General features: G+C 67.0%; 102 protein-coding genes, 4 tRNA genes and 3 rRNA genes (2 of these 109 only partly in view). 45 read left to right on the top strand and 64 right to left on the bottom strand.

The annotated features are described in order from the left end of the window. Together mtaB and dapF are read right to left on the bottom strand one after the other, a co-directional pair. Positions 1-718: the 5' portion of a tRNA (N(6)-L-threonylcarbamoyladenosine(37)-C(2))-methylthiotransferase MtaB gene (mtaB, locus tag AAC979_RS16285; protein ID WP_371349082.1), read on the bottom strand. The gene continues 578 nt to the left of window position 1, outside the view; the window shows 718 of its 1,296 coding nt (coding positions 1-718); its start codon is at positions 716-718; the stop codon falls past the left edge of the window. 2 nt (positions 719-720) lie between these two features. Continuing rightward, on the bottom strand, positions 721-1,587 hold the full coding sequence (gene dapF / locus AAC979_RS16280) for a diaminopimelate epimerase (protein ID WP_371347942.1): 867 nt from the start codon (positions 1,585-1,587) through the stop codon (positions 721-723). Between the two features lie 259 nt (positions 1,588-1,846). Here dapF and AAC979_RS16275 point away from each other — a divergent pair, with 259 nt between their 5' ends. The 5 genes from AAC979_RS16275 (at position 1,847) to AAC979_RS16255 (ending at position 6,879) form a co-directional block, all read left to right on the top strand. Continuing rightward, entirely contained in the window at positions 1,847-2,578 is a 732-nt protein-coding gene (locus AAC979_RS16275; RefSeq protein WP_371347940.1) for a GyrI-like domain-containing protein, read from the top strand. Positions 2,579-2,720: 142 nt separating this feature from the next. Then, complete coding sequence (rlmN, locus tag AAC979_RS16270; RefSeq protein ID WP_371347939.1) at positions 2,721-3,953, top strand: 23S rRNA (adenine(2503)-C(2))-methyltransferase RlmN; 1,233 nt, start codon at positions 2,721-2,723, stop codon at positions 3,951-3,953. A gap of 9 nt (positions 3,954-3,962) precedes the next feature. After that, complete coding sequence (locus AAC979_RS16265) at positions 3,963-4,475, top strand: hypothetical protein (RefSeq protein WP_371347937.1); 513 nt, start codon at positions 3,963-3,965, stop codon at positions 4,473-4,475. A gap of 244 nt (positions 4,476-4,719) precedes the next feature. Then, positions 4,720-5,565: a phosphatase PAP2 family protein gene (locus tag AAC979_RS16260; RefSeq protein ID WP_371347935.1), complete on the top strand. Its 846-nt coding sequence runs from the start codon at positions 4,720-4,722 to the stop codon at positions 5,563-5,565. A gap of 84 nt (positions 5,566-5,649) precedes the next feature. Further along, positions 5,650-6,879, top strand: coding sequence for an argininosuccinate synthase (locus AAC979_RS16255; RefSeq protein ID WP_371347934.1), 1,230 nt, complete (start codon positions 5,650-5,652; stop codon positions 6,877-6,879). A 52-nt stretch (positions 6,880-6,931) separates the two neighbouring features. On the opposite strand, the gene AAC979_RS16250 is transcribed toward AAC979_RS16255, so the two are convergent. Then, positions 6,932-7,684 (bottom strand): SDR family NAD(P)-dependent oxidoreductase, encoded by a 753-nt coding sequence (locus tag AAC979_RS16250; RefSeq protein ID WP_371347932.1) that lies wholly within the window; start codon positions 7,682-7,684, stop codon positions 6,932-6,934. A gap of 133 nt (positions 7,685-7,817) precedes the next feature. Between AAC979_RS16250 and AAC979_RS16245 the strand changes: the two genes are divergently transcribed. After that, positions 7,818-8,705, top strand: a complete 888-nt coding sequence (locus AAC979_RS16245) for an AraC family transcriptional regulator N-terminal domain-containing protein (protein WP_371347930.1) — start codon at positions 7,818-7,820, stop codon at positions 8,703-8,705. 15 nt (positions 8,706-8,720) lie between these two features. On the opposite strand, the gene AAC979_RS16240 is transcribed toward AAC979_RS16245, so the two are convergent. Next, positions 8,721-9,218, bottom strand: a complete 498-nt coding sequence (locus AAC979_RS16240) for a pyridoxamine 5'-phosphate oxidase family protein (RefSeq protein ID WP_371347928.1) — start codon at positions 9,216-9,218, stop codon at positions 8,721-8,723. Between the two features lie 156 nt (positions 9,219-9,374). Here AAC979_RS16240 and AAC979_RS16235 point away from each other — a divergent pair, with 156 nt between their 5' ends. Beyond that, complete coding sequence (locus tag AAC979_RS16235) at positions 9,375-10,502, top strand: site-2 protease family protein (RefSeq protein WP_371347926.1); 1,128 nt, start codon at positions 9,375-9,377, stop codon at positions 10,500-10,502. Between the two features lie 15 nt (positions 10,503-10,517). Here the strand turns inward: AAC979_RS16235 and AAC979_RS16230 are convergent, their stop codons facing one another. Continuing rightward, positions 10,518-10,826, bottom strand: coding sequence for a hypothetical protein (locus tag AAC979_RS16230; protein WP_371347925.1), 309 nt, complete (start codon positions 10,824-10,826; stop codon positions 10,518-10,520). 184 nt (positions 10,827-11,010) lie between these two features. On the opposite strand from AAC979_RS16230, the gene AAC979_RS16225 reads away from it, so the two are divergent. The 3 genes from AAC979_RS16225 to AAC979_RS16215 all read left to right on the top strand — a co-directional run bounded on the left by AAC979_RS16225 (position 11,011) and on the right by AAC979_RS16215 (position 13,887). Next, on the top strand, positions 11,011-11,244 hold the full coding sequence (locus AAC979_RS16225; RefSeq protein ID WP_371347923.1) for a hypothetical protein: 234 nt from the start codon (positions 11,011-11,013) through the stop codon (positions 11,242-11,244). A gap of 142 nt (positions 11,245-11,386) precedes the next feature. After that, positions 11,387-13,216 carry a translational GTPase TypA gene (typA, locus tag AAC979_RS16220; RefSeq protein ID WP_371347921.1) on the top strand — a complete coding sequence of 610 codons (1,830 nt, stop codon included), beginning with the start codon at positions 11,387-11,389 and terminating at the stop codon, positions 13,214-13,216. Between the two features lie 161 nt (positions 13,217-13,377). Then, on the top strand, positions 13,378-13,887 hold the full coding sequence (locus tag AAC979_RS16215; protein ID WP_371347920.1) for an N-acetyltransferase family protein: 510 nt from the start codon (positions 13,378-13,380) through the stop codon (positions 13,885-13,887). A 52-nt stretch (positions 13,888-13,939) separates the two neighbouring features. Here AAC979_RS16215 and AAC979_RS16210 read toward each other — a convergent pair whose 3' ends face one another. After that, complete coding sequence (locus AAC979_RS16210; protein ID WP_371347918.1) at positions 13,940-14,290, bottom strand: DUF167 family protein; 351 nt, start codon at positions 14,288-14,290, stop codon at positions 13,940-13,942. After that, complete coding sequence (locus tag AAC979_RS16205) at positions 14,287-14,571, bottom strand: YggT family protein (protein ID WP_371347917.1); 285 nt, start codon at positions 14,569-14,571, stop codon at positions 14,287-14,289. The genes AAC979_RS16210 and AAC979_RS16205 overlap by 4 nt, the downstream gene beginning before the upstream one ends. A 235-nt stretch (positions 14,572-14,806) precedes the next feature. Between AAC979_RS16205 and AAC979_RS16200 the strand changes: the two genes are divergently transcribed. The 6 genes from AAC979_RS16200 (at position 14,807) to AAC979_RS16175 (ending at position 19,631) form a co-directional block, all read left to right on the top strand. Then, positions 14,807-14,882 (top strand) — tRNA-Ala (locus AAC979_RS16200). A gap of 257 nt (positions 14,883-15,139) precedes the next feature. Next, a complete protein-coding gene (locus AAC979_RS16195) occupies positions 15,140-16,411 on the top strand; it encodes a hypothetical protein (protein WP_371347915.1) in 1,272 nt (423 codons plus the stop codon). A 4-nt stretch (positions 16,412-16,415) separates the two neighbouring features. Further along, positions 16,416-17,225, top strand: coding sequence for an ATP-dependent Clp protease proteolytic subunit (locus AAC979_RS16190; protein WP_371347914.1), 810 nt, complete (start codon positions 16,416-16,418; stop codon positions 17,223-17,225). Positions 17,226-17,563: 338 nt separating this feature from the next. Continuing rightward, a complete protein-coding gene (locus AAC979_RS16185) occupies positions 17,564-18,184 on the top strand; it encodes a LemA family protein (protein WP_371349081.1) in 621 nt (206 codons plus the stop codon). A gap of 2 nt (positions 18,185-18,186) precedes the next feature. Then, positions 18,187-19,011 (top strand): YgcG family protein, encoded by an 825-nt coding sequence (locus tag AAC979_RS16180; RefSeq protein ID WP_371347913.1) that lies wholly within the window; start codon positions 18,187-18,189, stop codon positions 19,009-19,011. Continuing rightward, a complete protein-coding gene (locus tag AAC979_RS16175) occupies positions 19,011-19,631 on the top strand; it encodes a TPM domain-containing protein (RefSeq protein ID WP_371347911.1) in 621 nt (206 codons plus the stop codon). The genes AAC979_RS16180 and AAC979_RS16175 overlap by 1 nt, the downstream gene beginning before the upstream one ends. A gap of 14 nt (positions 19,632-19,645) precedes the next feature. Here AAC979_RS16175 and AAC979_RS16170 read toward each other — a convergent pair whose 3' ends face one another. Together AAC979_RS16170 and AAC979_RS16165 are read right to left on the bottom strand one after the other, a co-directional pair. Beyond that, positions 19,646-20,560 (bottom strand): YihY/virulence factor BrkB family protein, encoded by a 915-nt coding sequence (locus AAC979_RS16170; protein ID WP_371347910.1) that lies wholly within the window; start codon positions 20,558-20,560, stop codon positions 19,646-19,648. Positions 20,561-20,843: 283 nt separating this feature from the next. Then, positions 20,844-22,166: a UDP-glucose/GDP-mannose dehydrogenase family protein gene (locus tag AAC979_RS16165; protein WP_371347908.1), complete on the bottom strand. Its 1,323-nt coding sequence runs from the start codon at positions 22,164-22,166 to the stop codon at positions 20,844-20,846. A gap of 379 nt (positions 22,167-22,545) precedes the next feature. On the opposite strand from AAC979_RS16165, the gene AAC979_RS16160 reads away from it, so the two are divergent. Continuing rightward, positions 22,546-23,070 carry a disulfide bond formation protein B gene (locus AAC979_RS16160; protein ID WP_371347906.1) on the top strand — a complete coding sequence of 175 codons (525 nt, stop codon included), beginning with the start codon at positions 22,546-22,548 and terminating at the stop codon, positions 23,068-23,070. Positions 23,071-23,097: 27 nt separating this feature from the next. On the opposite strand, the gene AAC979_RS16155 is transcribed toward AAC979_RS16160, so the two are convergent. From AAC979_RS16155 to AAC979_RS16140, 4 genes are all read right to left on the bottom strand, one after another. Next, the gene (locus tag AAC979_RS16155) at positions 23,098-23,655 is read right to left on the bottom strand and encodes an HNH endonuclease (protein ID WP_371347904.1); all 558 of its coding nucleotides are present in this window, start codon (positions 23,653-23,655) and stop codon (positions 23,098-23,100) included. A 129-nt stretch (positions 23,656-23,784) separates the two neighbouring features. Next, on the bottom strand, positions 23,785-24,444 hold the full coding sequence (locus tag AAC979_RS16150; RefSeq protein ID WP_371347902.1) for an alpha/beta hydrolase: 660 nt from the start codon (positions 24,442-24,444) through the stop codon (positions 23,785-23,787). Beyond that, entirely contained in the window at positions 24,444-26,408 is a 1,965-nt protein-coding gene (locus AAC979_RS16145) for a M23 family metallopeptidase (protein WP_371347901.1), read from the bottom strand. Before AAC979_RS16145 ends, AAC979_RS16150 begins: the two co-directional genes overlap by 1 nt. A gap of 322 nt (positions 26,409-26,730) precedes the next feature. Continuing rightward, positions 26,731-28,032: a PHB depolymerase family esterase gene (locus AAC979_RS16140; protein ID WP_371347899.1), complete on the bottom strand. Its 1,302-nt coding sequence runs from the start codon at positions 28,030-28,032 to the stop codon at positions 26,731-26,733. Between the two features lie 350 nt (positions 28,033-28,382). Between AAC979_RS16140 and sdhC the strand changes: the two genes are divergently transcribed. The 10 genes from sdhC (at position 28,383) to AAC979_RS16090 (ending at position 37,995) form a co-directional block, all read left to right on the top strand. Further along, positions 28,383-28,775: a succinate dehydrogenase, cytochrome b556 subunit gene (gene sdhC / locus AAC979_RS16135; RefSeq protein ID WP_371349080.1), complete on the top strand. Its 393-nt coding sequence runs from the start codon at positions 28,383-28,385 to the stop codon at positions 28,773-28,775. Positions 28,776-28,778: 3 nt separating this feature from the next. Then, positions 28,779-29,177 carry a succinate dehydrogenase, hydrophobic membrane anchor protein gene (gene sdhD / locus AAC979_RS16130; RefSeq protein WP_371347898.1) on the top strand — a complete coding sequence of 133 codons (399 nt, stop codon included), beginning with the start codon at positions 28,779-28,781 and terminating at the stop codon, positions 29,175-29,177. 4 nt (positions 29,178-29,181) lie between these two features. After that, positions 29,182-31,020, top strand: coding sequence for a succinate dehydrogenase flavoprotein subunit (gene sdhA, locus AAC979_RS16125; protein ID WP_371347897.1), 1,839 nt, complete (start codon positions 29,182-29,184; stop codon positions 31,018-31,020). Between the two features lie 21 nt (positions 31,021-31,041). Next, positions 31,042-31,824, top strand: coding sequence for a succinate dehydrogenase iron-sulfur subunit (locus tag AAC979_RS16120; RefSeq protein WP_371347896.1), 783 nt, complete (start codon positions 31,042-31,044; stop codon positions 31,822-31,824). Positions 31,825-31,894: 70 nt separating this feature from the next. After that, entirely contained in the window at positions 31,895-32,509 is a 615-nt protein-coding gene (locus AAC979_RS16115; protein ID WP_371347894.1) for a LysE family translocator, read from the top strand. Between the two features lie 4 nt (positions 32,510-32,513). Continuing rightward, entirely contained in the window at positions 32,514-33,425 is a 912-nt protein-coding gene (gene gluQRS, locus AAC979_RS16110) for a tRNA glutamyl-Q(34) synthetase GluQRS (protein ID WP_371347893.1), read from the top strand. A gap of 109 nt (positions 33,426-33,534) precedes the next feature. Then, complete coding sequence (gene mdlC, locus AAC979_RS16105; RefSeq protein ID WP_371347891.1) at positions 33,535-35,163, top strand: benzoylformate decarboxylase; 1,629 nt, start codon at positions 33,535-33,537, stop codon at positions 35,161-35,163. Between the two features lie 85 nt (positions 35,164-35,248). Next, entirely contained in the window at positions 35,249-35,962 is a 714-nt protein-coding gene (locus AAC979_RS16100) for a spermidine synthase (RefSeq protein ID WP_371347889.1), read from the top strand. A 17-nt stretch (positions 35,963-35,979) separates the two neighbouring features. Then, positions 35,980-36,651, top strand: a complete 672-nt coding sequence (locus AAC979_RS16095; RefSeq protein ID WP_371347887.1) for a DUF2161 domain-containing phosphodiesterase — start codon at positions 35,980-35,982, stop codon at positions 36,649-36,651. 87 nt (positions 36,652-36,738) lie between these two features. Continuing rightward, positions 36,739-37,995, top strand: a complete 1,257-nt coding sequence (locus AAC979_RS16090; protein ID WP_371349079.1) for a glycerophosphodiester phosphodiesterase family protein — start codon at positions 36,739-36,741, stop codon at positions 37,993-37,995. Positions 37,996-38,019: 24 nt separating this feature from the next. On the opposite strand, the gene AAC979_RS16085 is transcribed toward AAC979_RS16090, so the two are convergent. The 5 genes from AAC979_RS16085 to AAC979_RS16065 form a co-directional block, all read right to left on the bottom strand. Then, the gene (locus tag AAC979_RS16085; RefSeq protein ID WP_371347885.1) at positions 38,020-38,964 is read right to left on the bottom strand and encodes an AEC family transporter; all 945 of its coding nucleotides are present in this window, start codon (positions 38,962-38,964) and stop codon (positions 38,020-38,022) included. Between the two features lie 3 nt (positions 38,965-38,967). Further along, positions 38,968-39,261: a hypothetical protein gene (locus AAC979_RS16080; protein ID WP_371347884.1), complete on the bottom strand. Its 294-nt coding sequence runs from the start codon at positions 39,259-39,261 to the stop codon at positions 38,968-38,970. 169 nt (positions 39,262-39,430) lie between these two features. Then, positions 39,431-40,027, bottom strand: coding sequence for a disulfide bond formation protein B (locus AAC979_RS16075; RefSeq protein WP_371347882.1), 597 nt, complete (start codon positions 40,025-40,027; stop codon positions 39,431-39,433). Positions 40,028-40,037: 10 nt separating this feature from the next. Continuing rightward, positions 40,038-40,193 carry a DUF5993 family protein gene (locus AAC979_RS16070; protein WP_371347881.1) on the bottom strand — a complete coding sequence of 52 codons (156 nt, stop codon included), beginning with the start codon at positions 40,191-40,193 and terminating at the stop codon, positions 40,038-40,040. 109 nt (positions 40,194-40,302) lie between these two features. After that, complete coding sequence (locus tag AAC979_RS16065; RefSeq protein WP_371347880.1) at positions 40,303-42,519, bottom strand: primosomal protein N'; 2,217 nt, start codon at positions 42,517-42,519, stop codon at positions 40,303-40,305. A 181-nt stretch (positions 42,520-42,700) separates the two neighbouring features. Here AAC979_RS16065 and AAC979_RS16060 point away from each other — a divergent pair, with 181 nt between their 5' ends. Together AAC979_RS16060 and AAC979_RS16055 are read left to right on the top strand one after the other, a co-directional pair. Continuing rightward, positions 42,701-43,693, top strand: a complete 993-nt coding sequence (locus AAC979_RS16060) for a tyrosine recombinase XerC (protein ID WP_371347879.1) — start codon at positions 42,701-42,703, stop codon at positions 43,691-43,693. Positions 43,694-43,700: 7 nt separating this feature from the next. Then, the gene (locus AAC979_RS16055) at positions 43,701-44,135 is read left to right on the top strand and encodes a VOC family protein (RefSeq protein WP_371347877.1); all 435 of its coding nucleotides are present in this window, start codon (positions 43,701-43,703) and stop codon (positions 44,133-44,135) included. Between the two features lie 321 nt (positions 44,136-44,456). Here AAC979_RS16055 and lpdA read toward each other — a convergent pair whose 3' ends face one another. The 7 genes from lpdA to zapE form a co-directional block, all read right to left on the bottom strand. After that, entirely contained in the window at positions 44,457-45,860 is a 1,404-nt protein-coding gene (lpdA, locus tag AAC979_RS16050) for a dihydrolipoyl dehydrogenase (protein ID WP_371347876.1), read from the bottom strand. 40 nt (positions 45,861-45,900) lie between these two features. Next, positions 45,901-46,542: a LysE family translocator gene (locus AAC979_RS16045; RefSeq protein ID WP_371347874.1), complete on the bottom strand. Its 642-nt coding sequence runs from the start codon at positions 46,540-46,542 to the stop codon at positions 45,901-45,903. A 44-nt stretch (positions 46,543-46,586) separates the two neighbouring features. Continuing rightward, positions 46,587-47,831, bottom strand: coding sequence for a 2-oxoglutarate dehydrogenase complex dihydrolipoyllysine-residue succinyltransferase (gene odhB, locus AAC979_RS16040; RefSeq protein WP_371347872.1), 1,245 nt, complete (start codon positions 47,829-47,831; stop codon positions 46,587-46,589). A gap of 77 nt (positions 47,832-47,908) precedes the next feature. After that, positions 47,909-50,890 carry a 2-oxoglutarate dehydrogenase E1 component gene (locus AAC979_RS16035; protein ID WP_371347870.1) on the bottom strand — a complete coding sequence of 994 codons (2,982 nt, stop codon included), beginning with the start codon at positions 50,888-50,890 and terminating at the stop codon, positions 47,909-47,911. 323 nt (positions 50,891-51,213) lie between these two features. Beyond that, positions 51,214-52,179, bottom strand: coding sequence for a malate dehydrogenase (mdh, locus tag AAC979_RS16030; RefSeq protein ID WP_371347869.1), 966 nt, complete (start codon positions 52,177-52,179; stop codon positions 51,214-51,216). Positions 52,180-52,358: 179 nt separating this feature from the next. After that, positions 52,359-53,078, bottom strand: coding sequence for a DUF1003 domain-containing protein (locus AAC979_RS16025; protein ID WP_371347867.1), 720 nt, complete (start codon positions 53,076-53,078; stop codon positions 52,359-52,361). Positions 53,079-53,142: 64 nt separating this feature from the next. Continuing rightward, a complete protein-coding gene (zapE, locus tag AAC979_RS16020) occupies positions 53,143-54,363 on the bottom strand; it encodes a cell division protein ZapE (RefSeq protein WP_371347866.1) in 1,221 nt (406 codons plus the stop codon). A gap of 232 nt (positions 54,364-54,595) precedes the next feature. On the opposite strand from zapE, the gene AAC979_RS16015 reads away from it, so the two are divergent. Beyond that, complete coding sequence (locus AAC979_RS16015; RefSeq protein ID WP_371347865.1) at positions 54,596-55,474, top strand: trypsin-like peptidase domain-containing protein; 879 nt, start codon at positions 54,596-54,598, stop codon at positions 55,472-55,474. Here the strand turns inward: AAC979_RS16015 and AAC979_RS16010 are convergent. Further along, complete coding sequence (locus AAC979_RS16010; protein WP_371347863.1) at positions 55,458-55,739, bottom strand: hypothetical protein; 282 nt, start codon at positions 55,737-55,739, stop codon at positions 55,458-55,460. The genes AAC979_RS16015 and AAC979_RS16010 overlap by 17 nt on opposite strands. On the opposite strand from AAC979_RS16010, the gene AAC979_RS16005 reads away from it, so the two are divergent. The 3 genes from AAC979_RS16005 (at position 55,738) to AAC979_RS15995 (ending at position 59,688) form a co-directional block, all read left to right on the top strand. Further along, a complete protein-coding gene (locus AAC979_RS16005) occupies positions 55,738-56,325 on the top strand; it encodes an N-acetyltransferase family protein (RefSeq protein ID WP_371347862.1) in 588 nt (195 codons plus the stop codon). The two genes, AAC979_RS16010 and AAC979_RS16005, sit on opposite strands and share 2 nt — an antisense overlap. A 156-nt stretch (positions 56,326-56,481) precedes the next feature. Further along, positions 56,482-58,962 (top strand): DUF3772 domain-containing protein, encoded by a 2,481-nt coding sequence (locus AAC979_RS16000; protein ID WP_371347861.1) that lies wholly within the window; start codon positions 56,482-56,484, stop codon positions 58,960-58,962. Positions 58,963-59,073: 111 nt separating this feature from the next. Beyond that, positions 59,074-59,688, top strand: a complete 615-nt coding sequence (locus AAC979_RS15995) for a CAP domain-containing protein (protein WP_371347860.1) — start codon at positions 59,074-59,076, stop codon at positions 59,686-59,688. Positions 59,689-59,701: 13 nt separating this feature from the next. Here the strand turns inward: AAC979_RS15995 and AAC979_RS15990 are convergent, their stop codons facing one another. Together AAC979_RS15990 and AAC979_RS15985 are read right to left on the bottom strand one after the other, a co-directional pair. Then, positions 59,702-60,829, bottom strand: coding sequence for a GTP-binding protein (locus tag AAC979_RS15990; protein WP_371347858.1), 1,128 nt, complete (start codon positions 60,827-60,829; stop codon positions 59,702-59,704). 59 nt (positions 60,830-60,888) lie between these two features. Next, on the bottom strand, positions 60,889-62,253 hold the full coding sequence (locus AAC979_RS15985) for a D-alanyl-D-alanine carboxypeptidase family protein (protein ID WP_371349078.1): 1,365 nt from the start codon (positions 62,251-62,253) through the stop codon (positions 60,889-60,891). Between the two features lie 199 nt (positions 62,254-62,452). On the opposite strand from AAC979_RS15985, the gene hisE reads away from it, so the two are divergent. Next, the gene (gene hisE / locus AAC979_RS15980) at positions 62,453-62,893 is read left to right on the top strand and encodes a phosphoribosyl-ATP diphosphatase (protein ID WP_371349077.1); all 441 of its coding nucleotides are present in this window, start codon (positions 62,453-62,455) and stop codon (positions 62,891-62,893) included. Positions 62,894-62,954: 61 nt separating this feature from the next. Further along, the gene (locus AAC979_RS15975) at positions 62,955-63,536 is read left to right on the top strand and encodes a YqaA family protein (protein ID WP_371347856.1); all 582 of its coding nucleotides are present in this window, start codon (positions 62,955-62,957) and stop codon (positions 63,534-63,536) included. 7 nt (positions 63,537-63,543) lie between these two features. Here the strand turns inward: AAC979_RS15975 and cysW are convergent, their stop codons facing one another. The 9 genes from cysW to AAC979_RS15930 all read right to left on the bottom strand — a co-directional run bounded on the left by cysW (position 63,544) and on the right by AAC979_RS15930 (position 73,179). After that, positions 63,544-64,380, bottom strand: coding sequence for a sulfate ABC transporter permease subunit CysW (gene cysW / locus AAC979_RS15970; RefSeq protein WP_371347855.1), 837 nt, complete (start codon positions 64,378-64,380; stop codon positions 63,544-63,546). Then, positions 64,377-65,165, bottom strand: a complete 789-nt coding sequence (cysT, locus tag AAC979_RS15965; RefSeq protein ID WP_371349076.1) for a sulfate ABC transporter permease subunit CysT — start codon at positions 65,163-65,165, stop codon at positions 64,377-64,379. The genes cysW and cysT overlap by 4 nt, the downstream gene beginning before the upstream one ends. Before the next feature lie 253 nt (positions 65,166-65,418). After that, the gene (locus AAC979_RS15960) at positions 65,419-66,441 is read right to left on the bottom strand and encodes a sulfate ABC transporter substrate-binding protein (protein WP_371347854.1); all 1,023 of its coding nucleotides are present in this window, start codon (positions 66,439-66,441) and stop codon (positions 65,419-65,421) included. 1,408 nt (positions 66,442-67,849) lie between these two features. Next, positions 67,850-68,593, bottom strand: coding sequence for a phosphoadenylyl-sulfate reductase (locus AAC979_RS15955; protein WP_371347852.1), 744 nt, complete (start codon positions 68,591-68,593; stop codon positions 67,850-67,852). After that, positions 68,590-69,102, bottom strand: a complete 513-nt coding sequence (locus AAC979_RS15950) for a DUF934 domain-containing protein (RefSeq protein WP_371347851.1) — start codon at positions 69,100-69,102, stop codon at positions 68,590-68,592. The genes AAC979_RS15955 and AAC979_RS15950 overlap by 4 nt, the downstream gene beginning before the upstream one ends. Beyond that, complete coding sequence (locus tag AAC979_RS15945) at positions 69,089-70,744, bottom strand: nitrite/sulfite reductase (protein WP_371347850.1); 1,656 nt, start codon at positions 70,742-70,744, stop codon at positions 69,089-69,091. Before AAC979_RS15945 ends, AAC979_RS15950 begins: the two co-directional genes overlap by 14 nt. Before the next feature lie 21 nt (positions 70,745-70,765). Further along, a complete protein-coding gene (locus AAC979_RS15940) occupies positions 70,766-71,074 on the bottom strand; it encodes a DUF2849 domain-containing protein (RefSeq protein WP_371347848.1) in 309 nt (102 codons plus the stop codon). A gap of 154 nt (positions 71,075-71,228) precedes the next feature. Next, positions 71,229-71,996 (bottom strand): DUF429 domain-containing protein, encoded by a 768-nt coding sequence (locus tag AAC979_RS15935; RefSeq protein ID WP_371347847.1) that lies wholly within the window; start codon positions 71,994-71,996, stop codon positions 71,229-71,231. 10 nt (positions 71,997-72,006) lie between these two features. Further along, positions 72,007-73,179 (bottom strand): NAD(P)/FAD-dependent oxidoreductase, encoded by a 1,173-nt coding sequence (locus AAC979_RS15930; RefSeq protein ID WP_371347846.1) that lies wholly within the window; start codon positions 73,177-73,179, stop codon positions 72,007-72,009. Positions 73,180-73,285: 106 nt separating this feature from the next. Here AAC979_RS15930 and AAC979_RS15925 point away from each other — a divergent pair, with 106 nt between their 5' ends. The 8 genes from AAC979_RS15925 (at position 73,286) to AAC979_RS15890 (ending at position 81,774) form a co-directional block, all read left to right on the top strand. After that, a complete protein-coding gene (locus AAC979_RS15925; RefSeq protein WP_371347845.1) occupies positions 73,286-74,185 on the top strand; it encodes a CoA ester lyase in 900 nt (299 codons plus the stop codon). A 118-nt stretch (positions 74,186-74,303) separates the two neighbouring features. Further along, positions 74,304-74,507, top strand: a complete 204-nt coding sequence (locus tag AAC979_RS15920) for a DUF1737 domain-containing protein (RefSeq protein WP_371347843.1) — start codon at positions 74,304-74,306, stop codon at positions 74,505-74,507. 656 nt (positions 74,508-75,163) lie between these two features. Continuing rightward, positions 75,164-76,648: ribosomal RNA gene (locus AAC979_RS15915) — 16S ribosomal RNA — on the top strand. Between the two features lie 173 nt (positions 76,649-76,821). Continuing rightward, a tRNA-Ile gene (locus AAC979_RS15910) sits at positions 76,822-76,898 on the top strand. Positions 76,899-76,938: 40 nt separating this feature from the next. Continuing rightward, a tRNA-Ala gene (locus tag AAC979_RS15905) sits at positions 76,939-77,014 on the top strand. Between the two features lie 376 nt (positions 77,015-77,390). Then, positions 77,391-80,211, top strand: a 23S ribosomal RNA gene (locus AAC979_RS15900). A 106-nt stretch (positions 80,212-80,317) separates the two neighbouring features. Next, a 5S ribosomal RNA gene (gene rrf, locus AAC979_RS15895) occupies positions 80,318-80,432 on the top strand. The 16S, 23S and 5S rRNA genes sit together here with 2 tRNA genes alongside, the layout of an rRNA operon. Before the next feature lie 230 nt (positions 80,433-80,662). Further along, a protein-coding gene (locus tag AAC979_RS15890; protein ID WP_371346076.1) for an IS3 family transposase occupies positions 80,663-81,774 on the top strand; the annotation gives its coding sequence in 2 pieces (ribosomal slippage) (positions 80,663-80,918 and positions 80,918-81,774; 1,113 coding nt in all). Between the two features lie 560 nt (positions 81,775-82,334). On the opposite strand, the gene AAC979_RS15885 is transcribed toward AAC979_RS15890, so the two are convergent. The 3 genes from AAC979_RS15885 to AAC979_RS15875 form a co-directional block, all read right to left on the bottom strand. Further along, the gene (locus AAC979_RS15885; RefSeq protein ID WP_371347842.1) at positions 82,335-83,540 is read right to left on the bottom strand and encodes an NAD-dependent formate dehydrogenase; all 1,206 of its coding nucleotides are present in this window, start codon (positions 83,538-83,540) and stop codon (positions 82,335-82,337) included. 377 nt (positions 83,541-83,917) lie between these two features. After that, complete coding sequence (locus tag AAC979_RS15880) at positions 83,918-84,829, bottom strand: LysR family transcriptional regulator (protein ID WP_371347841.1); 912 nt, start codon at positions 84,827-84,829, stop codon at positions 83,918-83,920. A gap of 41 nt (positions 84,830-84,870) precedes the next feature. Then, the gene (locus tag AAC979_RS15875) at positions 84,871-85,815 is read right to left on the bottom strand and encodes a CHAD domain-containing protein (protein WP_371347840.1); all 945 of its coding nucleotides are present in this window, start codon (positions 85,813-85,815) and stop codon (positions 84,871-84,873) included. A gap of 154 nt (positions 85,816-85,969) precedes the next feature. Here AAC979_RS15875 and AAC979_RS15870 point away from each other — a divergent pair. Next, positions 85,970-86,046, top strand: a tRNA-Met gene (locus tag AAC979_RS15870). Positions 86,047-86,448: 402 nt separating this feature from the next. Here the strand turns inward: AAC979_RS15870 and AAC979_RS15865 are convergent. The 15 genes from AAC979_RS15865 to AAC979_RS15795 all read right to left on the bottom strand — a co-directional run bounded on the left by AAC979_RS15865 (position 86,449) and on the right by AAC979_RS15795 (position 99,213). Further along, entirely contained in the window at positions 86,449-86,679 is a 231-nt protein-coding gene (locus AAC979_RS15865; RefSeq protein WP_371347839.1) for a hypothetical protein, read from the bottom strand. 146 nt (positions 86,680-86,825) lie between these two features. Continuing rightward, the gene (locus tag AAC979_RS15860) at positions 86,826-89,210 is read right to left on the bottom strand and encodes a phage tail tape measure protein (RefSeq protein WP_371347838.1); all 2,385 of its coding nucleotides are present in this window, start codon (positions 89,208-89,210) and stop codon (positions 86,826-86,828) included. Between the two features lie 138 nt (positions 89,211-89,348). Further along, complete coding sequence (locus AAC979_RS15855; protein WP_371347837.1) at positions 89,349-89,624, bottom strand: phage tail assembly protein; 276 nt, start codon at positions 89,622-89,624, stop codon at positions 89,349-89,351. Positions 89,625-89,628: 4 nt separating this feature from the next. Next, entirely contained in the window at positions 89,629-91,386 is a 1,758-nt protein-coding gene (locus AAC979_RS15850) for a phage terminase large subunit family protein (RefSeq protein WP_371347836.1), read from the bottom strand. Then, complete coding sequence (locus AAC979_RS15845) at positions 91,370-91,828, bottom strand: hypothetical protein (RefSeq protein WP_371347834.1); 459 nt, start codon at positions 91,826-91,828, stop codon at positions 91,370-91,372. The genes AAC979_RS15850 and AAC979_RS15845 overlap by 17 nt, the downstream gene beginning before the upstream one ends. 91 nt (positions 91,829-91,919) lie before the next feature. After that, positions 91,920-92,303 (bottom strand): hypothetical protein, encoded by a 384-nt coding sequence (locus AAC979_RS15840; protein ID WP_371347833.1) that lies wholly within the window; start codon positions 92,301-92,303, stop codon positions 91,920-91,922. A 3-nt stretch (positions 92,304-92,306) separates the two neighbouring features. Further along, entirely contained in the window at positions 92,307-92,873 is a 567-nt protein-coding gene (locus AAC979_RS15835; protein ID WP_371347832.1) for a hypothetical protein, read from the bottom strand. A 40-nt stretch (positions 92,874-92,913) separates the two neighbouring features. Next, a complete protein-coding gene (locus AAC979_RS15830; protein ID WP_371347830.1) occupies positions 92,914-93,246 on the bottom strand; it encodes a DUF2190 family protein in 333 nt (110 codons plus the stop codon). Next, positions 93,243-93,461 (bottom strand): phage head-tail joining protein, encoded by a 219-nt coding sequence (locus AAC979_RS15825; protein WP_307017508.1) that lies wholly within the window; start codon positions 93,459-93,461, stop codon positions 93,243-93,245. Before AAC979_RS15825 ends, AAC979_RS15830 begins: the two co-directional genes overlap by 4 nt. Further along, a complete protein-coding gene (locus AAC979_RS15820) occupies positions 93,461-95,245 on the bottom strand; it encodes a prohead protease/major capsid protein fusion protein (protein ID WP_371347829.1) in 1,785 nt (594 codons plus the stop codon). The genes AAC979_RS15825 and AAC979_RS15820 overlap by 1 nt, the downstream gene beginning before the upstream one ends. Then, positions 95,242-96,558 carry a phage portal protein gene (locus AAC979_RS15815; RefSeq protein WP_371347828.1) on the bottom strand — a complete coding sequence of 439 codons (1,317 nt, stop codon included), beginning with the start codon at positions 96,556-96,558 and terminating at the stop codon, positions 95,242-95,244. The genes AAC979_RS15820 and AAC979_RS15815 overlap by 4 nt, the downstream gene beginning before the upstream one ends. After that, a complete protein-coding gene (locus AAC979_RS15810) occupies positions 96,549-96,998 on the bottom strand; it encodes a hypothetical protein (RefSeq protein WP_371347827.1) in 450 nt (149 codons plus the stop codon). The genes AAC979_RS15815 and AAC979_RS15810 overlap by 10 nt, the downstream gene beginning before the upstream one ends. Positions 96,999-97,114: 116 nt before the next feature. Next, positions 97,115-97,348, bottom strand: coding sequence for a hypothetical protein (locus AAC979_RS15805; protein WP_371347825.1), 234 nt, complete (start codon positions 97,346-97,348; stop codon positions 97,115-97,117). A 14-nt stretch (positions 97,349-97,362) separates the two neighbouring features. Next, complete coding sequence (locus AAC979_RS15800; RefSeq protein ID WP_371347824.1) at positions 97,363-98,502, bottom strand: AAA family ATPase; 1,140 nt, start codon at positions 98,500-98,502, stop codon at positions 97,363-97,365. 576 nt (positions 98,503-99,078) lie between these two features. Further along, complete coding sequence (locus tag AAC979_RS15795) at positions 99,079-99,213, bottom strand: hypothetical protein (protein ID WP_371349075.1); 135 nt, start codon at positions 99,211-99,213, stop codon at positions 99,079-99,081. Here AAC979_RS15795 and AAC979_RS15790 point away from each other — a divergent pair. Beyond that, positions 99,163-99,327: a hypothetical protein gene (locus tag AAC979_RS15790; RefSeq protein WP_371349123.1), complete on the top strand. Its 165-nt coding sequence runs from the start codon at positions 99,163-99,165 to the stop codon at positions 99,325-99,327. The genes AAC979_RS15795 and AAC979_RS15790 overlap by 51 nt on opposite strands. A gap of 215 nt (positions 99,328-99,542) precedes the next feature. Here AAC979_RS15790 and AAC979_RS15785 read toward each other — a convergent pair whose 3' ends face one another. The 9 genes from AAC979_RS15785 to AAC979_RS15745 all read right to left on the bottom strand — a co-directional run. Next, a complete protein-coding gene (locus tag AAC979_RS15785; protein WP_371347822.1) occupies positions 99,543-100,856 on the bottom strand; it encodes a tyrosine-type recombinase/integrase in 1,314 nt (437 codons plus the stop codon). Positions 100,857-101,209: 353 nt separating this feature from the next. Beyond that, complete coding sequence (locus AAC979_RS15780; protein WP_371347820.1) at positions 101,210-101,539, bottom strand: hypothetical protein; 330 nt, start codon at positions 101,537-101,539, stop codon at positions 101,210-101,212. Further along, positions 101,521-104,211, bottom strand: coding sequence for a molybdopterin-dependent oxidoreductase (locus AAC979_RS15775; protein ID WP_371347819.1), 2,691 nt, complete (start codon positions 104,209-104,211; stop codon positions 101,521-101,523). The genes AAC979_RS15780 and AAC979_RS15775 overlap by 19 nt, the downstream gene beginning before the upstream one ends. Before the next feature lie 11 nt (positions 104,212-104,222). Further along, the gene (locus AAC979_RS15770; RefSeq protein ID WP_371347818.1) at positions 104,223-105,851 is read right to left on the bottom strand and encodes a sulfite reductase subunit alpha; all 1,629 of its coding nucleotides are present in this window, start codon (positions 105,849-105,851) and stop codon (positions 104,223-104,225) included. Next, positions 105,848-107,641, bottom strand: coding sequence for a NirA family protein (locus AAC979_RS15765; RefSeq protein ID WP_371347817.1), 1,794 nt, complete (start codon positions 107,639-107,641; stop codon positions 105,848-105,850). Before AAC979_RS15765 ends, AAC979_RS15770 begins: the two co-directional genes overlap by 4 nt. Positions 107,642-107,661: 20 nt before the next feature. Continuing rightward, positions 107,662-108,882: an NAD(P)/FAD-dependent oxidoreductase gene (locus AAC979_RS15760; RefSeq protein WP_371347815.1), complete on the bottom strand. Its 1,221-nt coding sequence runs from the start codon at positions 108,880-108,882 to the stop codon at positions 107,662-107,664. 8 nt (positions 108,883-108,890) lie between these two features. After that, a complete protein-coding gene (locus tag AAC979_RS15755) occupies positions 108,891-109,688 on the bottom strand; it encodes an ABC transporter ATP-binding protein (RefSeq protein ID WP_371347814.1) in 798 nt (265 codons plus the stop codon). Positions 109,689-109,700: 12 nt separating this feature from the next. Then, positions 109,701-110,552 carry a nitrate ABC transporter permease gene (gene ntrB / locus AAC979_RS15750; protein ID WP_371349074.1) on the bottom strand — a complete coding sequence of 284 codons (852 nt, stop codon included), beginning with the start codon at positions 110,550-110,552 and terminating at the stop codon, positions 109,701-109,703. 113 nt (positions 110,553-110,665) lie between these two features. Continuing rightward, positions 110,666-111,878 carry the 3' portion of a CmpA/NrtA family ABC transporter substrate-binding protein gene (locus AAC979_RS15745; RefSeq protein WP_371347813.1) on the bottom strand. The gene runs 107 nt beyond the window's last position, so the window shows 1,213 of its 1,320 coding nt (coding positions 108-1,320); its start codon lies off the right edge, out of view; it ends in the stop codon at positions 110,666-110,668.

Genomic DNA, 111,878 nt, shown 5'->3' with positions numbered 1-111,878 from the left:
AGGACAGACGCAGCCGCGGCAATTCCGGCACATGGCGCAGCAGTGCGCGCACCAGCGTGCCTAGCCGTGGCGTGCCAGGCAGATCGCTGCCATAGGAGGTGAGATCGACCCCTGTGAGCACGATTTCGCGCGCGCCCTGTTCCACCAGCTCGCGCACCCGCACCACGACGGCGCCCATCGGCACGGAGCGGGAATTGCCCCGTCCATAGGGAATGACGCAGAAGGTGCAGCGATGGTCGCAGCCATCCTGCACCTGCACGAAGGCGCGCGTGTGCCCCTCGATCGTGTCGGCCGGCCCGTCGAGCAGATGCGGTGCGGTCTCGCGCACGGCCATGATGTCGCCGACGACGATCTTTGTCTCGTGGCCAAGGCCGAAATCGAGCGCGGCGCGGGTCGCCTGCCATGCCTCCGGCGCGGTCTTTTCGGCGGTGCCGAGCACGCGATCGACTTCCGCCATGGCGGCGAAGCCGGCGGGCTCGGTCTGCGCGGCGCAGCCGGTGACGATGATGCGGCGGGAGGGCGCTTCGCGCTTGAGCCGGCGGATGGTCTGGCGCGCCTGCTTCACCGCCTCGGCGGTGACGGCACAGGTATTGACGATGACCGCGTTCTCAAGCCCCGCTGCGCCGGCCATCGCCTTGGCGCTGGCGGAATCGAGCGCGTTCAGCCGGCAGCCGAAACTGACGACCTCAATGGGACGGGACGAGGGGGTGGGCGCCATGGTCACGCGGCATCGCCGAGCATGGCGGCGGTGAGCCGGCCGTCGAACTCGAATTCGGCGGGGCCGGTCATCAATATGTGGTCGTCGCTCTCGCGCCAGTCGATGACGAGATCGCCGCCGGGCAGGCTGATGGTGACGCGCCGGCCGGTGAGGCCGAGCCGCGCGGCGCAGACCGCGGCGGCGCAGGCGGCCGTCCCGCAGGCGCGGGTGAGGCCCACGCCGCGCTCCCATACCTTCAGCACGATGTGATCGGGCGAGAGCACCTGCGCGGCGGAGATGTTGGCCCGTTCCGGGAAGATCGGATGGTGTTCCAGTTCCGGCCCCAGAAGAGCGAGGTCGACCGCGTTGATGTCCTCCACCCAGAAGATGGCGTGCGGGTTGCCGACATTGACCACGGCAGGCGCCCGCAGCACCGGCGCGTCCGCCGGCCCGGCCTGCAATTCGATGGCGCGGGTATCACTGACCGGGCCGGCGAGGGGAATGTCGTGCCAGCCAAAGCGCGGCATGCCCATATCCACCGTTATGCCGTCGGGCGCGATATTGCAGGCGAGCGGTCCGGCGGCGCTTTCGAACACCATGTCGTGCGTGCCGGTGCGGCCGGACTCATACAACGCGATGCAGCGCGTGCCATTGCCGCAGGCACCGGATTCCGAGCCGTCGGCATTGATGATGCGAACGAAGGCCTGTGTGCCTTCGGTCCGCGGCGGGTAGAGCGCCATGATCTGGTCGAAGGGCAGCGCCTGCGGCCGGGCGAGGGCGCGCGCCTCTTCCGGCGGCACGGCCAGCGGAGCGTCGCGCAGGTCCAGCACGACGATCTCGTTGCCGAGGCCGTTCATCTTGACGAAGGGACGGTTTTCCAGCGCGGCCATGGACCCGGTTTCGCGGCAGGCGGCGGATCGCCGCCGGGTGAGGAGCATGCCGGCCCTTATATGGTGAAGCGCCGCGGCTTGGCCAGACTTATCGGGCATACCCGATCAGGTGTCGCGGCGCGGCGACAGGGGCCGGGGAACCGCACCGCCCTGCCGGCTGGGCCGTCGCGGGCAGGGGTGCGGAATGCTAGGAATCGTGCCATCGCAGCCTCATCCCCGCCGTGCTCTGGCGTCGCGCCTTTTTTCCGGTGAATCGACCATGATGGTGATCTTTTCCGCCCGCCTGCCGCGCCGGCTTCTCGTGCTGACGATGCTTCTGGCCGGGCTGGCGCTGCCCGCCACCGTGCGGGCGCAGGACGCGGCCTCTCCTCCGACCTCTCCCCCGGCGAGCGCTCCCGGTGAGGTGGAGCCCGCCGCGCCGGATGCCGCGCCGCTCGACGATGACGGCATGGTGGCGCCGCCCATGGTCGATCCGCGCGCGGTGGAGACGCAGAATGTCGCCCCCGCGCCGGACCCGATGACGCGGCCCGACGGGTTTGGCGAGGAATCGGTGATGAAGCCGGTGCCGGTGCTGATGAAGGCGGGCCATGCGAACTGGGATGACGCCTTCAGGACCATCGTCGCGGCGCTGAAGCAGATTGACGCCGAGATGGCGCGGCTGAAGCTGAAGCCCAACGGCGCCTCCTTCATCATCTACACCGCGACCGACGATCTCGGCTTCGATTTCGAGGCGGCGGTACCGTTCGAGGGGGCGACGACCGACAAGCCGCAGAACGGCATGATGTTTTCCGCCTCGCCCGCCGGCCGGGCGCTGCGCTTCACCCATCGCGGGCCCTACGACGCGATGGACCCCACCTATGAGCAGATCGCCAACCTGCTCGACGCCAAGGACCTGGAAGCGCAGGACCTCTATGTCGAGGAATACCGCTCCGATCCGCGAAACACGCCCGAGGACGACCTCGTCATCGACATCTGGGTGCCGCTGAAGTGAAGGAATCTCCCCGGCCATCCCACTGGAGGAGCCGCGTCCCGGTTGTTTCCGCCGCCCCGCATGGCCGCAAGGCGCTGCGCCCATTCGCCTCGCTGGCCGTGCTGTGCTATGAGGCGCGCAAACGGACATCTTCGATAGCGATATGAACCTGATCGACACCACAGCGGCCTCCGCCGCCGGGGCGCGTGCTCCCTTAGAGATCGCCCGCCACGAGACGCGCCGCTCCCTCGCCGGGCTCGACCGCGCTGGCCTCGCCGACGCGCTGGCCGAGATCGGCGTGCCCGAGCGCGAGCGCAAGATGCGCGTCGCCCAGCTCTGGCACTGGATCTATCTGCGCGGGGCGCTGTCCTTCGACGAGATGACCAATGTCGGCAAGGGGCTGCGCGAGAAGCTTGGCCATGCCTTCACGCTGGACCGGCCCGAGGTGGTGGTCGAGCAAGTGTCGAATGACGGCACCCGCAAATGGCTGCTGCGTCTGCCCCCCGACATTGCCGGTGACAAGCCGCACGATGTCGAGATGGTCTATATCCCCGAAAGCGACCGCGGGACGCTGTGCGTTTCCTCCCAGGTCGGCTGCACGCTCAACTGCTCCTTCTGCCACACCGGAACGCAGCGCCTGGTGCGCAACCTCACGGCGGCCGAGATCGTGGCGCAGGTGATGGTGGCGCGCGACCGGCTGGGCGACTATCCCGGCCGCGAGCGGGCTACGGGTCCCGGCCTTCCCACCGAGGGCGACCGGCTGGTGACCAACATCGTGTTCATGGGCATGGGCGAGCCGCTCTACGCCTATGATTCCGTCGCCAAGGCGATCGAGGTGCTGGCCGATGGCGAGGGGCTCGGCATCGGCAAGAGGCGCATCACCGTGTCCACCTCGGGCGTGGTGCCGGAGATCGAGAAGCTGGGGCGCGAGGTCGGGCCGATGCTCGCCATCTCGCTGCACGCCGTGCGCGACGAGCTGCGCGACGTGCTGGTGCCGATCAACAAGAAATACCCGCTGAAGGATCTGCTGGAGGCGTGCCGCACCTATCCGGCGGCGTCGAATGCCAAGCGCATCACCTTTGAGTACGTCATGCTGAAGGGGGTGAACGACAGCCCCGCCGACGCCAAGGCGCTGGTGCGGCTCCTGGCCGGCATTCCCGCCAAGATCAACCTCATCCCGTTCAACCCGTGGCCGGGCACCAGATATGAGTGCTCGGACTGGGAAACGATCGAGCAGTTCTCCGACATCGTGTTCCGCGCCGGCTATTCCAGCCCGGTGCGCACGCCGCGCGGCCGCGACATCCTCGCCGCCTGCGGCCAGTTGAAGAGCGAGACGGAAAAGCTCTCCGCCCGCGAGCGCCTCGCCCTGCGGGCAATGGCGGCGGCAGCGGAATAGGGGCCGGCCATGGATAATCTGCTGCGCCTGCTGCTCCGCTTCATCATCGTGCCGCTCGGTATGATCTGCGGCTTCATCGCCTCCTTTCTGGTGATCCTGTTCGGCTATTGGCGGATCGGCGACGTGCTCGCCGGCAATGTCGATGTGGAGGCGATCGCGCTTTATGATTCGCTGGCGGCGGCGGGCTATCTGCTGATGATGGTGGTGCTGGCCATGTGGGCGGTGGCGCTCATCGGCATCCTGTTCGCCGAAGCCTTCGCGGTGCGCTCCTGGATTTTCCATGTGGCGAATGGCGCGGTGTCGTCCTGGCTGGCGGCGTCCGTCTTCGCGCCTTATGCCGAGGTGCCGGTGCCGTTCGACGGCGATCTCTACGTCGTCGCGGCCGGTTTCGCCGGGGGGCTCGCCTATTGGCTGGTGGCGGGCTGGAATGCCGGCTTCTGGAAGACGCTACGCGCCGGGCCGGTGGCGGCGCCGCTGCCGGCTTCCCCGCTTCCGCCGGCCGCGCCGGGCAACCCGCACTAGAGCATTTCCGGTGAATTCACATTCACCGGAAATGCTCTAACTCACTGATTATACGCAATTCCTTTCGCAAGACCGCGCTGCGCTTTTGCGGGAATTGCTCCAAGCGTGGCCCGCAGGCCACGGCAGCCGCAAACATTGTCCCGTTACCACCGCGTCACGCGGTCGTCGCCTGCCGATCCGATCTTTGCATGCGGGCCTCGTTCAGCGGCCCATGCACCCGGGGGGCCGGGTTCGGGGGTGTCAAATGCCGATCACACTGCGTGTCGCGGCAGCGACGGCGCTCGTTTCCGCATTGCTTCTCGGCCTCTTTCCCGGCCTCGACCAGGAGGTGAGCCGTCTGTTCTTCGACGCGAGCATCCGGCGCTTTCCGGTCGCCGCGACGGAATGGGGACGGGCGCTGCGCGCCTGCGGCATGTATCTGCCGCATGCCGTCTGGATCGCGGCGACAGTCTCGCTGCTGCTGGCGCTGGTCCGGCCGGCACGTCCGATGCCGATGCGGCCGAGCGCCGCCGTCTTCCTGATCGTCATCGCGCTGGTGGTGCCCGCCCTCATTGTCAATGCGGGCTTCAAGCAGAATTGGGGCCGGCCGCGTCCGGTGCATGTGGCGGAGTTTGGCGGCACGCAAGCGTTCAAACCCTGGTGGGACAGTTCGGGCCCTTGCCGGGGCAGTTGTTCCTTCATGTCGGGCGAGACCTCGGCGGCGACGATGCTGGTCGGCGCGGCGACACTTGCCGCTTCGACCGTGCGGCCGCTGGCCATCGGCGCCGCGGCCCTCTTCACCCTGCTCATTGGCGTGATGCGCGTCGCCTTTGGCGGCCACTGGCTTTCGGACGTGCTGCTCGGCGGCAGCGGCTCGGTTCTGCTCATGCTCGGCCTGCGCCGCCTTCTCCTCGATGCGCGCGGGATCAGGGACGAGGAGGCTCGCCGCGCGCTGGCGCAGGCGGGGCTGGCGCTGCGGGCATGGACGGATGGGGCGCGCAGGGCCATCTGGTTGGGCCTTGCCGATGTCACCGCCGCCATTCGCCTGGCCGCTGGGCGCCTTTCCGGCCTGCGCAGGCCGGGCTGGCGGATGCCCGCCGCAGCCGAGTAACCGTCGCCGCGCTTGCGTCCTCTCGCGCCATGCCTATAGTCCGCGCGCCCTTTCGGGCTCGGCTCCTTTCCTGCGGAACGTGATATGGCGAACGATGTGAAGAAGGTGGTGCTCGCCTATTCGGGCGGTCTCGACACCTCGGTCATCCTCAAATGGCTGCAGACCACCTATGGCTGTGAGGTGGTGACCTTCACCGCCGACCTGGGACAGGGCGAGGAACTGGAGCCGGCGCGCAAGAAGGCCGAACTCCTCGGCATCAAGCCCGAGAACATCTTCATCGAGGATGTGCGCGAGGAATTCGTCGCCGACTACGTCTTCCCGATGTTCCGCGCCAATGCGCTGTATGAGGGGCTGTATCTGCTCGGCACCTCCATCGCCCGGCCGCTGATTTCCAAGAAGCAGATCGAGATTGCCCGCAAGGTCGGTGCCGACGCCGTGGCTCATGGCGCCACCGGCAAGGGCAACGACCAGGTGCGCTTCGAGCTCTCCTATTACGCGCTGGAGCCGGAGATCAAGGTGATCGCCCCGTGGCGCGAATGGGACCTGACCTCGCGCACGCGCCTGCTCGAATTTGCCGAGGCGCACCAGATTCCGATCGCCAAGGACAAGCGCGGCGAAGCACCGTTCTCGGTCGACGCCAACCTGCTGCACTCCTCCTCCGAGGGCAAGGTGCTGGAAGACCCGGCCGAGGAAGCGCCGGAATATGTCTATCAGCGCACCATCTCGCCCGAGACGGCGCCGGACAAGCCGACCTACATCACCATCGGCTTCGAGAAGGGCGACGCCGTCTCCATTGACGGGGAGGCGCTCTCGCCAGCGACGCTGCTCACCCGGCTGAACGAACTCGGCAAGGCCAACGGCATCGGCCGGCTCGACCTTGTGGAGAATCGCTTCGTCGGCATGAAGTCGCGTGGCGTCTACGAGACGCCGGGCGGCACCATCCTTCTGCAGGCGCATCGCGGCATTGAGAGCATTACGCTCGATCGCGGCGCGGCGCATCTGAAGGACGACATCATGCCCCGCTATGCGGAGCTGATCTATTACGGCTTCTGGTTCTCGCCCGAGCGCGAGATGCTGCAGGCGCTGATCGACAAGAGCCAGGAATTCGTCACCGGCGAGGTGCGGCTCAAGCTCTACAAGGGCAATGTCGAGGTGGTCGGCCGCTCCTCGCCCTATTCGCTCTACAATCAGGACCTCGTGACCTTCGAGGAAGGCGCAGTGGCCTATGACCACCGCGACGCCGCCGGCTTCATCAAGCTGAATGCGCTCCGCCTGCGCACACTGGCCAATCGCGACCGCAAGGTCCGGGGCTGATCGCCGAGCGCCGGGCGGGGAACCCCGCCCGGCCTCTTTGCCAGGATCCCCCTCAGATCGCCTGACCGCCCGACACTTCGATCCGCTGGGCGGTGACCCAGCGATTGTCGGGCGACAGGAGGCTCGCCACCATCGGGCCGATATCGTCCGGCACGCCGACGCGGCCGAGCGCGGTGATGCCGGCCAGTTGCTTGTTGATCTCCGCATTGTCGCGCACCGCGCCGCCGCCGAAATCCGTCTCGATCGCCCCCGGCGCCACCGTGTTGACGGCGATGCCGCGCGGGCCGAGTTCCTTCGCCATATAGCGCGTGAGCACCTCCACCGCGCCCTTCATCGCCGCATAGGCGGCATAGCCGGGATAGGCGAAGCGGGTAAGGCCGGAGGAGAAATTGACGATGCGCCCGCCGTCGGCGATCAGCGGCAGCAGCGTCTGGGTGAGGAAGAACACACCTTTCAGATGCACGTCGACCAGCCGGTCGAACTGCGCTTCGGTGGTCTCGGCGATGGACGCATAGTCGCCATGGCCGGCATTGTTGACGAGGTGGTCGACGCTGTCGCGGCCCCAGACCTCGCGCAGCGCGGCGCGCAGCTTTTCCGCGAAAGCGGGGAAAGTGGCGATGTTGCCGGTGTCGAGCTGGAGCGCGACCGCCTTGCGGCCGAGCGTCTCGATCTCGGCGACCACGGCCTGCGCGTCCTCGGCGCGGCTGTGATAGGTGAAGACCACGTCGCCGCCGCGACGGGCGACGCTGAGCGCGGTGTTGCGGCCAAGGCCACGGCTGCCGCCGGTGATGAGGGTGATCGTCATGATCCGTCTCCTGTCATTGAGGTGAACCAAATATGCTGCACTGCCGGGTTCGGCGGTTGCCGGATCGACGCGGGTTTTTGCCTGATCCTCCGAAAACGGTTTTCCCTGCCGCGTGCTGAGCTATGATGACGGCATGACCACGCTGCTCGACATACTGGACCGGCACGGCCGGCGGCACGCCGACGCCAACGGCATCGCGACGACGCCGATCCCCGGCGTCATGTCCTTTCGTGTGGCCGAGCCTTCCGGCATGAGCCACGCCATTGCCCGTCCGCTGGTCTGCCTCGTCGTGCAGGGCGCCAAGCAGGTGACGCTGGGTGTGCGCGACTTCAGCCTGCGCGCCGGCGAATCGCTGCTGATCAGCGCCGATGTGCCGATCGTCAGCCAGATCACCATGGCGAGCCACACCACGCCCTATGTGTCGCTGGTGCTGGAACTCGACCTCGCCATTGTCGCCGAACTGGTGCGCGAAATGGGGCCGGCCGTTGCCGGCACCGCGGAGCCCGTGCGGGTCGATCCCACCGATGCGGAGGTGGCGGGCGCGGCTTTGCGGCTGCTCCACCTGCTCGACCGTCCGGCGGCGCTGCCGGTGCTGCAGGCGTCGCTGATCCGCGAGATGCATTACTGGCTGCTCGCCGGCCGGCACGGTGCCGCCATTCGCCGTCTCGGCTGGCCGGACAGCCACGCCCAGCGCATCGGCCGAGCGGTGGCGCTGCTGCGAACCGACTACGCCAGCCCGGTGCCGGTGGCCCGGCTGGCGGAGGCCGCAGGCATGAGCCCTTCAACCTTCCACCAGCATTTCCGCGCCGTCACCTCGCTGTCGCCGCTGCAGTTTCAGAAGCAGTTGCGGCTCATTGAGGCGCGCCGGCTCATGACGGCGGAAGGCGCTTCCGCCAGCAGCGCGGCTTTCGCCGTCGGCTATGAAAGCGTGTCGCAGTTCACCCGCGAATATGGACGCCTGTTCGGCGCCTCGCCGGTGCGCGACGTGAAGACGGCGCGCGAACAGGTGCGCGCCGCCTGAACTCTCGCGGCTTGATCAGTCCAGCGGCACCTTGCGGTTCTCGCCGAGATCGGTGGGCGAGCCGGAAAGACGCGCGCTCATCATCTTGAACAGCACGCCGATCGAGTTGGACGGGCCGTCCCAATATTCCGCCTGTTCGGGCAGGAAGCGCACGACGCAGATATTCGGATCGGTCTTGCCCTGGGGCCAGAACGCCTTGTTCATGTCGCTCCACAATTCGTCGATCTTGGCGCGGTCGTTCGACACCTCGGCCTGGCCGGAAACCGAGAGATAGGTGCTGTCGCCCGGCTTGGCGAAGGTGAGGGCCGCCTGCGGGTCTCGCTCCAATTCCTCATCCTTGTGGCCGCGACGGTCGGAAAGGAACCAGATGCAGCCTTCCTCGCGCGAGGGATGGGCATCCATCGGGCGGGCGCGCAGCGTCTCCCCCTCGCGGGTGACCAGCATGCAGATGCGCATATCCGCCATCATCTCCCACACGCGGTCGATGGCTTGGGCAGTCGTCTTCTCGTCCATTGAAGGCCTCCTCGGTTTCAAAGGCAGAACCCGCCAGGTGCGAGGCTGGTTCCTGCCGCGCCCCCGGCCATGGCCCGCCGCCGGCCGGCATGGCGGTGCGCTGTCATGCGGCGGCGGGCCGGCTATGGTAGGGGACGGCACCACAAGGAGACGCTCATGGCCTGGTCGCTCACCGTCGGTTACGTCTACGGCACTGCCGTCCGCATCCACGTGACCTTCCTTCTGTTTCTCGCCTGGATCTGGGTCGCCTATTACCAGCGCGGTGGGGCCGGGGCGGCGTGGGACGGGGTGGCCTTCGTGGCGCTTCTGTTCCTGTGCGTGCTGTTGCACGAGTTCGGCCACATCTTCGCGGCGCGGCGCTATGGGGTGAAGACGCCCGAGGTCACGCTCTGGCCCTTCGGTGGCATCGCCCGGCTGGAGCGTATCCCGGAAAAGCCGTCGGAAGAGCTGGTGGTGGCGCTGGCGGGGCCGGCGGTGAATGTGGTGATCGCCGCCGTGCTGCTGCTCTTCCTCGGCGGCAATGTCGGCGTCGAGCATATTGAGAGCATCGAGAACCCGCAGGTCAGCCTGCTGGCGAAGCTCGCGGCAGCCAACATCTTCCTCGTGGTCTTCAACCTCATTCCCGCCTTCCCCATGGATGGCGGGCGGGTGCTGCGGGCGTTGCTGGCGATGCGGATGAGCCACGCGCAGGCGACGCAGATGGCCGCCTCCATCGGCCAGGGCCTCGCCATCGGCCTCGGCGTGCTCGGCATTTTCGGCAACCCGATGCTGATCATCATCGCCGTCTTCGTCTTCCTTGCCGCCTCCGGGGAGGCGGGGCAGGTGCAGATGAAGCAAGTGGCGCAGGGGTTGCTGGTGGAAGACGCGATGATCACCCAGTTCGAGACGCTGGGACCGACCGCCAGTGTCGGCGAGGCGGCGGAAGCGCTGATCCGCACCACGCAGAAGGAGTTCCCCATCGTCGACGGCGCTGAGCATCTGCGCGGGGTGCTCACCCGCGACGCGATGATTCACGCGCTGCAGGCGAAAGGCCCGGGGGCCCCGGTGCTGGAGGCGATGGCGGAGGTGCCGACCGTCGGGACGCGAACGCCGCTCGACCGGGCGCTGGCGCTGCTCACCCAGCGGGCGGCGCCGGTGGTCGGCGTGGTGGATGCCGGCGGGCGGCTGGTCGGCCTGCTCTCGCCGGAGAATGTCGGCGAGATGATGATGCTGCGCGCCGCCCAGCCGGAGGCCCGCTTCGGCCCGTGGGCGAAGCGCAGCCCGCCCGTGCGGCCGGGCGCCTGACAGAACGGGTGGGCGTCAGTCGGCTTCCTTCACCCCGGTGACGCCGGTGAAGGCAGGCGGGTCGCTGGCAGGGAAACTTTCCTCCAGCGCTTCGTCGATCTCCGCCTCGTCGGCCTCGACCTTGCTGGCGTCGCGCTTATCCGGCGTGATCACCTGCGTTCCGCCCGGCACGCCGCCATCGGAGGGGGGAACATCGCCGGTGATGCCGCCGAGCGCCGGCGGATCGCTGGCGGGGAAAGTCTCTTCGACGGTCTCGTCGATTTCCGCCTCGGTATATTCCGGGTCGCCCGGCTTGCGATTGTCCTTGCGGTTGTCCTGCACCATGGCCCACTCCTGTGTCTTACAGCACCAAGGTGGGGCCGGCCCGGCGCGCTTCAAGCCATGGGCATGCGACGCCACGCGGGGAACCTTTGCCCGGCAGCAGCGTTGGCCCAAGCGTCGCGCCCCGTTCTTGCGCGCATGGGCGCGCGCCTGCTCGAAAATCACTGGCGCGCCGAGGAGATGGTTCATGATGTCCGATCACGAGCCCGTCCGGCTGCAGTATTGGCCGCCCTCCCACACGGTCGATGCTCCCGATAAATGGCCTGAGTCCTATGAGTTCGAGACGGTGGAGGATGCGGTGGCGTTCGCCATGACCCAGTCGCCGTCCCATCGCGAGGTGGCGTGGCTGCGCACGGGCGAGGGCGAGATCCTCAAGCCGGCGCAAATCCGCCGCCTGTGGGAGCTCCGGCGCGACCATTAGCGCGCGTTGCGGGGCGCTTTTTCGGCTCTTCCGGCGGGGCTGGCGGCTTCCGGCGTTGATCTCGCGGGCTTTGTGGGTATAGTGCGCCGCAAAATTCATGCGGGTCCGAAACCCCTTCGGGCCCGCTTTTTGGTGTTTTCATATGAAGCTGCGCAACATCGCCATCATCGCCCACGTCGACCACGGCAAGACCACGCTGGTGGACGAACTGCTGAAGCAGTCCGGCTCCTATCGTGAGAATCAGCGCGTCGCCGAGCGTGTGATGGATTCGAACGATCTCGAAAAGGAGCGCGGCATCACCATCCTCGCCAAGGCCACCTCGGTGGTCTGGAAGGACACCCGGATCAACATTGTCGACACGCCTGGCCACGCGGATTTCGGCGGCGAGGTGGAGCGCATCCTCAACATGGTGGACGGTGCCATCGTGCTGGTGGACGCGGCTGAAGGGCCGATGCCGCAGACCAAATTCGTGGTCGGCAAGGCGCTGAAAGTCGGCCTGCGCCCCATCGTGGCGATCAACAAGGTTGACCGCCAGGACGCTCGCGCGCAGGAAGTCATCAACGAGGTGTTCGACCTCTTCGCCGCGCTCGACGCCACCGACGAGCAGCTCGACTTCCCCATTCTCTACGGGTCCGGCCGCAATGGCTGGATGGCGCACTCGCCGGAGGGGCCGCAGGACCAGGGCATGGCGCCGCTGTTCGACCTCGTGCTCAAGCATGTACCGGAGCCGACGGTCGAGGAGGCCCCGTTCAAGATGATCGGCACCCTGCTCGAAGCCAACCCCTTCCTCGGCCGTATGATCACCGGGCGCATCACCTCGGGCTCGATCAAGCCGAACCAGTCGGTGAAGGTGCTGGCGCAGGACGGTTCGCTGGTCGAGCAGGGGCGCATTTCCAAGATCCTCGCCTTCCGTGGCATTGAGCGCCAGCCGATCGAGGAAGGCGTCGCCGGGGACATCGTGGCCATTGCCGGCCTGCAAAAGGGCACGGTGGCCGACACCTTCTGCGACCTCTCGGTCGACACGCCGCTCAAAGCGCAGCCGATCGACCCGCCCACCGTCACCATGACGTTCATCGTCAACGATTCGCCGCTCGCCGGCACCGAGGGCGACAAGGTGACCAGCCGCGTCATCCGCGACCGCCTGCTGCGTGAGGCGGAAGGCAATGTGGCGCTGAAGATCGAGGAATCGACCGAGAAGGATTCCTTCTTCGTCTCCGGCCGCGGCGAACTCCAACTCGCGGTGCTGATCGAGACCATGCGCCGCGAGGGATTCGAGCTCGCCGTTTCGCGCCCCCGCGTCGTGTTCTCCAAGGATGAGGCGACCGGCGAGACGCTGGAGCCGATCGAGGAAGTGCTGATCGACGTGGACGAGGAATATTCCGGCGTCGTCGTGCAGAAGATGTCCGAGCGCCGCGCCGAGATGGTGGAGATGAAGCCGTCGGGCGGCAACCGTGTCCGCCTCGTCTTCTACGCTCCCACCCGCGGCCTCATCGGCTACCAGTCGGAACTGCTGACCGATACGCGCGGCACGGCCATCATGAACCGGCTGTTCCACGAATATGCGCCCTATAAGGGCGAAATCGCCGGCCGTACCAATGGCGTGCTCATCGCCAATGAGGCGGGCGAGGCGGTGGCCTATGCGCTGTGGAACCTCGAAGATCGCGGCCCGATGATGATCGAGCCGGGCTGGAAGGTCTATCAGGGCATGCTGATCGGCATCCACACCCGCGACAACGACCTCGAGGTGAATGTTCTCAAAGGCAAGAAGCTCACCAACATCCGCACTACCTCGAAGGACGAGGCGGTGCGCCTGACCCCGCCGATCCGCATGACGCTGGAGCGGGCGCTGGCGTGGATTCAGGATGACGAACTGGTCGAGGTGACGCCGAAGTCGATCCGCCTGCGCAAGCGCCTGCTAGATCCGAACGAGCGCAAGCGCGAGGAGCGCCGCAAGGAATCCGAGGGCGTCTGACGCTTCCGCCATTGCAGGGCCGACAGGGCCTGTCCGCGCGCGCGGACAGGCCCTTTTAACGTTTCAAGAGCGTGGCACGCGCGCCACGCTCCGGTGGAACGATCGCCCCGACGATGCGGAAAGACCTTGATCCCGCCCGGCGCATTTGCTCCCATCAGCCCATGAGCACGCTTCTCGTCGAGACACGCCGGGCGCGCCTGGCCGATGCAGGCGACATTGCCGATATCCATGATACGGCATGGCGGGTGGCCTATCGCGGCCTCATCCCCGGCGCCGAACTGGAAAAGATGATCCAGCGGCGCGGCCCCGCCTGGTGGCACACCGCACTGAGGCGCGGTTCGCGCGTCATCGTGCTGACCTTCGGCGACGCGGTGGCCGGCTATGCCAATCTGGGCCGCAATCGTGCGCGCGGGCTGCCCTTCGAAGGTGAGATTTACGAGCTGTATCTGCGGCCGGAATATCAGGGGCTGGGCTTTGGTCGCCGGCTCTTCGAGGACGCGCGCAAGGAACTCGCCAGCGCCGGATTTGACGGGATGGCGGTGTGGGCGCTGGCGGCCAATGAGCCGGCGCTGGGATTCTACCGCGCCATGGGTGGTCTGGGCGTCGCCCGCTCGACCGAGACCTTCGGCGGCAAGGCTTTGGAGAAGCTGGCCTTCGGCTGGAACGCCTGACGCCCAGCGAACGATCTGCCGGGTCTGTCGCGTGGCCTATTTCTCCCGTGGCCTAGGTGGTGCCGGCGGCTTTCTCATCCGCGAGGCATACCAGACGCGCGGCAATTTCCCCCGCATCGCCACTCAGCCGGAAGCTCTTGGTCCGTCCGGTCGCGCCGGCGACCAACTCCACCCGAGAGGGCGCGATGCCGGCCGCTTTCGCCAGCAGCTTCGCTAGTGCCGCATTGGCCTTGCCGTCCTCGGCGGCGACACTGACCCGCGCTTTCAGCGCGCGGCGCCCATCGCCCAGCTCGACGATGCCGTCAATGGCGTCGCGCCCTCCGCGCGGGGTGGCGCGGACCGTGACGGTCACGCCCTCCGCCGTCAGTGTCCAGGGAAGGGTGGAACCGGCCGAACCGCTCACGAGCCGGCGACGAGCTCGAACACGAGGTTGCGGACAAAATAGAGCAGGATGATCAGGATCACCGGCGAGACATCAATGCCGCCGAGATTGGGCAGCACGCGGCGCAGCGGCGCCAGCACCGGCTCGGTCACCCGCCACAGGAACTCGCCGATGCTGCGGACGATGGGGTTGTGCGCGTTGACCACGTTGAACACCACCAGCCAGGACAGAATGGCCGAGGCGATGAGAATCCAGACATAAAGCGTGATCAGGGTGTCGAACAGCCAGAGAAGCGAATACATCGGCAGCCTCGGAACGGGGGCGGGAGCACGGCGCGGACGTGACAGGGTCACACTGGAGGCCCTGGCCGACCCGGCGATTCCCCGGTTCGGACAAGCCGCCAAAGCGCCGTCCGCCACGATGCTTAATGCTGCCGCTGCATCGCGGCAACCCTGATTCACAGCCCCGTGCGCGAACCGCGCGGTGGCGCCTTGACACGGCCCCGGCGGCGAACGTACAAGGCGCGGCCTGAGGCTTGGGGCCGTAGCTCAGTTGGGAGAGCGCTGCAATCGCACTGCAGAGGTCAGGGGTTCAAATCCCCTCGGCTCCACCAGGTCTTCTCCATGAAATAATCGTCTTTAGCTAGAGCGGCGCTATCCAATGCGGCGCACGCTCTGCCAAGCGTTGGTTCCAACGTTGAAAAGGCCCTGGGCGCCCTTGGCGTCCACGTCGTTGCGCTTCCGCTCAACCTGGTCCGGCCGGTCACGGAGCTGTGACGCCTGGCGCACGCGATCCCTTGCCTCTGCGTCACATTGCCGGCGTAAAGCCCGGCAAAATCACGGGAACCTCTCTCGGCGAAAGTTCTCCTGAATGGTTTCGGCTCTGCGCGACGGCGTGTCCGGGCTCGACGTGACGATGCGCCTCACGCTCGCCGTGCTCGCCCTCGCCTCCGGCGTCTACACCTATCTCGGCGTGCGCGAACTGCTCGACGGTCCGCCCGTGATGACCCTCTTTGCCGCGCTCATCTATTCCAGCGCGGTCTCGGTCGCGATCTATGCCTTCTGGTCCTTCCTGCTGCGCTTCCTGCCCCATGTGCGCGATGTCGCCAGCCGGCTGTGGCTGACGGCGGCGATGCTGCTCGGCTCGCTGATGATCATCGCCATGTCGTCCTGGCTGAATGCCGCCGCGTTGGCGGGCGCGGCGGCGATCGAACAGCACCTCGCGGTGACGGTGCAGAACTATACGCGCGACCTCGACACGGCGCATAACCGCGCGCTCGGCGCCCAGAGCCTTCTGCCCGATATCCAGCTCGCCTCCACCCGCTTCGCCCGCCTCGCCGAGGCGGAGCGCGGCGGTGCGCTCACCGGCACCGGCGGCTCCGGCACGGTGGTGCAACTGCTCAGCCAGATGTCGAGCCAGCTCGACGATCTCGGCCGCGAAGTGGCGGCGAGCGGGGAGCGGGCAAAGGCGTTCTATGCCGAGGGCAGCGCGCAGATCGCGCGCATGCGCGAACTCGTCTCTGGCCAGGGCGATATCAAGGCGCGCTCGGATGCCTTCGGCGCGGAGGCGCTGGCGCTGATCGGCACCATCGCCTCGCTGGAACAGACCTCGATGGCTCCGGCGGTGCGGCGGGCGGCAGATGATCTCGTCACCGGCTTCATCGCTCCCGCCGCCGATGGCCGCACTGCCGATCTCGCCGGGCGCCAGAACACCGTCGTCGGCAGCGTGGAAAAGGCGGTGCAGGCGCAGGCGAGCGCGCTCTCCCAGGCTGCCGACAAGATCATCGGTACCGGAACGGTGGAACCCGCGCGCTTCCAGCCGCTCTCCACCGCCGAGGCGGTGGTGCGCTATGCCGGCGACTTCCTGCCCAGCTGGGCAGGCGCGATCTCCATCGACCTGCTGCCGGCGGTGCTGGTGCTGATCCTGTGCGTGGTGCACGCGGCCATACGGCGCGAAGATGCGCCGGCGGAGGCGGAAACGATGTCGGCGGCACAGCTCATCGCCGCTCTGCGGCTGGCGCGGCAGGTCGGCGAGGAGCGGCGGTCGGTTGAGGAGGCCGATGCGTTCGAGGCGGTGATGGCCGAGCTCTCGCCCGCCGCGACGGTCACGCCGCTGCCGGCTGGCCGTGCCAAGAAGGACTGAGCCCTTGGAGGCTCCCGCCCCGCCATCCCCCGCCCTGCCGCCACGCCCGCTCTGGCGCCGCGCGCTGGGCGAGCGTCCGGACGAAACCCTGCTGCGCGCCGTGTTGCGCACCCTGCTGGTACTGGCGGTGGCGGTTGTGGTGTGGGATTTCCACGAGCGCAAGCCGGCGCCGCCCCTGCGCCCCGGAGCCGTGCCAGCAGAGGTGCCGGCCGTGCCCTATCTGCCCTCCGCTCGCCCCGGCGTGAAGCCACCGGGCGAGGACCGGCCCGGCCGGTCGCCCGACAGCGCGCTGCGCCAGCCGATGACCCTCGAATTGCTGGCCGATGGCCGGCTGGAAGCGACCGGAACCCTCACGCCCGGTACGGCGGAACGCTTCGCCGCCGAACTCGACAAGCGCGGCTCCTATGTGAAGACGGTGGTGCTGAACTCGCCGGGCGGCTCGGTGTCCGACGCTCTGACGATGGGCAGGGCGATCCGCGCCCGTGGGCTCGACACGCGCGTCGAGGCGAAGGGATTGTGCGCCTCGTCCTGCCCGCTCATCTTCGCCTCCGGAGTCACGCGCACGGCTCTTCCCGGCGCCGCGATCGGGGTGCATCAGGTGTTCGCCGCGCTGCCGCCCGGCGCGCCGCGCCTCGACGGCGCCGAGGGCATGGCGCAGGCGCAGCGCGTTTCCGCCGAGGCGCAGCGTCATCTGGTGGAGATGGGCGTCGATCCGCGGGTGTGGATCAGCGCCATGGAGACCCCGCCGCAAGAGATGTTCTACTTCACCGCTCCGGAACTGAGCGAGCTGAAGCTGGTGACATCACCGTCCTGACGGCAAGAGGTCGCGGGCCGGTGAAAAATCCGCCGCGGGACGGTCATTTTTGCAATTCATCAATGGCTTGCCCGCATGGATGAGCGTCATCCCAAAGCGGGCTGGCGCGCCGATATCAAGCGCCTCTCTGACTGGACCTGTCGCCATGAGCGCTCTCGGCTTTCTCCCCATTCCCCTTACCTCGGCCCTGCTGGTCGTGGGCATCGCCGTGTCGATGATGATCGCCTTCAACGTGCTTGGCGAGCGCGGCGATAAATCCTGACCAGGTGGTGAAGTCGGCCCCGCTCCGCTCTATATTCAGCCGGCGCCGCTGCGCGTGCTGCTGAAAGGGCCCCGTGATGCTGATTCTCTCCCGCCTGTCGGGGATGTCCCGCCGCCTGCTGGCGCCGTTGCTTCTGGTGATGCTCGCCACCGGCTTGGCCGGGTGTGGGGTGAACAACATTCCCACCAATGAGGAAAAGGCGAAGGCGGCGTGGAGCGACGTGCTGAACCAGTATCAGCGCCGGGCCGAGCTGATTCCCAATCTCGTCGAGACGGTCAAGGGCTATGCCCAGCACGAAAGCGACGTGCTGACCCAGGTGACGCAGGCCCGGGCGCAGGCGACCTCGATCAAGGTCGACGCCTCCACCATTACCGATCCCGAACAGTTCAAGCAGTTCCAGCAGGCGCAGGCGCAGCTTTCCGGCGCGCTCGGCCGGCTGATCGCGGTGTCAGAAGCCTACCCCGATCTGAAGGCGAACCAGAACTTCCTCGCCCTGCAGGCGCAGATCGAAGGCACGGAGAACCGCATCGCCGTCGCGCGGCGCGATTATATCGAGGCGGTGCGGGTCTATAATACCGAGCTGCGCACCTTCCCCGGCGTCCTGTGGGCGAGCACGCTCTATCGCAGCAGCAAGCCGATGGAGACCTTCACCATCTCGGAAGAGCAGATGAAGGCGCCCCAGGTGAAGTTCAACTGACCATGCGGGTCCTCGCGTCTTCGCCTCTGCGCCGCGCCGCCGCGCTCTGGCTGCTGGTGGGGCTGGTGTTCGCCGGCCTCGCGCTGGGCATGGGCGGGGCGCGGGCGGAACTCACCTTTCCCGCCCTGTCCGGCCGCGTCGTTGATGCCGCGCAGGTGCTGACCCCCGACGCCCGCGCAGCGCTGGAGGCGAAGCTCGCCGCGCAGGAGGCGCGCAGCACCGACCAGTTCGTCGTCGCCACCGTGCCATCGCTTGAGGGCACATCGGTCGAGGATTACGCCAACCGCCTGTTCCGGTTCTGGAAGCTCGGCCAGGCCGACAAGAACAATGGCGTGCTGCTGCTGGTCGCGCCCAATGAGCGGCGGGTGCGGATCGAGACCGGCTATGGGTTGGAGGGTGTTCTACCCGATGCGGTGGCCAGCACCATCATCCAGACGGCGATCCTCCCCGCCTTCCGCGAGGGCGACTTTGCCGGCGGTATCGAGAAGGGGGCGGGCGCCGTCATCGAGGTGCTCAATCTCGACCCCGAAGAGGCGAAGGCAAGAGCCAGCACCGGCGCCGAACCGGAGATGAGCGCGGAGGATTGGGCGCATCTCGTCTTCATCGTGCTGATGATCGCCTTCTGGGCCTATGTGTTCTACCGTCAGGCCAAATCCGGCCATTTGCGAACGCGCGGGCGGCGCGGCGCGGGCGCGCTCACCGGCGGCGCCGCCGGCTGGGACTGGTCGCGGCGGGGCGGCAGCGGCTGGTCCAGCGGTGGCGGCGGCGGCGGTTTTTCCGGCGGGGGCGGCTCCTCCGGCGGCGGTGGCGCCTCGGGGAGCTGGTGATGGCGGGCGGTTTGAGTGAACTGGAACAGGCGGCCGTCGCTGCTGCGATCCAGACGGCGGAAGCCGGCACGGCGGGCGAAATCCGCGTCGTCGTGCTCACCCGGCCGCTGGTCAGCCCGGCTTTCTACGCGCTGATGTGGGCGGCGCTGCTGGCGCTGGTGCTGCCTTGGCCGCTTGCCCTGTTCACCGCGCTCGACACGCCGATGCTGCTTTCGCTGCAGGCTTGCGCCTTCGTGGCGGTGGGCGCGGCCCTGGTCTTCACCCCGCTCGGCGCGTTCACCGTACCGCGCTTCGCCCGCGAGGAAGCCGGCCGGGCGGCCGCGGTCGATCAATTCCTGAGCCTCGGGATTCATCAGACCCGCGGGCGCACCGGTGTGCTGATCCTGGTGGCGCCGGCCGATCATCTCGTTGAAGTCGTCGCCGACGAGGCGATCCACGCCCGGGTGGGGCATGAAGCCTGGGAGGGGGTTTGCGGCGCGGTGCTCGCCGGGGCTCGCGCGGGACGGCTCGGCGACGGGCTGGTCGAGGGCGTGGCGGCGGCGGGGCGCATCCTTGCCCGGCATGTGCCGCCCGGCGCGGGCGACGCCAATGAACTGCCGGACCGGATGATCGTGCTCTGAGCGCCGCCATGCGCTCAGTCCTGCGCGGCCCCGACCGTGTCCGCCATATGCGCGCCGCGCTGGCCGATGGGCTGGGGCGCTCCAGTGGTGGTGTCTAGCGCTGTCTGATGCTCGATCTCGGCGTTCAACTCCCCGCCCAGCAGCAGCACCGACATGGACAGCCAGATCCACACCATGAAGCCGATCACTGCCCCCAGCGAGCCATAGGTCTGCTCATAGGAGGCGTAATGGCTCACATACCAGGAGAAGCCGGCCGAGGTGGCGAGCCACAGCACGGCGGCGACAGCGCTGCCGAGGCTCACCCATTTCCATTGCGGCCGCTCCCGCGAGGGGCCGAACCGGTAGACCACGGTGATGAGGAGGGCGACGATCACCGCCAGCGTCGGCCAGCGCAGCAGCGAGATCAGCCGTTCCGTGCCGGAAGGAAGCCGGAGCACGTTCAGCACAAGCGGCAGTACCACCACCGCAGCAAGGGCGATAACGGCGAAGAGCACCGCCCCCAGCGTGAAAGTGAGCGTGACCAGTGTCAGGCGGAGGAAGGAGCGTCGCTCCTCCTCCTCATAGACGATGTTCAGCGCCTCGATCATCGCCTTGGTCGCGGCATTGGCGCTCCATAGCGCCGCCCCCAGGCTGAAGAGAAACCGCCAGCCGAGACTGGCGGTCTCCGTGGCGGTCAGGCGCAGGATCTGGTCGCGCAGCACCTCGATGGCGCCCGACGGCAGCAGCCAGGCCGCCGCTTCGAGCTGGCCCTGAATCGTTGCCGGATTGAGGAACAGTCCGTAGAGCGAGATGATGGCCGCCAGGGCCGGGAAGGTGGCGAGAAGGGCATAGAAGGTGACGCCGGCCGACAGGCCGAGCACGCGGTTGGCGAAGAACGCCTTGGCCGTGCGCAGCAGGATGTCGCGCCAGCCCCGCGCCGGAATTTCCATTGGCTGCGCGGCTGCGCGCCCCCGCTGGGGTTCGAGCCGCGCCGACAGGCCTGTGGGGTCGTCGTCACCTCCCTCGCGGCGGGGCGTCCGAAGCGCCGCGCCGGCAAAAGCCCCGATCGCCGCGCCGCTGAGGGCTGCGCTCCATAGCGCGCGTCTGTCCCGGATGCTCACGCCGTCCGCTTCCTCCCGTCGCTTTCCATGGCCGAGGACGGCGCGACAATCGTGCCACCTGTCGGCGTATGGGTTGAGGAGGGAACGCGGCGGGGCCGCTGCTGTTCCGGCCTCAACTCCGGGCGGTGTCGGCGCGGCCGATGCCGACATAGGTGAAGCCGCGGCGGATCAGGTCTTCGGGCGGGTAGATGTTGCGCAGATCGACGACGATGGGGCTGCGCAACTGCGCCTTCAGCCGGTTGAGGTCGAGGGCACGGAAGGCATCCCATTCGGTGACGATGACGAGAGCGTCCGCGCCCTCGGCGCACTCATAGGGGCCGCTCGCATAATGGATGCCGTCGGGCAGAACCTTGCGCGCCTCCTCCATCCCGACGGGATCATAGGCGCGGATCCTCACCCCGCGGTCGACCAGCGACTGCACGATGTTGATCGCCGGGCTGTCGCGCATGTCGTCGGTGTTGGGCTTGAAGGTGAGGCCGAGCACGGCGACGGTGGCGCCGCGCGGGGGCACGCTCAGCGCTTCCAGTACCCGGCGGCCCATCGCCGCCTTGCGGGTGTCGTTCAGCGTGGTGACGGTCTCGATCAGGCGCAGCGGCGTGCCGGCTTCCTGCGCGGTGCGGGCGAGGGCCAGCGTGTCCTTGGGAAAGCAGGAGCCGCCATAACCCGGCCCGGCATGCAGGAATTTCGGGCCGATGCGACGGTCGAGCCCGATGCCGCGCGCCACTTCCTGCACGTCGCCGCCGACCTTCTCGCACAGATCGGCCATTTCGTTGATGAAGGTGATCTTCATCGCGAGGAAGGCATTGCTGGCGTATTTGATCAGCTCGGCATTGGCCCGCTCGGTGAACAGCAGCGGCGCGGCGTTGAGCGAAAGCGGACGATAGAGCGCGGCCATGACCTCGCGGGCGCGCGGGTCGCCGGTGCCGACCACGATGCGGTCCGGCCGCTTGAAGTCCTCGATGGCGGCGCCCTCGCGCAGGAATTCCGGATTGGAGACGACGGCGATGTCGGCGTCCGGCGCTTCCTCGCGGATGATCGCCTCGAGATCGGCGCCCGTCCCGACAGGCACGGTCGATTTGGTGACGACGACGGTGAAGCCGGTGGCGGCGCGGGCGATCTCGCGGGCGGCGGCGTGGACATAGGACAGGTCGGCATGGCCGTCGCCGCGGCGCGAGGGCGTGCCGACCGCGATGAACACGACCTCGGCACCGGCCACGGCGGCGGGCAGATCGGTGGTGAAGTGCAGCCGCCCCCCGGCCACGTTGCGGGCGACGAGATCATCCAGCCCCGGCTCGAAGATCGGCATGATGCCGGCCTTCAGCCGCTCGATCTTGGAAAGATCGGTGTCGACGCAGGTAACGTCGTGGCCAAAGTCGGAAAAGCAGGTGCCAGAGACCAGGCCGACATAACCCGTACCGATCATCGCGACGCGCATAGGGACACTCAATTCTGTTGCTGGCGGTGGCTGCCGCAGGCTGGAGCCTTCCGCCGTCAGCCAGCCTCACTCGCAAGGCGAGAGGCGCGGCGGCTCGTGGTTTCAGGGGAAACGAAAATGCCAGCCTTCTGCGTCGGCCGAACGACAGACGCGCGCGCGCCAGAGCCGCCGTTCTCCTCGCCTCTCCTTTCCACAAGTTCGGCCATGGGCGAGTGTTCCCGGCGTAGGGTGTCGCGTGGCACGGTGCGCCGGTCACGGGGCGGCGCACCGCCCCCGCATCCGGCAGACGTGATATTCGGCCCCATTTGCGCCGGCCGGACGAGCGGCTAGTAATGGCCACTGCCGCCCTTGCGAGGCCTGCCAGAACGAGTGACGCGCCATGACCGCGACCGCCTCATCCGCCGATGCCCGCCGTGCGGTGCGCAACCGTCAGCTCACCGCCGCACTGGTGGTCGCCGCCATCGGCGCCGGCACGCTCGCCGGGGCATGGTATTTCCAGCTCGTGGTCGGGCTGGCGCCGTGCCCGCTCTGTCTCGAACAGCGCATTCCCTATTATGTCGGCGTGCCGGTGGCGTTGATCGGCGCTTTCTGCGCGGTGCTCGGCAAGGAAGGGCCGGCGCGGGTGGCGCTGGCGCTGGCCGGCATGCTGATGGCGCTCGGCGCCTTTCTCGCGGCCTATCATGCCGGGGTGGAGTGGGGCTTCTGGGCCGGCCCGGAAACCTGCTCCGGCGCCGGGCCGGCGATCGGCGGCGGCGATCTGCTCGGGCAGTTGCAGAGCGCGCGGGTGGTACGCTGCGACGAGGCGCCGTGGCGCCTGCTCGGCCTGTCGCTGGCCGGGTATAATGCCTTCATCGCCGGTGCGCTGGTGGTTGTGGCGATGTGGGGCGCGACGGCGAAGGCGTGAGTGGCCGCGCGCTTCAGGCCGCCCGGCTCACGGGTCCAGCTCGGTGTCCCAGTAGAGATAGTCCATCCAGCTATCGTGCAGGTAATTCGGCGGGAAATGGCGGCCGTTCTGGTGCAGGTCGAACACGCTTGGCTGATAGGGCTTCTGCCGCGGCATCATGTGTGCCGCTTCCGGCATCAGGCTGCCCTTGCGCAGATTGCAGGGTGAGCAGGCGGCGACGACGTTCTCCCAGGTGGTCTGCCCGCCGCGCGAGCGTGGGATGACGTGGTCGAAGGTCAGGTCTTCGCGCGAATCGCAGTACTGGCAGGTGAAGCGGTCGCGCAGGAAGACATTGAAGCGGGTGAAGGCCGGCTGGCGCGATGGGCGGATGAAGGTCTTCAGCGAGACGACGCTCGGCAGCCGCATCTGGAAGGTCGCGCTGGAGACCTGCCGCTCGTAATATTCGACGATGTTCACCCGGTCGAGGAACACCGCCTTGATGGCGTCCTGCCACGCCCAGACCGAAAGAGGGTAATAGCTCAGCGGCCGGTAATCGGCGTTGAGCACGAGGGCAGGCCAGGCACCCGGAGACAACGTCGCCGTCAACACTCGCTCCCTGTCAGGAGCGCCAGCACGGTCGCTGAGTCGGCGCCGCGTGACGCACGGCCATAGTCTATAGGGAGCGTGTCAGTCTTGTGAAGCGCCGGCCGCCAGATCGCGGCGCGGCGCCGGACCTCAGGCCAGCACTTCGGTGAGGAAGCTGCCGGCGAGGGAGAGGCCGGTCCCGTCAATACCGTGGGCGAGGCCGTTGGAGAGATGCGCGCGCACGGCCAGCCCCTGCCGCTGCAGGCTTTCCACCGCGCGCGGCAACGCCAGTGGCGGGATGACCTGGTCGAGGTCGCCATGGATCAGCAGCACCGGCGGCCGGGCGATGATGTCGGAGGCAAAGGCTGGCGTGGCGCCTTCCGGGGGCACAACATGGATGCCGGAGAAGCCGACAATGCCGGCGGGCGCGACGGTACGGCGCAGCCCGGTGTGCAGCGCCATCATCGTGCCCTGGCTGAAGCCGACCAGCGCGACGCGGGACCCGGGCAGATTCAGCCGGGCCAGCTCGGCGTCGAGAAAAGCGTCGAGCGCGGCATGGGCGCTCTGCACGCCGGCCCAGCGTTCGCGGTCATTGCGTTCAGTATAGCCGAACCATTGCCGCCCGACCGGCGCGACGGCGAGCGGCTCGGGGGCGTGGGGCGAGACAAAGGCTGCGCCGGGCAGCAGCGGCGCCCAGATTTCGCCGAGGTCGATGAGGTCGCGCCCGTCCGCGCCATAGCCGTGCAGCAGGACGACAAGCGAGGTGGCCGGGCCGCCGGAGCGCGGCGGCAGGCGGGGACCGTCAAGCATCAGTTTGTCTCGGCGCCGTCCGACGCGCCGGCGGCGATGCGGGAGGCGTTGCTGTGGTTGAGCAGCGCGTCGATAGTGGCGCGCTCCTTCTCGAAACTGGCGAGAATGCGCCCGTCCAGAGCCCGCCCGCGCGGCAGGCGGATGCGCATCGGGTCAACGAAGCGCCCGTTCACCAACACCTCGTAATGCAGATGCGCGCCGGTGGAGAGGCCGGTGGAGCCGATATAGCCGATGAGTTGTCCCTGGCGCACGCGCACCCCCTCGCGTATGCCCTTGGCGAAGCCGGACTGGTGCGAATAGGTCGTTACATAGCCGTTGGCGTGCTGGATCTCGATGCGGCGGCCATAGCCGGAGGTCCAGGCGGCTTTCTTGATCACGCCATTGCCTGCGGCGTAGATCGGCGTGCCGGTGCGGTCGGCCCAGTCGACGCCCGAATGCAGGCGGCTATAGCCAAGGATCGGGTGGCGGCGCATGCCGAAGCCGGAACGTAGCTGGCCGCCGGAGAGCGGCTTGCGCACCAGGAACTTCTTCGCGCTCTTGCCGGCATCGTCATAGAAGTCGACCAGCCCGTCATCCGGGGTCTGGTAGCGGTAATAGCGCCGCTCCTCGCCGCCGACGGTGAGCCCGGCATAGAGCACGCCGCCGGCGCCGCCCGCCTCGTCCGGCTCGTACAGCACTTCCAGCGAATCGCCGGCGCGCACGCGCCGCTGGAAGTCCACATCGAAGGAATAGACGCGGATCATGCTTTCGATGACCGGGCGCGGCACTTCATGGCGCAGCGCCGTCTCCCAGATGCTGTCATAGAGCGTGATACGCCCGCCGCCGCCTTCCTCGTCGCCGTCATCCGGCCCGAGATCGGCGAGCTGGGTGTCGCTGGCCTCCTGAACGGGCAGGAAGGTACCGCTGTCGGACAGCGCCACCGTGCCCTGGTGGCCGCTCTCGCCGAACACCGCGACCCGCAGCGGCATCGCGCCCTCGGTGGCGTTGTCGAGCAGAATCTTGAGCCGCAGGCCGGGGGTGAGAGTGCCGGAGAGTTCGCGGGTGCCGAAGGCCCGGGCCGCGCCATTGGCGGAGACTTCCGGCACGCCGAGGTCTATGAGGATGGAGGCGACCGTGTCGCCGGCCTTCGCCACCACGGTGCGCTCGGACCAGTCATTGCCGCCCGAGGCGTCATCGGCCGATTTGTCGATGGCCGAGACGTTCTCGGGCTGCTGCAGCGCATTGAGCGGATCGGCGGCTCCGGCGGGCGCATAGGCCATGATGCCGAGGCCCGGGAGCGCCGGGGCGCGGGCGTCGGCGGTGGGCACGCTGAATTCGGCCGTCTCGCGCACCTTCATCAGCACGTCTTCCATCGGCAGCTCGGCGGCAAAGCGCGCGCTGGGCGGAAGATTGGCGATGTCGCGCACCACGATGGTAAGGTCGCCGGTCGGCTCGGCCTGCACCGCATCGGCTTCGTCGCTGGTCGATTCGGCGATCAGCTTGGCCGGGTTGAAGCGTGGCACGTCGACGGAGGCGGCGGTGACGCTCTGGGCGAGATTGGTCGCCACTTTGGTGACAGCGCGGACCTTGATGACCTCGCGGTCGCCATCCTTCACGGTGGTCGACAGGCGCAGCGTCTGTTTGGCGCTGAAGCTCTCGGAGAGGATCGACATGCGGTCGCCCTTGCGGGCGACGTTGGAGGGGCGCTCGCCTGCAGCGAGCGTGCCGCGCAGCGCCGAGCGTACGGTTTCCGGAGACTGGGCGAAGCGGTATTCGCCGTCGAGCGCGGCGTAGACGGCCCCCCCCATGAGCGCCGCACCGCAAATGCCGGTGAGCAGCGTCGCCATCAGCCAGCGAATGGAGATGCGGCGGCGGTTGATCGGCTCTTCGGCATCGCCATCGACGCCGAGCGGGGGCTCGTCGCCGAGATCGAACGCCGTGAGGTGGCCATGCCTCGCGCCTGCCAGTCCGCGCCTCGTCTCCAACAGGCTTCCCCGCCTTCCCCTTCGGCGCGCCGCGCGGTCGAGGACCGGGGTGCGCTCTCATGTTCAAACCGGCGCCAGGCGGCGCTCGCCTCGTCAACCCCACGCGCCGTGGGGCGCGCGGGCTCTGCTAACCGACCCGGGAAGCTTAGGCTTCCGGCAGCGACACCCCAAGAGGTTTCAAGATACCCCCGCAGCGGATGGCGCGACGATGCCGCCCGCAACCGCACCCGTCAACCCGGCCTGTCATCGAATCGACGCAGCGGCCGGTCGGCGGAGCCTCGATGTAAAGCCGGGGCTCACGGCAAAAGGATGGCGGGAGCCGCTATTGAGCGCTGGCGGCACGCGCGCGCAGCGGGGAGGGCGGCGGCAGCGGTACTTGGGCCAGCCGCGTCGCGGCGGCCGGCGCCGCCCCCGGTCGCGGCGCCGCGCCGCCTTGCACGAAGCCGGCCTGCACAAAGCCCGCCTGCAGCGGCATGGGGGCGCCGGGCGCGAGCGGCTGGCGCAGTGATGCCGGAGCCGCGGTCGCGGCATAGGCGGTCGCCGTGGTGGCGCTCTCCGGGGGCGCGTTGTCGGGCACGATGCCTTGCCAGGCGGAGGCGAGGGTGGTCGGTTCGCGCAGGATCGGCCGGGCCTCGGCCGGCGCGCGCGCCGCCGCCGCGGGGGCGGTCGCTGCGGCATGTGCGGGCTTCATGGCGGCGGGCGGGGTGGGGTGCCCGGCAATTTCGACCGCTGGCGTGCCGCCGAACCGCTTGAAGAAGGACCAGATTTCTTCCGGCGCGTCGAGCCCGCTGCGGCGCGGGCCCAGCAGCACAGAGGCGAGTGCATCCACGGCGCCGGTTGATTGGGCGGGCGGCTGGTGGCCGCCGGCGACCTCGTAATAGGCGACGGCGGCGCCGGGGGTGCAATCGTTCCAGCGGGTGATGCGGGCATGCGGCGCGCTGTCGATCTGCGGCGCGGCGCAGCCGTCCAGCCGGGCGAACAGGGCGGCGGTGGCGTCCGCCGACATTAGGCGGGCGCCCGGCGTCGGCCGGCCGAACATCGGCACGATGGGGTCATAGGTGCCGTTCATCAGCAGGATCGGCACCGGCTTCGACGGCCGGCAACTCTCGGAATAGCCGACCGGCACCGTCATCATCATCGTCGCATAGGCCTGAAAGCGGTCGGCATAGTTGCAGGCGACATAGGCGGTGAGGAAGCCGCCATTGGAAAAGCCCATGAGATAGGCGCGGGAGGGATCGGCAATGCCTTCCGCGACCAGCGTATCCAGTACGTCGAGCACGAAGCGGCCATCGTCGCGCTTGTGCAGCAGCGGAATGAAGCCGGCGATCGAACTGCGCCCATCGTTCCACAACAGGTTCATGCCCTTGGGATAGGCAACGACGAAGCCCTCCCGCTCGGCGATCGCGTCGAGATCGAGATAGCGCTGCATCATGCCGGCCGGCTGCAAGGCGCCGTGCAGCGCGATGACCAAGGGGAGCGGGCCGGGCGGCGCGCTGGCGGGCCGATGCAGGATGAATTCGCGCTTGAGGCCGCCGGAGACGAGGGTGCGCACCGAATCCTCGGTCGGGGCCGCGGACTGGGCGCGAGCCGGGGCGGCGGCGACCACTCCGAGGCCGAGAAGCACCGCCAGGGCTGCACCAAACAGGCATCTGGGTTTCGCAAAAAGCATGGACGGCGCGACCTCGACTGCGCGGGCTCCGCATAACCCCAAGAGACGGCGGATTTCCGTCAATTAAAAGGCGAAGATGGTTAACAGCCCGTCAGCGCCGGCTTTCATGAGGCTTTCCGCCGGCGGACGTCGTGGCGAAAAAGGGGTGCCCGGCCGGGTTTGGATGCGCTAGGGTGGTCTTGCTGCAGCGCAACCGGAAAAAGGCGCGCGGCGAGGAACGATAGACGCCACCTTTGGAATGATTGCGAACTGCAATCGTTTCCGCTACGCACACATCATATTCCTGAGTGATCTGGGACACCGACATGGCAGGAGCGGCCGAGCGGCCCCTTTCCCCACATCTGCAAATCTACCGCCCGATGCTGACGATGATGATGTCCATCGTGCATCGCATCACCGGTGTGGCGCTGTATTTTGGTACGGCGCTGCTGGTGATCTGGCTGATGGCCGCCGCCAGTTCGGAACGGGCCTTCAGCGTCGTGAACGGGCTTTACGGCAGCTGGCTGGGGCTGCTGGTTCTGGTGGGCTATAGCTGGGCGCTCATTCATCACGCGCTCGGCGGCATCCGTCACTTCGTCTGGGACACGGGTGCCGGCTTCGGCCCCGGCCCGCGCGAATTATTCGCCAAGCTCACCATTGGCGGCTCGGTTCTGTTGACCGTGCTGCTGTGGATCGTCATCTGGCTGGTGAAGGGCTGAGCCATGAGCGCATCTCCCGGTTCTTCCATGCGCACGCCGCGCCGGCGGGTTGCCGGCCTCGGCTCGGCGCGCTCCGGCACCGGCCATTTCTGGCTGCAGCGACTGACCGCGATCGGCAATCTTCTGCTGATCCTCATCGCCCTGCCGATCGTAATAGCGGCAGCGGGGCAGGAGCAGGCGCAGGTGGTGGCCCTCATCGGCCACCCGCTGGTCGCCATCGTGTTGCTGCTGCTGCTGTTCTCGGTCTGCTTCCACATGCGTATCGGCATGCAGGTCGTGATCGAGGACTATGTCCACGCGGAGGGGATGAAGGTGCTCGCGCTGATCGCCAACACCTTCTTCACCCTCGCGGTCGGCAGCGCTGGCGCGTTCGCCGTTCTCAAGATCAGTTTCGGAGGCTGAGACCATGGCCGGGTCGTCTTCCGCCAATGGCGCCGCCAACGGGGCGTCGCTCGGCGCCGCCTATCCCATCACCGATCACACCTATGACGTAGTGGTTGTTGGCGCCGGCGGCGCGGGGCTGCGGGCGGTGGTCGGCTGTTCCGAGGCCGGGCTGCGCACCGCCTGCGTGACCAAGGTTTTCCCGACGCGCTCGCATACGGTGGCGGCGCAGGGCGGCATCGCCGCCTCGCTCGGCAATATGGGCGGCGACGACTGGCGCTTTCACATGTACGACACCGTGAAGGGGTCGGACTGGCTGGGCGACCAGGACGCGATCGAATATCTCGTGCGCCACGCCCCGGCCGCCGTCTACGAGCTGGAGCACTGGGGCGTGCCCTTCTCGCGCACGGAAGCGGGCCAGATCTACCAGCGCCCCTTCGGCGGCATGACGGTGGACTATGGCAAGAGCCCGGCGCAGCGCACCTGCGCCGCCGCCGACCGCACCGGCCACGCGATCCTGCACACGCTTTACGGCGCAGCGCTGAAGCACTCGGCCGAGTTCTTCATCGAGTATTTCGCGCTCGACCTGATCATGGACGAGGATGGGCGCTGCCGCGGTCTCGTCGCGCTGAAGATGGATGACGGCACGATCCACCGCTTCCGCGCGCAGACGGTGATCCTCGCCACCGGCGGCTATGGCCGCGCCTATTTCTCCGCCACCTCGGCCCATACCTGCACCGGCGACGGCAATGCCATGGTGCTGCGCGCCGGCCTGCCGCTGCAGGACATGGAGTTCGTGCAGTTCCATCCCACCGGCATTTACGGTTCGGGCTGCCTGATCACCGAAGGCTCGCGCGGCGAAGGCGGCTATCTGACCAATTCCGAAGGCGAGCGCTTCATGGAGCGCTACGCTCCCTCGGCCAAGGACCTCGCCTCGCGCGACGTGGTGTCCCGCTCCATGACCATGGAGATCCGCGAGGGGCGCGGCGTCGGCAAGAACAAGGACCACATCTACCTGCATCTCGACCATCTCGACCCGGCGATCCTGCATGAGCGCCTGCCGGGCATTTCCGAGAGCGCGCGGATTTTCGCCGGTGTCGACGTGACCAAGGAGCCGATCCCGGTGCTGCCGACCGTGCATTACAACATGGGCGGCATTCCGACGAACTTCCATGGCGAGGTCGTCACCAAGAAGGACGGCAACCCCGACCATGTGGTGCCCGGCCTGATGGCGGTGGGCGAATGCGCCTGTGTCTCCATTCACGGTGCCAACCGGCTCGGCTCCAACTCGCTGACCGATCTCGTGGTGTTCGGCCGCGCGGCGGCGCTGCGCTGCGCCGAACTGCTTACACCCGGCGACAAGCAGCGCGAGCTGCCTTCCGGCTCGGCCGATCTCGCTCTCGCCCGCCTCGATCATTTTCGCAACGCGGAAGGTGGCACGCCGACCGCCGAACTGCGCCTGTCGATGCAGAAGGTGATGCAGAACAATTGTGCGGTCTACCGCACCGGCGAGGTGCTGGAGGAAGGCCGCAAGCTGATCGCCGACGTGTTCGCCGGCTCCAGCGATATCCGGGTGACCGACCGCTCGCTGATCTGGAATTCCGATCTCATCGAGACGCTGGAATATGACAATCTGATCGCGCAGGCGAGCGTGACCATGGAAAGCGCCGCCGCCCGCACCGAGAGCCGCGGCGCCCATGCGCGCGAGGATTATCCCGAGCGCGACGACGCGCACTGGATGAAGCACACGCTGGCCTTCCTCGATTTCGAGACGCGCTCGGTGCGGCTCGACGATCGGCCGGTGCACACCTACACGCTGTCGAACGACATCCAGTACATCGAGCCGCGCAAGCGGGTGTACTGAGCCGGGGAACGATCACTCGCCATGGTCCAGCTCACGCTTCCGAAGAACTCGCAGCTTGTCGAAGGCAAGGTGTGGCCCAAGCCGCCCGGTGCCAACCGGCTGACCGAGTACAAGATCTACCGCTGGAACCCGGATGACGGGCGAAACCCAAGCGTCGACACCTATTATGTCGACCGCGACGACTGCGGGCCGATGGTGCTGGACGGGCTGATCTGGATCAAGAACAAGGTCGATCCGACGCTCACCTTCCGCCGCTCCTGCCGTGAGGGCATTTGCGGCTCCTGCGCCATGAATATCGACGGTACCAACACGCTGGCTTGCCTCAAGAGCATGGACGCAGTCGACGCTTCGGCGGTCAAGATCTACCCGCTGCCGCACATGCCTGTCGTAAAGGATCTGGTGCCGGACCTCACCCAGTTTTACGCCCAGCACGCCTCGGTCGAGCCCTGGCTGCACACAGAGACCCCGGCGCCGGAAAAGGAATGGCGCCAGGGGCGGGGCGACCGCGAGAAGCTGGACGGGCTGTATGAGTGCATTCTCTGCGCCTGCTGCTCCACCTCTTGCCCGAGCTACTGGTGGAATGGCGATCGCTATCTCGGCCCCGCCGCGCTGCTGCAGGCCTATCGTTGGCTGATCGATTCGCGCGACGAGGCCACCGGCGACCGGCTGGACGATCTGGAAGACCCGTTCCGGCTCTACCGCTGCCACACCATCATGAACTGCGCCAAGGCCTGCCCGAAGGGGCTGAACCCGGCGAAGGCGATCGCCGAGATCAAGAAGATGATGGTGGCGCGCCAGTTCTGAGCTTAACGCCAGAGGGCGAAGCTTCTATTCTCGCCTCCCGGACGCGCGGCTGCGTCCGGGGAGACGGGTGATGGATTCCTCGACGCTGCTTGCCTTCACGGCGGCCTTCTTTGTCTTCGCCGCCAGCCCCGGCCCGGACAACATGACTATCGTCGCCCGCACCCTCGCGCATGGCGCGACCGCCGGCCTCGCTTATGGCGCCGGGACGGTCGTCGGTGTGCTGATCTTCCTCATCCTCGCCGCCTGCGGCCTCTCGCTGATCGCGCAGGAGATGGGCTGGCTGATGACCGCGCTGCGCTATGCCGGCGCGGCCTATCTTATCTACATGGGTGTGCGCCTGTGGACGGCCGAACCCGTCGTGCCGGCCCTCCTGCCGGAGGCGGCGCGGCGCGGGATTCTGCCGGATTTCGCGACCGGCGTCGCGCTCAATCTCGGCAACCCGAAAATGCCGCTATTCTATGTGGCGCTGCTGCCCAATGTGGTGGGGTCCACTCTCACACCCAGTCACCTCGCGAGCCTCGCCGCCGTCATTCTCGCCGTCGAACTGGTGGTGGTCGGCGGCCATGTGCTGCTGGCAGGGCGGGCGCGCCGGCTGCTGCGCAGCCCGGCCATGGTGCGCCGGGTGAACCGGACCGCCGGTGGGGTGATGGTTGGCGCCGGGGTCGCGGTCGTGGCGGCGCGCTGAGACCGTGGTCCGCCCCACTTTTCGCTTCGCACCCAGTCCCAACGGCCTTCTGCACCTCGGCCATGCCCGTTCCGCGCTGCTCAATGAGGCGCTGGCACATGCCTGTGGCGGGCGGTTTCTGCTGCGCATCGAGGATATTGACCCGGCCCGCTGCCGACCGGAGTTCGAGGCGGCAATCTCTGACGACCTAGCCTGGCTGGGGCTCGACTGGGAGCGGCCGGTGCGTCGGCAGTCCGAGCACTTTGCCGACTACCAAGCGGCGCTCGACCACCTTGACGGGTTGGGCCTTGTCTATCCCAGCTTTGAGAGCCGGGCCGACATCCGCCGCGTCGTCGCCGGCCGGCGCGATTGGCCGAGCGATCCCGATGGCGCGCCGCTGTTTCCGTTTCCGCGCGAGGCGATGAGCGCGGTCGAACGCGCGGCCCGCCGGGCGGCAGGCGAGCCCCATGCGCTGCGGCTCGACATGGCGCGGGCACAGGCCCAGGCGGTGAAGAAGGCCGGACCGCTCGGCTGGCAGGAAGTGGCGGAGACCGGCGGCCCGGCACAACGGATCGTCGCAGATCCGCTCGCCTGGGGGGACGTGGTGCTTGCCCGCAAGGATGTGCCGACCGCCTATCATCTCGCCGTGGTGGTGGACGACGCGCTGCAGGGCGTGACCCATGTGGTGCGCGGGGCCGACCTGAAGGCGGCGACCTCGGTGCACCTGGTGCTCCAGGTGCTGCTCGATTTGCCGCCCCCCCTCTACACCCATCACGCGCTGCTGCTGGATGAACAAGGACGCAAGCTGTCGAAGTCCATCGGCTCGCAGAGCCTCGCCGCCTTGCGGGCGCAGGGATGGACGCCGGCCGAGGTGCGGGGCCACGCGCTGGGGCCGCACGCCGCCGGCACCAAGGGCTTTTCGCTCGTACACGAATGAAAAGGTTGAGTTTCCGGTTATTCTGGGGAAGCTAGGGCGCCCGGCGCCGCGACATGGTGATCGCGCGGGGCGTGGTGGTGGCGGCCTGCGGGGGCCGGGGTGAGGAAAAATGGCTGGTTCAACCGTGCGTTCGGTCACCTATGACCTTTTGCGTGAACTCGGGCTGACGACCTTCTTCGGCAATCCCGGCTCGACTGAAGAGACCTTCCTCAAGGAGTTTCCGGCCGATTTCACCTATCATCTCGCGCTGCAGGAAGCGTCGGCCATCGCCATGGCCGATGGCTATGCGCAGGCGACCGGCACGCCGGCGATCGTCAATGTCCATACCGCCGCCGGTCTCGGCAATGCTATGGGCAATCTCATCACTGCCAGCCTCAACAAGACGCCGCTTATCGTCACCGCTGGCCAGCAGACGCGCGAAATGCTGCTGATGGAGCCGTGGCTGACCAATGTCGACGCCACGCAGCTACCGCGTCCCTGGGTGAAATGGAGCTATGAACCGGCGCGGCCGGAAGACGTGCCCGCCGCCTTCATGCGCGCCTACGCCACTGCGATGCAGGCGCCGGCCGGGCCGGTGTTCCTCTCGCTGCCGCTGGACGACTGGGACAAGCCGCTCGAAGGTCGCGCGGTGGTGCGCACGGTGAGCCATCGCATTGCCCCCGATCCGGACCGGCTGAAGGATTTCGCCGATATTCTCTCCGGCGCCGCCCATCCTGCGCTGATTTTCGGCGCGGCCATTGATCGTGGCGCGGGCTGGGCAGACGCCATCGCCCTGGCGGAGGCGCTGGACGCCACCGTGTTCGCCGCGCCGGCCAGCGAGCGCTGCCCTTTCCCCGAGGATCACCCGCTCTATGCCGGCGGGCTGCCCTTCGCCATCGGCCCGCTCAGCGAGAGACTGAAGGGGCACGATGTCGCCCTCGTCATCGGCGCGCCGGTGTTCCGCTATTACCCTTATGTTGCCGGAGCCTATCTCCCCGAGGGACTGCGCCTGCTGCATATCAGCGACGACCCGGCGGAGACGGCGCGGGCACCGGTGGGGGACAGTCTGGTCGGCGATGCTGTGCTGGCAACCCGGGCGCTGGCGGCGCAGGTGGCGCGCCGAGCGGCGGCTCGCGCCATCGAGAAACTGCCGCACCGCATGGCGCCGCATCCCGCGCCACAAAGAGCCGCGGCGACCGGCACCGTGCCCACGGCCGCGCAGGTCTTCGCGGCGCTGGCGCAGGTGCGCCTGCCGCATACGGTGCTGGTGGAAGAATCGCCCTCCAACCTGGCCGATCTGCACACGCACTGGCCGATCACCGAGCCGGCGACCTTCTTCACCTTCGCCAGCGGCGGGCTCGGCTGGAACCTCCCCGCCGCCGTGGGCATCGCGCTGGGTGAGCGCGACACCGGCCGACATCGGCCGGTGATGCTGATCATCGGTGACGGTTCGTTTCAATATTCTCTGCAGGGCCTGTGGACGGCGGCGCGGGAGGGCGTGCCGCTGGTCGTCATCGCGCTGCGCAATGGCGAATATGGCATCCTCAAATCCTTCGCGGTGCTCGAAGAGACGCCCGGCGTGCCGGGGCTGGACATTCCCGGCCTCGATCTCGTCAGCCTCGCCAAGGGCTTCGGCTGTGCCGCCGAGCGGATCAGCGACCTCACCGTACTGAAGGAGCGGGTGGTGGCGGCGTTCGCCGCCAAGGGGCCGACCGTGTTCGAGGTGCCGATCGACCCCGCCATCCCACCGCTGATCTGAGGAGGCGGCGTCGGTGCCGGGGCGTTCTTGCCCCGCGCCCCGGTTCGGCGCTACCGAGGGGGATGCCGCGCGCCGAGACGACTCGATGATTCCCTGGATACTGCTCGACACCGCCCACGTGCCCGAGGGAGGTGAACTGCGCCTCAAGCGGCGCGGTGACGAGTTTTCCATCATGGCCGGGGCGACCGAACTGATGAACAGCCGCCTCAGCGGCTCGGAGCAGGCGCTGGCGACACTGGTCTGCGCCCGGCTCGGGGCCTGCCCGGCCCCTGTTCTGCTGATAGGCGGGCTCGGCATGGGCTTTACCTTGCGTGCCGCGCTCGCTGTGCTGCCGGCGCAGGCTCGGGTGGTGGTGGCGGAGCTGGTCCCGGCGGTGATTGACTGGGCACGTGGCCCCATGGCGCCGATCTTCGGCGACAGCCTCGATGATCCGCGCGTCGCGCTGATCGCCGGCGATGTCGCCGAGCGTCTGCGCGAAGGCCGCGCCGTCTTTGACGGCATTCTGCTCGATGTCGACAATGGTCCGGGCGGGCTGACGCGGGAGGCCAATGACGGGCTGTACAGCCCGGCCGGGCTGGCGGTCGCCTGGGCCGCACTGCGTCCGGGCGGGGTGCTGGCGGTGTGGTCGTCGGCCCCTGACAGCAGCTTCACCATGCGGCTGCGCCGCGCCGGTTTCGCGGTGGAGGAAGCGCGGGTGCGCGCCCATGGCAAGAGCGGGGCGCGCCACGTCATCTGGCTCGCGCAGAAGCCGGCCAAGGGCGCGGCTCCCGTGGCGACGCGCCCCCCGCGCCGTCCCTGACCCGCGGAGGCGGTCGCTTGGAAACCTCGCTCTACCTGCCGATCAAGTGCTTTCTCGAACAGCGCGGCTTCACCGTGAAAGGCGAGATCGGCGGCTGCGATCTGGTGGCGCTGTCCGAGGACGAGACGCCGCTCGTCGTCATCGGCGAACTCAAGCTGAGCTTCAATCTGGAACTCGTGCTGCAGGCGGTCGACCGGGCCGGCGCGGGTGATGAGGTGTGGCTGGCGGCGCGTGCTTCCGCGCGTGGCAAGGGACGGGAGAGCGATGCGCGCTTCCGCAATCTCTGCCGCCGCCTCGGCTTCGGCATGCTTGCCGTGCTGCCCGATGGCGAGGTGACGATCCTCGTCGCCCCCGACGCGCCGATGCCGCGCAAGGACCCGCGCCGCCGCTCGCGTCTGGTGGCCGAGCATCGGCGGCGACAGGGCGATCCGGCGGTCGGCGGCGGCTCGCGCGTGCCTGTGATGACCGCCTATCGCCAACAGGCGCTGGCCTGCGCGGCGGCGCTGGCGGCGGGGCCGGCGCGTCCGCGCGATCTGCGCCCGCACGCGCCGGAGGCTGGGAAAATCCTGCTCGCCAATGTTTATGGCTGGTTCGCCCGTGCCGAACGCGGTGTCTACACGCTCACCCCGGCCGGGCACGAGGCGCTGGCACGCTGGCCGCAGCCGGCCCGGGGGGACGGAGCGGCGTGAGCCCGCGTCAAACCGCTGTCACCGGTGGAGGATAGCCAAGACATGCCGGCCGAGCCGAGCCCGATCCGACAGGAGAGCTCCGTGACCATGCTGCATGCCCTGCGCACGACCTTTCGTCCCGCCATCCGACCCTTGAGCGTCCTCGCCTTCGGCGCCGCGCTGGCGGCTCCGGCGCTGGCCGAGACCGGTTCGGTGGAGATCGGCCCGCGTCCATTCTATCTCGTCGGCGAGATGAAGGATGGGGCGCTGAAGGACCAACTGGCGCAGTGCAAGGGTCCGTTCACGGCGAAGAACTTCTCCATTTCCCATCGCGGCGCGCCGTTGCAGTTCCCCGAGCACACGCGCGAGGGTTATCTCGCCGCCGCCCGCATGGGCGCTGGCGTGATCGAATGCGACGTGGCCTTCACCAAGGACCGCGAACTGGTGTGCCGCCACGCCCAATGCGACCTGCACACCACGACGGATATTCTCGCCCGCCCGGAACTCGCGGCAAAATGCTCGGAAGGCTTCCAGCCCGCTGACCCCGCCACTGGGCGCAAGGCCAGCGCCAAATGCTGCACCAGCGATCTGACCCTGGCGGAATTCAAGTCGCTGCGGCCGAAGATGGACGGCTTCAACCCGCGCGGCGTGACGGCGCAGGAATATATGGACGGCACGCCGAGCTGGCGGACCGATCTTTACGTGAACCGGGCGACTCTCATGTCGCACAAGGAATATATCGAGCTGGTGAAGTCGCTCGGCCTCAAGTTCACGCCGGAGCTGAAGACGCCGGAAGTGGCGATGCCGTTCGAGGGCAGCTACAGCCAGGAGCACTACGCCCAGCAGATGATCGACGAGTACAAGGCGGCCGGCGTCGATCCGCGCGATGTCTACGCCCAGTCCTTCCGGCTCGACGACGTGCTCTATTGGCTGAAGGCCGAACCCGCCTTCGGCGCGCAGGCGGTCTATCTCGACGGCCGCGACGAGGAGAGCAAGGGCTTCGACAACATGAAGCCCGAGACTTGGCAGCCCTCCATGCAGGAGCTGGCGGACAAGGGCGTGAAGATCCTCGCTCCGCCGCTGTGGATGCTGGTGACGCACAAGGACGGCAAGATCGTGCCTTCGGTCTATGCGCAGGAAGCGAAGAAGGCAGGTCTCGGCCTCATCAGCTGGTCGCTGGAGCGCTCCGGTCCGCTCAATACCGGCGGCGGCTATTACTACCAGTCGGTCAAGCCGGTGATCGACCGGGATGGTGACATGCTGACGCTGCTCGACGTGCTCGGCCGCGACATTGGCGTGATCGGCGTGTTCTCCGACTGGCCGGCGACCACCACCTTCTATGCCAACTGCATGAAGCTCAACTGAGCGGGCGCCTGCGCTCCCTCCATGTCAGCCGACACCGAGGATCAGGAACCAGAGGGTCACGGTGAACAGGCTCAGCGCGGTCGACAGTGACACCGCGCTGGCGGAGGCGGCAACGCCGGTTCGGTAGCGCTGGGCCAGCAAATAGGCATTGATGCCGCAGGGCATGGCCGCGAATACCACGGCGACATCCGCCCAGACCGGCGGCATCGGCAGCACCCGCGTGAGCGCGTAGACGATGGCCGGGTGGACGCCGAGTTTCAGCGTGGAGATGACGATGGCCGGGCCGATGTCGCCGCGTATAGGGTAACGGTGGAGAGCGAGCCCGAGCGAGACGAGCGCGCAGGGAACGGCAGAGGCGGCGAGCATGTCGAGCGTCTGTTTCAGCACGCCGCCGGGCACATAGCCGGCGAGCTTGGCGATGCCGCCGGCATAGATGCCGAGCAGGATGGGGTTGAGCGCCAGCATTCGCCCGAGCTGGCGCATCGTCGCCAGCGACAGGCCGGCTGCGGCGCCTTCGGCGAGAACGGTGGCCAATACCATCATGATCGGCAGGTGGATGGCGATCAGCAGGAACAGCGGAACCGCCCCTTCCGGCCCGAAAGCCTGAAGGATCAGCGGCACGCCGACGAACACCGTGTTTGCCTGACCGGAGGTGAAGCCCTGGATCACACCTTCGAGATGCCCGCGGCCGAACAGTGTGCGCGCGGCCAGCATGCCGAGGCCGAAAACCGTGAAGGCGCCGGTGAAATAGGCGATCCAGTAGCCCCAGGGCTGGCCTTCGGCCGGCAGTTGCGCTTCGGCCAGCGTCTTGAAGATGAGCACCGGAACCGCGAGGCCGAACACATATTCGGACAGACCCTCGGCGGCGCGCTCACGCAGATGGCCTGACAGCGAGGCGATGAAACCGAGGCCGATGAGGCCGAAGACCGGCGCCACGACGAGGGCGATGGCGCCGAGCTGGGCCAGCATCGCTTAGGCCGCGATCTCGCCGGAGGCGCTGGAGACGAGGTGCGAGGTGCGGACCGGGACCATCACATCAATGCGCGCCCATAGCCGCTCGGCGAGATCCGGGCCGGCGACGAAGGCGATCTCCGCCCGCAGCGTTCCGAGCTGTGCGGGGTCGATCATGCCATGCTCCGGCGCGTCGAGCCGGATGCGGGTGGGCTGGACATCATGGATGGCGAAGGGCTCCAGCAGGCGGAGCATGAGATTGGGGTGAGCGTCCGCCTCGACAACGAGGCGGTGGCGGCACAGAGCGGCAGTCATGGGAGCGTCCGATGATGACGGGAATCGGGAGGGCGTGCGTTCAGACAACCCGGCCGAGCGTGTCGGCCGGGCGGCGAATTCGCCGCCCCGCGCAAAAATGCGCGCTCATCATCGACGCCATCATCATGGGCGCGAAGCTAGGCTGCGGATGCGCGCCCGTCAATGGCCGCTAGGGGGCGGGCGCCGGCGCCGGCGGCTCGCCGTCGAGGAGTTGATAGCCAACCGGATCGTCCGGGCACAGGCCACCGCCGCATTCCAGCACGGTGGACACGCCATTGCCAAACGCCATCAGGGCCATCAGCGTGAAGGCGACCAGCGCGAGGCCGCTGAGCCGATAGGCTCGCTGAACGGGGGCGAACTGGCGGTCGAACAGCAGCAGCACGGCGCAGCCGGCAACGATGACGACGAACAGCAGCGCCGCCCATGTATAGAAGTGCAGCCCCAGAAAGGCGGCGCCGAAGGTGCCCGTGCCCGGCACGATATGCAGCAGCGTTTGCCGCACGGCGACCACGTCGCCTGCCAGCGCTGACAGCATGGCCAGCGCATAATGGCTCGGACGCGGGCCGAATTTCAGATTCAGCGCCAGGCCCACGCCGACGCCGACAAAGCCGGCGCGCTGCAGGATGCAGAGCGGGCAGGGCAGTTCCCCGCCGATGAACTGGTCATAGAACGCCATCAGCAGCACGCCGCACACGGCGAGGAGGCCGAGCGCGTTGAGCAGGCGGGAGAGGTCCGGGGTGAGGACGGCGGCTTTCTCGGGTGTCATGGCGCCGCCCTCACAGCACGAGATCAAGCGCGGAAGTGGCGTGCAGCTTGAACAGCGTCAGCACAACGCCGATCGACACCAAGCCGGCCGCGAGGGCGAGTTCACGCCGGCCGGTGGCAGCGAAGCCCAGGGCGACGCAGAAGCCGAAAAAGGGGAGACTCATCATCAGGTCGCACTCCTCGCGCCGGCTTCTATTACCATTCGCGTAGAAAAGCAGGCCTGTGCCGCAATGTCATGACGCAACGCGGCATCGGTCGAAGCTTCACCGCCGGTCGCTAGACGAAGCTCTGCGGGTCGATGTCGATCTCGACCTTGAGGCTGCCGGTGGCGCGCGGCGCGCCGGCCATCCAGGCGCGGACATAGGCGGAGAGATCGAAGCCGCGTTCGGAGCGGGCGAGCAGGCGGAAGCGGTGGCGGCCGCGAATCAGGGCCAGCGGCGCCTCGGCTGGGCCCAGCACGCGCACCTTGTCGGTGAAGGGCGAGCAGGCCGCCAGCGCGCGGGCATGGGCTTGCGCCGCATGCGCGTCGGTGCCGGAAACGATGAGGGCGCAGAAGCGGGCGAAGGGCGGCAGATGCGCCTCCTCGCGAATGGCGATCTCGCGGTCGTAAAAGGCGTCGCGGTCGCCGGCCACCAGCGCCTGCATGACAGGGTGTTCGGGCATGTAGGTCTGCAGGAAGGCGCGCCCCTCCACCTCGTGGCGGCCGGCGCGGCCGGCGACCTGATGCAGCAACTGGAAGGTGCGCTCGGCGGCGCGGGGGTCGCCATGGCCGAGGCCGACATCGGCATCGACTACGCCCACCAGCGCCAGACCGGGGAAATTGTGCCCCTTGGCGACGAGCTGGGTGCCGATGATGATGTCGACCTCGCCATCTTCAATCGCCTTCAGCTCGGCCCGCAGCCGCTCCACCCCGCCGGCGAGATCGCTGGAGAGCACCTGCAGCCGGGCATCGGGAAACAGCTTCGCCGCTTCCTCGTGCAGCCGCTCGACACCGGGGCCGCAGGGGATGAGTGCATTGGGCTCGTGGCAGTTCGGGCACTGGTTCGGCACCGGCATGGCATAGCCGCATTGGTGACATTCGAGCCGGCGGCGGAAGCGGTGTTCGACCAGCCAGGAGGAGCAGGAGGGGCATTTGATGCGGTGGCCACAGGCGCGGCACAAAGTGAGCGGCGCATAGCCGCGCCTGTTGAGAAAAAGGAGCGCCTGCCCGCCGGCCTCGACGGTGCGTTCCATCTCGCGGGCGAGGCGCGGTGCGATCCACTGGCCGCGCGGCGGACCCTCGCGGCGCAGGTCGATCGGCTCCAGGCGCGGCACCTTGGTGCCGGCAAAGCGCTCAGGTAGCGCGAGGCGGGTGTAGCGCCCGCGCCGTGCGTTGACCTCCGTCTCGATGGAGGGCGTGGCGGAGACGAGGGCGATGCTCGCGCCCTCCAGCCGCGCTCGCACCACCGCCATGTCGCGGGCGTGATAGTGGACGCCGTCCTCCTGCTTGTAGGCGTTGTCGTGCTCTTCATCGACCAGGATCAGGCCGAGGTCGCGGAACGGCAGGAACAGCGCCGAGCGGGCACCGGCCACCACCGACACCTCGCCGGAGGCGACGCCGCGAAACACCCGCCCGCGCCGTTTGGTCGACACGGCCGAATGCCACTCCGCCGGCCGCACGCCGAAGCGGCGGGCAAAACGGTCGAGAAAGGCCCGGGTAAGGGCGATTTCCGGCATCAGGATCAGCGTCTGCCGGCCTTGGCGGATGGTTTCCGCCACCGCCTCGAAATAGGTTTCGGTTTTTCCCGAGCCGGTCACGCCGTCGATCAGGTAGGGCTGGAAGCTATGCGCCTTCACTGACGCCACCAGCCGGGCCGCAGCCTCTGCCTGCGCCGGCAGAAGCTCGGGTGCGGCGTGGTCCGGGTCCGGCGTCTCCGCCGCCGGCTCGGGCGGCAGCACCACCGTTTCCAGCACGCCATCGTCGATCAGGCCATCGACCACCGAGGGCGAGACCCCGGCCTCTCGTGCCGCCTCGCTCTTGGCGCGGACGAACCCGTCCTCCAGCGCGGCGATCACCTTCTCCCGAGCCGCCGTGCGCCGGGCCGGGCGGTGATCGGTCAGGCGCACGCCGACCCGCTCGCGGCCGATGCCGGCGCTCTCGTCATGGCGCAAAGCGAGGCGCAGCACCATGCCGGGCGGGGTGACGGTGTAGTCGGCGATCCAGTTGATGAAGGCGATCATTTCAGGGGTCAGCGGCGTCACCTCGCAGCGCCGCTGTATCGACTTCAGCCTGGCGGGATCGACAGTGGCGGCCTCACCCGCGCGCGGCCACACGCAGCCGAGCATATTGCGCGTGCCGAGCGGCACCACCACGATATCGCCGGGCGCCACCTCCATTCCCTCCGGCACGCGGTAGGAATAGGCTGCGCCGAGGGCGAGCGGCAGCAGCACATCCACCACGCGCACCGGCGCAGGGAACAGGGAGGGGGAATCGGCGGCGTCTGGGCTCGGCATGGCGTCTTCTTAGCGCATTGCGGCAGCAGGCGTCGCCACATCGTCATCCCGGCTGGAGCGCAGCGCAAAGCCGGGATCGCTCTCCATTCTGGCAGCGATCCCGGATGTTGCCTGTGGCAATTCCGGGATGACGAATTTTAACAATGACTCCGCTACCATGCCCACCTGTACGGAGGGCGGCATGGCAAGCACGGACGCACAGAAGGCAGCACGCGCCGAGCGTGCCCTGCTGGCGGGGGCGGCGCCGGATGTTGCGGAGGCGCTGACAGGCTGGCTCGGGCGCCTCGGCCATGAGCGCCGGCTCTCCCCCAAGACCCGCGAGGCCTACGCCCGCGATGTCGCAAGCTTTCTCGGCCTGCTGGCTCGTCAGTTCGGGCGCGCGCCCAGCCTCGCCGATCTCGCTGCGCTGGAGCCCCGCGACGTGCGGGCGGTGATTGCCGCGCGCCGGGCGGAAGGGATCGAGCCGCGGACCCAGATGCGCTTCCTGGCCGCCGCGCGCTCTTTCACCCGGCATCTGGAACGCGAGGGGCTCGGCAAGGTCGGCGCGCTCGCCGCCGTGCGCGGGCCTCGTGTGCCACGCACCCTGCCGCGCCCGCTGGCGCCGCGTGATGCCCGGGCGCTGACCGATCCGGCGACACGGGCCGGAGATGACCGCGAGCCGTGGATTCTCGCGCGCGACGCAGCGGTGATCGCGCTGCTCTATGGTTCGGGACTGCGAATTTCAGAAGCGCTGGGCTTGATGCGACGTGACATGCCCGAGCCGGGGCGCGGCGACCAGATCGTCGTGCATGGCAAAGGCGGCAAGACCCGCATGGTGCCGGTGCTGCGGCAGGTGATCGAGGCGGTCGACGCTTATGCGCGCGCCTGCCCGTATGAGCTGGAGCCGACCACGCCGCTGTTTCGCGGCGCTCGGGGCGGGCCGCTTTCGCCGCGCATCGTGCAATTGGCGGTGGAGCGCATGCGCGGCGCGCTCGGCCTGCCCGACAGCGCCACGCCGCACGCGCTGCGCCATTCCTTCGCCACCCATCTGCTGGGGCGGGGCGGTGATCTGCGCTCGATCCAGGAACTTCTCGGCCACGCCTCGCTTTCCACGACGCAGATCTATACCGCCGTCGATACAGAGACGCTGATGGCGGCGTGGAAGGCGGCGCATCCGCGCGCCACCACCAAATGAGGGGCCGATGACACCCATTCAGCCGATGATCGAGCATATGTCGATCGGGGTCAGCGATTATGCGCGCTCCCTCTCCTTTTATGATGCGGTGCTGGCGCCGCTCGGCTTCGTGCGTGTGGCGTCGCATGAGGAGCCGGAGGGGGAATCCGCCTGCTGGGGGCCGGAAGGGGAACGGCCCTCGCCCGAGGGCACGCCGGGTGCGGCGCCGTTCTGGATCCAGCACCGCGCCGACGCGATTACCCCGCCGCCGGGCTTCCACCTCTGCTTCATGGCCCCGACCCGTCGCGCTGTGGAAGCGTTCCACGCCGCCGGGCTGGCGGCGGGTGGACGCGATGCCGGCGGGCCGGGCCTGCGGCCGCATTATGGCGAAGGCTATTTCGCCGCCTTCCTGCTCGATCCGGACGGCTGGAAGATCGAGGCCGTGACCTACACGGATGCGTGAGCCCGCCGTTAAATCACCCAGGATGGTGTCGGGAAACCGGAACGGGGCTTTTCACCTTGGGGAAGGTGGGTGACACTTCGGACCATTGGACCCGACATCAGAGGAGACATTCCATGAAGCGTCTCGTGACCGCTCTGTGCGCGCTTGCCCTGACCACCGCCGTTGCTGGAACCGCTTTCGCCTGCCCCTATCAGGCAGCCAAGGCGGCCCAGACCGACGTCAAGGGTTCCTGACCGGCCCTCCGTCTTCCCCTCGATGCAGACCGGCCCGGAAGGTGACTTCCGGGCCGATTTTTGTGATTCCAGCAGTGAGGCGCGCGCCTCACATGTGAATGGCGCGCTTTTCCACCGCCATCGCCGCTTCCTTCACCGCTTCCGAGCGGGTCGGGTGGGCGTGGCAGGTGCGGGCGAGGTCTTCGGACGAACCGCCGAATTCCATCAGCACCGCGCATTCATGGATCAGTTCGCCGGCTTCCGCGCCGATGATATGCGCGCCGAGTACGCGGTCGGTGGCGGCGTCCGCGAGGATCTTTACGAAGCCGTCCGTCTCGTCATTGGCCTTGGCGCGACCATTGGCGAGGAAGGGGAACTTGCCGACGGTGTAGGCGATGCCGGCCTGCTTCAGTTCTTCCTCGGTCTTGCCGACCGAGGCGACCTCCGGGAAGGTGTACACCACCGCCGGGATCACGTCGTAATTCACATGGCCGGCCTGCCCGGCGAGCAGCTCGGCCAGCGCCACGCCCTCGTCTTCGGCCTTGTGCGCCAGCATGGGGCCGGCAATGGCGTCGCCAATGGCGAAGATGCCGGGCACATTGGTGCGGTAATAATGGTCGGTCACCACGCGCCCGCGACCATCCTTCTCGACGCCGAGCGCTTCCAGCCCCAGGCCTTCCGTATAGGGCACGCGGCCGATGGCGACGAGCACCACATCGGCTTCCAGGGTCTGCTCCTCGCCGCCGGCAGCGGGCGCGATCGCGACCTTGAGCGTGTCCCCGGAGCTGTCGACGCCGGTGACCTTGGCGCCGAGCTTGAACGCCACGCCCTGCTTTTCCAGAATGCGCTGGAACGACTTGGCGACCTCATTGTCCATGCCGGGCAGAATGCGGTCGAGATATTCGACCACGGTGACCTGCGCGCCGAGGCGCCGCCATACGCTGCCGAGTTCCAGCCCGATGACGCCGGCGCCGACGACTAGCAGCTTGCCCGGCACTTTCTCCAGCGCGATGGCGCCGGTGGAAGAGACGATGCGGGTCTCGTCGATGGCGATGCCCGGCAGCTTGGCCACATCCGAGCCGGTGGCGATGACGATGGCCTTGGTCTCCAGCGTCTGCTGCGAACCGTCCGCCATGGCGACCTCGACCTTGCCCGCCGCCGGAATGCTGGCCGTGCCGTGGAAAGTGTCGATCTTGTTCTTCTTCATCAGGAAGGCGACGCCCTTGGTATTGCCCTCCACCGCCTGGTCCTTGAAGCCGAGCAGCGCCTGGTGGTCGAGCTCCGGCGTGCCGACCTTGATGCCCATCTTGGCGAAGTGGTGCCCGGCCTCCTCGAAGCGGTGCGAGGCGTGCAGCAGCGCCTTGGAGGGGATGCAGCCAATGTTGAGGCACGTACCGCCGAAGGTGGCGCGCTTCTCGACCACCGCGACCTTGAGCCCGAGCTGGGCAGCGCGGATGGCGCAGACATAGCCGCCGGGGCCGGTGCCGATGACGATCAGGTCGTAGGAGGACATGGTCGGTTCCTTGGGGGCTTGCTCGACAAAGCGAGTTGCGTCAGTTGGCCTTCTGCACCGCGAGGCGCAGGCCCAGCAGCACGAAGGTCGCGCCGGTCAGCCGGTTGAACCAGCTTCCGCACGCCTTGAAACGGGCGCGTACGGAAGGGTTGGTGAAAAACAGCGTGACGCCGGCAAACCACGCGATCAGCGCGCTTGCCATGCCGATTCCATAGAGAAACGACACGGCCGCCGGCGTCTCATGGCTCACCAGAGCGGTGAAGAGCGAGAGGAAGAACAGCACCGGCTTCGGGTTGAGGGCATTGGTGAGGAAGCCCATGCCGAAGCAGGCGCCCAGCGAGAGCGGCCGGCCCGACCTAGCGCCCGCCGCCAGCTCGCCCTCGTCGATGTCGAGCGGCTTGTCGAAGAACGACTTCACCCCAAGATAGAGCAGATAGGCGACGCCCAGCCATTTAATGAGTGCGAACAGCGCGAGTGACTGCGAGACGATCAGGCCGATGCCCAGCAGGGTGTAGCTGATGTGGAACAGCAGTGACGCGCCAATGCCAAAGCTGGTGATCAGCGCGGCGCGCCGGCCATGCACTACGCTTTGGCGGACGACGAGGGCGAAATCCGCCCCCGGCGCCACGATTACCACCGCGAACACGGCCATCAGCGCCGCGAATTCGCTGAGATAGGTCATTGCATCCTCCGCCGGGCCACGCCCGGTTCAACCACGCGCTGCGATCACAGATCCAGCACGAGGCGGGTCGGGTCTTCCAGCGCTTCCTTGACGCGGACGAGGAAGGTCACAGCGCCCTTGCCGTCGACGATGCGGTGGTCGTAGCTCAGTGCCAGATACATCATTGGGCGGGCGACAATCTGGCCCTTAACCACCACGGGGCGCTCCTCGATGCGGTGCATGCCGAGAATGCCCGACTGCGGCGCGTTGAGGATCGGGGTCGACATCAGCGAGCCGTAGATGCCGCCATTGGTGATGGTGAAGGTACCGCCCTGCATGTCCTCAATGCCGAGCTTGCCGTCGCGCGCCTTGCGGCCGAGGCCGGCGATGGTCTTTTCGATCTCGGCGATGGACAGCTGGTCGGCGTCGCGCACCACGGGAACCACCAGGCCCTTGTCGGTGCCGACGGCGATGCCGATGTGGTAGTAATTCTTGTAGACCAGATCGGTGCCGTCGATCTCGGCATTGACCTCGGGCACGTCCTTCAGCGCCTGGATCACCGCCTTGGTGAAGAAGCCCATGAAGCCCAGCTTCACGCCGTGCTTCTTCTCGAACACGTCCTTGTACTGGGCGCGCAGATTCATCACTGCCGACATGTCGACATCGTTGAAGGTGGTCAGCATCGCCGCCGTGTCCTGCGCGTCCTTGAGACGGCGGGCGATGGTCTGGCGCAGCTTCGTCATCTTCACGCGCTCTTCGCGCGCGGCGTCGTCGGGCGAGGAAGGCGCGCGGGGCGCGGCCGGGGCGCGGGCGGCGGCGGGCGCCGGCGCAGCGGCCAGAGCCGCGAGCATGTCGCCCTTGGTCACGCGCGCATCCTTGCCGGTGCCGGCGAGCATGGCCGGGTTCAGCCCGCTCTCCGCGGCCAGCTTGGCGACGGCCGGGCCGTTGGAGCCGGCCGGCGCGGCAGCCGGCGCCGCAGCTTCAGCCTTGGGCGCTTCCACCTTCGGCGCCTCGGCCTTGGGAGCTTCGGCCCTGACGGGCGCCGCGGCGGGAGCCGACTTGGCCGCGCCCGAGCCCTCGCCGATGGAGCCGAGCAGCGCGCCGACGCCGACCGTCTCGCCGTCCTTGGCGATGATCTCCGAGAGTACGCCGGCCGAGGGCGCGGGAACCTCGATCGTGACCTTGTCGGTCTCCAGTTCGACGATCGGCTCGTCGGCGGCGACGGCGTCACCGGCCTTCTTGAACCACTTGCCGATCGTTGCCTCGGTGACCGATTCGCCCAGCGTCGGAACGCGGATCTCGGTGGCCATGCTCGTTCTTCCTCACCGTTTGCCGGCTGCGGGGCCGGCACTCCCTCGGGTCTTGCGAATGCGGGTCGTGGGTCGGCTCAGCCCAGAGCGTCCTGGAGGAACGCCTTGAGCTGCGCCAGATGCTTGGACATGAGCCCCGTCGCCGTCGCGGCGGAGGCCGGGCGGCCGGTGTAGCGCGGGCGCGAGGAGGCGGAGCCGGCCTGTTCCAGCACCCACTCCAGATAGGGCTGCACGAAGGCCCAGCCGCCCTGGTTCTTTGGCTCCTCCTGGCACCAGACGATCTCGGCCTGCTTGAAGCGGCCGATCTCCTGCGCCAGCGTCTTCAGCGGGAAGGGGAAGAGCTGTTCGATGCGCAGCAGGTAGATGTCGTCGATGCCCCGCCGCTCACGCTCCTCATAGAGGTCGTAATAGACCTTGCCTGAGCACAGTACGACGCGGCGGATCTCGCTGTCCGCCTTCAGCTTCACTGCTTCGGCCGGCAGGCCGGTGGCGAAGTTGCGGTCCGCGTCGTCCCACAGCACCCGGTGGAAAGTGGTCTGCGGCCCGAACTCCGCCAGCGTCGAGACGGCGCGCTTGTGGCGCAGCAGGCTCTTCGGCGTCATCAGGATCAGCGGCTTGCGGAAGTCGCGCTTGAGCTGCCGGCGCAGGGCGTGGAAATAATTCGCCGGCGTCGTCAGATTGGCGACCTGCATGTTGTCCTCGGCGCACATCTGCAGATAGCGCTCAAGGCGGGCGGAGGAGTGCTCCGGTCCCTGGCCTTCATAGCCATGCGGCAGCAGGCAGACGAGGCCGGACATGCGCAGCCATTTGCGCTCGCCCGACGACAGGAACTGGTCGAAAATGACCTGCGCGCCATTGGCGAAGTCGCCGAACTGGGCTTCCCACATGGTCAGCGCATTGGGCTCGGACAGCGAGTAACCATATTCGAAGCCGAGCACGGCCTCTTCCGAGAGCATCGAGTTGATGACCTCGTAATGGGCCTGCCCCTCCCGCACATGGTTGAACGGGGTGTGGCGCTCCTCGGTTTCCTGGTCGATCAGCACCGAATGGCGCTGCGAGAAGGTGCCGCGCTCGCAATCCTGGCCAGACAGCCGCACCGGGTGGCCTTCGAGCTGAAGCGAGGTGAAGGCGAGGGCCTCCGCCGTCGACCAGTCGATGCCGGCGCCGTCGTCGAGGATCGCCTTGCGGCGGGCGTCGAGGAAGCGCTGGATGGTGCGGTGGACGTGGAAGCCCTCCGGCACGGTGGTGATGCGGTCGCCGATCATGCGCAGTTCGTCGAGCGCGACGCCGGTGACGCCCCGGCGCGGGTCGTCTTCGGCCGCAGCGGCCTTCAGCCCGGCCCAGCGGCCATCGAGCCAGTCGGCCTTGTTGGGCTTGTAGGCCTGTCCGGCGTCGTACTCGACATCGAGACGGGAGCGCCATTCCGCGCGCATGGCGTCGATCTCGCCCGGCGCGATCACGCCCTCGGCTTCCAGCTTGCGCGAATACAGCTCCAGCGTCGAGGGATGCTGCTTGATGAGCTTGTACATCAGCGGCTGGGTGAAGGCCGGCTCGTCGCCCTCATTATGGCCAAAGCGGCGATAGCAGAACATGTCCACCACGACCGGCTTGCGGAAGCGCTGGCGGAACTCGGTGGCGATCTTGGCGGCGAAGGTGACCGCTTCGGGATCATCGCCATTCACGTGGAAGATCGGCGCCTCGATGGTCTTCGCCACATCGGAGGGATAGGGCGAAGAACGCGAGAAGCGCGGATAGGTGGTGAAGCCGATCTGGTTATTGATGATGAAGTGGATCGAGCCGCCGGTGCGGTGACCCTTCAGCCCGGACAGGCCGAGGCATTCGGCCACCACGCCCTGGCCGGCAAAAGCGGCGTCGCCATGCAGCAGCAGCGGCAGCACCTGAGTGCGCTCGGCATCACGCAGCAAATCCTGCTTGGCGCGGGCCTTGCCGAGCACCACGGGGTCGACGATTTCCAGATGCGAGGGATTGGCGGTCAGCGACAAATGCACCTGGTTGCCGTCGAACTCGCGGTCCGACGAGGCGCCGAGGTGATACTTCACGTCGCCGGAGCCCTCGACCTCGTCGGGCGCCCAGGAGCCGCCCTTGAACTCGTGGAACAATGCCCGGTGCGGCTTGCCCATCACCTGGGTCAGCACGTTGAGGCGGCCGCGATGGGCCATGCCCAGCACGATTTCCTTCACGCCGAGATTGCCGCCGCGCTTGATGATCTGCTCCAGCGCCGGGATCAGGCTTTCACCGCCATCGAGGCCGAAGCGCTTGGTGCCGGTGTAGCGGACATCAAGGAACTTCTCGAAGCCCTCGGCTTCCACCAGCTTGTTGAGGATGGCGCGCTTGCCCTCGCGGGTGAAGGTGATCTCCTTGTCCGGCCCTTCGATGCGCTCCTGAATCCACGCCTTTTCCTCGGGCGAGGAGATGTGCATGAATTCAACGCCGAGCGTGGCGCAATAGGTGCGCTGCAGAATGGCGACCATCTGGCGGACGGTGGCGAATTCCATGCCGAGCACATGGTCGATGAAGATCGGCCGGTCGAGATCGGCCTCGCGGAAGCCATAGGAGGCGGGGTCGAGTTCGGGCGCGGCGCGTACCGGCTCCAGCCCCAGCGGGTCGAGCTTGGCGTGGAGATGGCCGCGCATGCGATAGGCGCGGATCATCATCAGCGCCTTGACGGAATCGCGCGTGGCCTGCTGAACGTCGGCGGAAGAAAGTTCGACGCCAGCCTTCTGCGCCTTTTCCGACGCCTTGGCTTCGATCTTGCGGCCAACCGCCTTCTCGACCTCGATCCACTGCCCGTCCATCGCCGAGACGAGTTCGCCATTGGCGTGAATAGGCCAGCCCTGCTTCTTCCAGGAGGCGCCGCGGGCGCTTTTCTCCACATCGGCCGGAGCATCCTTCAGCCCGGCGAAGAAGGCCTGCCATTCGGCATCCACCGAATTCGGGTCGGCCTCATAGCGGGCATAAAGGTCCTCGATCCAGGCCGCATTGGCTCCGTAGAGGAAGGAGGTATTGAGGAAGGTCTCGTTCACGTCCGCGCGCGACATCGTCGGCTCCTGGGGGACCGTTCGGGTCCGGTGGCAGTACTTTCGTGCCGTAGATCGCCTGCGGGGGTGCCCCGGGCGGACTGCGGCGCCCTGCGGGGCGGGGCGAAAGTCGGTAGGCTCTATATAGGCGTCGTATTCACCTCGGGAATGCCGCAGGAATGCGGCACGGGAATGCGAAAACGCTTACCATCAGTCACAAGCAATAACGGCACCGGCGCTTGGTGCGCCAGCGGCGGGAGCTTCCCGCCGCCCGGAAACGGCCCGTGGGCCGTTCACGTCCTCGCGACGAGGCGGTTCGCCTCGCCGGAGGTCGCGGCAAAATCTCACGCGCCGAGGGCGGGCGCGATCTTCTGGCACTCGCCGACCAGTTCCTTCACCGAAGCGATCGACTTGTCGAGCATCGCGCGCTCAGCGGCGTCGAGCTCGATCTCGACCACACGCTCGACGCCGTTCGCGCCGATGATGACCGGGACGCCGAGATAGAGGTCGTCGATCCCATACTGGCCGGTGAGATAGGCCGCGCAGGGCAGCAGGCGCTTCTTGTCGCGCAGATAGGAAGTTGCCATTTCGATCGCCGAGGCGGCGGGCGCGTAGAAGGCCGAGCCGGTCTTGAGCAGGTTGACGATCTCTCCGCCGCCCTTGCGGGTGCGCTCGACGATGGCGTCGACCTTGTCCTGGCTGGTCCAGCCCATCTTGACGAGGTCCGGCAGCGGGATGCCGGCAACGCCGGAATAGCGCACCAGCGGCACCATGTCGTCGCCATGGCCGCCCAGTACGAAGGCGGTGACATCTTCCACCGAAACATTGAACTCGTCGGCGAGGAAATAGCGGAAGCGGGCGGAATCGAGCACGCCGGCCATGCCGACCACCTTGTGGGTGGGCAGGCCCGACGCCTTCTGCAGCGCCCACACCATGGCGTCGAGCGGATTGGTGACGCAGATGACGAAGGCGTCCGGCGCGAATTCGGCGATGCCGGCGCCGACCTGCTGCATCACCTTCAGATTGATGTCGAGAAGGTCCGAGCGGCTCATGCCCGGCTTGCGCGGCACGCCGGCGGTGACGATCACCACATCCGCGCCCTTGATCGCCTCATAGCCATTGGTGCCCACGAGCTTGGCGTCGAAACCGAGCACTGGAGACGCTTCGGCGATGTCGAGGCTCTTGCCCTGCGGAATACCTTCCGCCACGTCGAACATGACGACGTCGCCGAGTTCCTTGAGGCCCGCGAGAAGGGCGAGAGTGCCGCCGATCTGGCCGGCCCCGATCAGTGCAATCTTTGCTCGAGCCATGAGATTTCCTGACTTTCCGAGGGAAGGGTGCGGCGCTACGCCGCGCGGGTTCCGATAGACCTTATCGTCGCGTGGTTCAAGCGAGGATGAGCATCGCGGTAAATGAGGCGGGTTAAGACTTTCGGCGCAAGTAACTGGTATACGGAATGCCTGCACTTGGCGGCCGTGCTGCGCTTTGTCTAATGTCGACGATTGGCGACATCTTCCATGAGTTCAATCTGAATTGCCTGGATTTCCGCCAGCCGCTCCCATTGCCGGGTGAGCATGTGGTCGATCTTCTCGTGCAGATGGCGAATTTCCAGCTCGGCCTTGAGATTGACCCGGTAGTCGTTCTCCGAGCGCTGCCGGTCCTTCTCCTCCTGACGCTTCTGGCTCATCATGATGACGGGCGCTTGAAGGGCGGCGATGCAGGACAGCACGAGATTGAGCAGGATGAAGGGATAGGGGTCGAAGGCGCCCATCATCCCCAGGACGTTCAATCCCATCCACACCATGATGAAGATGATGAAGGAGATGATGAACGTCCAGCTTCCGCCAAAGGAGGCGATCGCGTCGGCGGCGCGCTCGCCCAGGGTCCGGCCGCTCTCGATCTCGTCCTCGATGTTTTCCGTCAGGATGTCGTTGGCGGCGAGGCTGGCAATGACATCGTGGTCGAGCTGGCTAAGATCGCCGCGCTCCGCCTTCAGCGTGGCGGCGATATAGGCGGCGCGCTCCTTGGCCAGTGCCTTGCGCGAGATATAGGCGTCCGGGGCGATCTCGGGGTGGAGCGCCCTTATGTGGTCGGCAAGCCCCGGCCGCAGCATGTCGAGGCGCAGGCCGTCCCGCGCAGAGACCACGTTGCCGGTGAGCGCACAGGTGTGGTGCGGCATCTCATGGGGTGTCTTCGGTCGGCGGCTCATCGGGAGCGTCCGTGGTCAGGGGTGGGGTTCGGAAGCGCTGTCATGAGCAGCTTTCCATCGCGCATCAGGTTTCGACCAGGCCGGTGGTGTTGCCGCTGGCCTGCGAGTCGCCCCGGCCGTGCGGGCGGGCGATATAGTCCTCCGAGCGCATTTCATGCAGACGCGAGACGGTGCGGGCCCATTCGAAGGCTTCGGCACCCTCGGTGCCGAGATAGAGCTGTTCCGGCTCGGCCTCGGCGGAGGCGACGACCTTGACGCCTTTCTCGTAGAATTCGTCGATCAGCGTGATGAAGCGCTTGGCCTCGTTGCGCCGGTCCTGGTCGAGCGTCGGAATATGGTCGACGAGGATGGTGTGATAGCTGCGCGCCAGCCGCAGATAGTCCGACGCGCCAAGCGGCACGCCGCATAGTTGTTCGAAGGAGAAGCGCGCCGCGCCGCCGCCGGCACGCGGCACTGTGAGGATGCGCCCGCCGGAGGCAAGGCTGGCGGGGGCGCCGCCATCGACCCCGGCGACACGGTGCCAGACCTTGTCCATCTCGCGGTCGACATCGGCCATGGTCTCGTGCGCGGCAGGGACATACCAGGTGCGGACGCCGCCGAGCTTTTCCATGCGGTAGTCGGTGGGCGATTCGATGCGCACCACTTCCATATGTTCTTCGATCATGGCGATGAAGGGCAGGAACAGGGCGCGGTTGAGCCCGCCCTCATAGAGATCCTGGGGGGCGACGTTGGAGGTGGCGACGATCACCACGCCGAGGTCGAACAGCTTCTCGAACAGACGGCCGAGGATCATCGCGTCGGCAATGTCGGTGACGTGGAACTCATCGAAGCAGAGCAGCCACGCTTCTTCGTAAAGCGCGGCGGCGACGATGGCGATTTGGTCGCCATCCTTGATGCGGCCCGCCTTCATGTCGGTCCGCACCTGAAAGATGCGGGCATGCACATCGGCCATGAATTCGTGGAAATGCGCCCGGCGCTTGCGCTTGCGCACAGCCACGCTCTCGTAGAACAGGTCGACCAGCATGGTTTTGCCGCGACCGACAGCGCCATGAATGTAGAGCCCGCGCACGCGCGGAATGCTGTCCTCGCGGCGAGCGAACAGCCAGCCGAGGGCAGAGGATTTGCGGGCGAGCCGGCGGGAGGCGATGCGCTGTTCCAGCGCGGCCAGCGCGCCGACCACCCGCGCCTGCCCGGCATCGGGTGAGATGTCGCCGGCCGCCATGCGGGCGACATATCGCGCGGCGAGCACGGACCCGCCTGCTTCCGCCGCCACCGTTTCAGCCATAGGGGCACCCCGCGATATTGCAGCGCACGCTTAGCGTTCCCGCGCCGTTGCGGCAAGCGCTACGCCGCGGCAAGATGGGAAGGAACGGTGCGCAGCCGCCGCCTTGCGCGTCACGCGCATGGCTGATCTGCGGGAACCGAACACGTCGTCACAGCATTAACACCTCCGTGCCTTGACGCGGTCCCTCTCCCGCCGTCACACTCGCAAGCATGTGAACGCAGGCGAGAGCGTGATGCAGCGGCGAGCGATGAGCAATGGCGCGAAGGCGACGGCGGCCCTGTTCCTCGCCCTGATATGCTGGGGCGTGGGCAGCCCTGCAGCCGCGGGGCCGATCGAAAGCAAGAGCGCCACTTCTGCCAGCCTGCCGTCCTCCGCCATCATCATCGACCGCGATGATCGCCTCTCCCGCGACGACTATGCCCGGAGCTTCGGCCTGACGCCGGCAGCGATGGCCTCGCGCTTCGGTGCGACGGGGCTGGTGCGCTGCGGCTCGGCGGTGGGGACCGGTCAACTCGTCGGCGCCAATAACGTGCTGGTCACTGCCGCCCATGTGCTTTTCGCTCCCGGCGGCGAGCCCCGCGGCCGCGGCGCCGCCTGCACCTTCGAGATCAACGCGGGGGGACGCCGGCAGACGATTCCGGTCGATGTTGACAAGGTGGTGTGCGGGGCGCGCCAGCCTTATACCCAGCCGGCGGTGAAGGACTGGGCGGTGGTCCCGCTTGTGGCGCCGGCCAAGGGGGTTAGGCCCTATATGCCAGGCACGATGCAGGTGCCGGGCAACATCGTGCTTGCGGCGGCGGCCCGCAGCGGCGGGGTGGAGAGCTACTCGCTGCAGAACTGCCAGGCCCGCAAGGTGACGGCGACCGCCAGCGGCGGCCTGCGCGAGGTGGCGATCGACTGCGATGCCGAGGGTGGGGTTTCCGGCGCGGCGATGCTGTCTCCGGAAGGGGTGTTCCTCGGTCTCTATGTTGGTTTCCGCTCGGCGCACCCCGGCAAGGTCGGCCCGTTCTCGATGAGCCATTACAATTTCGGCCTCTCGGCGGAGGGGGGGCTGCGCGAAGCGATCGCCGAGGTGGCGACCCGCGCCCAGACGCTCAGCGCCAGCCGCTGAGCGCGGCGCTGCGAAACTGCGCCGCTGGCGCGGCGGATCCGCGACCTTCCCGATAGGCCGGTTCCCGTTTCTCGTGTAGATTGGCAAGGCTTCCGAGCGTCGCATGCGAGCTATGCAGATGCGGGAGTTGTCTCGTTGTGCGGTGCGCATATTTGTGTTGCGCCGCAATAAAGATCGCGGCGCCCCCCGAGGCCGAACCGATGATACAGACCGAGACCAGCCTTTCTCCCGCAGTCGGTGCCGAAGCGCCGGCGTCGGCTTCCATGTCCGATCGCCTGCCCGGCCACATCCGCAAGCTGGTGCCGGCGGAGCGCGACTTGATCCTGACCCACCTGCTGCGTCTCGACCCGCTGAGCCGTTTCATGCGCTTCGGCGGCGTGGTCTCCGACAACGCCCTCGCACGTCACGCCACCCGCGTAGTGTCGGGCGATGCCAGCGCCATCGGCTATTTCATCGACGGCGAATTGCGGGCGGTTGCCGAACTGCACCCGCTGGGCCGACGCCCGGGCAAGCCGGCGGCGGCCGAGGCGGCGTTCAGCGTCGAGCGCGCCTGGCAGGGCAAGGGTATCGGTTCGGCACTGATGCGCCATCTGGTACTGCTGGCGCAAAATCGCGGCATTGAGGAACTGCAGGTGGTATTCCTGCCCAATAACGGGCCGATGCGGAACCTCGCGGTTCATCATGCCGCCGACCTCCAGCTCGACGACGAGGAGATGGTCGGGCGCATGCGGGCTCCGCGTGCCACCTTTTTCTCGCAGGCCCGCGAATTCATCGGCGATATTTTCGCCGTGCTCTTCTCCGCCGCCGATCTGCAGGAGCGCATGCTGCCGCCGCATCTACGCGGGAACTGAGATCGCGTCTGTCCGGCCTGGTTCCGGCCTTGACTTGGCCTTGATCGGGACTGAGACAGGTCGGCGACTGGCTCCAATCTTCCTGGCCCGATGTTCTCCAGCGTTCTCCTTTCCGCTTCCGCCGCCTCAGCGTCCCCTGCCAGCGCGGGGGCAGTCGTGCGTCGCTTGCGCCGCGCGGCGATTAGGCTTCTGGCCGCGCTGATGGCGCTTGCCGTTCTGGTCGGCGCCAGCGCGAGCTTCGCGCAAATTCCGCCCGAGCAGCAGCAGGTGCAGGAGAAGCTGGAAGGCCAGCGCGCCATCGTCGACGGTGTGGAGGCGGCGCTCGGACGCGACGGGTTGCGCTCAAGCGACCTTGACGATCTCCGCACCCGGCTCGATCCGGTGCGGGCCGACCTGACCGCCGGCATCGCCGCGCTTGACCCGGTGCTCACCAACCTCAACCATCGCGTCAAGGAAATCGGCCCCAAGCCCGCCGAAGATGCGCCGGCCGAGAGCGCGTCGATTACCGCCGAGCGCGACGCGCTCACCGCCCGTGCGGCGGAGGTCGACGCGGTGCTGAAGCAGGCGAGGCTGCTGAAGGTGCGCGCGGATCAACTCTCCGACCGCATCACCAGCCGGCGACGGGCGCTGTTCACCGACCAGTTGCTCGCCCGCTCCTACAGCGTGCTCGATCCCTCGCTCTGGCTGGCAGCCGCGGCGGCGGTGCCGGTGGAACTGCGCGGCATCAACTATCTGCTCGGCGACTGGGCGGCCTATGCCAATGCGCGCATGCAGCCGATCGGGCAGATCGCCATTGCCTTCGCCTCGCTGGTGATTGTGGGATTGATCTTCCTCGCGCGGAGCGTATTGGCCCGCCCCATCCAACGCGCTGAACTCGGCGTCGATGGTGCGCCGATCTCGCGGCTTCGCGCATGCAGCCTCTCCGCGCTCGTGGCGGTTCTGCGCCTGGCGGCGGCGCCTTTGGCCGCCACGGCGGTTCTGGCGCTGCTCAACAGCTTCGATCTGCTGCCGCCGCGGGTGAATGAAATCACCCAGGGTCTTCTGCTGGCGATCGTCATCGTCGCCGTCGGCGTCGGCCTGCTCGACGGGGCGCTGGCGCCGCGCGAGCCGCGGCGCCGCGTGGTGCCGCTCTCCGACGAGATCGCCGGACTGATCTTCCGTTACGCCTCGATCGGCCTCTGGGTTCTGGCGGGAGCGGTGACGCTCGGCGCCTTCCATCGGGCCCTGGTCGTTCCAGTGCCGCTCTCGGTGGCGACCAGCGCCACCATGTCGCTCTGCCTTGTTCTGGTGGGTTCCCACAGCATGCGGGCGCTCAACGCCCTGTCGGGCGACGGCGACAACGACACGTCCGATGCGAAGGGCGGCGAGACCAGGAGCGCGGCGCCTCCGGCCGCAGCAGGCGCCGGGGCCGGGGAGGCGCCGTCGACCTCCGTGCTCAACTGGATCAAGTTCCCCTTCTGGGTCCTGAACCTCACCATCCTCGGCGCGCTGATCATCGGCTATGTCAGTTTCGCCGGCTTCCTGTCGTCGCGGGCACTGATCGCCGTGGTGATGGCCGGCACGCTCTATCTCGTCGTGGCGCTGATCAACACGCTCTTCATCGACGCCCTCGCCACGGGGCCGCGGGCGCGCCATGCGGCGAAGCTGATCGGCATTCGCCCGGCGAGCCTTGAACTTCTGGCGGTGCTAACCGCCGGCCTGCTTAAGGCGGTGGCGATCATCGGCATCGTCATCCTCACCGTGGGCACTTTCGGCACCTCCACCTCCGACCTCGCCGACATTGCGAGCCGCATCACGCTCGGCTTTACCATCGGCAATTCCACCGTCGCCATCGCCGACATTCTGAGCGCGCTGCTGTTCCTGGTGGTCGGCATCGTCATCGCGCGGGCGATCCAGCGCTGGTTCGCGGTGGCGATCCTGCCGAAGACGGCGTTCGACCAGGGCCTGCAGAACTCCATCGCCACCATCATCGGCTATATCGGCTCGATTACCGTCATCGCCATGGCGATGGGGCAATTGGGGCTGAATCTCGAGAACATCGCGCTCGTTGCGGGTGCGCTCTCGGTCGGTATCGGCTTCGGCCTGCAGTCCATCGTCTCCAATTTCGTTTCCGGGCTGATCCTGCTCGCGGAACGGCCGATCCGGGTCGGCGACACCATCGCGGTGAAGGGCGAGGAGGGCTATGTGCGGCGCATCAGCGTGCGCGCGACCGAGATCGAGACCTTCGATCGCGCGGCGGTGCTGATTCCCAATTCCGACCTCATCACCGGCATGGTGAAGAACTTCACCCATGCCAACACCACCGGCCGGGTGATCGTGGCGGTGAATGTCGCCTATGACGCCGATGCGGACGAGGTGCGCGACATCCTGATCGGCTGCGCCTGCGATCACCCGCAGGTGCTGCGCTCGCCGCCGCCGCGCGTCTTCCTGATGGCGTTCGGCGACAGCTACCTCAAATTCGAGCTGCGCTGCGTCGTCGCCAATGTCGATTACGCCCTGACAGTGAAGAGCGATCTGCACTTCGCCGTGCTGGACCGGCTTAAGGCGGCGAAGATCGGCATTCCCTACACGCCTTGGAGCATCTATCGCGGCGGGCGGATCGGAGAAGAGCCGGCGGCTGAAGACGAGGCTGGCTGAGCATTTTCGCGGAACGGTCGTGCGCCGGCGCGGATGTTAGCAATTGGTTTACTGATCCGGGCGGATTCAATCGGGCCCGGATTTCTTCCCGCTCCTCCTTGAGAGTGTCGCATGTCGTTCCCGCTGAAGCGCCTCGCCGGCCTCCTGCTGGTGCCCCTCCTGCTGGCGGGGTGCGCCGCCGGTCCGACCACCGTGCCGGTGGACGAGACCTTCTATGCCAACATCGCCAAGGGTGGCGCGCTCGATCCGCAGGCGGCGGCTGACCTCATCAGCGACTACCGGCGCGGGCGCGGCCTGCCGGCGGTGACGATCGACCCGGTGTTGATGACGGTCGCCGAGCGTCAGGCGAAGGCGATGGCGGCTGCCGACCAGCTCTCGCACAATATAGGCGGGCGGGGCCTGACCACGCGGCTGAAGGCGGCGGGCTTTAGCGGCCTGCGCGCGGCGGAGAATGTCGGCGCCGGCTATCACACGCTGGCCGAGGCTTTTTCGGGGTGGCGCGATTCGCCCTCGCACAACAAGAACATGCTGCTGCCCGGTGCCACCCGCCTCGGCATCGCCGCGGTGCGTTCGCCGCGCAGCAAGTACAGCGTCTACTGGGCGATGGTGATTGCCGTGCCCGACCCCAAGGTCGAAGCCTCGGAGGCGGCTGCCGGTTCGGCCCCCGCGCCGGCGCCCGGCAGCACGCAGATCCTGCTCAACGGCGCGCCGGTCTCCGGGCAGTAGACCCAGCGCGGCCTCAACGCCGCAGCGTCGCCGGGGCGAGCGGGTTATCGGTCATGGCGGCGCGGTCGGGCCGGTCCACCGCCGGCAGGCCCATGAAGGCGTCGAACAGCCGGCGGATCACGGCGGGTTCGACATCGCGCACGATCATGACAAGACGTGTGCGCCGGTCGTCGTCCGGCCAGGCGGCGAGCTGGCTCGGCGGATGCAGCACATGCTGCACGCCGTGCAGCACCAGCGGGTGCTCGGGGTCTTCCGCCAGCTTCACGATGCCCTTGAGCCGCAGCAGTTTGGAGCCGTGGGTGCCGCGCACCAGTTCCAGGAACATGTCGATGGCGGCGGCGGAGACGGGCGCGTCGGTGGCCACGGTAAAGGCGCGGATGCGCTCATCATGGCGGTTCTCGTCATGCGCATGAGTGCGGGCGGCTTCTTCCGCCGCCGCTACCGCTTCATCGGCCAACCAGCGCGAGACATCGGGGATCTTGCTGGAGGGATCATAGAGGCCGGCCCCCAGCAAGGCTGCGGGCGTTGCCTCGCCTTTTGCCGCATCGAGCACGGGTGCGCCCGGAGCAAGGCGGGCGAGGCGCTGACGCAGGACCGCGAGGTCGGCCGCGCGTTCGGGTGTGTCGATCAGATCGGTCTTGGTCAGGACGATGCGGTCGGAAATCGCCGCCTGCCGCACGGATTCGGCGTGCGCGTCGAGCGTGCCGAGCCCGTTCACGGCATCGACCACCGTCACCACGCCATCGAGCCGGAAGCGCATCACCAGATAGGGATGCATCATGAGGACGTGCAGGATCGGCGCGGGATCGGCGAGACCGGTGGTTTCGATGACCACACGACGGAAGGGCGGGATGGCGCCATTGTCCATGCGCCGCAGCAGCTGTTCCAGCCCGTCGGAAAGATCGCCGCGAATGGTGCAGCACAGGCAGCCCGAGGCGAGCAGCACGGTCGCGTCGTCGAAATGCTGCACCAGAAGATGATCGAGCCCGATTTCACCGAACTCATTGATCAGGACAGCGGTGTCCGCCATGCCCGGCTGCTGCAGCAGCGCGTTCAGCAGGGTGGTCTTGCCGGCGCCGAGAAAGCCCGTGAGCAGCGTGACGGGAATGGGCTCGGGCGGGAGAGGTGTCGCCTCGCTCATGGACGGTTTCCTGTTCGGCGCGTGGGCGCCGCGTCGCTGCGCGGCGCCGTCCCGCACCCTTACTGCGGCGGGGCGAGCTCCATCGGCGCGGCAGGCGCCGCCGCCGGCTTCGGCGCGGGCTTTGACGCCGGCTTGGTGGCCGGCTTGGCGGCCGGTTTGGCGCCGGTGGTCGCCTGCGCCGTTGCAGGTTTCGGCTTGGGCTTTGGTGTCGGCGCACCGGGGGCAGAGGGATCGGCGGGGTCGATAATGGCGGTCGCCTGTCCCTTCTTGTCGCCCGGCTTCTTCGCATTGGCCGGCTTCTTCGGTGCCGGCGGCGGCGGATAGGCGGCGGCGAGAGCCTCGGCGCTGGGGAAGGGCCCGACGAACACTTCGACTGGCGGCATGGACGGCGGCAGCTTCTGGAGCAGGCTGGCGCCGGTCACATTCTCGCCGAGCTGCGGCATGCCGGCGGCGACGAAGCCGGTCGGCGCCGGGCCGCTGTCATCGTCGGCTTCAGACGCGGTGTTCTTGCGCTTGCCGCCGCACACCTGCGCGCGCATGTCGGTCGGTGCGCCGGGTTCATTGCGCAGCGATTCGACCGACGGGGCGATGGAGCCGAAGATGCTGCCCTGCTGCTGGAAGCCGCGTTCCAGCAGCAGGGCAGCTTCCTCCGTGCGGGCCTTGCCCGAATCGGTGCCCAGCACCACGGCGAGAAGATGTCGGTTGCCGCGCGTGGCGCTGGCGACGAGGTTGAAACCGGAGGCGCAGATGAAGCCAGTTTTCATTCCGTCGGCGCCGGGATAGCGGTCGATCAGCTTGTTGTAGCTGCGGATCACCGCCGGGCCGAGCTTGATGGCCGGGATGCGGAACAGGTCTGCCTGTTCCGGGAAATTGAGGAAGATGGCGCGCGCGAGGATGGCGAGGTCGCGCGCGGTCGACACCTGCTCCGGGTCCGGCAGGCCATTGGGATTGGCGTAATGGGTGCCGTTCATGCCGAGTTCGGCGGCGGTGGCGTTCATCTCCGCGACAAAGGCGGGCAGCGAGCCGCCCACCCCTTCCGCCAGCACCACGGCCATGTCGTTGGCCGACTTCACCAGCATCATCTTCAGCGCATTGTCGACTGTGACCTGCGTGCCGACCTTGAAGCCCATCTTCGAGGGCTTCTGTGCGGCGGCGGTTTCCGAGACGGTGATGAGCGTCTCGGGCGTCAGCCGCCCCGCGCGGATCGCCTTGAAGGTCACATAGGCCGTCATCAGCTTGGTGATGGAGGCCGGATACCACGGCTTGGTCGCCTCTTCCGCCAGCAGCACCTTGCCGCTGTCCACGTCGATGACCAGCGAGGGGGTCGCCTGGGCCGCGAGCGGCGCCAGCAACAAGGGAACGAGCAGCGCGGCGGCGAGCCAGCGGACGGCGCGGCGGGCGGGGCGGGACAGGGAAAGGTTCAGCACGCTTCCGGTATCCGTTTCAACATGAAGGGCGGCGGCGCGCAGCATGGCCGGCCAGCCTGAAAAGCCATTGCGCCTCTTCAATAACCCGATCGCCGCGGCGGCGCAAAAGACAAAGCCGGGCGCGCGATCACGGCGTCGCCAGCTAGGCGTGTTTCTGCCGCGAAGCCTTCATGTAATTCGCTCTAGAATTGACGGTATGAGTGATTCGATCCGTCGCCTGTATACCGCCGTCCTCGCCACGCGAAAGGGGAGCAACCCTTCGCCGCGCACCGCGAAACTGTTGCGCAAGGGGCGGGCGGCGATGGCCAAGAAGGTCGCCGAGGAGGCGGTCGAGGTGGCGCTGGACGGCGTGATGGGCGACCGCGCCGCCACGGTGCGCGAGAGCGCCGACCTCATCTACAATCTCGTCGTGCTGTGGGCCGAACTCGGCATCGAGCCGGAGGATGTCTGGGCGGAGATGCGCCGGCGCGAGAAGCTCATGGGCATGGCCGAGAAAATTCCCAAGCGCCGGTCAGCATCCGGCAAGGATTCGCCGCTATTCGAAGGCAGTCCGGGCTCAGCCGGGCCGCTGCTATGGGATCTTGCCGACGGTGCCGCCGGCGTGCCGCTTCCCGATCTGCCGCGCCGGCGCCCCTGAATATCGCGCTTTAGCGCCGCGGCGCTCCCGTCTCTCTCTCTCTCTCTCCGTCAGGCCTCTCATGCTGCGCCGTCTCTACCAATGGGTGATCGACCTTGCCGAGCGCCCCTCCGCGCCCTGGGCTCTGGCCGGCGTCTCCTTCGCCGAAAGCTCGTTCTTTCCCGTGCCTCCCGACGTGATGCTCGTGCCGATGTGCCTGGCGCGACCCGCGCGCGCCTGGTGGTACGCCACCGTGTGCACGCTCGCCTCGGTCATCGGCGGCCTGTTCGGCTACGCCATCGGCGCGCTGCTCTATGACTCGCTCGGCCTGTTCCTGATCCAGCTTTATGGCTATGGCGCCAAGGTGGACGCCTTCACCGAAGCGTATCAGCGCTACGGCCACTGGATCATCCTCATCAAGGGACTGACGCCGATCCCCTATAAGGTGGTGACCATCACCTCAGGCTTCGCCCATTACAGCCTGTTCTGGTTTGTCGTGCTCTCGGTCATCACCCGCGGCCTGCGTTTCTTCATGGTGGCGGGACTGCTTTACTGGATCGGGCCGAGTGCGCGCACCTTCATCGAGGAACGGCTGGGGCTGGTGACCGCCGCCTTTGCCGTGCTGGTCGTCGGCGGCGTGCTGGCGGCGGTCTATCTGTTCTGAACCTCCCTCAATGGCGCCCGCCGCTGCGGCCGAGGCGCGCTTCCAGCACGGTCTTGGCCAGCAGGGTGACGATGGCGAGCAGGGCCAGCAGCGAGGCGACGGCGAAGGACGCCTGGAACTGGTACTCGTTATAGAGAATCTCGACCTGCAGCGGGATGGTGTTGGTCTCCCCCCGCACATGGCCGGACACGACGGACACCGCGCCGAACTCGCCCATGGCGCGGGCGTTGCACAGCAGCACGCCGTAGAGCAGGGCCCATTTGATATTGGGCAGGGTGACGCGCGAGAACACCCGCCAGCCGCCGGCGCCGAGGGTGACCGCCGCCTCTTCTTCCGCCGTGCCCTGTTCCTGCATCAGCGGGATAAGTTCGCGCGCGACGAAGGGGAAGGTGACGAAAATCGTCGCCAGCGTGATGCCCGGCCAGGAGAAAATGATCTTCCAGCCATGGTCGATTAGCCACGGCCCGAACAGGCCCTGCGCGCCGAACAGCAGCACGAAGACAAGGCCCGCGACCACGGGGGAAACCGAAAAAGGCAGGTCGATCAGCGAGATGAGCAGGCTCTTGCCGCGGAACTCGAACTTGGTGATCGCCCAGGCCATGACGAGGCCCATCACCGTGTTGGCGGTGAGCGAGAGGGCGGTGACGAGCAGCGTGAGGCGGATTGCCGCCAGCGCGTCAGGCTCGACCAGCGCGGCGAGATAGGCGTCCCAGCCCTTGGTGAAGGCCTGAGCGAAGACGGCGATCAGGGGGAGGACGATGAGCAGGCCGACGATGCCGAGGGCGAGGCCGATGACCAGCGCCTTGACCAGCGCAGGCTCGTCGCGGACGGGTGAGGTGCTCATGCCAGCCTCCCGGTGCGGCTCTGCGACCAGCGCTGCAAGCCATTGACCACAAAGAGCAAAAGGAAAGACGCCACCAGCATCGTCGCCGCAATCGCGGTCGCGTCCGCGTAGCGGAATTCTTCCAGCCTTATGACGATGAGAAGCGGCGCGATCTCCGACACATTGGGCAGGTTGCCGGCGATGAAGATCACCGAGCCGTATTCACCTACCGCGCGGGCGAAGGCGAGGGCGAAGCCGGTGAGGAAGGCCGGCAGCACCGCCGGGGCGATGACGCGGCGGATCGTGGTCCAGCGCCCGGCGCCGAGCGTGGCGGCGGCTTCCTCAAGATCGTGATCGAGGTCTTCCAGCACCGGCTGGACCGTACGCACCACGAAGGGCAAGCCTATGAAAATCAACGCGATTAATATGCCGAGCGGCGTGAACGCGACCTTGATGCCGAACGGCGCCAGCAGCCCGCCAATCCAGCCATTCTCGGCGTAGAGCGAGGTCAGCGCGATGCCGGCCACTGCGGTCGGCAGGGCGAAGGGAATGTCGATCAGCGCGTCGAGCACCCGCCTTCCGGGGAAGTCGTAGCGCACCAGCGCCCACACCACGAGCGCGCCGAGCACAAGGTTGATGCTGGCCGCCGCCAGCGCGAGCCCGAAGGAAATCTTCAGCGCGTTCAATGTCCTGGGCGCGGTGAGAATGGCGAAGATGCGCTCGGGCGGCAGTTCCGCCGTCTTCAGGAACAGCGCCGCCAGCGGGATCAGCACCACCAGAGACAGCCAGAGCAAAGTGAGCCCCAGCGTGAGGCCGAAGCCGGGAACGACGCTTCGCGCCCGCCCGGCGCGGGGCGGCGGGGCGGTGCCGACAAGGGTGGTGCGGTCCAGCGTCGTCTCGTTCACGGCGGTGCTCCGGGAGGGGTGGTCACGGCGAAGGCCGTGCCTTGCGGCACGGCCCGGAGAGGGGTCGAAAGCGGTGGCCGATGAGGCCGATGAGGTGGACAGTGAGACCGATCGGACCGTTCGAGCCCGATGCGACCGACCCCGCCGGCCCGCCTCAGTTGGAATAGATCTGGTCGAACACGCCGCCATCGGAGAAGTGGGTCTTCTGCGCCTTGCGCCAGCCGCCGAAGGCCGGGTCGTCGATGGTCACGAGTTCCACCTTGGGAAACACGTTCGCATAGGCCTTGGCGATCTCGGGGTCGCGCGGGCGATAGAAGTTCTCCGCCGCCAGCTTCTGGCCTTCCTTGGAGTAGAGCAGCTTCAGATAGGCCTCGGCGACGTCGCGCGTGCCCTTGCGCTCGACGTTCTTGTCGACCACCGCCACCGGCGGTTCGGCGAGGATGGAGAGCGAGGGCACGACGATGTCGAACTTGTCGTCGCCGAATTCCTTCTTCGACAGGAAGGCCTCGTTCTCCCAGGCGAGCAGCACGTCGCCGACGCCGCGCTCGGTGAAGGTGACGGTGGAGCCGCGCGCACCGGTGTCCAGCACCGGGACGTGCTTGTAGATCTCGCCGACGAATTCCTTCGCCTTGGCCTCGTCGCCGCCATTGTGCTTCAGCGCATAGGCCCAGGCGGCGAGGTAGTTCCAGCGCGCGCCGCCCGAGGTCTTCGGGTTGGGGGTGATGACCTGCACGCCCGGCTTCACCAGGTCGTTCCAGTCCTTGATGCCCTTCGGATTGCCCTTGCGCACCAGGAACACGATGGTCGAGGTGTAGGGCGAGGCGTTGTCCGGCAGGCGCTTCTGCCAGTCCTGCGCCAGGAAGCCCTTATCGGCGATGGCGTCGATGTCATAGGCCAGCGCCAGGGTGACGACATCGGCGTCCAGCCCGTCGATCACCGAGCGGGCCTGCTTGCCCGAGCCGCCATGCGAGGTCTTGATCTCCACGCTCTTGCCGGTTTCCGCCTTGTAGTGCTCGGCGAACAGCTTGTTGAACTGGGAATAGAGTTCGCGCGTGGGGTCGTAGGAGACGTTGAGCAGCGTCACGTCGGCGGCGCGGGCGGCCGGGGCGACGGCAAGCGGCGCGGTGAGCGCGGCGATGAGCGCGGCGGCGGCCGCGCGCCGGAAATGCAAGGACATGGCGGATCTCCCTGGCAGCGCCGTGGCGCGAATGACGATCATGACCAGACGTTTTCATGCTGGCGCCCGAGGGTCAATATTAAATCTACCGAATTAATAGAAAATAGGGCGAGGAGGGAGGGGGCGGCCTGACCGGGCGCGCGCGGCGCGGCGCGGAAATTGCGCGCGGAGAACCCACGCTGCCCTCATGCCCGGGCTTGACCCGGGCACCCAGAGGCCGGGCGTGAAGCAGGGCGGGGCTACGGGCCAGCCGGCGGCGGCGGGAGAGGCTGGATCCTCGGGTCAAGCCCGGGGATGAGGGGGCGTGAAGACGGCACGCGCAGTGTCGGGTGGCGGGGGAAGGCTGGATCCCCGGGTCAAGCCCGGGGATGAGGGGGTAGGGATACGGCGTGCGCCGAGCGCCGAGCTTTTGGGGAGCATGGACGGGCAGGACCGGCCAGCCGCTGCATTAGGCTGCTGGGCGGCTTCCCCCTTCCCTCGTGCCCGGGCTTGACCCGGGCACCCAGAGGCCGGGCGCCGACGAACTCGGCCTCAGCGGGTGAGAGGTTCCGCGCAGTGTCGGGGGGCGGGGGAAGGCTGGGTCCCCGGGTCAAGCCCGGGGATGAGGGGGTAGGGATACGGCGCGCGCCGAGCGCCGAGCTTTTGGGGAGCATGGACGGGCAGGACCGGCCAGCCGCTGCATTAGGCTGCTGGGCGGCTTCCCCCTTCCCTCGTGCCCGGGCTTGACCCGGGCACCCAGAGGCCGGGCGCCGACGAACTCGGCCTCAGCGGGTGAGAGGTTCCGCGCAGTGTCGGGCGGCGGTGCGAGAGGCTGGGTCCCCGGGTCAAGCCCGGGGATGAGGGGGGAAAGATGGAGCGCGCGCGGTGCCCGGGGGCGCGGGGGTTGGGTCCCCGGGTCAAGCCCGGGGATGAGGGGGTAGGGATACGGCGCGCGCCGAGCGCCGAGCTTTTGGGGAGCATGGACGGGCAGGGGCGGTCCAGTCGCTGCATTAGGTTGCTGGGCGGCTTCCCCCTTCCCTCATGCCCGGGCTTGACCCGGGCACCCAGGGGCCGGACGCCGACGAACTCGGCCTCAGCGGGGAGAGAGGTTCCGCGCAGTGTCGGGGGGCGGGGGAAGGCTGGGTCCCCGGGTCAAGCCCGGGGATGAGGGGGTAGGGATACGGCGCGCGCCGAGCGCCGAGCTTTTGGGGAGCATGGACGGGCAGGACCGGCCAGTCGCTGCATTAGGCTGCTGGGCGGCTTCCCCCTTCCCTCATGCCCGGGCTTGACCCGGGCACCCAGGGGCCGGGCGCCGACGAACTCGGCCTCAGCGGGTGAGAGGTTCCGCGCAGTGTGGGGTGGCGGGGAAGGCTGGGTCCCCGGGTCAAGCCCGGGGATGAGGGCGCGTGAAGTCGTCGCGCGCGATCGTTCAGGCGCTGACGGTGTTGAGCAGCGTGTGGATGCCGCACTCGGTCTTGCCCTTGCCGCGCCAGCGGCCGGCGCGGGCGTCTTCACCCGCCGCCGCGCGGCTGGTGCAGGGCATGCAGCCGACCGAGGTGAAGCCCTTGGCCAGCATCGGATGGTCCGGCAGGTTGAAATCGCGCTGCGCGGCTTCCACGGCGGCGCGGTCGAGATTGACCAGCGGGTTGAACTTCAGCCGCGCGCCGTCGCGTTCCACCGCCGGAATGGCGGCGCGCAGGCCGCCCTGATAGCGCTTGCGCCCATTGAGCCAGCCGTCGAAGCCGGCAAGCGCGCGGGCGAGGGGCTCCACCTTGCGGATGCGGCAGCAGGCATCGGGATCCGAGAACCAGAGGTCGCGGTCGGCATCGAGCGCCGCCACCCGTGCCGCGTCGGGCTGGATGCTGCGCACATCGGTGAGGCCGAGCTGGGCGGTGAGTGCGTCGCGATAGGAAAGCGTCTCCTCGAACAGGAATCCGGTATCGAGGAACACCACCGGGATCGAGCGGTCGACCTTGGCGGCATAGGCCAGCAGCACGGCGGATTCGGTGCCGAAGGAGGAGACGAGGCACAGCCGGCCGGGGCCGAGCGTGCGCAGGGCGGTGGCGATGATTTCCTCCGGCCCGGCATCGGCGAGCGCGCAGGCCAGCCCGCCCACCTCGTCCGTGCACGGTGTGGCAGGGGTGAAATCGGCGCCGGAACGCTGGAAGCTCATGTGCGCACTCCCGAAACCGTGCGGCCGAGGCGCTGGCGCAGAAGGCTGGGGCGCTGATCGGTAGCCGGCTGATAGAACACGGTATAGCGGTGGGTGGCCTCGTCGAAGGCCTCGGCGTCGGCTTCCTTCACCGCGTCGATCTGGTCGAAGCCGGAGCGCTCCATCAGCAGGAACTGGTCGCGCAGCACATTGCCGATGGCGCGCAGCGGCCCCTTCCAGCCGAGCCGTTCGCGCAGCAGCCGGGCCTGGCTATAGGCGCGGCCGTCGCGGAAGGTGGGGAAGTTCAGCGCGATGAGCGAGAGCTGGCCGAGATAGGGTTCGATCTCGGCGATCGGCCGGTTGTTCGGCCAGATCACGCCGACAGGCGCCTGCCGACCCTTCAGCGTCTCCGCCTCTTTCAGGAAGCGGTCGATGCCGATGAGCACCGCCGCGCCTTCGGGCAGCGCGTCCTCATCCGCCACGCGGAGATAGGCGTCGGCGACGATCTCGCCCTTTTCAATGAGAGGCATAGACGCGCTCCTTGAACGGCTCGACGCCGAGGCGGGCGACGGTGTCGATGAACAGTTCCTGCGGGCCGGCGCGCAGCTCCATATAGGTGTCGACCACATCCTCGATGAGGCCGGGCACCTGTTCATAGGAGACCGCCGGGCCGAGCAGCGTGCCGAGCTGGGCGTGCTCGTCGGCGCGCCCGCCCAGCGTGATCTGGTAGAATTCCTGGCCGTTCTTCTCCACGCCGAGAATGCCGATATGGCCGACATGGTGGTGGCCGCAGGCATTGATGCAGCCGGAGATATTGATGTGCAGCCGGCCGACGCCGCGCGCGCGGTCGAGATCGGCGAAGCGCTTGGCGATTTCCTGCGCCACGGGAATGGCGCGGGCATTGGCCAGCGCGCAGTAATCCAGCCCCGGGCAGGCGATGATGTCGTTGACGAGATTGACATTCGGCGTGGCGAGGCCGGCGGCCTCGAGCGCCGCCCACAGCGCCGGCAGGTCTTTCTGCGCCACATGGGGCAGGCACAGATTCTGCTCATGGCCGACGCGGATCTCGTTGAAGCCGAAGCGCTCGGCGAGGTCGGCGACCACGTCCATCTGGTCGGCCGTGGCATCGCCGGGAGGGGCGCCGACCGGCTTCAGCGAGATGGTGACGATGGAATAGCCCGGCACCTTGTGCGCCTGCACGGAATTGCGGTGCCAGGTGGAAAAGCGCGCATCCTTCAGCGCCTCGGTGAGAATAGCCGGCTCATTTTCCAGCGCCGCGAAGGCGGGATAGATGAAGCGGGCGCGGATGTCGGCGATCATCTCGTCGGTGAGGTGCAGCGCGCCGTCGCGGATCGCCGCCCATTCCGCTTCGACCGCCTTGGAGAATTCCTCGGCGCCGATCTCGTGCACCAGGATCTTGATGCGCGCCTTGTAGATGTTATCGCGGCGCCCGTACTGGTTGTACACGCGCATGATGGCTTCGATGTAGCTCAGCAGCTCGCGCGCCGGCAGGAACGGCCGGATCGACTTGCCGACGAACGGCGTGCGGCCGAGCCCGCCGCCGACCAGCACCTCGAAGCCGAGTTCGCCCTCAGAATTGCGGTGCAGGCGCAGGCCGACATCGTGCACCTTGATCGCCGCGCGGTCATGGCCGGCGGCGGTGATGGCGATCTTGAACTTGCGCGGGAGGTAGGTGAATTCCGGGTGCAGGGTCGAATATTGCCGCAGGATTTCCGCCCAGATGCGGGGGTCGTCGCATTCTTCCGGCGTCGCGGCGGCCCACTGGTCGGTGGTGACGTTGCGGATGCAATTGCCCGAGGTCTGGATGCCGTGGACGCCGACTTCCGCCAGCGAGGCCATCGCCTCGGGGAGTTCTTCCAGCTTGATCCAGTTGAACTGGATGTTCTGCCGGGTGGTGAAATGACCGTAGCCGCGATCATAGGTGCGGGCGACATGGGCCATGCGGCGCATCTGAGTGGCGCTCAGCGTGCCATAGGGAATGGCGATCCGCAGCATATAGGCATGCAACTGGAGATAGACGCCGTTCATCAGCCGCAGCGGCTTGAACTCGTCTTCCGACAGCGCGCCGGAGAGGCGCCGGCCGACCTGGTCGCGGAACTCGGCGACACGTTCGGCCAGAAAGGCGCGGTCGAATTCATCATAGGCATACATGGGCGGGGTCGGCCTTGTGCGTCAGTGGGGCAGTTCGAAGGTCGGGCCGGCGACGCGGATGCGCTCGCGCAGATTGCCCGGGGCGAGCGCGCCATCCGCGCCGACGATCACCGGGGCGACATAGGGGCCGACGGCGTCGAGATCGCGCTTGCCGGCCTCCGCCAGCAAAGCGAGCGCGGCCTCGGCGGTGGTGACGACGGCGGCATCCGCCAGCGCCACCGACCAGCCGCCGTCGCGCGTGCGCCACACCACGGCGCCGTCGGTGAGACGGTTGGCGGTGACGGCGACGGGCCCGTTGACCTTCAGTTTCTGCTGCTGCGGCGCGGCCATTGCGCTAAATCCTCATATCAGTCGGGGTATTTTTCTATCACACCAATTTAGAACGTACAAAAGAAATAAATGCACAAAAATGACGTGTAATAAGCCGGCCGACTCTGCTCTGACGCTGCAATATTAACGTAAAGGAGGTGTTAATTGCGCGGTGTCAGGCCCAGATGGCGACCGGCAGGCCATGGGCGTCCCGCTCCGGCGGGGAGGGGAAGCTGATGGCGTCGCCGCGGGCGATGCGGCCCGCCGTCCAGGCCGCGGCGCAGGCGTCGATGAGATCATCCTCGCCAACATGCAGCTCGCGCGCCTTGAACGGCGAGACAAGCACGGCGGGGAAGCCTTCCTTCTCCAGCAGCCGGCGCCGCAGCTCCAGCCCCGGCGCGGCGGCGACGCCCTTCACCTTCTTGGGCAGGTCGAGCGCACGCTTGTTCATCGCCCAGAAGCTCACCTCCGGGTGGCATTCAAAGACTTTTTCCCGCGCCGCCGGCGTGGCGCGCAGCCAGCGGTCGATCTCGACAATGCGCGGGAAGAGGGCGAAGCCCTGCCGCGAGACCTTGCGCGGCGGTGTCGAGGTGGCGAGCGCCACCGCGCAGGCGTGGCGGTAGCGCGCCGCTTCCGGGACAGTTTCGTCAACGCTGGCATAAACCGCCGCCCGCGAGGGCATGGAAAAGACGCTCGACTGCCGCTGCCCCAGCTCCGGTCGCACCAGCCGCTCCGGCGCACGGCCATTGGCCTCGATCCGCTCGGGCAGGCCGATGGGCATGTCCACGGCGACGATGTGCGGCGCCAGCGGGCGCTCGAACAGCTCGGCAATCGCCCGGAGCCGGATGGCGTGCGCCGCGCCGTCCGGCTCGACGATCACCGCCACCCAGCCGCCTGCTCCGTCGCCGCGATCCTTGCAGCCATCCACCCCCGCGACGCGCATGCCCACCCCCTCAGATAATGTTCAGCTCCGCATGCGGGCGCCCGGCCGCGATGCGCTCATAGGAGAACACGTCGAGATCGAGCGAGACAGAACGTCCCTGCACCAGCCATTCCGCGATGGCGCGGCCGGCGGCGGGGGCCTGCTGCAGGCCGTGGCCGGAAAAGCCGTTTACGAAGTAGAAGTTCGCCACCTCCGGGTGCGGGCCGATCACCGCATTGTGGTCGAGCAGGTTCATCTCGTAATGCCCGGCCCAGGCGCGGATGACCTTCAATTCCTCCATCGGCGGGATGCGGTGGGCGAGGTTCGGCCAGATGCTCTCCTCGAAGATCGACCAGTCGACCTCGAAATCCCCGTCCGCGTCGGGGTCGTTGTCCTCCGCTGGCGGCGCGCCGCAGATCTGGTAGGCGCCTTCGGGGCGGATATAGAAGCCCGAGGGGTCGACCAGCAGCGGCAGCTTCTCGATCGGCGTGCGGCAATGGACGACGAAGACGCAGCGCTTCCGGCCCTCGACCGGGAGAGGGATGCCGGCCATGGCGGCGACACGGCCGGCCTGCGGCCCGGCGGCATTGACCAGCGCGCCACAGCCGAGCCTGCGCCCATCCGCCAGGCTCGCCCCGGTGATCCGCGCGCCGTCGCGGGCAAGGCCGACCACCTCGCCGGTGATGAAATGCGCGCCCTGCGCCTTCGCCGCGCCGCGCAGGCAGGCGAGCAAAGCATGGGCGTCGAACCAGCCCTCGCCGGAGCGGCCATAGGCCCCGGCGGCGAGATCGTCGACATTCAGCCAGGGAAAGGTGGCTTTGAGCGCGGCGGGGTCGAGCAGCGCGATGTCGGCGCCCTCGGCCAATTGCGTGCGGTGATTGGCTTCGAGTATCGGCAGGCCGGCCGTGCTGGCGAGAATGAGATAGCCGCCCTCATGGAAGGCGAGATCGGTGTCCGGCCCGAAGCGCTCCTTGGCGCTGCGCAAAAACTCCAGCCCGAACAGCGACATGCGGATGTTCTCGGGGATCGAGAATTGCTGGCGCAGCGAGGCGGCGGACAGGGTGGTGGAGGCCTGCGCGAAGCTGGGATCGCGCTCGATGACGGCGACGCGGCCGGCAAAGCCGGGATCACGAGTGAGGAAATAGGCGGTGGCGGCCCCCATGATGGCGCCGCCGACGATGAGCACGTCGAAAGTCTCGTCCATGGCCTTGACCCATAGGCGGCGCGACCGGGCACCGGCGCCCGATTGGCAGCCCGCCAGTGAGCGGGATAGGCTCTTCGCCACCATCTGCCAATCAGCCGAGCGAATCATGTCCACACCCGTCCGTCCGCGCCGCAGCGTGCTGTTCATGCCCGGCTCGAACCCGCGCGCGCTGGAAAAGGCGAGAGGCCTGCCGGCCGACGCCATCGTCATCGACCTTGAGGACGCGGTCGCCCCCGACGCCAAGGAGGAGGCGCGCGCCCGCGTCGCCGCCACGCTGGCGCAAGGCGGCTTCGCTCCGCGCGAGGTGGTGGTGCGCGCCAATGCCACCGACACGCCCTGGTTCGACGCCGATATGGCGATGATCGCCGCCGCCTCGGCCCGCGGCGAGGGGCCGGACGTGGTGCTGCTGCCCAAGGTGAACGATCCCGAGACGCTGCATGTGGTGGGGCGCATGCTGGAGGCGCTGGGCGCGCTGCCTTCGCTGCGGGTGTGGGCGATGATCGAGACGCCGATCGCGGTGCTGCGCGCGCCCGACATCGCGCTCGCCGCCAAAAGCCCGGTGACGCGGCTCGCCGCGCTGGTGCTGGGCACCAATGACCTGTCCAAGGAGACCGGCGCTCGGCTCGTGCCGGGGCGGGCGCCGATGGCGAGCTGGCTCGCCCATTGCGTGCTGGCGGCGCGGGCGGGGGGGATCGCGGCGCTCGACGCGGTGTGGAACGATTTTCGCGATCTCGACGGCTTCACCCGCGAATGCGCCGAGGCGGCCGAGATGGGCTTTGACGGCAAGACGCTGATCCATCCCGACCAGATTGGGCCCTGCAATGCCGCCTTCTCGCCGCCGGAGGCGGAGGTGGCGGCGGCGCGGGAACTGATCGCGCTGTTCGACCGGCCGGAAAACGCCGGCAAGGGAGTGGTGCAGATCGAGGGGCGGATGGTGGAACGCATGCATGCCGACATCGCCCGGCGCACGGTGGACCTCGCCGAGGCGATCGCCCGGCGGGGCTGAGACAGGGCAGGAACCGGCCGGCGGCACTCCTGCCCGGCCGACCCATTCATTGTGTTGTCGCGTTTTCTTCACGCGAAACGGTATCCACGTCGCTCGAAAACACTCCGAGGAAACCGACATGAAGCTCTATCGCTACCTCACCGGCCCCGACGACCAGGCTTTCTGCAAGCGCGTCTCGGCCGCGCTCAACAAGGGCTGGCAATTGCAGGGCAGTCCGACCCTGACCTTCGATCCCGTGAAGGGGCGGGTGATCTGCGGCCAGGCCATCGTCAAGGAAGTCGAGGGCGAATGGCATGAGGATGTGGTGCTCTCCGACCATTGAGGCACCGTGTTTCCGGCGACTTTCGCCCGAAAGCCGGCCCGTTCGGGCCGGCACTTTTTTGCCGGTGGCGGGGCGGGAAAATGACCGCCGGAGAGGCCCCGTGAATTGGGTCAGAATTGCTAACCTATTGAAAGGTCAGCCTTTATTCCCCAATCCGGCCCGATTTATCAACAGTGTCGTGAGCCTGTCATTTTTCTGAAAAAGGTCGTTGACAGTCGGGTCGGGTGGGTCCTATAAAGCGGCCATCGACGGGGCGCGCCGCTGACGCGGTGCTGACGCTCCTCTGGTTGCTCCCGACAGAGACGAGGTCTTCGGACCGGCGGTCGCCGGAGGGAAAACTGTCGAGTGCTTAAGGGTGTGAGCCCTTAGGTTGAGGGCTTCGGCCTTCTGAGAGGTTTTGGGCTTCGGCCCTTGGCGAATTCGAGCTTCGGCTCCGTGGGTTTTGGCCCGCAGCTTTTTGACAAGTGAAGAGTAAGAAAGAGAAACGTGGACGGCGGGGTCCTTGCGGACTTCCCTGATCTCGGTCGGGGAAGTCGGATGAGACTTCGGCGGTCTTACGTTCTCGGAACCGCGCTACCCTGAGAAGGGTGCGTGTTGTTCCAACCTCGTCAAGAGGTTTTGAGCGTAGCGACGCAAAGCCGAGATTAATTCTCATTCAACTTGAGAGTTTGATCCTGGCTCAGAACGAACGCTGGCGGCAGGCTTAACACATGCAAGTCGAACGCCCCGCAAGGGGAGTGGCAGACGGGTGAGTAACACGTGGGGATCTGCCCAATGGTACGGAATAATTCCGGGAAACTGGGACTAATACCGTATGAGCCCGCAAGGGGAAAGATTTATCGCCATTGGATGAACCCGCGTCGGATTAGCTAGTTGGTGTGGTAAAGGCGCACCAAGGCGACGATCCGTAGCTGGTCTGAGAGGATGATCAGCCACACTGGGACTGAGACACGGCCCAGACTCCTACGGGAGGCAGCAGTGGGGAATATTGGACAATGGGCGCAAGCCTGATCCAGCCATGCCGCGTGAGTGATGAAGGCCTTAGGGTTGTAAAGCTCTTTCGCCGACGAAGATAATGACGGTAGTCGGAGAAGAAGCCCCGGCTAACTTCGTGCCAGCAGCCGCGGTAATACGAAGGGGGCTAGCGTTGTTCGGAATCACTGGGCGTAAAGCGCACGTAGGCGGATTGTTAAGTCAGGGGTGAAAGCCTGGAGCTCAACTCCAGAACTGCCTTTGATACTGGCAATCTCGAGTCCGGAAGAGGTAAGTGGAACTGCGAGTGTAGAGGTGAAATTCGTAGATATTCGCAAGAACACCAGTGGCGAAGGCGGCTTACTGGTCCGGTACTGACGCTGAGGTGCGAAAGCGTGGGGAGCAAACAGGATTAGATACCCTGGTAGTCCACGCCGTAAACGATGGAGGCTAGCCGTTGGTGAGCATGCTCATCAGTGGCGCAGCTAACGCATTAAGCCTCCCGCCTGGGGAGTACGGTCGCAAGATTAAAACTCAAAGGAATTGACGGGGGCCCGCACAAGCGGTGGAGCATGTGGTTTAATTCGAAGCAACGCGCAGAACCTTACCAGCCTTTGACATGTCCCGGACGGTTACCAGAGATGGTTTCTTCTCTTCGGAGCCGGGAACACAGGTGCTGCATGGCTGTCGTCAGCTCGTGTCGTGAGATGTTGGGTTAAGTCCCGCAACGAGCGCAACCCTCGCCCTTAGTTGCCATCATTCAGTTGGGCACTCTAGGGGGACTGCCGGTGATAAGCCGAGAGGAAGGTGGGGATGACGTCAAGTCCTCATGGCCCTTACGGGCTGGGCTACACACGTGCTACAATGGCGGTGACAGTGGGAAGCGAACCCGCGAGGGTAAGCAAATCTCCAAAAGCCGTCTCAGTTCGGATTGCACTCTGCAACTCGAGTGCATGAAGTTGGAATCGCTAGTAATCGTGGATCAGCATGCCACGGTGAATACGTTCCCGGGCCTTGTACACACCGCCCGTCACACCATGGGAGTTGGTTTTACCCGAAGGCGCTGCGCTAACCCGCAAGGGAGGCAGGCGACCACGGTAGGGTCAGCGACTGGGGTGAAGTCGTAACAAGGTAGCCGTAGGGGAACCTGCGGCTGGATCACCTCCTTTCTAAGGATGTTCCTTCAGTACGCCCTGGATTTTCGGATCCCGGTACGACTATCGGAACACTTAGATACAGCTCACAGTCAGTGAGCATTTAGCGGGACGCCGCCGTCTTCGTTTCTCTTTCTTCATGGACGAGCCCAGGCCGCCGGATCATGCGATCCGCACTGTCGGCTTGCGGGCTTGTAGCTCAGTTGGTTAGAGCGCGCGCTTGATAAGCGTGAGGTCGGAGGTTCAAGTCCTCCCAGGCCCACCACCTCATCAGGCGGTGCCACCTTCGCGAGCTTGAGCCTTCCGGGGCCATAGCTCAGTTGGGAGAGCGCGTGCTTTGCAAGCATGAGGTCGTCGGTTCGATCCCGTCTGGCTCCACCATCCTTCTTGAAGGGTGGCTGTCGAGCGCGGGGTCCTCGTCCATGAAACTCTGGATTCGTCCGATCCCTCGGGGATTGGCGTGTTGTCTGACATCGTGAAGAAGCAAGTTGTTCGATCCGCAGGGATCTTGGGGTCTTTGACCTTGAGTGACCGGCAGGCGATCGACCATGGGCAACCATGGGACGGCGCCGACGGGAGCGTGACCGCACCGTCCTCGAACAACTGCGAAGCAAGCTGGTCTTTAGAAAGTGCTTTGATACCGTGTGGCGGGTCTCTCAAAACCGCCACGCCCCCACCAGCCGCCGCTCGGGTTGCACGCCCGGACGGAGCACGGCTGGTGTTCGAGTTCCATGGGGTGGGTATCGAAGATGAGAACGATCAAGTGTCTTAAGGGCATTCGGTGGATGCCTTGGTGCTGAGAGGCGATGAAGGACGTGGTACGCTGCGATAAGTCACGGGGAGCTGCGAACAAGCTTTGATCCGTGAATTTCCGAATGGGGAAACCCACCTTCGACGACTGGGACTCTGAAGTCTTGCCGCGCTGGAGCGATCCGGTGCGATGAGGCTTTGGAATTCCAGTTGTCAGATGAAGGTATCAAGCTCTGAATACATAGGGGTTTGAAGCGAACCCGGGGAACTGAAACATCTAAGTACCCGGAGGAAAGGACATCAACAGAGACTCCGTTAGTAGTGGCGAGCGAACGCGGACCAGGCCAGTGGTGAATGTGCGACAAGTGGAATCGGTCAGGAAAGCCGAGCCTTAGTGGGTGATAGCCCCGTACACGTAATGCAAACATTCATCCTCGAGTAAGGCGGGACACGTGAAATCCTGTCTGAACATGGGGGGACCACCCTCCAAGCCTAAGTACTCCTCAGCGACCGATAGCGAACAAGTACCGTGAGGGAAAGGTGAAAAGCACCCCGACAAGGGGAGTGAAAGAGTTCCTGAAACCGGATGCCTACAAACAGTAGGAGCCCAAGGTTCGTCCTGGGTGACTGCGTACCTTTTGTATAATGGGTCAGCGACTTAGTCTGGCGAGCAAGCTTAAACCGATAGGTGTAGGCGCAGCGAAAGCGAGTCTGAACAGGGCGTTCAGTTCGTCGGATTAGACCCGAAGCCGAGTGATCTAGCCATGAGCAGGTTGAAGGTGCGGTAACACGCACTGGAGGACCGAACCGGTGCCCGTTGAAAAGGTCTCGGATGACTTGTGGCTAGGGGTGAAAGGCCAATCAAACTCGGAAATAGCTGGTTCTCCGCGAAAACTATTTAGGTAGTGCCTCGCGTGAATACTCCAGGGGGTAGAGCACTGGATGGGCTAGGGGGATTTACCATCTTACCAAACCTAACCAAACTCCGAATACCTGGAAGTACTGCGCGGGAGACAGACGGCGGGTGCTAACGTCCGTCGTCGAGAGGGAAACAACCCTGACCTACAGCTAAGGCCCCCAAGTCGTGGTTAAGTGTGAAAGGATGTGAGAGTCCGAAAACAACCAGGAGGTTGGCTTAGAAGCAGCCATCCTTTAAAGAAAGCGTAACAGCTCACTGGTCTAGGATTCTTGCGCCGAAAATGTAACGGGGCTCAAACCACGCGCCGAAGCTTAGGGTTCATCTTCGGATGAGCGGTAGCGGAGCGTTCCGTAAGCCTGCGAAGGAGGACCCGTGAGGGCCTCTGGAGGTATCGGAAGTGCGAATGCTGACATGAGTAACGACAAACAGTGTGAGAGACACTGTCGCCGAAAGTCCAAGGGTTCCTGCGTAAAGCTAATCTGCGCAGGGTTAGCCGGCCCCTAAGGCGAGGCCGAAAGGCGTAGTCGATGGGAATCAGGTGAATATTCCTGAGCCTGTGGGTAGTGACGAATCCCGTGTGTTGTCAGACGAACTGGTTCTGTTCTGGCTTCGAAGGGGTTCCAGGAAATAGCTCCCACAACATAGACCGTACCCGAAACCGACACAGGTGGACTGGTAGAGTATACCAAGGCGCTTGAGAGAACTATGCTGAAGGAACTCGGCAATTTACCTCCGTAACTTCGGGATAAGGAGGCCTTCATTCTGGGCAACCAGTGTGGAGGGGCACAGACCAGGGGGTGGCAACTGTTTAGCAAAAACACAGGGCTCTGCGAAATCGCAAGATGACGTATAGGGTCTGACGCCTGCCCGGTGCCGGAAGGTTAAGAGGAGAGGTGCAAGCTTTGAATCGAAGCCCCGGTAAACGGCGGCCGTAACTATAACGGTCCTAAGGTAGCGAAATTCCTTGTCGGGTAAGTTCCGACCTGCACGAATGGCGTAATGACTTCCCCGCTGTCTCCAGCATAGACTCAGTGAAATTGAATTCCCCGTGAAGATGCGGGGTTCCTGCGGTCAGACGGAAAGACCCCGTGCACCTTTACTGCAACTTTGCACTGGCATTCGTGTCGGTATGTGTAGGATAGGTGGTAGGCTTTGAAGCGAGGGCGCCAGCTCTCGTGGAGCCATCCTTGAAATACCACCCTTATAGATATGGATGTCTAACCGCGGTCCGTCATCCGGATCCGGGACATTGCATGGTGGGCAGTTTGACTGGGGCGGTCGCCTCCCAAAGAGTAACGGAGGCGCGCGATGGTGGGCTCAGACCGGTCGGAAATCGGTCGTCGAGTGCAATGGCATAAGCCCGCCTGACTGTGAGACTGACAAGTCGAGCAGAGACGAAAGTCGGCCATAGTGATCCGGTGGTCCCACGTGGACGGGCCATCGCTCAACGAATAAAAGGTACGCCGGGGATAACAGGCTGATGATGCCCAAGAGTCCATATCGACGGCATCGTTTGGCACCTCGATGTCGGCTCATCACATCCTGGGGCTGGAGCAGGTCCCAAGGGTTCGGCTGTTCGCCGATTAAAGTGGTACGTGAGCTGGGTTCAGAACGTCGTGAGACAGTTCGGTCCCTATCTGCCGTGGGTGTAGGAATATTGAGAGGATTTGTCCCTAGTACGAGAGGACCGGGATGAACGTACCTCTGGTGGAGCTGTTGTGGCGCCAGCCGCAGTGCAGCGTAGCTATGTACGGACGGGATAACCGCTGAAAGCATCTAAGCGGGAAACCCACCTCAAAACGAGTATTCCCTCGAGAACCGTGGAAGACGACCACGTTGATAGGCCGGGTGTGTAAGTATGGCAACATATTGAGCTTACCGGTACTAATCGTTCGATTGGCTTGATCGTTCTCATCCTCGATGGCCATCCCATCAGGATCAAAGCAATCCAAAGACCAGGCGCCAACGCGCCGATCCGGAAGGGTCCTTGCTTCGCAAATGCTGTGCTTCGCCGGCCTGGTGGCCATTGCGAGGAGCCCCAACCCGATCCCATCCCGAACTCGGCCGTTAAACTCCTCAGCGCCGATGGTACTATGTCTCAAGACCTGGGAGAGTAGGTCGCTGCCAGGCCTGCAAAGCACAGCAAAAGCTTCTTCACAGCCCAAACAAAACCCCGCCATTGAGAAATCAGTGGCGGGGTTTTGCGTATAGCCGCCCGGATGCCGCGCATGACAGCGCCGTGTGACGGCACACCGCGTTGGCACGTTGCCCCTCGCCCGCTCCCGAGCGCGTCCGGGAATGACGTTGCCCCCTGAAATGACCCCGCTCAGAAGCTAGGATCCGTCGAGAGGAGACGGACGATGCGCAAGAGCCGGTTCAGCGAGGAACAGATCATCGGGATCCTGAAGGAGCACCAGGCCGGAATCCCGGTCGTGGACCTCTGCCGGAAGCACGGGATCAGCGACGCGACCTTCTACACGTGGCGCACGAAGTACGGCGGGATGGAGGTGTCCGACGCCCGCAACCTTAAGGCGCTCGAGGAGGAAAACCGGAAGCTGAAGAAGCTTCTGGCCGAGTCGATGCTCGACGTAGCCACTCTCCGCGAGGCTCTTGGAAAAAACTTCTGACGCCCAGTTCCCGGAGGAAGGTCGTGACCTGGGCGATCGAGGAGAAGGGCTACTCGCAGCGGCGTGCGTGCGGCCTCATCGGCATCGAGCCGAAGACCTATCGCTACGCCTCGACGCGAGGCGACGATACCGCGCTCCGCCAGCGCCTTCGTGAGCTGGCGAGCTTGCGTCGGCGGTTCGGCTATCGGCGTCTGCTGATCCTGCTTCGGCGAGAGGGCAAGGAGATCAACCACAAGAAGCTCTTCAGGCTCTACCGCGAGGAGCGGCTGTCGGTGCGCCGTCGCGGCGGACGCAAGCGAGCGCTTGGCACGCGAGCGCCGATGACCTTGCCGCAGGCACCCAACCAGCGATGGAGCCTGGACTTCGTCTCCGATGTGCTCGCGGACGGACGCCGGTTCCGCGTGCTGGTGATCGTCGACGACTTCACCCGGGAGTGCCTGGCGCTCGTGGCCGACACGTCGCTGTCGAGCCACCGGGTCGTACGGGAGCTGGACGCCATCATCCAACGTCGTGGCAAGCCGCTCATGGTCGTCAGCGACAACGGCACCGAACTGACCTCGCACGCGGTCCTGCGTTGGCAGCAGGACACAGGTGTCGAGTGGCACTACATCGCTCCCGGCAAGCCGGTTCAGAACGCCTTCGTCGAGAGCCTGAACGGCCGCTTCCGCGACGAATGTCTGAACGAGCACCTGTTCCAGGGCTTGCCGATGGCACGTCGGATCATCGAAGCTTGGCGGATCGACTACAACGGCCACCGGCCTCACACGAGCCTCGGCGGCCTTACCCCAAACGAGTTCGCAGCCCGGTCCAGGCAGGACCACAACCAGAACGGATTCTGGTTATGAACGAGGGCATTCAGGGGGCAACGTCACGCTGCCCCTCGACCAGCGATGATCGGCAATCGCGGCGCCCCGACCGACCCGGGCCCGGCCCCGGGTCGCGCGGCGCAGGCGGCCGGGCGGAGCCCGTCCTGCCGGACCAAAGGAGGCGACCCGCCGGGTCAGGACGGCAAGCCAGCCCGGCGGCGGGTCAAGCTCCGGCAAACACGAAGTCGGCTAAAAAAGCGGAGCGCAGAGCCGGAGACATGTTCCGGCCGCCTGCGCGCGCCGCCCAGCCCGTGACCCCGAACGCGCGGCGGATCTCGATGCGCGCGCTCCCTCGTGCAGCCCTGTCCCGCAATCTCTGTCCGGCGCGCCAGCCGGCCGCAGCACGGCAGGACGGGCCAGGCGTCGCCATCCCCGCCCCGCACACCGTCCCCATCGGCCGCCACACCGGCCGGCACATGGCCCAAGGCGGACATAGCCAGACAAAAAAAGCCGCCCGACCAAAGATCGGGCGGCGATAGGTGACGTTGTCTGGGGAGGGGCCGGCCACCCTTCGCGGAGGCGAACGGCCGGGCGGACGATCAGACTGCCTTCTTGAACTTCGCCGCTTCTTCCGAGCCGCCGGTGGCATTGCCCTTGGAATAGGAATGCGCGCCGACCCCGGCGAGGTTGCCGCCCTGGACAATGAGATATTCGTCGCGGATCGGCCGGCCCTCGAAGAAGCATTCGAGGATTTCCCGCGTGCCGGCGGCATAGCGGGTCTGGGCGGTGAGCGAGGTGCCGGACATGTGCGGCGTCATGCCGTTCCACGCCATGGTGCGCCAGGGGTGATCGGCCGGAGCCGGCTGCGGGAACCACACATCGCCGGCATAGCCGGCAAGGGTGCCGTTCTCCAGCGCGCGGGCGATGGCGTCGCGGTCGCACAGCTTGCCGCGGGCGGTGTTGACGATATAGGCGCCGCGCTTGAACAGCTTCAGCGTCTCTTCATTGACCATATGCTCGGTCTCGGGATGCAGCGGGCAGTTCAGCGTGACCACGTCGCAATGCGGGTACATGTCGGCCGGGCTGTCGTGCCAGGTGAGGTTCAACTCCTTCTCGACCGATTCCGGCAGGCGGTGACGGTCGGTGTAGTGCAGCTTCACATCGAAGGGCGCCAGCCGGCGCAGCACGGCGAGGCCGATGCGGCCGGCGGCGACCGTGCCGACGCTCATGGCTTCGAGGTCGTAGGAGTGCTTCACACAGTCGGCTATGTTCCAGCCGCCCTTGCGCGCCCAGTCATGCGCGGGAAGATAGTTGCGCACCAGGCCGAGGATCATCATCACCACATGCTCGGCGACGCTGATCGAGTTGCAATAGGTGACTTCCGCAACGGTGACGCCACGGTCAATAGCCGACTGAAGATCGACATGATCGGAGCCGATGCCGGCGGTCAGCGCCAGCTTCAGATTCTTCGCCTTGGCGAAGCGCTCGGGCGTGAGATAGGCCGGCCAGAAGGGCTGGGAAATGACGATGTCGGCATCGACCAGCTCGCGCTCGAACACCGAGTCCGGCCCGTCCTTGTCGGAGGTCACCACCAGCGTGTGGCCGTTGGATTCGAGATATTTGCGCAGGCCCAGCTCGCCGGAGACGCTGCCCAGCATGGTGCCGGGCTGGAAGTCGATCGCCTTGGGCGTCGGCAGGGTCTGGCCGCCGGGATAGTGGTCGATCTTCGGCAGGTCGTCGCGGGCATAGGTGGTGGGGTAGCCGTCGATCGGATCATCGTAGAGAACGCACAGAACCTTCGCCATCGGGCCATCTCCTCGCAGGGGTTGAGCGGGGACGTTTCCGCCGCGTGACGCGGCAGAGCCTGCGTGCCGGCGGGCCGGCTCATCATGATCTGCAGGGCCGCCCGCGGCCGGGTCTGCCGGTGCGGGCGCGGCGGTCGTCCTTCATGCCGGGGCTGGCGGGCGGCCGCCCGTTGCTTGCCGGCCCGCCGACACTGGCCCGCCCGCCGGCACGCTTCAAATTGAAAGGGGTGAACAATTGATAGACGGCGGAAATGAAGGTTCCGCTAGAGCGCGATCCGATCAGATTGAACCAATCTGATCGGTAAATCGCCCTCTAACTCCAAGATAGAGAACGCGTTATCCGATCAGCTTGCGATGCAAGCTGATCGGCGCGTGCTCTAGTTGAAGAGTTTCTCAAGTACGCCGTCGCGGCCGAGACCCTGCGCCAGCTTGTAGAGCGCGCCGGCCACCGGGCTGAGCGGATCGCGCTCGGCCAGCACCAGCCCGATCGGCTGCACATGCACGGGATCGACCAGCGGCAGCGCGGCGAGATCGGTGCCCTCGCCCAGCCCGCGGAAACTCGCCTCGGGCACGATGCTGTTCCACGGCCCGCCGCGCACGAAGGACCACACGCCCATGAAGGAATTGGTCTCCACCGCCGGGGCGGAGCGGATGCCGGCCTCTGCCATTACCTGGTCGATGATGCGACGGTTCTGCATGTCGGGGGTGAGCAGGCACAAGGGCTGCGCCGCCGCTTCCGCCCAGCTCAGGCTGCGCCGCCGCGCCAGCGGCTCGTCCGGCCGGGTGATGAACACGTAGTGCTCACGATAGAGCGGCAGGCGGCGCACGCGGTTCAACGGCTCATTGTCGAGATAGGTGATGCCGGCGTCGAGCTCCATCGCGTCCAGCCCGCGCTGGATGGCGGCGGAGGACAGGGTGAGCATCTGCACCGTCACGCCGGGATGCCGGGTGCGGAAGGGGGCGAGCAGTGCCGGCGCGGCGGCGGTCGCGGCGGGAATGGCGCCGACGCGCAGCGTGCCGGTGATCGGGCTGCCGGTTTCCGCCTTTTCCTGCTTCAGGCTTTCATAATCGGCGACGATCTGCCGGGCCCAGCCAAGCACCCGCTCGCCTTCCGCGGTGAAGCCGAGAAAGCGATGGCCGCGAACCACCAGCGGCACACCGAGCTCCTGCTCCAGCTTGCGCAGCCCGGCCGAGAGGGTGGGCTGGGTGACATGGCAGGCCTCGGCGGCGCGGCCGAAATGTTCTTCGCGGGCGAGGGCGACGAGATAGTGCATCTGCCGCACGAACATGGGCGCTTTCCGGTGTGGCGCGGCGCGGGGTCTGCGCGGCGTTATTTCCTGTCGGATACAGCAGACATATAGGCGGACAGCCGGCGGCGAAAGGCCTTTGGGCGCTCCGCGAACAGGCGGGCGTGCAGCAGCAGGGCGGAGGCGGCGAGCTTGGCCTGCCGGGCCTCGATGGCAGCGAGCAGTTCCGCCCGCCAGGCCGGGCGCCCGTCGGCGCGCACCGGATGCGCCTCGGCGCGGGCGCGCAGCACGGCGAGATCGTGATGCTTGCCGAGCTTGTCGCGCAGCCGCTGCAATTCGTCGACCCAGAACTGGCCGAGCGCCGGCCAGGCGAAGACGACCAGTTCCATCTGGTAGCGCAGGGTGATCACCTCCTTGCGCAGTTCGTGCAGGCTCTCCTCGTCGGCCGGATCGACCCGCCGCCCGGCGCGCCGGCCGCTGGCATAGGAGGCGGCCAGCGCCGCGACCAGCGCGTCGTCGTCCAGGGCGTCGCCGAGCTGCGGCAGGGCGGCGGCGAGCGCGGCCATTTCCGCCTCCAGCGTGGCGCCATGGTCGCCGACGCCGCCCTCGCGCGCCTGATGGGATGTGCGGGCGGGCGGCGGGGCGAAGGCGCGGCCGGCGGCGCGGCGGCTGGCTTTTGTCAGGCCGGCCTTGGCGACGAGATCGTCCAGCGCGTCCTCGCGCGCGGCGGCATCGCGGGCCTGGGCGAGATGGCGCGCGGTCGCAGCCAGCGAGCGGCGGGCGGCGCGGGCGCGCTGGGCCACTTCGCGCTCCGGCGCGGCGCCGGCCAGCCGCAGCAGCGCCCGCAGCCGCTTGAAGCCCTTGCGCACCCCATGCACCGCCGCTTCGGGATCGCGCAGCGCCAGCGCGTCGCGGGCCTCGGCATAGGCGGCGCCGAACGCCACCGCCAGCCGCGAGGGCGGGCCGGGCGGCGGCGCGGTCGGACTATCCACCGCGGCGGTCGAGATGTCCGAAACCTTCTCCGGCATGAATCGCCTTTCAGGTACAAAGGGTTAGCTGCATATGACGCCGCGACGCGACGTTCCCGTGACAAAAAGATAGCCCGGCCCCCTTTCATTTGGCCATGCGGATTGCTAGATAGCCGCCATCGGCAAGACGCCATGGCGACTTGCGCGTCCCTGACGCGGGGTGGAGCAGCCCGGTAGCTCGTCAGGCTCATAACCTGAAGGCCGCAGGTTCAAATCCTGCCCCCGCAACCAAAATTTGATAGAGATATCAAATACTTGAAAGGGCCGCTGAAAAGCGGCCCTTTTGATTCCTGGGCTCGGTCCTCACCGGGTCCGCACCTCGGCAGGGCTTGCCCGAAAATATCTCAAAGAAACTCAACCCGGCGCGCCTGCCCGCTCCGATTCGGAGCGTAGCCCATTGACGCGGCGATGCCCTCGAGAAGCGCAGGAAAATGTGGACGATTGGGCGGCATTCATTGATCGAGTGCGAAGTGGCGACCCTATACAGCCTGCCTGAACGCTCTGTGCTCGACAGACGGCTCGCATGATGTGGATTGCCCGCCGCGTCTCCGCGGCGGGCCAAGTTGCTGATGACGGTGCGAAGCTCTCGCTCGGCGCCAGGGGCCTGCGACACCCATCCGGGATTGATTGCCCTCAAGAGGCAGGGCCGGCACCGATCCGAGTGATGGCCGCGCTCCCCCCGCGCTCCTCTGGCCTCGCCTCAACAATCCGTGCCAGGAGTTCGTCGCGTTCTTCTATGAGGCGCTCCAGGTCGTCTTTCGCCCTCTCAAGCTCAAGTTCGAGATGGGTGCGCAACTCAACGGCAACTCCGTAGCGGCTGAATAGGTCGGTCAGAGCTTTGTTAATCGAAATACATGAATTCATTTTCGTCTCCTATCTTTGCGATAGTCGATACTAGGCAAAAATGAGTGATTGTAGAAAGTTGTATTTACTTTCCTAGCGATTGTTTATTTACAATGGGCGCGAAGACTGATTTTCAATGCTTTACATGCTTGTCCTCTAACAATCTCTCACGCCGGATCGAGGCCATAGTCTCCAAAGACCCCGCGCGCCGCCTCTTGGGAAAGGCGCTCGAGGCGAGCCATGACCTTCTCGACGATCTCGTCGGCGTTGCTGCCGGCGATGTGGAACACGGGCGCTAGCGTGACGGGTGCGCTTGCGTCGCGGCTCGGCGACTGAGTGGCACCTGCGGGACTGGAACGGTTGGAGTTGCCCGACCGAGCGCCCAACGCGTCGTTGGAAATAATCTCGCCGGACTGCCTCGGGCTGAAAATCTCCGGACCTTCCTCGCCAACGAGATAGGTGCCGCCCGCACGCACCGGCCCCCCGCGCGCCCGCGCCCCGTCGATTGCGGGGGCAGGGACAGGGGCCGGAGCCGCGCCGCCGCTCGGGGCATAGGAAGCAGCGCCGGACGCGGAAGACGGCCCGGCCGGGCTCGCTGCGTTGCCCATGCCGAAGAAGCTTCCTAGGGCCTGGGCTCCGGCCCGTGCCCATTCGACAACCGAGCGGATCGCGCCCGCAACACGATCGATGCCGGCAATCAACGATGCGACGCCACCGCCGGCAATCGCCCCGAGCGTCTCGCCCCATGCCCGCCACTTGGCGCCGGTCTCGTCAATCGGGCCAAGGAGGCCCGTGACCTTGTCCCATATCGCGGAGACCGCGGAGGCGAAGCCTTCCACCGCCGGCCTGGCCGGACCCAGCGCATCCATGAAGGACTTGCCGAAGGAGGAGAACATTTCGCCCAGGCCATTCCAGTTTTCGTAGATGAAGGCGCCTGCCGCCGCGATGCCGGCGATGATGGCGCCGACACCGGAGCCGATGAAGGCGACGCGCAGGGCGGTGCCGAGAGTGCGCACTGCAACGGCGGCGAGGTTCATGGGGTTGACCATGGCCAAGACGGACGAGCCAAGCACCGACAGGGCAGTGCCGATGCCGCCGATGCGGGCGGCGAGGGCAAAGCCGAGCATTGCCGATCGAGCGCCAGTCAGTGCGGCACGGAAGGGGGCGAGCGCCAGCGTAGCGACTGCGGCGGCGGCGCCAAGGCCACGGACGCCGACCAGGGCGGCGGCGAGCGCTCCACCGCGCAACGTGGCAGCGGCAAAGGCGGCGGCGATCGAAGCAACGCGGAAGGCAACTAGGGCGGCTGTGGTCCCGACAACGGCGGCGGTGAGGCGGGGATATTGCGCCGCCATCTCGGCGAGCCGGTCCACGAACGGCGCCAGCGACTCGGTGATGCTGGAAAGGGCGGGTAGCAGCGCGCTCCCGATCGAGATGGATAAGCGCTCGATCTGGTTTCGAAAGAGCTGAAGCGCGTTCGCGGTGGTCTTTGACCGAGCCTCATATTCCCGGCTCGCCGATCCGGCGTACTGCGTCTCGTCCGCGACGATACCGAGCGACTGGCGCAGTAGGTCAAGATTGGTGAGGAGCGGCCCGAGCGCGCGCGCTTCATCTCCGAACAACTGCGAGACGATCGAAGCCCGCTGATGCGCGGGTAGCTTCGCTATCCGATCCATGACCTTGAGCGTGGTGCCGCTCGCGTCTTTCTGCATGGCCTTGGACACGGCCACGGCGTCCAGGCCAAGGGCCTTGAACGCGCTGCGCTGCGCCTTGGTCGCGGCGGCTCCCTTGGTGAGAGCCCGCCCCATGTTGTTGAAGGAGGTGGCGGCAACTTCGGGAGCGGCGCCCGCGCTGATCATGGCAGAACCGAACGCTGCGGCCTGCTCAGCCGCAAATCCGAACATCTTCGCCTGGGCACCGACGCGCGTGGTGAAGTCGAGAACGTCGGATGCGCTCGAGGCCTGCCGGTTCGACAGCTCGTTCATCGCATCGGCCAGGCGGAACGTCTCATCGGTGGAGTAGCCGAGCCCGGTGCGCAGCTTCGCCATGGCGTCGCCCGCCGCGCCCGCCGAGATATCGAACGCCACGCCGATCTTAGCGGCGCCCTCGGTAAACTTGGCGAGTTCGGCGCCCGCGATGCCGGCCTGTCCGGCGGCTGCCGCGATTTCTGCCAGGCCAGTGACGGCGACAGGGAGCCGGGCCGAAAGGTCCAAAAGGTCCTTTTTGAATGCGGCGAGGCCGGCCGCTCCGTCAAAGTCGACAACTTTGGTTACATCGGCCATGGCGCTCTCAAAGGCCATGGCCGACTGGATCGGAGCGGCGAGGGCGCGCTGAAGCGCCCACGCCGTCGCGGTGGCCTCCACCATGCGGCCGCGCAATACGTCGAGGTGGCGGCTATTCGCCTCGAGAGAGGCCGACAGGCGCCCCGCCATGGTCCCGTCGACAAGCTTTGCAGCCGCGCCGATGCCTCGGATCGAGGCGGCGGCTTTGCGGGCCGGAACCGTTACCTTGTCGATCAGCGAGACAATAAGGGAAGCGGTCTCAGAACGGGCCATGGGAGGGCCTCCTTAGTCACATGGCCCGCACCTTGGCGATGCGGGCGGCTTGGGCGTGCCAGGCCAGGAAATCGCTCCATCTCTCGCGCCGAAGCGTATCGAGCGGGAGGTGAAGCATGTGCATGATGTCCGCCGCGATCAGGCGCCAATGGCGCCATTCGCGGGAGCGGCCAAAAAAGGCGCCATCGCCCCCGAGATGGTGGCCAGGTCAGAGGCGCGAACCTTGCGCAGGGCGCCCTCGGGCCACCCCGTGTCTACCGCGAGCATGGCGACAGTGGCGCCAAGCTCGGTTGCGCCCTCCGCCTTGGCCTTCTCATAGGCTTCGATGCCGCCGACAGTCGGCTCGTCGATGTCGATCGACGAGAAGGTCTTGCCGTCGAATTCGACGGCGCGCTTAAGGGTAATCATGGCCATGGTCTCATCTCCGGGGGAATGAAGGGGGAATGACGCGAGCCTGCCGCGGGGCGGCGGGAGCGCCACGCAGCTCGTCCTCGCGCTGATCGAAATTGAGGGGGACGCCTCGCCGGGCGGCGAAGGCGTAGACGAGGCAGTCGAGGGTCTCCGCTCGAGCGCCGGGGATGCGCTCGAAACGGCGGACAGGCTGGCCTTTGACGTACCGGACGACGCGGCGCTCGCTGGCGAGCTGGGCGAAATAGGCGGGATCCAGCCCGGCAGAAAAGCGAAGCTGGGCGCCGCGCTTCAGGCGATCGAACAGGGTCGCCTTGATGCCGTCGACACCGACAAGAAACAGGCGCCCGCCCCTGACAGGTGATTTCGACATCTGGAAGGCTTGGCGGGGTCCAGAGACACCCTTGCCAGCCCAGATGCGGCGCGACAGGCGGGGGAAGCAGAACGAATAGACCTTCTCGGTGATGCCCCCGTCGCCGCTGTCGACCACGGCAGCGTCAATCTTCAAGCGGCCGCCGTGGGGATGCTTCCACGTCGAACGCAACATCTCGTCTAACTCGGCCCACGTGCTGTCATCCTGGGAGGAACCCCAGACAATGGCATGGTCAAGCACCAGGGCGGCGTCGTCGCGGGTCCAACCGACAAAGGTGCATTCTAGGCGGTCGTCTTGCACGTCGACGCCGACCGTGATGGCAAGCACCTCGGCAGGGATGGCGTTTAGGCTGAACGGCTCTACGCGGCTCGCCAGTGCGCTCTCGTCAACGGCGTCCGCCGCCTCGCGCCAGCCTTCGGCTAGGATCGTATTCGCGAAGACCCGAAGGAGGTCCGCGTCGTCCTTCGCGGCCAGGAATTCCGCGGCGAGCTTGCCCCAAGAAGCGTTAGGCAGGAGCGAGACAAGGGCGTTGAGCCGGAAGCCGGCATGGCCCTGCACCTCGGGCGCCGTCGCTCGCCAGCCGCCGGCCGCGACCATTGCCGACTTTTCCCGCTCTTCGATCACGCAACCATTCGCCGGACAGGCGGCGTGCGCTTTCTCGGGTGCGCCTTCGGGCCACTGGATATGGCACCAGAGGAGTTCGAAACGATGACCGCAATGCGGGCACGGCACCTCATAAACACGCTTGTCGCTCTCTCCGTAGGAGCGCAGCACGTTTGAGGTGTCCTCATCGGTCGGCGTTGAGCCGATGATGATCTTGCGGTTGGGGAACGAGAGCGTGCGCTTTTCCGCGAGCGCGATCGGCGACCCCTCGGCGCCCGGCAGCATGGCATCGGCCTCATCCACCAGGAGGATGCGCGCATTGTGTCGACGCAGGTTCCTCGGCGACTTGGCCGCGACCAGCTTCAAGGAACCGCCGGGGAAGCGGCGCGACAGGAGGGTGTTGCGGTCTCCGTCCGGAGAGAGAAGGCCGGCAAGCGCGGCGCTAGCGTCGAAAATGGGCTCGAGGTCAGACACCATGTAGTCACGCGCGTCGCTCTCGGTTGGCAGAAGCGCGAGGATCGGAGCGGGCTCGTTCGTGACAAACGATGCCAGGGCGGCGGAAATCAGGGTGGTAAAGCCGAGGCGCACCGATTTGACGAGCGTCACCCGCTCGACGCTCGGGTCTGTCATGGCGTCGGCGATGCTGCGCTGGAAGGGGTAGAGCCGCACCGGGCCCGGAAGTGCGGACACGTCCGGCGGCAGGACGACGTTTTTCTCGATCCACTCCGACAGCGGCAGGCGCGGCGGCGGGACGAGTGCGGCGCGGGCGCGGCGTTCAAGAAGAGGAAGCATCGACGGCACCTTGAAGCGCGTCGCGCACCTCAGCCTCGATCGCGGCAGCGTCCGCCGGGGTCAAATGACCGATCCGGGACCGGACACGGGAGGGGACCGCGAGCATCCGGGCACGAACGTCGCGAAGGATGCCGGTCCACACGCGCTCAACATCTGCCGCGGGCACCAGCTCGCGGCGCGTCTTCGCGTTCTGAAGTTCGACCTTCTCGGCGCGGGCTTCCGCCTCGCGGCGCCGTGCGGCCGTCGTGGCGTCGTCGCCACCACGCAGGGCGGCACTGTCACGGAGATGGGTGCAGTAGGCCCGAACGGCATCCCGGAGGATGTAGCGACCCTTCCGGGCCTTCGGGATCACTGCCGCCTTCACGAGGTCATAGGCGCGCCGCTCCGATAGACCGAGCGTGTCGGCGAGCACGGCAATGGTCACTTCATCGTCGGACTGCACTGCTGAACCCCACAAAAATCGTGTGGAATGAGGGATATTTCGGGGGCGGCGAACCCGCGGCCCAGGCCCCTCAGGAAGGACCCGCCAACGTTCACGGCTTCCTCGCACCCCGGCAGCGACACAGGACGCGACCCATTCCGTCCGGCTCGGTGACGGCGACAAGGAAGGTGCGGCCGTCCCTTTCCAAGGCGACGATGATGTCGCCCTGACGGGGCAAGATCGGAAGCGCCGAGGTGGCGAAACTCACGTGCACCGTTTCGCTGGGGACAGTGGTCGGGTGCGCCGCGGCACGTTCGGTAGTCGGCAGGACTGGGGTCAGGTCAACAACGGCGGTGGTCTCGAACGCGGTGCGGTCCGGGTCCGGGCCGCCGTGCGAGAACTCTCCGCTTGCGCGCTGCGGCTCAACGCGGACGCGCTCGCCGAACTCCCGGTCGACGGCGCCAGAGGCAAGTGCTTCGAACCGAGTGAACCGCATCGGCTACCTTCCGACCGTACACCGGCGCTTGATCTCGGCGACAAGGCGCGCCGGCAGATTGGCGACGACTGTGTGCCAGATGGCGATCGGTGCGCCATCTTCTCTGGTCATCTCGCGGGGGATATTCGGGCCCCACAATTTGACGATTGGCAGGCGGGCCTTGCCCTTGCGGCGGTACACCTGACCGCCAAGCGCCGAAGCTTCAACACGGGCGCCGGGAGCGCCGCCCTTCATGAAGGCGCCGGGGAATACGCGGCGCACCTTCCAGGGCGAAGCACTGACGCCCTTGCGCACCTCGCGCGCACCGAAGACGGCAAGCGGGAGAAATTCGTCTGTCGCTTCGATGCGATATGAGAGGCCACCGGAGGAAGCGGACTTGCTCCGCACCACCGCAGCGACACGGCCATAAGGGGCGCCCGTCGCTCCGGCGATCGAACGGCGGATCGCGGTGCGCTCCTTCGACATTTCGCGATTGAGCGACTGCGCCAGGAGACGACCGTCTGCGCCTTCAACCTGATCGGCTAGGCGACCAACCTCTGTGATGCGTTCGATTTTTACCTTCATGGCCACCTTCGAAGGGGAAGCCCCCGCCGTAGCGGGGGATGATCGATCAGAACGAGCCGTTGAGGCGGACGAGGCCGGTGGCGCTGGGGTTCGCAGCTTGCTCGACGGCCACCCCGATCAGGCTGTTGCCGCTGGCGGTGGTGGTGGCGACCTTGTTGGCCGCGTCCCAATAGACCTTGGCGCCGATGGTCCACGCCTGGGCACTGGTCTTCTTCAGCTCGAAGACACCGATGCAGGCGATGTTGACGGTCGCCCCTTCCGCAGCGTCGCCGGAGGCGATGCCGAACAGCGAGCCAACAACCACACCCTCTCCAGCGAGAACGCCACCGGCTGGCGCCGGCACGGGAATGTTGTTGCCGTGGTGGCGAAAATTCTTCATGTCCAGTTCCTGTTCTTCATGACTTCGTGCACGCGGATGCGCGGCCTGCCCTCGGTAGACGCAATCTGTGCTTCAAGATCGCGGAGAGCGGCGAGCATGTTCGCGGTGGTCTGATAGGTGATCTCTCGATCTCGAAAGACGACCTTCAGCGCTCCACTCGAAATAGCCCGGCGCAACTCCTCGCGCTGCTGATAGAGGTCCTCAAGCGCGCTCATCACGAACCGGGGTTCTTGTAGAGACCGCGGAAGTCGATCACGCCGCATCCGAAGTCGAGACCGGCGGCGACCTTGACGGCGCGGGTGTCGAAATCGATCTCGGTGCGGATTTCCGGCCCGTTGGCACCGGACACGTAGCCGTAGACTACCGAGGGCGCCGATGCAGGATCGACGGCGAGGTACCATTCATTGCCGGCGATGTTGGCGTCGACGACAACCTCGAGGAGGCCACTCCACGGGTTCGCGTCGGTCGCCTTGGTCGGCGTGATGGCGGCGACGACCTGACGGGCCGGCTTCTCGTTGTCGGGGCCAACGATCAGGAAGCGGGGCGCAAGGTTGAGCGGCACCCCGTCGAGGCTCTTCTGCTTGCGGATCGCGGCAATGGCGGCATGGAGAAACTCGTTAATGCCGGAACCGGAGGTGGCAAGATTTCCATGGTTGGCATGGAAGAGCGCCACGCCATCCGAGAGCGCCGCATTCGCCGCCAACAGGCCGTAGACGCGGGCGTTCTCGTCGCTGGCGGCGCGGATGGCGATCATCGAAGAGAAATCGGCCAGTGCGCTCAGGTCATCGTTGAGCAGGGCCTGCCGGCCGATAATGATGCCGGCATCGAGCTGCTTCGCCTTCACCTTCTCGCGGTTCTCGGAGATGGTGCCGAACTTCACGCCGCCGTTCTCGACAGTGTCGGCGAACTTCGGGAAGTCGCCGATCCGCAGGAAAGAGTGGTCGCGGAAATCGGTGAACGGCCGCTGTGCCGACCAGCGTCGATAGGTGGGCTCGGCGGCGGCGTAGTTTGCGAGGAGCGACTTGTTCGCTGCATCGGCGAGAAGAAGGGGGAAGTCGCTGGTGGAGTGGGCGCCGACAGCGCGCTCGATCAGGGCGCCACGGTCGCGCAGGTTGACACGCTCGCCGCGGGCCTGGGCGAGGTCGCCAACCATCCCGAGGAGGTCAAGGGCGCGGAACTCGGCGGCACGACCCTCGAGCTTTACGCGGCTCGGCGCCATGCGGTGGGCGAGAGCGTCGCCCATGGCGGAACGGATCGCCGCCGGGTCCGTGTGATCCTGCCCGATCGCGGCGCGCGCGGTCTGGATCGGCGCAGGGCTGCGGGAGCGCATGGCTTCGAAGGCGGCGGCACGGGCGGCGTCCGCGGTGGCGCCGGCATCGATCTGGCCGTCGATCCACGTCTGATCGAGGCCGGCGAGGGCGCCAACGGCGCGAATTTCAGCGTTGATTGCAGCTCGGGCGGAAAGGTCGTTCACGTTCTGTTCGTCGTTGTGTTCGGGCATCGGGGCCTCACTTCGGATTGCTGCGTTCGGGTCTGCCGGAATAGGGGTGAGGGAGACTTCGGCCAGTTCCCACCTGGTTGCCGTCACACGGCGCCGGCCGGCCGCGTCGGTTTTCTCCTCACGTGTCAAGATGCGGTATCCGATAGAAGTCCCTCTGACATGGCCATCGGCGATGTCCTGGGCGATCGGGGAAACATCCTCCCGGCGGGAGAGGGTGAGGGTTGCTTCGACGGTCGTGCCGCGCGCGGTGATGTCCTTCGCGCTTCCGAGCACGTCGGCGAGGTCGCTGCGACGGTGGTTGTTGAGGATCGGCACGCTTCCAGAGGCGGGAAGCACCATGCCGCTGTGGTCGAGAATTTCGATGTAGGCGCCGCGAGCGTCGTACCGCTCAACCTCGGCTCCGGCCGCGATGACGGCCCGCATGCTGCGGGTTTCTGGATCGAAGGTCGTTGAGCCGGTCGACGCCAGAGGAGCGAAGCGCGTCACAAGACTGTTCACTTTTTGTTCTCCTTCGGAATGAAGGGGTCGGCGGCAAGCTCCGCATCCAGCTCGGCGATGTCCCGACCGCGCTTCGCGACCAATTCGGCGCGGCTTGTCAGGCCGGCACTGAGGGCGGCAATGTCCGCCTCAACGTCCTTCGCTGGATCGATCGGGAGCCAAGCCGGCCAGGCGATGATCGGCTCAAGGGAGCCGGCAACGTTCGGGGCGATACGGCCGTGCAACGCTTCGATCGTGAGCCAACGGCGCCAAAGCGGTCGAACGATCTGGGCTTCGACCAAGGTCCGGCGCAGCACATCGACGCGCTTTCGAAACTCGCCGAAGCCGGCGCGCATGCTTGAATAATTCACCGCCGACAGGTCGGCAGTTACCAGTTCGAATGGCAGTCCGACACCCGCGGCAATTGTTCTCAACATCTCCCGGCGGAGGGCGTCCGCGCCAGTGAAAGCAGGCGGAGCGGAGAACTTCACGTCTAGGCCGGGTGGCAATTCCACGAGGGCGCCAGGGCTTAAGCCCGATGCCGGCGAAATATCGTCCGCGGGCTGACCGCTCGCGTTGGTAAGGACCCCTGCGAACAAGGCCGCGGTCTGCGCAAGCGCGAGCGCGCTGTCGTCCAACTCGGCGAGCTGATCGAGCTTCGTTGCCACGGGCGCCAGCCAGGATAGACCGCGCACCTGTCCGGGATGGTCGCGGCGGAACGCATGCAAAACGTCCCCCGCGTCGACGGGCTGCGCCGCGAGCGCATAGGCCGCTGGCATCGCGTCGGAGGCTGGCCTGATCCAGAAGCGAGCCGGCCGGCCTCTGACATCCATTTGGATGCCGGCTACGATGCTGCCATCCGCGACGGGGCGCGTCATGGTCGCGTCGACCTGCTCGGGCGCGATGCTCCGCAGCACCAATTCGCCGGCTTCGTCGGCTTCCATCAGCAAGAAGGCCTCGCCGCTGGCGACGATGCCACGCGCGGCGCGCGTTAGGACGCCGGCGAGGTCGTCGCGACCTTCGGCGTCGGCACGGTCCCACCAGCGCGACCAGGCGTCCGAAACATGTTGGCGCAGCGCAGCGTCGGCGGTTCGCGGAACGATCGAAGGGCCATCGGAAACGAGATTGCTTGACCAGTGACTAACGATGGCAGCGGCGGTCGCATCGTTCATCGCAAGCCAAGCGGCTCGCTCGGCGGCGAGCTGGCGGCGGGTGGTGATTTCTCGGGCGGGCGATCTCAGCACCTTGCCACGGCTCCACCGCTGACCCGAGCCGCCCGCCTCGATCGAGCGGAAGGCGTGCGCGGCGGCGCGCATGCGATCGATCAAGCCCATGCGGCCACCTCACTGCGAAGCCTCACGACGCGCTCGACATCCTCGAAGACACTGTCGAGGTCGATCACATGCGCGGCGGACTGCCCGCGCTGAAAGAGGTCGGAAAGATCTTCAGCCGACACAATCCGAACGCGAAAATCACCGGGAGCCTTCACGCCGCACTGGTGGTGGGTGTCAAAGACATCCGCCACGAAAAAATGCTTGCCGGCGGGTGGATCAATTCGAGGGATATCCTGACCAATCGCAGGGTCAAGGCCGACATCTTGCAGGCGCAGTAGAACGGCCAGCCTCGCGATGTCATTATCTGTCCAGTCGCGACCGCGTCCGGGAAGGTTGCTGGTGCGGTCCATCGGCTCAAAATGCCCCGAGGCGATGAGACTGTGCACTCGGCCCGCTGGTATCGCGAGAGCTTCAGCGATCACGGGCGCTGTAATCTTCATGTCATCACCCGTTGTTTGGGTTACTGAATGTTATATATCACACTTTTCTAATAATGCAAGTTATACCCGATTTACTTCTATATCGGTCTGTCCATTGTACCTGTTCTATTCATCAATCAATGGGTCGGAACCAGTACAATCGTTTCGACGTGCTCCACGAAGACACGGAGATGCGTTTCCGTCGCGTCGTCTGTGACGACAATGTCGACGACTGCCAGCGGTTCGGGCGCCGCCACGTATTCGGCCGGCTCCGGCGCGGAAGGCGCCTCATAGGCAGTGCGCAGGGCCTCGCGCTCAGCGGCGATGCGGCGCGCGGCATCGACCGCGATCTGGGCGGCGGTTCTGGTCATGGGGGGGCCTTTGGTTAGAGCGCATCTGGCAACTTCAGCATCGGGACGGAAGGGACAAGACGGGACACCCCCCCTAAAGGGGGGGGGATGTCCCTGTCCCCTGTCCCCCTGTCCGTCGCCGCCTTGCTCGGAGGGGACATAAGCGGGACATGTCCCGAAGTGTCCCGCACTGTCCCGTGTCCCGCTTCGATCAGCCCGCTATCAGCCAACGCCCTGATAGAGCGCTGGAAAGCCTTCTTCTTGGCAGCGGTAGATCGCTCTCCGAACGCGACATAAGCCGATGCTCGAATGTCCCCGTCGTGATGCGGGCCGGGTCCAGCGGCCCGGATGATCTCAAGGACAAGGGACATGTCCTTGCTCGGACGAATGTCCCGCCTGTCCCCCTGATGAGTTCCGCTCTCGGCAGCTTCGCATATGCGGGAGACGATGAGAGTTTCGACGGTCTCTCCGGCGATCAGTCGGCTTGCCGGCTCAAAATCCACGGTCACGACGCTACCGGCGCGGCCGTTCCGCATCTTCTCGACGGTGGCGACTGAGGCAGCTCCCCGCGCCTCCAGCCGGATCGCAGCGTCGGCACGGTCGCGGATGACCTGCGAGCCGCGTTCCCGGCGAGGGTCGCCCTTGCCAGGGTGGTGCAGCACAAGAGCGGAGCATTTGAGTTCGCGGGCGATGCGATGCATCGCCCCTGCCACGGCGCCCGCCGTGCTGTCCTCGTTCAGGCTCAAGCCGTCGACCGAGGCCGCCAGCGTATCGAGCACGACCAGCGCTACGGGAAGCTCACGGACCTCCGCGACCATGCGCACAGAGGCGATGACAGCATCGGCGAAACGCGGCTGGTCCGCCCGGCAAGGCGGGGCCATGACGCCGACCGGCAGGGTATCCGGCAGGCCAAGGCCATGGACCGCGACCGCGACGCGATCCTCGACGCCGCCGACATCCTCGGCGGCGATGATGACGACTAGGCCGTGAGAAGTCGGGTAGGGGCCAAAGGGAAGCCCCGCCGCAACCCGCACAGCGATGCCGACCGAGGTGAAGGTCTTCCGGGCACCCGTCTCGCCAAACAGGACGGTCAGACCGCTAGGGATCAGGCCCGGCACGGCGCCACTTATGCGACTAGACGGCCTTGCCACCACATCCATGGGGAAGCGGATCAATGGGCCTCCTCCTCTTTAGCGCCATCCGCTATAAAGTCGATAGCGCACAGGTCACGAGATACGACCTCGTATTCACACCCATTCACGTCAATGTTTTCCGAACTATATTGCCGGAGTGGAGCGTATGTGCTATGTACTGTGTCGCACAGGCATGCATACCCTCTGAGGGCCGACCCGTTACCCGCGGGCCGGCCCTTTTCATTTCGGCAATGTGCTGATGGTGGAACGGCGACATCCTGATGCGGAAGGCCATTTGCTGGGGCGGATAGGTGTGCCCGAGGCGATCTCGTGCGGATCGGCTAGATGGGACAGCCGGAGCCGGGATTGCCGGTCAGGCCCGTGCGCGCCTGCGGCCGAAAACTGCGTGGTCGGGCGCGAAGGCCGGTAGAGCTTCAAGCGCAGCCGGAGCGCTTGGGTGCAGCTCGCCGGCCCGCTCGTGGATGTTTCGCGCCAGGTTGCGTTAAGTCTGACAAGTACACGCTCGTAGTTGTCTTCAGTTTCCTGATGAACTTTCATCCACGTTCTCAACAAAAAACCCCGCCGAAGCGGGGTTTATTTCTGCATAAGATACTATTCTTAGGCGGCTTGAGACGTGTTGCTCCGCCGACGCGAATAAATCCATGCCTTCAGGTCGCCAACTCGGTATCGAATGCGGGCCCCATGGCCAATTCCCATCCGGATAAACTCGGGTCCGCCACCGAGGCACCGCATTTTATTCAGCGTCGCCGCGCTCACATTCAAATACCTCGCGGTTTCTTTAACCGTGAGGAGGATGTCGTCCTCTTGCTGCTGCACCATGTTCTGTCCCTGCTCGTGCTGAAATGAAAAAGGCCCGCCGCGGCAGAGCCGGACGGGCCTTGAACTTGAGCGGCGGACGCATTTCGTCCCCACACGCGAAGAAAATGGCTCAAATTGCCGCTTTTGTCAAGGTTTGTTTCCGTTTGTGTTCTAATGTGGTCGGAATTTCTATTTTGTTTCAATGGCGAGGGTGGTGTGGATCACGGGAATTTCATCAGCGGAACCGATGAAAACTGAGACAGTCAGTTGGTCGAACCCGCCCTAAGGGGCACGATCCGGCCATCGTCTCGCCCGTCCAACGCTGCCGCCACGCGGCTCCCGACACGATCAGCGACAGCGCGCAGCGGGTCGTCGGCCAAATGCGCGTATCGCGACGTTGTAATCGGTTGCGTGTGGCCAAGAAGCCGACCGATGATCGGCAGCGATGCGCCACCTGCCGCCGCGAAGCTGGCGAAGGAATGCCGAAGGTCGTGCAGCCGCACGCCCTCGAGCCCCGCCCTTCCACTCACGGCACGCCATGGGCGGTTCAGGTCCGCGCGCGGACAAGGTGCGTCCTTCGTGTCTTTCTCGCCGGGGAACACGAAAATTGATCGGCGAGGAAGCCCCGCCAGAATAGCAGCCGCAGGCGCGGGAAGGATCACGGGCCGTCTCCCGGTCTTACCGTGAACGAAAAGCACCCCCCGCTCCAGGTCCACGTCCGACCACCTCGCGTGAAGCACCTCGCGCAAGCGCGCTCCGGTGAAAATCAGCAGCCGCAGCGCAGCCGCTGCGTCCGGATCGATCTTTGTCCGCTGCACTACTTTCGGAACATGCTTGGTCTTCTTCGTCGGGTCCGGCTCCCACGCTATCCCGACCGTTTCAGCCTCCCTAATGGCTTCGCCTAGCCGCATCACTTCCTCCGCCGACAGGAAGCGTTCCCGCTTCACTTCCTTGAACGCTTCAATGCCTCTCGCGGGATTGGTTCCAATCGGGAGGTAGCCCTGCCGTGCCGCCTCTTTGTAGACCGAGCCGATGAATTCGACGCAACGGTTCGCTGTCGCAGGCATAGTCCGTCCGATACGCTTGTGCAGCTTCGCGATATCGCCGGTCGTAATCGCGTCTAGCTTCATGCTCCCAAGCGCGGGCCGCAGATGTTTGCTCATCAGCGAGCGATAGTTTCGGATTGAGCCGGGCCGAAGTCGCGCCTCTGCTGGCCGGGCCTGGGCAATCTCATCCGCCTCAGTCAGGTAGGCATCTGCGAACGCGCCAAATGCCGGAATGCCCCTCTCCTTGCGGCGAGCTTCGGCCGGGTCGGCGCCGAGCCGAACCTGTGCTGCGACATCCGTCGCTTTGCGGCGGGCTTCGGCGGGCGTCAGCTCCCCGTGGCGTCCGAGCACGATGAGGCGCTCTGGCGCATTCCTGCCCCCCGATCCGGTTCGATAGCGATAGACGTAGCTCTTGCGGCCAGATGGCTCGATCCTCAAGCCGAACCCCGCAAGCTCGGCATCCCAAATCGTATACCGCCCCTCCCGAGGGGCTGCGGCGTCGACTGCGCGCTTGTCGAGTTTCGATCCCATGTCCTGACCCTCAGTGTCGAACCTGATGTCGCAAGTTCTGCACCGGGTCCGCACGTGGTCCACACAAGGTCCGCACCGGGTCCGCACGCAGAAAGGAAACACCAGAACAGTCTTGGACCCAAAATGATACGTTTGTCCAGACGCCGCAGAGCCTTAGGGAAACACTAGACAACACACGGAAACTCGGGATAACAGAAAGTCTAAAGCTCATAACCTGAAGGCCGCAGGTTCAAATCCTGCCCCCGCAACCATCACGACCGACAAAGCCCGCAGCCTCGGCTGCGGGCTTTGTTGTTTTGGCGGCTTTGGCGGTCCCCCGGCGCGCGGTCCATGCGGGGATGGTGCGCCGCGGGTCAATGGCGGAGCAGGACCGACCAGTCTCCCAGGGTGAGGCCGATCAGCAGGAAAGCGAAGGCGGCCCCGCTGCTGACGCGGCGCGAGAGATGCGAACGCGGCGCGTAGACGAAACGGTCGAAAACACCTGCCGCCACCAGCACGGCCGCCGAGGAGGGCCAGCCGATCTGTGTGCCGAGGAGCAGCAGCGAGCCGGCGAGCGCGGCCGTGGCCAGGGTGGCGAGGGCGGGCTCGGCCGCCTCCTGCGGATGATTCAGCAGCGCCAGGAAGCTGGGCAGGCTGAAGGTGACCGAGAGGATGAGCGCCAGTGTCACGGCAGGAAAGAGCATGGCATCTCGCGAGGTCGGCCGTCGGCGACGGCTAGGATGAGGTGACGCAGTTCGGGCAGGCAGGAGCCGCAATTGGTGCCGCAGCGCAGGCGCCGGCCCAGTTCATCCGTGCTGTCGGCGCCCGCGTGGACGGTCCGGCGGATCAGCTCCGCGCCGATGCCGAAGCACGCGCACACGATCTCGCCGGGCGCGGCGACATGATCGCCCGCACGCGCGGCCAGAAGGTTGCGGCGCGCGAGGGGGGTGAGCGGGTCGCGGGAGGCGAATTGCCCGTAGAGCCAGCCCGCATCGGGAAGGGCGCCCGGCGTGCCGACCATGACGTACTCGGCCAGCCGGCCGGCTTCATCCAGCGCCGCGCTGCGGAACACCCCCCGCCCGCCGTCCCGCAGTTCCGCCCGTCCCGGCGCCGCGCGCAGCAGGGCGAGGGCCGCGCCGAAACCCTGCTCGGGCGTTCCCGATCCCGACAGCCGGTAGACATAGCCGCCGTCAATGGCGGCACGGGACCAGTGCTCGATCGTGTCGGGCGAGAGACGATGGCGGGACAGGAGCTGGCCTTCCCACCCGCAGGCGACCGGCGCCAGACGTACCGGCGTGTGCTTCAGCTCGGGCTGGCCGGAGATCGGGTCGCAGGCGGGATTGACCACCCGCCCGGGCGAGGCGCCGGGCATGAGCGCGTCGGTCCAGTGCATGGGCATGAAGACCTGGCCCTTCGCGACATCGGCGCTGACATTCACCCGGGCGATGGCCGTGCCCCAGGCGCTGGAGATTTCCGCCAGCCCGCCCGCCCGCAGCCCCGCCGTCTCTGCGTCGGCCGGATGCACCGTCACGAAGGCTTCGGCCGCCTGCGCCATAAGGCGGGGCACCTCGCCGGTGCGCGTCATGGTGTGCCACTGGTCGCGCAGCCGCCCGGTGTTGAGCACCAGCGGCGCCCGCATGTCGGGCAGATGCGCCGGAGCGCTCTGGCGGACCGGGACGAGGCGCGCGCGCCCGTCGCGCGTCGGGAAGCGCCCATCGGTGAACAGGCGCGCCGTCCCCTCGCGACGCCCGGCGGGCACGGGCCATTGCACGGGATCGAGCGCCTCATAATCCGCGTCCGACAGCGTCGCGAGACCGGAAATGTCGAACAGCCGCGCGCCGTCATTGCGCCAGCCCGACAGGGCGGCGTGCTCGCGAAAGATATCGGCGGGGCTGTCATAGGCGAAGGCCGCGCCATGGCCGAGCCGGCGGGCAACCTGCGCCAGGATCCACCAGTCCGGCCGCGCCTCGCCGGGCAAAGGCAGGAAAGCGCGCTGGCGGGAGATGCGCCGTTCCGAATTGGTGACGGTGCCGGCCTTCTCGCCCCACGCCGCCGCCGGAAGCAGCACGTCCGCCGCGCGGGCGGTATCCGTCCCGGGCACGCAGTCGGAGACGACGAGGAAGGGGCATTTCTCGAGCGCGGCGCGGACGCGGACGGCATCGGGCAGGCTGCCGGCGGGGTTGGTGCCCATGACCCAGAGGGCACGGATGCGCCCCTCGTCCAGCGCCCTGAACAGGTCCACCGCCTTCAGCCCCGGCCGTTCGGCCAGGCGCGGGGCCTGCCAGAAATCCCGCACCCGGGCGAGGTCGGCCGGCTCGCCGAACGAGGCATGGGCGGCGAGCTGGTTGGCAAGGCCGCCCACCTCCCGCCCGCCCATCGCATTGGGCTGGCCGGTGAAGGAGAACGGCCCCATGCCCGGCGCGCCGATCCGCCCGGTGGCGAGGTGGCAATTGATGATGGCGTTGACCTTGTCGGTGCCGTGCGAGGACTGGTTCACGCCCTGCGAATAGACGGTGACGACCCGGCGCGTGGCGGCGAAGGCGGCGTAGAAGGCCTCGACCTGCGCCGGCTCCAGCCCGCAGCCGCGCGCGACCGTGGCGCTGTCGGGCGCGTCGTCCTGCGCTGCCGCCAGCGCGGCGTCGAAGCCGGAGGTCGAGCGGGCGAGAAACGCCGGGTCCAGCGCGCCCGTACGCGCGAGATGCGCCAGCAGGCCATTGAACAGCAGCACATCCGTGCCGGGCCGCAGCGGCAGGAACAGATCGCAGTCCCCGGTGGTGGCGGTGCGGCGCGGGTCGATCCCCACCAGAAGCGTGCCGCGCCGGGCGCGGGCGTCCGTGAGGCGGCGGAACAGGATCGGGTGGCACCAGGCCGCGTTGGAGCCGACGAGGACGACGAGGTCCGCCTCGTCGAGATCCTCATAGCAGCAGGGGACGATATCCTCGCCGAAGGCGCGTATATGGCCGGCGACGGAAGAGGCCATGCACAGCCGTGAATTGGTGTCGATATTGGCGGCGCCGATGAAGCCCTTCATCAGCTTGTTGGCGACGTAGTAATCCTCGGTCAGCAACTGGCCCGAGGCGTAGAACGCCACCGAGTCAGGCCCGTGCGTCTCGATCGCCGCGCGAAAGCGGGCCGCTACAAGGTCGAGCGCCGTGTCCCAGCCGGCGCGTTCCCCGTTCACCATCGGGTGCAGCAGGCGGTGCTCCGGCGACAGCGTTTCCCCGAGAGCGGCCCCCTTGGTGCAGAGCCGCCCGTGATTGGCCGGGTGGGTCGGGTCGCCGGCCGTGGCGGCGGCCACGCCGCCCAGCACGCCGCAGCCCGTGCCGCAATAGGGGCAGGTGGTGCGGATGGCGGCCGGAGGGGCGAACAGGGTCATTGGCCGCCCTCTCAGTACACGTCGGCCTGGTAGCGGCCGGCGGCCTTCAGCGCGGCGATATAGGCCCTGGCGGCGGCGGCATCGCGCCCGCCATGCTGCGCGACCACGTCGTGCAGCGCCTTGTCGACATCGGCGGCCATCCGCCTGGCATCGCCGCAGATGTAGAAATGCGCGCCGCGTTCGAGCCAGTCGAACAGGCTCGCTCCCTCCTCGCGCATCCGGTCCTGCACATAGACCTTGCCGTCGCCGTCGCGCGACCAGGCGAGCGACAGGCGGGTCAGCGTGCCCGTGGCCTGGAACCCCTCCAGCTCCTCCTCGTAGAAGAAATCGCTGGCGCGGTGCTGATGGCCGAAGAACAGCCAGGCGCCGCCTGCCGCGCGCGTCGCCAGCCGCTCCTGCAGGAAGGCGCGGAAAGGGGCGATGCCGGTGCCCGGGCCGACCATGATGATCGGCACGTCACCGGAGGCGGGCAGGGCGAAGCCGTGGGCCTTCTGCACATAGACCGGAAGTGTGGCGCCCGGTTCGATCCGGTCGGCGAGGAAGGTGGAGGCGACGCCGAGCCGGGTGCGGCCGCCAATGTCGTAGCGCACCGTGTCGACCGTCAGGCTCAGCCGCCCGGGTGCCGCCTTCGGGCTCGACGAGATGGAATAGAGGCGCGGCTGCAACGGATCGAGCGCGGCGAGGAAGGCGCCGGCCTCCGGCACGGCCGAGCATTTGTCGAGCGCCGCCAGCACATCGGTGGTCGCGAGGTCGCCATCGGGATCCTCGCCCTCGGCGAGGCGGGCGAGCCTGACCTTCTCGTCCGGGTCGGCCGTGCTTTCGGCCAGCAGGGTGAACAGCGCGTCGGGCGCGGGCCCGAGGGCCTTCTCATGGAGAAGCATGTCGCGCAGCGGGCGCCCGTCGACGCGCGCCGCGTCCGTCAGGCCGAGCCGGGCGATGACGGCGTCCACCAGTTCCGGCGCATTCACCGGCATGAGGCCGAAACTGTCGCCCGCCGCGTAGTCGAGCCCCTCCGGGAGCTGGAAATCGAGATGCCAGGTCTGCTTCGAGGAGGCGCCCCTGTTCAGCCGGCGGCGCGAGAGGAAGGTCGCGGCGACCGGATGCTCGCGCGAGCGGCCGGGCGCCGCGGCGACCGGCGCGGCGGTGGCGGGCGCGGTTATGGCCGACATTTGTGCCGGCGCCTCGCCCTCGCGTTCGGCGGCGAGCTTCTTGAGCGCGCGCAGCGTGTCCTTGCCGCCGGGCTGGCACAGGTTCAGCCGCGCCTCGGCGCCGCTGGCGAGGGCGTTGGAGTAATCCTCGCAGCTATAGCCGCACTGGCCGCAATCCTGCTGTGCCATGGCGGCCATCATGCGCCGGCGGAGCGGCCGTCCCGCGGCCATGTCCAGCCGCTCGGCCAGCGGAATCGTCGGGTCGTGCCAGGGGGCCGCGCCATCATCGCCGTCGCCCGGGCCGGTGGCAGGGGCGAAGCTCACGCCGGGCATCAGCGCCTGGGCGTGATCGGGGGCGAGTGGCGCGGCGCCCTGTCCTTCGAGCGCGAGCAGGCCGGCGAAGAAGCCGTTGAGCCAGGCGCGCTGGGCCGGGCTGAACGGCGCGTTGTCCGGCAGAAGCGGGGTGAGGAAAGGGGGCGGCTGGAGGCTCATGGGGTGCCCTCCGGGCGAAACAGCGCGGCGAGCGCGGCAATGTCGTGGCGGCGGGTGAATGCGGCGAAGCCCTCATCGGGGGAGGCGCGGTGCGCCATCCAGGCGGCGAGCATGCGCTCGACGAGCTGCGGCGCGTCTTCCGCCTTCACCCGGGCGAAGAGTTCGCGGCCAATGCCGGCATCCGGTCCGAAGCCGCCACCCACCAGCACATTGTAGCCGTCCACCGTGTCCCCCTCGTCGGAGACGGGAACGCGGGCGCCGATCAGCCCGATGTCGCCGATATAGTGCTGCGCGCAGGAGTGATGGCAGCCGGTGAGGTGGATGTTCACCGGCTGGTCGACCTCCACGCGCCCGTCGCACCAGCGCGCGATCTCTTCGGCGTTGCGCTTGGTCGGGGCGGCGGCGAACTTGCAGCCTTCGCTGCCGGTGCAGGCGACCAGCCCGGCGCGCACGGCGGAGGCGGAAATGCCGAGGCCCAGCGCCTCAAGCGCCGCGACGGCGAGCGGGACATCGGCATCCTTGACGCCGGAGATCAGCAGATTCTGCCAGACGGTGAGGCGGATGTCGCCATCGCCGAGGTCGCGGGCGAGGCGGGCGATGCCGCGCATCTGGTCGACATCCATGCGCCCGACGGGAAGCACGATGCCGATCCAGTTGAGCCCGGCCTGCTTCTGGCGGTGCACGCCGATATGGGTCTGCCGTCCCGCCTCCGGCCGGGCGACGATGGCGCCGGCAGGGGCACGGGTCAGCGGCGCGCCGAGCCTGGACTCGACCTCGGCCAGGAAGGCATCGAAGCCGATCGCGTCGAGCACATATTTGAGCCGCGCCTTGTTCCGGTTGGTGCGGTCGCCGCGGTCGATATAGACACGGACGATGGCGTCGGCGACCCGCGTGGCGTCCTCCGGCGCAACGATCACGCCGGTGTCGCGGGCAAAGTCCTTATGGCCGGTGATGCCGCCCAGCGCGAGGCGGAACCACACCCCCGGCGCCACGCCGTGCCCTTCCCGCAGCTCCACCGCCTGAAAGCCGATGTCGTTGGTATCTTCCAGCGCCGCGATCCGGCCGGCGCCGTCGAAGGCGACGTTGAACTTGCGCGGCAGGCCGAACATGGCCCGCTCATTGAGCAGGTGGTGGTGCCATTCCAGCGCATAGGGGCGGGTGTCGATCAGCTCCTGCGGGTCGATGCCTGCCGTCGGCGTGCCGGTGACGTTGCGGATATTGTCGGCGCCGGTGCCCTTGCAGCTAAGGCCGAGCCCGGCGAGCTTCTCCAGCACGTCGATGCCATCGCGCGCCGGAACCTCGCGGATCTGCAGATTGGCGCGGGTGGTGACATGGGCATAGGGGCCGCCATGCGCCTCGGCGATATCGGCCACCCCGGCGAACTGCCAATGGGTGACGATGCCGTTGGGAACGCGCAGGCGCACCATGTAGCTGTCCTGCGTCGGGCCGACGAAGAACAGGCCGTGATAGCGCCACCGCAACACGTCCCGGCCCTTGGGATAGACGCCGTCGCGCGCCGCCTGCTTCATGCGCGGGTAGGAATCGAGGCCCAGTTCCTCCCGCTTGGCGATCTCCGCTTCGACCAGCTTGCCGCCGGCCGCCTCGATACGGGCCATGGCGCGGTGGCTGGCGGCATCGGGGCCCGCTTCCGGAGAGGGCGCGGGGGCGGCGGCCGGCGCGGCCTTCGCCCCGCCGATCGGCGGCAGCCCGCGCGAGGCGCGGATGGCGGCGATGCCGGAGACGAAGCCCTCCAGATAGTTCTTCTGCTCGACGGTGAAGTCCCCGCTCATGGCGTCCTCAACTGCACTCGTCAGGCCGCCGCGCACAAAGCCGGGCCGAAGATCAGGGTGTCGCGGATGGCGGCGATGTTCTGCCCGCTCTGGATGAGATCGGTGAAGAAGGGCGCATCGGCGGTGTCGCCATAGAGGACCGCGCCGACCAGGCGGTCGCCGCGCGCCACCAGCCGCGTGTAGCGGCCGAGCGCCGGGTCGCGCAGGACGATGTCCTCGCAGTCCGGCCCGCCGGTGAAGTCGCCCGCGGAGAACAGCTCGATCCCCGTCACCTTCAGCCGGGTGGCGGTGGGCGAGGGGGTGTAGCGCGTCTCCGCGCCCGCCAGATGGGCGGCCAGCACGGCGGCCATTTCATAAAGCGGCGCGACGAGGCCGTGGCAGGTGCCGCGATGCTCGGCGCATTCGCCAAGCGCGTAGATGCCGGGGCTGCTGCTGCGCAGCGCATCGTCGACCACGATCCCGCGCGCGACCTCAAGGCCGGCGGCGCGGGCGAGTTCGGTGCGCGGCCGCACGCCGACCGCCAACACGACCAGCTCGGCGTCGAGATGGCGGCCATCGGCCAGATGCACGCCGGTGACGTGATCGGTGCCGGTGATGGCCTGCGTCTCGACGCCGGTGAGGATGGAGAGGCCGCGATTTTCCAGCGCGCCCTGCAGCAGGCGCGCCGCCTCGGCATCGAGCTGGCGCTCCATCAGATGCGGCATGAGATGCAGCACCGTCACCGCCATGCCGCGCCGGGCGAGGCCATGCGCCGCCTCAAGCCCGAGCAGGCCGCCGCCGATCACCACGGCGCGCCGGCCTTCGCCGGCCCTGTCGAGCATGGCGGCGACATCGTCGACCGTGCGGAAGCCGACGACGCCGGGCAGGTCGACACCGGTCAGCGGCGGAACCGCCGGGCTCGACCCGGTGGCGAGCACCAGTCGGTCATAGGGGAATGTCCGCCCGTCGGCGGTGGCCACCCGGCGCGCCGCCACATCGAGGGCGGTGACGGCGACGCCGCTATGGAGACGGACGCCGTGGCGGGCGTACCAGTCATCGGGATGAAGGGCGATATCCTCGGGCGAGCGCTCGCCCGCCAGAACCGGCGAGAGCAGGATGCGGTTATAGGCGGGGCGTGGCTCGGCACCGAGAAGGGTGATGTTGAAGCGGCCGGGCGCGCGCGCCGTCAGTTCCTCGACGAGGCGGGTGGCGGCCATGCCATGACCGACGATGAGAAGGCGCTCGCGCGCGGCGGGGTTCATGACCGTTCTCACGCCGCCTCGACGAAGCGGTGCCGCTCGTAAAGGAACTTCAGCACCGCCGCGCGGCAGCGCAGATAGGTCGGGTCCGCAACCAGGTCGAGGCGGTGGCGGGGACGCTCCAGCGGCACGTCGAGAATGTCGCCGATGCGCGCCGAGGGGCCGTTGGTCATCATCACGATGCGGTCGGAGAGCAGCACGGCCTCGTCGACATCGTGGGTGATCATCATCACCGTGTTGCCGAGGCTGGCGTGGATCTGCATCACCGAGTCCTGCAGATGGGCGCGGGTGAGCGCGTCCAGCGCGCCGAAGGGCTCGTCGAGCAGCAGCACCTTCGGTTCCATGGCGAGGGCGCGGGCGATCCCGACCCGCTGCTTCATGCCGCCGGAAATCTCCGACGGGCGGCGGGTGCGGGCATGGGCCATCTGCACAAGATCGAGATTGTGCATGGTCCAGTCATGGCGCTCGGCGGCGCTCTTGTGCCCGCGGAACACCTTGTCGACCGCGAGGCGCACATTGTCATAGACGGTGAGCCAGGGCAGCAGCGAGTGGTTCTGGAACACCACGGCGCGGTCCGGCCCGGGGGCGTTGACCTCTCTGTTGTCGAGTAGAACGGCCCCCGTGCTCACCGGGGTGAGACCGGCAATGATGTTGAGCAGGGTGGACTTGCCGCAGCCGGAATGGCCAATGATCGAGATGAAGGCGCCACGGTCGACCTTGAGGTCGATGTCGGCGAGCACCTGGGTGGTGCTGCCTGCGCGCGTGAACGACTTGCCGACCTGCTCGATGGAAAGATGGGCGCTGACCATGATGCGGGCTCCTCAGGAGGTGGCGGTGCCGCGGGTGACGAGCACCCCGACCAGCGCGACGGAACGATCCAGGAAGAAGCCGATGATCCCGACATAGATCAGCGCCACGATGATGTCGCTGATCAGCGAAGAGTTCCAGGCATCCCAGATGAAGAAGCCGATTCCCACGCCGCCGATCAGCATTTCCGCAGCGACAATGGCGAGCCACGACAGTCCGATGCCGATGCGAAGGCCGGTGAAGATGTAAGGCGCGGCGGCGGGGATCATGATTTTCACCGCGTATTCAAGCGGATTGAGCCGCAGGACGCGGGCGACGTTGCGATAATCTTCAGGAATGTTGCGGATGCCGACGGCGGTGTTGATGACGATCGGCCAGATCGCCGTGATGAAGATGACGAAGATCGCCGAGGGCTCCCCGCTTTTGAACGCCGCCAGCGCCAGCGGCAGCCAGGCGAGAGGGGGCACGGTGCGCAGCACCTGGAACAGCGGATCGAGGCTGCGCATCGCCCATTGCGACTGGCCGATCAGCGTGCCCACCGCGACACCGCCAATGGCGGCCAGCGAATAGCCGAGCAGCACGCGCTGGAGGCTGGCCAGAAGATGCCAGAACAGGCCCTTGTCGAGACCGCCGCGATCGTAGAACGGATCGGTGATCAACTCCCAGGTGTCGGCCAGCACGCGCGAGGGGGGCGGCAGCGCGGCGTCGGGGCCGGCGCAGAGCAGTTCCCAGATTCCGAGCAGCACGACCAGCGGGACGAGCGGCGGGACGAGCTTTCCCGCCACCGCGCGCCCCACCGTCAGAACCCGGGCGCGCCACGGCGTCGCCCGCGCCGCGGCGACGGGCAGAACCTTCACGGGGGCCAGGACGGCGACATTGCCGTCGCTGGCGGGAAAGCTGTCCCGCGCCGCAAGGCTGTCTCGGGCCGGGGCACTCTCTCGGGCGGTAGCGATCATGACCGGTCTCCTGCGGTGCGGGCTCAGGCGTCGACGCGCTTGATCGTGAGGCTGGCCAGGTAGTCGCCGGGCTTGGCGGGATCGAACACCTTGCCGTCGAAGAAGGTCTCGACCCCCCGCGAGGTGGAGGCCGGAATGTCCTTCACGCCGATCTGGACGGCGGCTTCCTTCCACAGATCCTGCCGGTTCACCTTGCCGACCATCGCCTGGATGTCGGTCTCCGGCGGCAGCTTGCCCCAGCGTATATCCTCGGTAAGGAACCAGAGTTCATGGCTCTGGTAGGGATAGGAGGCGTGGTCGCGCCAGAATTTCATGAAATGCGGGCTGTCCGGCACGAGCCGCCCATTACCGTAATTGTAATTGCCCTTGATGCGCTGGATGATGTCTTTCTTCGGAACGTTGAACCAGGCGCGCTTGCCGATGATCTCGGCCATCTGTTCCTTGTTCGCCATGTCGTCGCACCATTGCTGGGCTTCCATCACGGCCATCAGCAGAGCCTGCGTCGCCTTCGGATTGGCGTCCACCCAGTCCGCGCGCATGGCGAAGCTCTTCTCGGGATGCAGCCCCCACAGCTCCGCCGTGTTGCAGGCGGTGAAGCCGATGCCCTGGTTGACCAGTTGCTCGTTCCAGGGCTCGCCGACGCAGAAGGCGTCCATGGTGCCGACCTTCATGTTGGCCACCATCTGCGCCGGCGGCACGACGATGGTTTCGACATCCTGGTCGGGATCAATGCCGGCGGCGGCGAGCCAGTAGCGCATCCAGAGATCGTGCGTCCCGCCGGGGAAGGTGACGGCGACCTTGGCCGACTGGCCGGCGGCCTTCTTCTTGGCGAAGGGCTCCTTGAGCGGGCGCGCATCCACATTGACGCCCGAGCCCGCATACTCCTTGGCGACCGAGATGGCCTGCGCATCGAGATTGAGCCGGGCGAGAATGTACATCGGCAGCGGGACGTTGTTCTGCGTCACCTTGCCGGCCGAGATGAGATAGGGCATCGGCGTCAGGATATGCGCGCCGTCAATGCCCGAGCCGCTGGAGCCGAGCACGAGATTGTCGCGGGTGGTGCCCCAGCTCGCCTGCTTGTTCACCTCGACATCGGGCATGCCATATTTGGCGAAAAGCCCGTTCTCCTTGGCGATGATGAGCGGCGCGGCATCGGTCAGCGCGATGTAGCCGAGCACGGCCCGCGTGGTTTCCGGTCCCGCCGCCTCGGCTATGTGCGCCCCGAACGGGAAGGCG

Origin of the sequence: Ancylobacter sp. IITR112, assembly GCF_041415945.1 — a bacterium.
Classification (GTDB): domain Bacteria; phylum Pseudomonadota; class Alphaproteobacteria; order Rhizobiales; family Xanthobacteraceae; genus Ancylobacter.
This window is presented reverse-complemented; position numbering and strand designations above follow the sequence as displayed.

What these genes read in the sequence shown, in the direction of transcription:
- AAC979_RS15855 (WP_371347837.1), bottom strand. Translation starts at nt 89,624, where the DNA reads ATGGCCATGATTACCCTTAAGCGCGCCGTCGAATTCGACGGCAAGACC.
- rlmN (WP_371347939.1), top strand. Translation starts at nt 2,721, where the DNA reads ATGAACCTGATCGACACCACAGCGGCCTCCGCCGCCGGGGCGCGTGCT.
- AAC979_RS16090 (WP_371349079.1), top strand. Translation starts at nt 36,739, where the DNA reads ATGCTGCATGCCCTGCGCACGACCTTTCGTCCCGCCATCCGACCCTTG.
- AAC979_RS15815 (WP_371347828.1), bottom strand. Translation starts at nt 96,558, where the DNA reads ATGGGCTTGATCGATCGCATGCGCGCCGCCGCGCACGCCTTCCGCTCG.
- AAC979_RS15805 (WP_371347825.1), bottom strand. Translation starts at nt 97,348, where the DNA reads ATGACCAGAACCGCCGCCCAGATCGCGGTCGATGCCGCGCGCCGCATC.
- AAC979_RS15830 (WP_371347830.1), bottom strand. Translation starts at nt 93,246, where the DNA reads ATGAAGAATTTTCGCCACCACGGCAACAACATTCCCGTGCCGGCGCCA.
- AAC979_RS15755 (WP_371347814.1), bottom strand. Translation starts at nt 109,688, where the DNA reads ATGGTCAGCGCCCATCTTTCCATCGAGCAGGTCGGCAAGTCGTTCACG.
- AAC979_RS15760 (WP_371347815.1), bottom strand. Translation starts at nt 108,882, where the DNA reads ATGAACCCCGCCGCGCGCGAGCGCCTTCTCATCGTCGGTCATGGCATG.
- cysW (WP_371347855.1), bottom strand. Translation starts at nt 64,380, where the DNA reads ATGAGCACCTCACCCGTCCGCGACGAGCCTGCGCTGGTCAAGGCGCTG.
- AAC979_RS15825 (WP_307017508.1), bottom strand. Translation starts at nt 93,461, where the DNA reads ATGAGCGCGCTTGAGGACCTCTATCAGCAGCGCGAGGAGTTGCGCCGG.
- AAC979_RS15785 (WP_371347822.1), bottom strand. Translation starts at nt 100,856, where the DNA reads ATGGGATCGAAACTCGACAAGCGCGCAGTCGACGCCGCAGCCCCTCGG.
- AAC979_RS15930 (WP_371347846.1), bottom strand. Translation starts at nt 73,179, where the DNA reads ATGGACGAGACTTTCGACGTGCTCATCGTCGGCGGCGCCATCATGGGG.
- AAC979_RS16045 (WP_371347874.1), bottom strand. Translation starts at nt 46,542, where the DNA reads ATGACCTATCTCAGCGAATTCGCGGCGCTGATGGCCGTGTTCGCGGTG.
- mdh (WP_371347869.1), bottom strand. Translation starts at nt 52,179, where the DNA reads ATGGCTCGAGCAAAGATTGCACTGATCGGGGCCGGCCAGATCGGCGGC.
- AAC979_RS16005 (WP_371347862.1), top strand. Translation starts at nt 55,738, where the DNA reads ATGTCCGATCGCCTGCCCGGCCACATCCGCAAGCTGGTGCCGGCGGAG.
- AAC979_RS15765 (WP_371347817.1), bottom strand. Translation starts at nt 107,641, where the DNA reads ATGAGCGGGGACTTCACCGTCGAGCAGAAGAACTATCTGGAGGGCTTC.
- AAC979_RS16085 (WP_371347885.1), bottom strand. Translation starts at nt 38,964, where the DNA reads ATGCTGGCCCAGCTCGGCGCCATCGCCCTCGTCGTGGCGCCGGTCTTC.
- AAC979_RS16120 (WP_371347896.1), top strand. Translation starts at nt 31,042, where the DNA reads ATGGTCCAGCTCACGCTTCCGAAGAACTCGCAGCTTGTCGAAGGCAAG.
- AAC979_RS16150 (WP_371347902.1), bottom strand. Translation starts at nt 24,444, where the DNA reads ATGCTTGACGGTCCCCGCCTGCCGCCGCGCTCCGGCGGCCCGGCCACC.
- AAC979_RS16065 (WP_371347880.1), bottom strand. Translation starts at nt 42,519, where the DNA reads ATGCCGAGCCCAGACGCCGCCGATTCCCCCTCCCTGTTCCCTGCGCCG.
- AAC979_RS15840 (WP_371347833.1), bottom strand. Translation starts at nt 92,303, where the DNA reads ATGCGGTTCACTCGGTTCGAAGCACTTGCCTCTGGCGCCGTCGACCGG.
- AAC979_RS16160 (WP_371347906.1), top strand. Translation starts at nt 22,546, where the DNA reads ATGACCGCGACCGCCTCATCCGCCGATGCCCGCCGTGCGGTGCGCAAC.
- zapE (WP_371347866.1), bottom strand. Translation starts at nt 54,363, where the DNA reads ATGGCTGAAACGGTGGCGGCGGAAGCAGGCGGGTCCGTGCTCGCCGCG.
- AAC979_RS15955 (WP_371347852.1), bottom strand. Translation starts at nt 68,593, where the DNA reads ATGAGCTTCCAGCGTTCCGGCGCCGATTTCACCCCTGCCACACCGTGC.
- AAC979_RS16115 (WP_371347894.1), top strand. Translation starts at nt 31,895, where the DNA reads ATGGATTCCTCGACGCTGCTTGCCTTCACGGCGGCCTTCTTTGTCTTC.
- AAC979_RS15975 (WP_371347856.1), top strand. Translation starts at nt 62,955, where the DNA reads ATGCTGCGCCGTCTCTACCAATGGGTGATCGACCTTGCCGAGCGCCCC.
- AAC979_RS16185 (WP_371349081.1), top strand. Translation starts at nt 17,564, where the DNA reads ATGCTGATTCTCTCCCGCCTGTCGGGGATGTCCCGCCGCCTGCTGGCG.
- sdhA (WP_371347897.1), top strand. Translation starts at nt 29,182, where the DNA reads ATGGCCGGGTCGTCTTCCGCCAATGGCGCCGCCAACGGGGCGTCGCTC.
- AAC979_RS15990 (WP_371347858.1), bottom strand. Translation starts at nt 60,829, where the DNA reads ATGAGCGAGGCGACACCTCTCCCGCCCGAGCCCATTCCCGTCACGCTG.
- AAC979_RS15935 (WP_371347847.1), bottom strand. Translation starts at nt 71,996, where the DNA reads ATGCGCGTCGCGGGGGTGGATGGCTGCAAGGATCGCGGCGACGGAGCA.
- AAC979_RS15945 (WP_371347850.1), bottom strand. Translation starts at nt 70,744, where the DNA reads ATGTATGCCTATGATGAATTCGACCGCGCCTTTCTGGCCGAACGTGTC.
- AAC979_RS15770 (WP_371347818.1), bottom strand. Translation starts at nt 105,851, where the DNA reads ATGAGCCTCCAGCCGCCCCCTTTCCTCACCCCGCTTCTGCCGGACAAC.
- sdhD (WP_371347898.1), top strand. Translation starts at nt 28,779, where the DNA reads ATGAGCGCATCTCCCGGTTCTTCCATGCGCACGCCGCGCCGGCGGGTT.
- AAC979_RS15885 (WP_371347842.1), bottom strand. Translation starts at nt 83,540, where the DNA reads ATGGCGAAGGTTCTGTGCGTTCTCTACGATGATCCGATCGACGGCTAC.
- AAC979_RS16015 (WP_371347865.1), top strand. Translation starts at nt 54,596, where the DNA reads ATGCAGCGGCGAGCGATGAGCAATGGCGCGAAGGCGACGGCGGCCCTG.
- AAC979_RS15995 (WP_371347860.1), top strand. Translation starts at nt 59,074, where the DNA reads ATGTCGTTCCCGCTGAAGCGCCTCGCCGGCCTCCTGCTGGTGCCCCTC.
- AAC979_RS15875 (WP_371347840.1), bottom strand. Translation starts at nt 85,815, where the DNA reads ATGCCGGAGAAGGTTTCGGACATCTCGACCGCCGCGGTGGATAGTCCG.
- AAC979_RS15865 (WP_371347839.1), bottom strand. Translation starts at nt 86,679, where the DNA reads ATGAATTCATGTATTTCGATTAACAAAGCTCTGACCGACCTATTCAGC.
- AAC979_RS16245 (WP_371347930.1), top strand. Translation starts at nt 7,818, where the DNA reads ATGACCACGCTGCTCGACATACTGGACCGGCACGGCCGGCGGCACGCC.
- AAC979_RS16260 (WP_371347935.1), top strand. Translation starts at nt 4,720, where the DNA reads ATGCCGATCACACTGCGTGTCGCGGCAGCGACGGCGCTCGTTTCCGCA.
- AAC979_RS16010 (WP_371347863.1), bottom strand. Translation starts at nt 55,739, where the DNA reads ATGGAAGCCGACGCCGGCGCTTCGGCACCGACTGCGGGAGAAAGGCTG.
- hisE (WP_371349077.1), top strand. Translation starts at nt 62,453, where the DNA reads ATGAGTGATTCGATCCGTCGCCTGTATACCGCCGTCCTCGCCACGCGA.
- AAC979_RS15860 (WP_371347838.1), bottom strand. Translation starts at nt 89,210, where the DNA reads ATGGCCCGTTCTGAGACCGCTTCCCTTATTGTCTCGCTGATCGACAAG.
- AAC979_RS16100 (WP_371347889.1), top strand. Translation starts at nt 35,249, where the DNA reads ATGATTCCCTGGATACTGCTCGACACCGCCCACGTGCCCGAGGGAGGT.
- AAC979_RS15810 (WP_371347827.1), bottom strand. Translation starts at nt 96,998, where the DNA reads ATGAAGATTACAGCGCCCGTGATCGCTGAAGCTCTCGCGATACCAGCG.
- typA (WP_371347921.1), top strand. Translation starts at nt 11,387, where the DNA reads ATGAAGCTGCGCAACATCGCCATCATCGCCCACGTCGACCACGGCAAG.
- AAC979_RS16175 (WP_371347911.1), top strand. Translation starts at nt 19,011, where the DNA reads ATGGCGGGCGGTTTGAGTGAACTGGAACAGGCGGCCGTCGCTGCTGCG.
- AAC979_RS16070 (WP_371347881.1), bottom strand. Translation starts at nt 40,193, where the DNA reads ATGATGAGTCTCCCCTTTTTCGGCTTCTGCGTCGCCCTGGGCTTCGCT.
- AAC979_RS15850 (WP_371347836.1), bottom strand. Translation starts at nt 91,386, where the DNA reads ATGCTTCCTCTTCTTGAACGCCGCGCCCGCGCCGCACTCGTCCCGCCG.
- AAC979_RS15920 (WP_371347843.1), top strand. Translation starts at nt 74,304, where the DNA reads ATGAAGCTCTATCGCTACCTCACCGGCCCCGACGACCAGGCTTTCTGC.
- AAC979_RS16080 (WP_371347884.1), bottom strand. Translation starts at nt 39,261, where the DNA reads ATGACTGCCGCTCTGTGCCGCCACCGCCTCGTTGTCGAGGCGGACGCT.
- AAC979_RS16205 (WP_371347917.1), bottom strand. Translation starts at nt 14,571, where the DNA reads ATGTATTCGCTTCTCTGGCTGTTCGACACCCTGATCACGCTTTATGTC.
- AAC979_RS16035 (WP_371347870.1), bottom strand. Translation starts at nt 50,890, where the DNA reads ATGTCGCGCGCGGACGTGAACGAGACCTTCCTCAATACCTCCTTCCTC.
- AAC979_RS16075 (WP_371347882.1), bottom strand. Translation starts at nt 40,027, where the DNA reads ATGACACCCGAGAAAGCCGCCGTCCTCACCCCGGACCTCTCCCGCCTG.
- AAC979_RS16180 (WP_371347913.1), top strand. Translation starts at nt 18,187, where the DNA reads ATGCGGGTCCTCGCGTCTTCGCCTCTGCGCCGCGCCGCCGCGCTCTGG.
- AAC979_RS16165 (WP_371347908.1), bottom strand. Translation starts at nt 22,166, where the DNA reads ATGCGCGTCGCGATGATCGGTACGGGTTATGTCGGCCTGGTCTCTGGC.
- AAC979_RS16235 (WP_371347926.1), top strand. Translation starts at nt 9,375, where the DNA reads ATGGCCTGGTCGCTCACCGTCGGTTACGTCTACGGCACTGCCGTCCGC.
- AAC979_RS16170 (WP_371347910.1), bottom strand. Translation starts at nt 20,560, where the DNA reads ATGGAAATTCCGGCGCGGGGCTGGCGCGACATCCTGCTGCGCACGGCC.
- AAC979_RS15940 (WP_371347848.1), bottom strand. Translation starts at nt 71,074, where the DNA reads ATGGCCGCGCCGCAGCAGCAGAAACTGAAGGTCAACGGGCCCGTCGCC.
- AAC979_RS15880 (WP_371347841.1), bottom strand. Translation starts at nt 84,829, where the DNA reads ATGTTCGTGCGGCAGATGCACTATCTCGTCGCCCTCGCCCGCGAAGAA.
- AAC979_RS15780 (WP_371347820.1), bottom strand. Translation starts at nt 101,539, where the DNA reads ATGCTCTTTCCTGCCGTGACACTGGCGCTCATCCTCTCGGTCACCTTC.
- AAC979_RS16250 (WP_371347932.1), bottom strand. Translation starts at nt 7,684, where the DNA reads ATGACGATCACCCTCATCACCGGCGGCAGCCGTGGCCTTGGCCGCAAC.
- mdlC (WP_371347891.1), top strand. Translation starts at nt 33,535, where the DNA reads ATGGCTGGTTCAACCGTGCGTTCGGTCACCTATGACCTTTTGCGTGAA.
- sdhC (WP_371349080.1), top strand. Translation starts at nt 28,383, where the DNA reads ATGGCAGGAGCGGCCGAGCGGCCCCTTTCCCCACATCTGCAAATCTAC.
- AAC979_RS16225 (WP_371347923.1), top strand. Translation starts at nt 11,011, where the DNA reads ATGATGTCCGATCACGAGCCCGTCCGGCTGCAGTATTGGCCGCCCTCC.
- AAC979_RS15795 (WP_371349075.1), bottom strand. Translation starts at nt 99,213, where the DNA reads ATGCGGTGCCTCGGTGGCGGACCCGAGTTTATCCGGATGGGAATTGGC.
- AAC979_RS16275 (WP_371347940.1), top strand. Translation starts at nt 1,847, where the DNA reads ATGATGGTGATCTTTTCCGCCCGCCTGCCGCGCCGGCTTCTCGTGCTG.
- AAC979_RS15790 (WP_371349123.1), top strand. Translation starts at nt 99,163, where the DNA reads ATGGCCAATTCCCATCCGGATAAACTCGGGTCCGCCACCGAGGCACCG.
- AAC979_RS16060 (WP_371347879.1), top strand. Translation starts at nt 42,701, where the DNA reads ATGGCAAGCACGGACGCACAGAAGGCAGCACGCGCCGAGCGTGCCCTG.
- AAC979_RS15925 (WP_371347845.1), top strand. Translation starts at nt 73,286, where the DNA reads ATGTCCACACCCGTCCGTCCGCGCCGCAGCGTGCTGTTCATGCCCGGC.
- AAC979_RS15950 (WP_371347851.1), bottom strand. Translation starts at nt 69,102, where the DNA reads ATGCCTCTCATTGAAAAGGGCGAGATCGTCGCCGACGCCTATCTCCGC.
- AAC979_RS16265 (WP_371347937.1), top strand. Translation starts at nt 3,963, where the DNA reads ATGGATAATCTGCTGCGCCTGCTGCTCCGCTTCATCATCGTGCCGCTC.
- dapF (WP_371347942.1), bottom strand. Translation starts at nt 1,587, where the DNA reads ATGGCCGCGCTGGAAAACCGTCCCTTCGTCAAGATGAACGGCCTCGGC.
- AAC979_RS16240 (WP_371347928.1), bottom strand. Translation starts at nt 9,218, where the DNA reads ATGGACGAGAAGACGACTGCCCAAGCCATCGACCGCGTGTGGGAGATG.
- AAC979_RS16215 (WP_371347920.1), top strand. Translation starts at nt 13,378, where the DNA reads ATGAGCACGCTTCTCGTCGAGACACGCCGGGCGCGCCTGGCCGATGCA.
- AAC979_RS16230 (WP_371347925.1), bottom strand. Translation starts at nt 10,826, where the DNA reads ATGGTGCAGGACAACCGCAAGGACAATCGCAAGCCGGGCGACCCGGAA.
- odhB (WP_371347872.1), bottom strand. Translation starts at nt 47,831, where the DNA reads ATGGCCACCGAGATCCGCGTTCCGACGCTGGGCGAATCGGTCACCGAG.
- AAC979_RS16195 (WP_371347915.1), top strand. Translation starts at nt 15,140, where the DNA reads ATGGTTTCGGCTCTGCGCGACGGCGTGTCCGGGCTCGACGTGACGATG.
- AAC979_RS16255 (WP_371347934.1), top strand. Translation starts at nt 5,650, where the DNA reads ATGGCGAACGATGTGAAGAAGGTGGTGCTCGCCTATTCGGGCGGTCTC.
- AAC979_RS15960 (WP_371347854.1), bottom strand. Translation starts at nt 66,441, where the DNA reads ATGTCCTTGCATTTCCGGCGCGCGGCCGCCGCCGCGCTCATCGCCGCG.
- AAC979_RS15775 (WP_371347819.1), bottom strand. Translation starts at nt 104,211, where the DNA reads ATGACCCTGTTCGCCCCTCCGGCCGCCATCCGCACCACCTGCCCCTAT.
- AAC979_RS16055 (WP_371347877.1), top strand. Translation starts at nt 43,701, where the DNA reads ATGACACCCATTCAGCCGATGATCGAGCATATGTCGATCGGGGTCAGC.
- lpdA (WP_371347876.1), bottom strand. Translation starts at nt 45,860, where the DNA reads ATGTCCTCCTACGACCTGATCGTCATCGGCACCGGCCCCGGCGGCTAT.
- AAC979_RS16025 (WP_371347867.1), bottom strand. Translation starts at nt 53,078, where the DNA reads ATGAGCCGCCGACCGAAGACACCCCATGAGATGCCGCACCACACCTGT.